This is a genomic window from Stenotrophomonas sp. STEN033, assembly GCF_056856655.1.
On the sequence record NZ_JBXFWM010000016.1, the window covers coordinates 1 to 81,245 of the forward strand.

The following is an 81,245-nucleotide window of genomic DNA, read 5'->3' on the forward strand; positions in this document are numbered from 1 at the left end:
GCAGTTGTCGTTGTGCGTTGGGTTTGGGGTTGTCTTTTTCTTTGGATTTGGCTTTGGCTTGGGCTTTGGCTTTGGCAAATCCCTTCTCCCGCATGCGGGAGAAGGTGCCCCAAAGGGGCGGATGAGGGCAGCTTCTTGCTTTGGCTTCGGAGAGTTCCTGCAGCCGTCAAATCAAATGACTTTGGCTTGCCCTCACCCCAACCCCTCTCCCGCATGCGGGAGAGGGGCTCAGGCCTCAGGGGCTTTGTTACTCCCCGCGCTGGCGCGGCGTGCTCAGGTGGTTTGCCTGCAGCAAGGCATTGAGCAACAAGCGCTCGGTGCCATGCCAATACTTGCGGTGCGCCGGATCATCTGCAAACAACACCACATTGCCGTTGCCAGTCGGCACGACCTGCAGATAACTCGAACCCGAAACACGTGCGCGATTGGCATCGGACAGATAGCCATTCACCACCGGCTCGCGGTCGATGTTCACCACATTGAGGAAGGCATTCTTCACCGGCTCGAATACCAGCCCGCCTTCCTTGTTGACCCAGATGCGACGCTGCTGCACACCAAAGCCCAGCGGATGGGTCGGATCGATATCGGCGCTCAGGATGTTGCCGCTGACCCGACCCAGCGCGAACACATCACGCACCGTACCGAAATCCAGACGCTCGGCGTCATCCTTCTTGTCGCCCTCGCGCAGCTTGGCTTCGGCAAGACCCTTGTCGATCGCCCAGCGCGCGCCGCTGCCATAAACCACCAGCGAACCACCGGCTGCAATCCAACGCTTCAAGGCAGCCACACCGGCATCGCTGACGTTGGTATAGGTGCCACCGGACAGCACGATCGAGGTATAGCGCGCCAGATCAACACTGGCCAGCTGCGCAGGATCAAGCTTGCTGGATGGCAGCCCCAGCGAGGTATCCAGCGAGAACCAGGTTGAGCCAATCTCGGTTGCGGACACACCCTCGCCCATCACCAGCGCGATGCTCGGCGTGCGCAATACACGCACATTGTCGCTGCCAAGATCGATGCCACTGGCTGCGCGGCCACTGGCCAAGGCGTAGACCGTGACGCCGGCTTCCTGTGCACGTGCCAAGACCTTGGCCTGCAGTGCCTCCGCATCCAGGGTTTGACCTGCAACCGGAATCACCACGGCGCCATGACCGAACGCCACATCACCGTTCGCAGTAGCCGCAGTGAACGGCTGGTGCGCGGTGCGCACACGCACGTTGTCGCGCAGCAGACCGCCCAGCAGGCGGAAGCTGCCAAAGTCACGTGCATCGGCCACATAGGCGAAGCCAGCACGGCCGCCGCTGATGCCACCCTGTGCCACCGGCACTGCATCCACCGCCGCTCCGCTCGGCAAGGCACCACGGCTGCCGGCATAACGCAGGCCATAGGCAGGTGCCACCGCATACGACGTACCGCTATAGAACACGTCTCCCTTCACCGCCGGGGTGAACTCGAAGATCGAATGCGCGAGGCGGAACTGTGGCTGCCGCGCCGGCACCACATAGGCCGAACCGGCCTGGAAGCGCTTGCCATCCACTTCCACATCGCGCGCCAGCGCATGTACCTCGATGCGATGCTGCAGCAGCACCGCCAGAAGCTTGCGGGTCAAAGTGACATCGGCCGCATCACCAAACACCCAGTCATGCACCGGATAGGCCGAAGCCTGCTTCAAGGCGCTGCGGAAGAAGTCCTTCTGCAGTGCAAACAGACGATCACGGTCTTCCACCACACCACGCACGCTGGCCAGGCCCGTCGCCACCTGGTTGCGGACGGTGAAGTTGAAATGCAGCGGGCCATTCACCGATTCCTGTACCAGACCACGCGAACTGGCCTGTTCCACGGTCACACCCACCGCACCGTGGAAATCCGGATAGGTGGAGCCATAGATCGGCGAGAAGTTGTCGAAGTTCTCGCCGGTGTAGTACAGCGAACCCAGATCATCCAAAGCCTTGGCATGGAAGCGTGCCAGCCACTTGTTCGCCTCATACGAAGACTTGGGCAGCAGTGGGCTTTCCATGCTCTTCGGCGACGGCTCGAAGTAATAGGTGCTGTCCTTGCCCATCTCGTGGAAGTCGATCTGGATGTTCGGATACCAGCGATGGAACTGTGCGACCTTCGGCCAGCTGTCGGTCTGTGCCAGGGCAAGCCAATCGCGGTTGAGATCGGTGAAGTAGTGATTGACGCGACCGCTGGGGAACGGCTCGACATGTTCCTTGTCGGCCGGATCAGCAGATGGCGGACGCGAACCCCAGGCGTTATGCCAGTTGGCGGCACGGTCGCGTCCATCCGGGTTCTGTGCCGGATCAATCACAACTACCGCATGGTCGAGCCAGCGCGCGGTTTCCTCATCCTGGTTGGCAGCCAGATAGTAGGCAGTGAGCATCGCGGCTTCGCCGCTGGAGGTCTCGTTGCCGTGCACGCTGTAACCCAGCCACGCAACCGCCGGAGCATCCGCACCGGGTAGCGGCTGTGCAGGATCGATCAACGCCTGCCGCTGCGCGGCGATCTCGGCGCTGCGCGCGTGGTTGCGTGCCGAGGTAATCGTTACCAGCAGCAGCGGACGCTGCTCGTAACTCTGGCCGATGACCTCAACCTTGACCTTGTCCGAGACCCGCGCGAGTTCGTTGAAGTAGGCCACCAGCTGGTCATGCCGGGTGTAGTGGCTGCCGATCTCGTAACCGAGGAACTGTTGCGGCGATGGCACCTTTGCATCGAACTGCTGCGCGGTGGGGAAGTAGTAGCTGTTCTGGGCATGGGCCGGCGACAGACTGACCAGTGTTACCAGCAACAGCACTGGCAGCAGACGTGAAAAGCGGAACGACATGAATGTAGCACTCCCCGATTGCATGAACGTTGTTGCGGGACTTCGAATTGAAAAGCGAAACATGTAGTGCCGAGCCATGCTCGGCAGGGGCTTTCCCGGTAATGCTCCAAAAGCTGCCCTCACCCCAACCCCTCTCCCGCATGCGGGAGAGGGGCTTTGAGCAAGAGCGGGGCCTGTAGTGCCGAGCCATGCTCGGCAGAGGCTTTCCCGGTAATGCTCCCAAAGCCGCCCTCATCCCAACCCCCGCTCCGCGCCCCGGCCCTTGCGCTGGCGCAAGGGCGTTCGACGGACAGCGAACCGGTGGTTCGCAATCTGCCCCTCTCACCCCGCAAGCGGGAGAGGGGCTAGAACGCTGCGGGCTTTCAATCAGAAGCGGTAATCAAAACCCAGCGTGTAATAGCGCCCACGCAGGTCGTACTGGCTGAAGTCATACGGTGCGCGCACACCCGGGAAGGTTGCGTCGTACGGCGGCTGGCGGTCACCGATGTTCTGCACCTTTGCGTACACGGTCAGCTTGTCGATGCCGGTGTAGCCCAGGTACAGATCGAACTGGCTGTAGCTGGCGACCTCCTTTTGCACAGCCTTCGCCGCGGCACTGCCTTCCTGGTCATAGCTGCTGGTGTAATACCAGGTCAGCGCGGTACGCCAATCACCCAGCGCCCAGTCCAGCGTCGTGGTGGCCTTGGTATCCGGCAACGATGGGCCGAGGTTGGAACCGGCGTAGTCGACCAGCGGACCACCAACCACCTGCGGTCGCTTGTAATCGATGACATAGGTCAACGCCGAGGACAGGCCGAAGTCACCTGCGCTTGCTGTCTGCCAACGCTGGCGCAGCTCGATGTCGATGCCGGAGGTCTCCAGCTGGCTCAGGTTCTGGTAACGGTTATAGACCGCCAGCAGCTTGCCACGCGAATCGCGCAGCACATTGGCCGGATCGTTATCCGCCACCAGCGTGGTGGTGTTGCCGGTGCCGATCAGGTTGTCCAGCTTGATGCGGTAGTAATCGACGCTGAGGTTGGTGTTCTGCCACGGCGACAGCACGAAGCCGGCGTTGAAGCTGCGCGTGCGCTCCGGATCGAGGTTGGTGTTGCCGACGGTGAAGAAGGTCGGGTTCTGGCGCGAACCGGCGACATCCGGATCATGTGGATCCACCACCGAGCCATACGCGATGCTGGTCGATGCCGAGTTCTCCGACAGCGACGGCGCACGGAAACCACGCGAGGCAGCGGCACGCACCAGCAACCAGTCCAGCGGCTGCCAGCGCAGGCCGAGCTTGGGCGAGAACGCATTGCCGAAGTCACTGTAATGATCGGCACGCGCGGCCGCCTGCAGTTCCAGTGTGCTGTGCAGCGGTACGCTGACTTCCGCGTAGGCGGCGCTGACTTGGCGCTGGCCGTGCACTTCGGCGATTGCCGGGCGCACCTGCAGGCCGGCATCGATCTGCCAGGGGTTGTCGGAGTCGAGCTTTTCCTGCCGCCATTCGGCACCGGCGGCAAAACCGATCTGGCCGGCCCAGGTTTCACCCAGGGTGCCGGACACCTTGGCATCGACACCCTTGAGCACCGACTCGGCCGGGCGCAGCGTGCTCAGGCCGATCGCGGCAAGCACCGCCGGATCGGTTGCCGAAGGATTGAGCAGGTTGTAGCTGCCACTGGCCAATGCGTCGTACAGCGTCCAACGATTGGCAAAACCACCGGAGACGGTCTCGCGCTGCTTGCTGGCGGCCTGGAACGCACCCAGTTCCCAATCCCACTTCTCGGTCTGACCACGCAGGCCGAGCACGCCGCGATAGGAACGCGAGCGGTTGGTCTTGATGGTGCCACCCAGGTCGAAGAAGGTGTATTCGATCGGCACATCCACCCCGTACGGGTTGTACGGATTGGCTGCCGGCAGCGTCGAACGTACCGGCTCGGCCAGACCGGTGTCGGCGTTGAGCGCGAAGCGGCCGCTTTCCAGAGTGAAGAACGGGCTGGAGCCAAACCACGACACACCCTTGATGTCGCTGTAGATCACATCAGCGAAGGCTTCCACCGAATCATTGATGCGCAGCGTGCCGTTGATGTAGGCCTGCCAGCGCTTGGTTGAGGGGATCAGCGTGGTGTACGGCGCCTGGTTGAAGGCGCAGGTATCACCGGCCAGGCCATCGATCGGTGCACTGGCGGTGAGCACCGTGCCTTCCGGGCAGTTGCCGGCGGCATCAAGCATCGGCACCGACTTGCCGCCGATCAGATAGCGCGCACCCTTGGCCGACCAGCCATTCCAGCGTCCGCCGGCTTTGTCGGTATAGATGCCCGAGCGGGTCAGGTCGCGCTGGTCCTGGTCGAGGCGATCGCGGTTATAACCTTCCAGCGAGAACAGGATGTTGTAGCCATCACTGTCCAGGTCACCGAGCCCACCGATGAACTTGAGGTTCTGCTGATCCAGCCCGCCCGCGTCGGAGGTACCGCCGCTGACGCCGACCTCGGCGCCTTCAAAATTCTGCCGGGTGATGATGTTGACCACGCCAGCCACCGCATCGGAGCCATACACCGCGGAAGCGCCGTCCTTCAGTACTTCGATACGCTCAACAGCAACCAGCGGCAGCGCGTTCAAATCGACGAAGGTGTCCGACAGGCCGCCGGCCGGGAAGCCGTAGTTGGCCAGGCGGCGTCCGTTGAGCAGCACCAGTGTGTTTTTCTGCGACAGGCCGCGCAGGCCGATGCCGGCCGAGCCGGAGGCCCAGCCGCTATTGCTGGTTTCGTTGCTGGCGTTGCCGGTATTGGCGGAGATCGAGCGCAGCAGGTCAGCGACGCTGGCCTTGCCGGTCTGTTCCAGTTGCTGGCGTTCGATTACCTGCACCGGATTGGCGCTTTCAGTATCGGTGCGCTTGATGTTGGAACCGGTGACACGGACCGCATCGAGGGTCTTGCTGCCGTCGGCAGCGGTTTCAGCCAGGGCGAGGGAGGGTGCAGCGATGGCAGCGGCCACCGCGAAGGCGAGCAAGGAACGAGTAGGCATGGAATCCGGGAGAGGTGAATGACAACCGCGCCAGTACCTCATGAACGGCAAATGTCCGGCCAATCACTTTGCTGCATTCGCACATAACGATTCGTTACATCGCTTCATCAGGATGGATATGAAAGACGGACTGGCATCGCGCTTTGGTACGCGTGGCGTCGGCAGCACCCTACAATTGCACCCATGGATATTTTCAAGGTTTTCACCCTGGAGGCCGCCCACCGGCTGCCCAACGTCCCGGTCGGCCACAAATGCTCGCGCCTGCACGGCCATTCGTTCCGCGTGGAATTGCGGGTCAGCGGCGAACCCGGCCCCGAGACCGGCTGGATCATGGACTTCAGCGAGCTGAAGGCCGCCTTCCAGCCGCTGTACGATCAGCTCGACCACAACTACCTCAACGACATCCCCGGCCTGGAAAACCCCACCAGCGAGCGCCTGGCGATGTGGATATGGGAAAAGCTGAAGCCGGCCCTGCCGCTGCTCAGCGAAGTAGTCGTGCACGAAACCTGCACCTCCGGCTGCAGCTACAAGGGCGACAAGGCCGCCTGACTGCGGCCCTGTAGTGCCGAGCCATGCTCGGCAGAGGCTTTACCAGGAACGTCCCAGCCGAGCATGGCTCGGCTCTACATGGACTTCCCGACCATGCAGCAGCCCTTGTAGGAGCGGCGTAAGCCGCGAAGCTGGCCGTGCATGAAGCCTCAAAGGCACCCCCTCCCCAGCCCTCCCCTTGCCTGCGGCAAAGGGAGGGAGCAGAGCGTAGTGCCGAGCCATGCTCGACAGAGGCCTTCCCTGGAATGCTCCAGCCGAGCATGGCTCGGCTCTACAGACGGCGTGAATGCTTAACCGTTCAGAATTTAATGTTGCACCGCGCCAAAAGCGCGTTATGCTGCAACGCAACAAGACCCGCCGGATTGCACCGATGTCCGCTCAGCCCAACGATTTCAGCAGCTATACCCAGCAGTTCGCCGCTGCGGCCAACCGCGCCAACCGGCTGGCGCTGGAGAATGCTGAAAGCGTGTTTGGCGTGCAGCTGCGTACCTTCGAACGCAATACCACTGCCGCCGCCGGTTTCTTCGGCGAACTGGCCCAGGCCGGTGCGCAGGCGGATCTGCAGGCCCTGCTGCCCAAGGGCATGCAGTTGGCGCGCGACAACATGGAACGACTGGCAAGTGCCAACCAGGAAGTGCTCGGGCTCAGCCTGAAGACCGGTGAGGCCTTGGGCGCATTGGTCCGCCAGCCTTTCGCTGCCAAGTCCGAGCGCAAGACGCGCTGATACCCAGACAACAGAATTTGCGCGGTCCCTCCCCCGCGCAATCCCAGACCCGGTAGCTCCCTCCCGCTACCGGGTCTTTTTTTGCCTGCGATCCAGCATTCCATTGCCGATGGCTGCGCTCAGCAGCAACGGCTGGCAAAATCGGGAGTCACGCAGCGGCTAGACTCCCAAGATGTTCAACACCGACACGCTCACCGGCAGCAAGCCGGAACAGTACGCCCAGCTGCTGGCCCAGGCCCGCGCCCTTGTCCATGGCGAAGCTGACCGCATTGCCAATGCCGCCAATCTGTCGGCCCTGGTTTACCACGCGCTGCCACAGCTCAACTGGGTGGGCTTCTACTTCTACGACGGCAAGGAACTGGTGGTTGGCCCGTTCCAGGGCCTGCCGGCCTGCGTGCGCATTCCGCTGTCCAAGGGCGTGTGTGGCGCCGCTGCCAGTAGCCGCCAGACCCAGCGCATCGAAGACGTGGATGCCTTCCCCGGCCATATCGCCTGCGACTCGGCCTCACGCTCGGAGCTGGTCGTACCCCTGGTCCACAACGACACGCTGATCGGCGTATTCGACATCGACAGCCCGGTGCTCGCGCGTTTCGATGCGGATGACCAGTTGGGGCTGGAAGCCATCGCCCAGGTGTTTGTCGAGGCGCTGCAATGAGCGCACCCAAGCTGCGCAACATCGGCCCCAAGAGTGCAGCCTGGCTGCGTCAGGTTGGTTTGCGCAGCGAGCAGGATTTGAGTGCGATTGGCCCGGTTGCAGCGTTCATGAAAGTGCGCCGCGCTGGCTTCAAACCCAGCCTCAACCTGCTGTATTCACTGGAGGGCGCCTTGGTCGGCTGCCATTGGCAGGAAATACCCGAGGCGCGCCGCCAGCAACTGGTGGCGGAGTATGAAGTCGCCGCTGGCGCACTGCCCACCACGCGTGCGGGACAGCAGGCCGGGCCGGTGCATGAAACGCATATGCAGGCCGAAGCCGACGAAGAAGAGACCACCGAGATCCGCTTCGAGGATTGAAGCGGAGTATCAGCTTTTGTGGGAACGGCGGACGGCTTTTGTAGGAGCGGCGTAAGCCGCGAAGCTGGCTATCTGTCAGATCGCACAGCAATGGGCGCAGGTGGTTCGAGTTACATGGCTCCGGATGCAGCTGTGGCTTCGCGGCTTACGCCGCTCCTACGACACTCCCACAAATCCAGTGGCTAGCGGTGCGAGGACTACCAGCGCCAGCATCAGCAAGGTCTCCACTACTTCGACGCTGGCACCCAGGCCATCGCCGGAGATGCCACCCAGCTTGCGCTTCCACCACAGCGCTACCAGCGGCACCAGCAGCAATGCCGTCAACAGCGGCCACGCAAACACCAGGCTGATCGCCGCCAGCAACAACGCCCACAGCCACATCGCCGACGGCCGCAGCTGCCACGAGAAACGCTCACCCAGACCATCGCCATGCAGCGAGGGTATGCGCTGGCTCCACCACAGGGTGCCCCAGCGTGCCCACGCCGGCACCAGCACGATTCCGAACCACAACGGGCCCACCGCAAGTTCGGTCAGCAGCACGAACTTCAGCAGCAGCTGCATGATCAGCGTCACCACGCCGAACACGCCCATATGCGGGTCCTTGAGTACTTCCAGGAAGCGCTGCGGATTGCGATGCGCCGCACCGAAAGCATCGGCGACATCGCCGAGGCCATCCAGATGCAAGGCGCCAGTCACCCATACCCACATCAACAAGGTCAGCGCACCTGCCAGCCATGGCCGATCCGACAGGCCATACAGCGGCAGTGCCAGCAGCACGCCGATGATGGCGCCAACCAAGGGGTAGTACACCGCTGACCTGCTCAGATCTTCCTGGCGGAAGTCGCGCACCTGTGGCGTCGGCAACCGGGTCAGGAACTGGATGGCAAGGATCAGGCGGCGTCCAATCATGGTTGTCGCAACTCCAGCAGTTCACCCCACAACTGGCCGTCTTCGCCGCGCTCCACGCGCAGGCGTACACGGGTGCCGTAATCGATGCGCATCGCCCACAGCGAGGACAGGCTCATCCCACAAACCCGCGACACCACCAGCCGCAATACACCGGCATGGCTGACCACCAGCACCGGTTGGCCATCACCATCATCTTCGTCCACCAGACGATGCAGCTGCGCTTCCACACGCGCCTGGAACTGCTGCCAGGATTCGCCATTGGGCGGCACCACATCGTGCGGCTCGCTGTAGAAGCCAGCAAGCTGTTCGGCAGGAACTTCATCGAAATGCAGTCCGTCCCAATCGCCGAAGTCGAGCTCGGCCCAGTCCGGGTGGATCTCGCAGAACTGGTTGCTGCCGGCCACCAATGCATGCGCGGTATCCAGCGCGCGCCGACGCGGCGAAGTGATCACCCGGCTCCAGCCAATGCCGGCATGGCAGCGGTGCAAGGCGTCCATCGCGCCATCGATCAAGGGCGGATCGGTGCGTCCGTCCAGATGGCCGGCACGTCCAGTGGAGGCGTGCCGCATGAGATCGAGAATCATCGGCCACCACCGCGATCGGCAACGGCCGCTTCGGCGAACGTGGCCATGCTGTTGTGCAGGGCACAGGCCATGCGCACCAGCGGCAAGGCCAGCGCGGCACCGGAGCCTTCGCCCAGGCGCAGGTCCAATGACAGCAGCGGCTGCGCCTGCAGGGTTTCCAGCAGGCGGATATGGCCGCGCTCAGCCGACTGGTGCGAGAACAGCAGCCACGGCCGCAGGCTCGGGTTGATGCGCACTGCCGCCAATGCCGCCGCAGAGACGATGAAGCCATCCACCAACACCGGAATACGGCGCTGCGCGGCGGCGATCATCGCCGCGCCCAGCGCCGCGATCTCCAAACCACCGACCCGCTGCAATGCCGCGCAGCCGGGGGATTCGGCGGTGTTAATTGCCTCACCATGCAGGCTCAGCGCACGTGCGATCAGGTTCTTCTTCTGCACCATGCGCACCGCGTCCAGCCCGGTGCCGGCACCGACCAATTCATCGAGTGACATCTCGCCAAGCGCGGCAGCCACGGCGCTGGCAGCGGTGGTGTTGCCGATGCCCATCTCGCCGAGCACCAGCAGATCCGCGCCGTCAGCACAGGCGGCTTCCACCGCGCGGCGACCCGCATCGAACGCAGCCTGCAGATCCTCGACCGACATCGCCGGGCCGGTGCTGAAATCCGCCGTGCCATGCAGCGTCTTGGCGCTTACCACTCCCGCAATCGCTGCAGTGGAGCGGCTGCCCACATCCCAGACATGCAGCGGCAAGCCAAGCTCGCGGGCGAGCACCGCAATGGCGGCGCCACCAGCGGCGAAGTTGTGCAGCATCTGTACCGTCACTTCGGCCGGGTAAGCCGATACGCCTTGCGCGGTGACGCCATGGTCGCCAGCAAACACGATCACCGGCACACGTTGCGCCGCAGGTTGATCCACGCCTTGCAGCGCGGCCAGTTCCACCGCCAGCGCCTCCAGGCGGCCCAGGGCGCCTTCCGGCTTGGTCAACTGGCGCTGACGGACCAGGGCGCGCTGCCGGTATTCCTGCGAAGGCTGGCCGCAGGCCTGCCCGTACCATGTTTCTGTCACGACACTTCCGATACTGCGTTTGCAGCGCGCATTCTAGCCATTCAGCAACAGTGCTGCGCAGGGCGGCGCCGCCAGCCAGCAGTCCGCCGCAACAAGCGCACAAGCGTAGCCAGGGTAAGCACAGCGCACCCGGGGAACGAGATTGCGACATCGGTGCAGGCCTGCAGCGTCATGAGCTCCCCGGGCGCGCTGACGCTTACCCGGGCTAGGTTGAGCCGCGGTTGCAGAGATCACGCCGTGGCGGCCGTTGCCGCCCGTTCCGGCAGCGCTGGCGGCAATGGCTTAGAATGCGCGCACTTTCAGGTGACCGCCCGGCATTGCCGTTCGGTTGAAACGGGAAGCCGGTGCCGCGCATTGCTGGATCTCCAGCATGTCGCCATTCCGGCGCTGCCCCCGCAACGGTAAGCAGGACAAGACCAGGCATACCGCCACTGTGCTCGACACGGGAAGGCGCCTGGACGGAAGCGGCACATGCCGCCTCGCCTGCGAGTCCGGAGACCGGCCCGAAAGCCGACTGGTTGCGATGCGGAGGGCATGGCGGCGGCTGTAGCGCCGTGTGCGCCGCCTCCGTCTTCTCCCTCTTCTGGCAGCCTTCCCCATCCGCCTGCGCGGGAGCGTGCAGGCCCAGGAGCTTCCATGAAACTGTCTTACCACTCTCTTTCGCTCGCCCTTGCCCTCGCACTGCCGGGCGTTGCCGCCGCGCAGAACGCACCGACCGAGCTGGACGACGTCACCGTCACCGCGACCCGTACCCCGGTCTCCATCGAGAACAGCGTGGTGCCGGTGCAGGTCATCGACCGTGCGCAGATCGACCACAGCCAGGCCAATTCGCTGCAGGACCTGCTGCGCGGCCGCGCTGGCCTGGACTTCGCCAACCAGGGCGGCAACGGCAAGATCACCTCGCTGTTCCTGCGCGGCAGCAACTCCAACCAGGTGCTGGTGCTGGTCGACGGCGTGCGCGTGGCTTCGGCCACCAGCGGCATGGCCGCACTGCAGGACCTGCCGGTCGACCAGATCGAGCGCGTTGAGATCGTGCGTGGCCCGCGTTCGAGCCTGTACGGCTCCGAGGCCATCGGCGGCGTGATCCAGATCTTCACCCGCAACGCTGGCAAGGGCCTGCAGCAGAACCTGGCGATCACCGCCGGCAGCAACAACCTGCGCCAGGTCAGTGCCGGCTTCAGCAACCGCGGTGAGCGCGGCTGGATCTCGGCCCAGGGCGGCTACCAGGAAACCGACGGCATCAACGCCTGCCGCGGCACCGCCGCTGGCTGGGGCGCTGGCTGCTTCGCCGATGAGCCGGACCGCGATGGCTACCGCAACACCTCCATCAACGTGCGCGGTGGCTACGCCCTGACCGACACGCTGAGCCTGGAAGGCCATGTGCTCAACGCCGACAGCTTCAACGAATACGACGGCAGCATCTTCGGCGGCAACGAAGCCGACAACCGCCAGCAGGTCTTCGGCGCCAAGCTCGCCTGGGCTGCATCGGAGCGCTTCAACCTGACCGCGCAGGTTGGCCGCAACCGCGACGAAGCCGACAACTACTTCGCTGATGCCAGCACCGGCACCCGCAGCTTCGCCAGCGCCTTCGATACCCGCCGCGACACCGCCAGCGTGCAGGGCGACTTCACCATCGCCGAAGGCCAGCAGATCACCGCCGGTGCCGATTGGCAGAACGACAAGGTCACCAGCTCCACCGCGTTCGACATCGACCAGCGCGACAACCTTGGCGTGTTTGCCGAGTACCAGGGCCAGTTCGGCGCGCACTCGCTGCAGGCCAGCGTGCGCAATGACGACAACGAGCAGTTCGGCAACCACACCACCGGCAGCCTGGGTTACGGCTTTGCCTTCGGTAATGGCTTCCGCCTGACCGCCAGCGCCGGCACCGGCTTCAAGGCACCGACCTTCAACGACCTGTACTACCCGGGCTTCAGCAACCCGAACCTGAAGCCGGAAGAATCCAAGAGCCTGAACCTCGGCATCGCGCAGTACGCCGACAACTGGAACTGGACCTTCAACGCCTATGAAACCCGCGTCGACCAGCTGATCGGCTATGACAGCAACTTCGACCTGGTCAACGTTGCCGAAGCCCGCATCCGCGGCGCCGAGCTGACCGGCTACCTGTCGCTGGCCGGTTTCGACATCAACGCCCAGGCCAGCTTCACCGACCCGCGCGACCACACCTCCGGCGCTGCTACCTATGACAACCTGCTGGCCCGCCGCGCGCGCACCAGCGGCCGTCTGGACGTGGACAAGAGCTTCGGCCCGCTGCGTCTGGGCGTGACCGCCGCCGGCAGTAGCCACCGCTTCGACAACGCTGCCAACAGCGTGCGTCTGGCTGGCTACGGCACCATGGATGTGCGCGTTGAGTACGCCATCAACGATGCCTGGAGCCTGCAGGCCAAGGCCGCCAACGTGTTCGACCGCGAGTACGAAACCGTTGCCTGGTACAACCAGCCGGGCCGCGAGTACCAGCTGACCCTGCGTTACAACAGCAAGGCAAACTAAGCCACAACGCCATGGAAGGCGTAAACGGAAACAAGAGGGTCGACAGCTGCATGTCGACCCTCGTTTTGACTTGGCACTCAATCGGGCTTCGGGCGCTCGGAGACATACTCCAAAAAACGGAAGCAGCGAGACTCAGAAACCGGCGACCGTGACTGCAGCAGCAGTACCTCTACGCACCGATGTCTGCTTGGTATGAGCGTGTGCGGACTACTGTGTAGTGGAGTTCCCAGGGTTTAGTGGACAACTGACCGAGGGTGGCGATGCGCCGCCTCGAACTCGTCAGGACTGCCCCGCCCAGATGGCTGTGGCGGCGTCTAGGGGTTGTAAACCCCATCGATGTAGTCGGATATGCCCGAGGTCGCCAAGTCACGATTCGCGTAGATGCGTTTTTTATCCGTTCCTTTTTCAAACTGCCGAAGAAGGACTCAGCGACCGCGTTGTCTCAGCAGTTGGCACGTCTGCTCATGCTTGGCTCAAGGTAGTTGTCTGTGCAGAAACGCCGCCATGAATCACTTCCGTACTGCGAGCCTTGATCTGAGTGGACCAGGGTTTTGCGAGGACGTCAGCTGCGCACGACTTTCATCACGGCATCCAGAACAAGTTCTCAGTGAACCGTTGGTCTGACAGCCCAACCAACAAACCTGCCTGAGAAAATACCAAAACAACCGCAAGGTACAGCCAACTCTGCCACGCGCGGATGTAAGTGATATCCGTCAACCCTTACTCGTTTGGGCGCGATACGCTGAACTGACGCTGGAGCAAATTAGGGATCAAGACATATGGCTTTGAAGCGGGGATGTGCCATATGAGATAGCCATACAGCGCGCGTAATCCGTTCACACGTATCAAGCGAAGCAACCGCGCATCTTCTTGAGCTCGATCGGAAATCGGATGTTCACGCTATGCGTAGTAACCGGCTCGAGCAACCCCAAGCAGACGACACATCATCTGGATACTGAACTCGTCCCGATGCGCATCGATGAATTTGTAGGCTTGCCGGGCCTTGCTGGTGATCCGACGTCCCCCCGAGCGTTGATTCAACGGTCAAAGCCGCCCCTGGCAAAGCTTGACGCGACAACGACAACGCCGACCCAGCCACTGCCGATCAGCTGTCCATTAGAATTCCGAACTCCAACTCTTGTCATCATCGCTTTGCGGCTTGCGACAAAAAAATTCTACCAGCAACACCCCTTCAATTGCCATTTGGCCCATAGCAACTACCGGCAGCAACAAAATGCACGAACACGGAACGTTCCGAACCACTGAAAAGACACCCACGCTTGATGCATGCCTAACACATGCAAAGGAGCAGATTCAGATAATCTATAAAGTACGCGTACCGTTACTTAACAAGGACGTAACTTTCGAAAGTGAGTGGGAAGCTATCTACGCTGGAGTAATCGATGACCCCGATACAGCCACCCGACTGGACGACGACTTCGAGTTCTTAAAAACCAAGGGCTATCTGCCTGAAGTTTACGTATTGATACGAGCAGCGATCGCGCTCTGGTTCGAAGCCATCCGAGCATATGAACTACCTGACCACGAGCGAGCTTGGGCTGCTCTGACCAGATGCAATTACTATCTGGGTATGTCTAGCGGGCATGAAACGAAGAAAGAGCGATCGGCTAGAGGTGGACGACACGCAGCCGCCAAGACCGCACGCCTGAAAGAACGGATCATCGAAGAACTAAATAAAATGGAAGACAATTCGCATCAGACGAAGCAGGACGTTTGGCACGTCCTGCTCCCAATAATGACTGAACCCGCACCCGAAGAACAAATAGACGATAGGGAATGGGTTAGACGACTAGGCCTATCCTCCGAAGAATCATATCAAGAATCCTTCGATCGACCAGCGCAACTTGGAAAAAGCAAAGCAGGAAAAACTACGAACCCTACGCAGCTGCTGAGACGCTGGACCAACCAGGACGCAACTATAAAATCCGAATTCATCAGGATTGTGGCGAGACCGTTAAACACGCGAAGAATGCGCACCTGAAACTGCACCTAAAAGCCGTCGCATGGGCCCGCCTTACGCTTTCGCCCCACTTTGTTCGCTCGCCGCTCAGGCAGTTGACCTTTCCCAAATATACGACCGACCCCCTTTTCGTTAAGCCTTACATAATAGTCGACCTTTGCCAAATACATAGCAGCCCGCAACAGAGAGGCTCGCCTCTCGATATTATCGTGCGGGATCATTCCTACCCCCACTCCATATATCCGCTCGTAGTAGGTTTTCTTCGCATTGCAGTTCCAGTATCCCCCATCACCACCGGTTACAAAATCACGCCACAGATCGCCAAGCACATTTCCAACGACAACATCCTTACAAACCTTATGCCCGTCAAAAAAAGCCATGAAATGAATATGGTAGGACTTACTCTGCCCGTATTCCAGCTTCCAAATATAACCAACCAGCGCAGGAAATTCCGACTTCGCGGAACGTAGAAAGCTAGTCAGATCTTCCTTTACGCGACTGGGATTTAGAGGACCTACGCTATCCCGATGAGCACGACTGTAAGAAAGATCCAACCTGACCACACACAACCTCGCATAAAGCCCGTAGAGCCCATCGATATATTCCGTGAGTGAAAGAGCGTTCTTTCTGGCGCCGCGCTCATGGTTAGAAAGTGCCTTCGTAAAATCAGAACCCTTTACCAACTTACGTATTCTCAAGAACCATTCATTTATACCGATGGAATTCCAACTTCTTTCGGTAATTACCATGGTTTGAAAGCCCGTCCTCTCCTCTACCCAAATCTCGAAATAGGGGCTCAGCTTGTGCCCTGCATAAAAATCTCGAATTCCTTGACAATCAATGTTCGTGCAAGACCGTATCGCCCTGACAGCGGAATTAACACTTTTATGACAGGTTTCCGGGCGCGTCACATCCGTATTCGCGCTCCACCTTGCGTTGGCAATCGCACGCATTGCGCGATCGATTTTTGAAATATCTCGGGGATATTCAAACGACGGTCCTATATATATCGCGCCGTCATTTACATCTAGCGCCCTATCACGCCACCGGGCAACAAAGTCGTCATCAGAGTCAAACATCACTAAATCAAGGCCCCCTTAGCTGATCCACCACATAACCCAACCCAAACATCATTCAATCACCATAATTTCCCAAACCACACAAAGCACTAAAACTCTCTTTTTGCCAGAAGAAGCAAGCCGCATTGCAGCCGTACAATAGTCAGAAATAAACACAACCATCCAAAGTCAAACAGAAAAGAGATCAGATCAAAGATCAAATCAATATATCAAATCAAATCAAGATATATATTCCGGATCTCACCCAGCCAAGAATGACAACAACACTCATTAAAAATGACCCATACCACCTTTTAACCAACACTTAGCCTTTCTTTAGCGCCGTGAGGTTAGTGCTTACAACTAACGAGAAATGCTATTGCGTTCGTCCACGCGAGCCTTAATCCAGGCATCAACTTCTTCTTCCAGCCATGCCACCGTCCCTTTCCCAGTCCTGACCGGCTGAGGGAAATCAGGATCAAAGCGCTTCCCTCCAGACTTGATGGCCGTATAGATGGTGGACCTGCGAAAACCGGTCCGATACCCCAGTTCTTGTCGTCGAATGAGCCGGGGTGCGACTACCGATTCCATTTTTTTGGTCCTGCGAGAAGAGAGCCCATACGCTACGACGGAGCTCAGCTGCAGGTCACGTACTTCAAGTGCATGAAGTACGATAAGGCCCGGCAGCAGGTACAAGTTAGTTCCGCGCGCCCCTCAAGTTGGTTCCCTGAGATAGGTTTGGATGGCCAGTTCGCTTGATCTGCTGCAGTGAGCGCAGCCACGCCGGCGGCGCCAAAAAAAAAACGCCCGCGTTGGCGGGCGTTCTACAAAGGGAACCCAAGGTGCTGCTGAAGGTGCATGATCGATGCCGCCGACAGATCTGTCTCCTTCTGCTCTTGCATGACAGGCACCTGAAGAAGGATTGGCTGGCTACCCACATCTATCCGGCATCTTTCATACCTTATGCATGTTTGCGTGGAAATTCACAGCAAGCATGATGTTACGCAGTCAAAGTGCCTCTATTGTGCCATCATCTTCCGGATAGATCTCCAGCCACTTCCCATCTTTGAGCAGGTAGTCCACTTCGTACTCAGCCGTCGGGCAACACATGGCATCGCCTTCCCCCTGCCCTAGCTTCTTCATTTTCACCATTCCATCGCCGTAGGATATGCCCTGCACCTCCTCTCCGTAGCCCGACACCGGCGTGGAATAGATGAACTTCAACTTTCCGCTCTCACTAAGGAATGCAGCCAGATGAGTGGAATAGGCATTGCTTCCGCCTCCTCCCTCCAGTACGAAGAGCACAGCGCGGTCCTCGACACCATCACCGTTCAGATCACCCTTCACGATCTTACGCGCACCAATATTCTCTTCATCGTGCCCGTTCATCGCTGCCTGCGGAGCAAGTGCCTCATTGATTACAACCTCATTCTCTGCCTCTGACGCCACGGGAGCTTGTACGGGAGCGGTCGCAGAGACAGGTGTACAACTCACCACCTGAACCTGTTCCGCTGTCAGCCCTGCGGGTACCTTGCACCCCGCCAGGTTGATATCACCTTCGCGCGAAAGCGTCTCTGCTTTGGTGCAAGCCGACAGTGCTACGGCTGAGAATACTGCAGCGGCAAGCAATCCTTTGATCTTCATTGATAGTCCTTCGGAACCCCTAAGGGCATTGGTTGATTTAGCGTTGAATGCGCCGGGGCATCTACACGCATCGTTGAATTGACTCTGAAAGTTCATTAGCTCAGCGGGTTATTGTCGGGACTAGGGACCACCCTGCGCTTGACCCGCAGCTAGGCTCACCGGCACTGACCAGCAGCTACTTGTACTTGCTCGGCAAAGCCCATTGGTGGATAGCCACGCTTGTCTATGGCGACCAATCCCTTTTCGCCGTAATGCTCTTGTAGCTTGTCTATAGCGCAGGAACACTGGGCTTTCGGGGCACCACTGCTCATGCAGCTATCAATGAACTCGCCCCGGACTTTGTCTAGATCGCTCTTGCAGCCACCGAGTGACACCAGAAGCATTGCTAGCAGAGAGATTCTGATCAGCATGCTTACCGCCTCCTTACGAGCGCCAGTACGGCGATGATCACGAGGACCCAGATCACGCCACTGATCAGCTTGCCGATCGACGGGAACATCACTGCTGGCCACACCAGGGCTTGGCCCAGGTTGTAGAAGAAACCCTTGTACGCATAACGCCCCCAGATATCGAAGCAGATCGCTGCGATGAGTACGGTCACGCCGTACACGCCTATCAAGTACCTCATGTGTTTCCTCGTTGGTTGGAGTTAGTGCGTTTGTTTCAGATGCTCACTGACGGCCTCGAACAGCAGGCGCAGGTCGTCAGGGTTGGGAATGCTCAAGCTGATGAACGGTTCGCCATGGATCCGTACATGGGCGCCGTGGGCAGTGATCTGGGTTAGGCAGCCCAGCAGACGGGTATCCACTGATTCGAACTTGGCCTTGCCTCGGATCTGGGCCTCGGTGATCAGCACGCCTTCCCTGGCACCGCCGAATACCGTGTCGTCGATGAGCACGACAACGTCTTGGGTCCGCAGTCCTTCCCCATAGCTGTCCAGAGCCCCTAGGAGCTTCTTCCTGGGGATCTGGGGAGCCACGAACACGCGCTCGAAGGGCTCGTTACTAAACTCGAGCCCTTCTAGTGCCTCTCGAAGTGAGCTAAGCGGCGGAGGCTCTGGGGCCCTGGCTCGCTCTGTTCGGGGGCCTGGATCAGCAGGCCTCGCCGACGCTTGGGTACGGTCGAAGCGCTCGCGTTGGTCCGGGTCCTTTAGGACGGCGTAGGCCTTGTTGACGGCCTGCATCTTGGCCGTTGCCCATGCCAAGGACGCCTCGTCCCCCGCAGCGTAGCGGTCAGGGTGGTACTGGCTTCGTCGGCCCTTGTATGCCAGTTCTATTTCCCAGAGCGGTGCCTCGGGGCGTACCCCGAGGACTTCATAGTGGTTTTCTTCGAACATCCGTTTCTCCGTTGATGGGAGCTAGGTCGAGACACACCCGCCCATAACGACCCCATCCCTTTACAGGGAACCACAGCAACCGCCCAAATGGGTCGTAAATACCGTGGCTGTAAGGGCATCATAGGCGGACGATTCCGTCCGTGACAAGAGTCTCCGGAACCGCAAGCACCAACCACGATCTGGTCCGTCTGGGCCAGGCGGTACGCGCGCGCCGTCAAGAACTTGCAATGTCCCAAGAGGCCTTGGCGGACGTTGCTGGAGTAGATAGATCTCACATGGGAAAGATTGAGCGCGGTGAGCGGAACGTCACTTTCCTCAACATTTTGAAGATCGCGAAGGCCCTCGAGTGCAAGGCTTCCGAGTTGCTGATCGAAGCTAATCTTTAGGTGTAGTTCTTATGGTCGCTTTAGGCTGGCGAATCAATCAGCCCACTTCTATCGCTCGGATGACTCTTCGAGCTGCTGCGCTTTAACCAAGTGCTCCCCCGCTTTCATACGAAGCCTGCTAGCTACCTCTCTCACCTTGGCTCGCTGACGCCAGCCTTCCGAGCACGCTGTTCTTTCGATTTCCCGAGCCTGCCGGTCTAAATCAGCTGCTTTGGCACGAGCCATTGCTGCTCTGGTCACTGACCAGGACATATCTGTTTCCTTCATGCTGTTCTCCTAGGTATACGGGCCTTAGATCTGCCCGAGCTGAGCCATCGAGGTGCCTTGGCTCGCCGACACCACAAGGTGGTCGACGACCCTCACCTCCACCATCGCCAATACTTCCTTCAACCGCTTGGTGATCGCTCGATCCGCTGCTGACGGCTCGCAATGCCCGCTAGGATGGTTGTGAGCCAATATGACCGCTGCTGCGTTCAGGGCCAAGGCACGTTGAACGACAATCCGGGGATGGATCTCAGCACCATCTATAGAGCCTGAGAACAGCCGTTCTACGGCGATCAGGCGGTTACGGGCATCGAGGAACGCCACCTCGAAGTGCTCGCGGATCTCATGCCCTAGACGCAGACGGAAGAATCTGCCGGCAGCATCGGGATCTCCCAATAGAAGACCACTGACCATTGCTCTGCTCTCAAGGATTTCCAATGCCTGAGAGAGGACGGAGCTGTCACGTTCGTTCAAGCCGCCAGGCAGCTCTTTCAGGCGCTGCTTCTGCAGCGAGGCGTTCATGCGGCTTCCCCTAACAGTTCTTTCCAAGCCTTCTGCTTTAGCAATGCCCCTTGGCCGAACCAGGCTGCATCCAAACGGTTCTCCGCACTCTGCGCCCGCCGATGATGGTCCACGAATTCGGTGATGCTGTTTAAGAGGCCGAAGGCGGTGCCCCTGCTGGTCTTCAAGCTAGCGCCCCTCCCCTGCCCGTCATACAGCGCCCGGACCTTGGCAACAGCCTGCTCATTCACGACTGCCTTCCCATTCTGAGCAGCCGGATACGTGAGCAAATTCCGCAGAACCCCATCGACCGAATCAGGGTTCACAGGTGTCTCGCAGAGGGCCCGCATCCGCTCCACGAAGCCATGCCAGCCCTCAACGGCGATACCCAACTGGCTTTTGACCCTGTCAGCATCGAAGGCACTGCGGTGCGGGACCTTGATGGCTCCGGTTCGATCCCCAACAGCGATCTGCAGGGTGTTGTTACACACCACGCGAACTGAGGTGAACTGAGCGGTGGTAGCCAGCGTTCCGTCACAGGCCGTAGCCAGAAGAAGGTAGCCGTTGACCTGATCTTGGCCCTTCAGAGCCACGCCCTGTCCAGTACGGGCCAATGCCCAGAACTTCCGCCCGCCGCGAAGCACGCCTGCCGTTTCCAGCTCGAAGCCGCTGTACCGCGTCAGGTCGCGGTAGAACTCAAGAATCTCCCGGGGCTGGACTACTTGATAGCGCTTGGACACCACGGCCAGCGGTCGCTTGGTGTCAGAGCGATAAAGCACCTTCTGCCCGGGGAATGCCCGAACCGGATACTGATCTTCAGCATCGGCGGCGAATCGCACTTCGGCCTCCTCCAAGGACCAATTCATGCCGGCACGCTCGCGCCACACCTCAGTGGATTGCCCTGGAGCCAGCTGGCTTCCGATGCCATGCCATGGGACTTGGCCTGCATAGGCCATGGTTTCAACGTGATGCATCTCGGTCTCCTTTCATAGACGGCATAACGCACAAAGCCCGGACAGTGCCGGGCCTTGCGGGTCTATCTAGATTGTTGATTTAGTCGTAGGAATCGGGGCCGAACTGGTCGGGGCGGGTGAACGAACATCGAGCTACGGCGGACAGAATCGCGGCTGCGACGATGAAGACGCAATAAATGAATTCAGACTTATCTTTCATACTTGGCACTCAATGCAATTGCGCTAGTTTTTTTGGCCAGCGCGAAGCAAGAGGATCCTGCTTCATTGAAGTACTAAGGGTCTGAGAATTTTTTAAATGGACCTCGCCACCCCAGCAGTTTCTGACCAAGTTCCGCATCGAAGCGGCTACCCACATGCTGTTCACCGACACCAGCATCGCCAGTGTTGGCCAGACCTGCGGATTCTCCGATCAGAGTGTATTTGCGCGACAGTTCAATCACGCCGCGGGCATGACGCCGCGCGACTATCGGGCGCTGGCGGCAACGCCGAAGTAGTCATCCTGCCAATGCGCGAAGCGATGTGTGCGAACAGCATGACTTCGCCCACGCGCCGCCGGATACTCAATCGTCGCAGGCAACCACCAGCGGCATACCGCGCGTTGGATGCTCGATCACCTGCACCGGCTGGCCATAGACCTTGCCGATGGTGTCGCGGGTCAGCACTTCGCGCGGTGAACCATCGGCGGCAATGCGCCCGTCGCATAGCATCACGATGCGGTCGGCATAGGCCGATGCCAGGTTGAGGTCATGCAATACCACCACCACGCAACGGCCTTGCGCTGCGAGCTCGCGGGCGCTGCGCAGAGTGCGCTCCTGATGGCGAAGATCGAGTGCGGCGGTTGGCTCATCCAGCAGCAGCACCGGCGTCTGCTGCGCCAAGGCACGGGCAAGCGAGGTCCGTGCGGCTTCGCCACCGGACAGCGTCTGTACATCGCGACCGGCCAAGGCGGCGACATCGACTTCTGCCAATGCAGCCTCGACGATCTCCGCATCCTGTCGTGGTTGTGGCGGATGCGGCAAACGCCCCATCGCCACCACCTCGCGCACGCTGAAGGCAAAGTGCACGGCATGATCCTGCGCCATCACCGCCCGTTGCAGGGCGAGCTCGCGTACCGGCCAGTCGGCCAGTGCACGACCTTGCAGCAACGCCTGCCCGGCATCCGGCTCGGCATCACCGGCAAGCAGGGCCAATAACGTGGACTTGCCTGCGCCATTGGGGCCAACCAGGGCGGTCAGCGTGCCGGCCTGCAACGCTAGATCAACACCCGCCAACACCTGGCGACCGCCACGCAGCACGCTGACCCCGCGCAGCTCCAACAAGGGCGTACTCATACCCGCCCCCCGCGCTTGCGCAATACCAGCCACAGGAAGAACGGCGCGCCCAAGGCAGCGGAGAACAGGCCGAGCGGGATTTCCGACGGCGGATCAAGCGTGCGCGCGGCGGTATCGGCCACCACGATCAACAGCGCGCCGACCACACCCGACAAAGGCAGCAGCCAGCGATGCCCAGGGCCAACCAGCATCCGCACCAGATGCGGCACCACCAGGCCGACGAAGCTGACGCTGCCGGCAAACGCCACCGCTGCCCCGACCAACAGCGCACTGAACGCCACTAGCAACAAGCGCGTGCGCGCGACATCCAGGCCGATGTGACGTGCCTGGCGCTCACCGAGCGCAAGCATGTCCAAGGGCGTGGCCAGCCGCAGCAACGCCAGCAGGCCAATCACGAATACCGGCGTGACCGCGGCCACGTCGCTCCAACTGGCCTGCGCCAACGAGCCCATCTGCCAGAACACCAGCGACTGCAGCTCGCTCTCGCTGGCGATGTAGGTCAGGAAGCCGACCGCCGCCGAGCAGCCAGCACCAATCGCGATACCGACCAGCAACAAGGTCGCGGTGCCCTCACCGCGCCCCGGCCGCGCCAACAGATAGATCAAGGTCGTCGCACCGGCACCGCCAATGAAGGCCGCCAATGGAATCAACCACACAGCGAATGCACCCGCACCGAGCACGATGGCCGCCACCGCACCCAGCGCCGCGCCCTGGCTGACGCCGACGATGCCGGGATCCGCCAGCGGGTTGCCAAACAGGCCCTGCAGCGCGACGCCAGCCATCGCCAGCGATGCACCAACCAACGCGCCCAACAGCGCGCGTGGAATGCGCAACTGCCAGACCACGCCCATGTCACGGGCACTGATCGACTGCGGATCCGCCAAGCCGAACTGCGCCGCCATCGCCCGCAGCACATCGGCTGCGGGCAGCTTCAACGGACCGGTGCCGAACGACAACAGCACCGCGCCCAGCAGCACCGCCAGCAACAGACATAGCAGCAGCCCGCCGTTCGGCCGCCGGACCTGCGCCGACATCATCCGCGCGACAACTCCGCCAGCGCCTGCGCCAAGGCCAGCGCACCGGCGCCGGAACCCACGCTGGTGGATTTGAGTTCGACATCAGGCATCACCCAGACACGGTTGGCCGAACCAGCGGGCGTGTGCTTCAGGGTCGGATAGGCCTTCCACAGGCCGGCTTCACCGCCGAACAGGCGCAGATCGTTGTCGGTTACCAGGATCACTTCTGGCGCTGCCGCAACAACGCCTTCATTGCTGAGCTGGGAGTAGTTGGCCACACCCGCTTCTTCACCGATGTTGATGCCACCAGCGATGGTGATCAGTTGGTTGGCGGCGCTGTCGGCACCGGCCACGGTCGGCAGGCCACCGGCGCCGCTGGCAGACAACGCGATCACCCGCGGGCGCTTCGTATTGTCCTTGGCGATGGCTGCGGCCTGATCGAGCTGTGCCTGCACCTGTGCCGCGAGTTCCTCACCCTGCTTGGCCAGACCCAAAGCAGAAGCCACCTTGCGCACCTTGTCCGCCGGCGGCTGCAGATCGTCGATCACCACCGCGGCATGGCCGGTGGCGCGTAGGCGCTCGGCCAGCACCGCGTGGCGGCGCAGGCTGTTGCCGAGGAACAGGGTTCCGTCCAGGCTGAGCACGCCTTCCACGCCGGTGGTGCGGTTGAACAGGAAATGCTTGGGGGCCGCCTTGCCTGCGGTTGTGGCCGAACGCTCCGGTGCGGCATAGACCTTGCCGGCCAGGCCCAGTGCTTCGATCACCGCGATCACATCATCGCCACCAGCGACGATGCGACTGATGTCACTCACTTCAACGTCCACGCCATCGTCCGAGCGCAGCTTGGCCGGCAACTGCGGTGCTGCTGCAGCGACTTGCGGCACATCCTGCCCGGCCACACGCTTCCAGCCGGCCGGCAACACGCTCGCATCAGCAGCATCGGTAGCAGGCGCTGCGATTACGGGGGCTTCGGCTGCAGCCTGCGGCGGTGCGGGGCTGCGATCACAGCCGGTAATCAGCATGACCAGCAGCAGGCCCAGGCCAGTCGGAACAAGGGTGGTGGCTTTCATCAACATTTCCTCGGTTACCAGATTGGCCGACGCATCGGAACTGCGTGCCAGCCAGATTTTGATGGCAGTGCGGGAGATGCCGTTGCCGGCATCTCCCGCGCGTTTATCGCCTTGCCGCGCACAGGGCGCGGCGGATCACTCAGCGCTGCACAGGCAGCAGGCGGGTGATGCGATCGCCCTTGGCGTCATCGGCGCCCTTGGACTTGTTGATCGCAAACATCACTGCATCCGGGCCCTTGCTGACGTGGTTCGGGTAGGTGCCGCCGTCGAGGTTGGCAACGATCTTGCCGCCTTCATCGACCACCGTGACGGTGCCGGCAGCGCGGTTGCTGACATAGGCCAGGCGCGTGCTCGGGCTGTAGGACACATTCAAGGAACCGGCGCCGACGTAGACATCGTGCTCGACCTTGGCCGTGGCCGGGTCGACGATCAGCAAGTTGTCGCTGCCCTGCGAGACCACCAGCAGGCGCTTGGCGACCGGGTTCCACGCAACGCCGATCGCATCGCGCGCGCCGGCCAGCGGGAACACCTTCTCCACCTTGTCGCTGGCGCCGTCGATGATCGCCGCTTCCGCAGCGGCCAGGCTGACGGTGTAGACCTTGCCGGTAGCCGTATCGATGTCCAGGCTGCCCGGGGTGAAGGTCTCACCGCGCTTGCCGGAAGCAATGGTGATGTTGTCCAGCTGCTGCAGCGTGCGGGTGTCGAACACGCTGATGTAGTCGCCACCGGTGGCCGAGACATAGGCGCGGTTGCGCTGGGCATCGACCACCACGTCGCGCGCGTGCGATACCGCGCCAACCGGGTACTGCTTGACCAGCGACAGGTCGGACTGGCGGTAGACCGCCACCGTATCCTGGCGGGTATTGGTCACCCACACATTGCCATTGGCATCGTCCACGCCCACGCCGTACACGGCGAACAGGTTGCCGTCATTGCCTGGTGCTGCCTGCGGCGATACACGGGCGATGATCTGCAGGGTTTCCGGGTCCACCTTGAGCAGTTCGGACTGCTTCACCGGCGGGCGGCCGACCGCGCTGGTCACGAACGCCGCCTTGCTGGCCGGGCTGTAAGCCACCTGGTACAAGCCCTGCACCAAACGGTTGCTGGCGGCCTGGATACGCTCCTGGCCGGAAAGCGGCACTTCGCGCGAGACCTTCAGTGAGAACACCGCTGCGGCATCCGGCGCAGCCGCTCGCACCACGATGGGTTGCGGGCCGGCGACGGCATCGGCCGGAATCGCCAGCGTGCCACTGAACTTGCCTTCGCCATTGGCGACATAAGGCTGTGCGTTGAGCACAGCCTCACCGCGCAGCAAGGTCACCTTCTGGCCCGGGGTGAAGCCATTGCCCTCGATACCGGTTTCGCTGCCCGGCAACACCACCGGGGCGGTGGCACGCACGCTGCCATTGAACGCGGTGTCCGGCTGCGCGAACACCTGCGCGCCCGCAGCGCCGGTAGCCAACAGCAGGGCGAGGCCGAGCAGGTGCGGGCGCGCTGCACGTGCGGTGGTGGAAGCAGGATAGGAAAGAACGTTTGCCATCAGGCATTACCTCTTGGGTGCTGCGCGACGTCGCGCGCATCGTGGGTTTCTGCCTGGGCGGTGACACTGCCTGGGTAGTGGAATGCCGGGCCTGTCGGCCCGGATTGCGAACTCAGATAAGGAGCAGGCAGATCAGGAGCGCGGCTCCGTGCTGCGGTCGCGCACGCCGGTGATTTCATGCAGCGCGCGCATCAGCGAGGCGCGGAACATCGGGCCATGGCCGAGGCCATCGAACTGGTGGTACTCAACCTCCAGCCCCGGCACCTGGCGAAGGCGCGCAGACAACTGCTCGGCAGCGTCGGATGGCGCACCGGAGACGCGCTTCAGATGTGCCAGTACACGCGGATTGCTCATGTCGCGGTTGCTGGTATCGCGATCACGCTCACCGCCACCGAGCATCATCAGCACCCGCGCCGGATGACCAGCGTTGTTGCCGATGAACTGGCGCTCGGGAGCACCCAGCATCGCGCCCTGCTGCCACCACAACGATGGGCTGGCCGGCACATAGGTCTGGAATGCACCGCTACGCGTATACAGCGTATGCAGCACGAACAGCCCGCCCAGCGAATGCCCCCACAGTGCCTGTTTGCTGGCATCGGTAGCCACGTGCTGCGCCAGCTGCGGACGGATGCGCCGCTCTATCACTTCCAGGAACGCATTGGCGCCACCGCCAACCGCCGCGCCACCGTCTTCGGGCTGGTCGGCAATCGGCGTGTAGTCGCGGGTACGCGCAGGCGAATCGATACGCTGCTGGTTGTCGTAGCCGACGAACACCAGCACGGTTGGCTGCTTCTGCGCCAGTTCCTCCAGCAGGGGCGCGTCGAGTTCCATCAACGCGCCGTTGCCATCCAGCATCCACAGCGCCGGGAAACCCGCTGCCGGCGCGGTGCCGACAGGGATGCCCAGATTGACCCGCCACGTGCGCTGGCCATCATCGCTGCGCACCACGAAGCGTTCGAAGCGATAGTGCGCCGAGCCGGTGTCAGCAACGGTCTGGCCGATCAGCTGCGCGGGATTGCGTTGCTGCGCCGCTGCGATCGGTGCTAGCGCGCCAAGCAACAACAGCGAGGCCACGGCTAGCAATGAGTGAAAGCGGGTGCGCATGTGCGTTGTCATCGCTGTGCCTGGATCAGAAACCAACGGTCAGGTTCACCCAGTAGCTGCGACCGGGCTCATTGTAGGTCGCAGCACCAGCACCGGTGGCGCTGGTGCTGGTGGTGCCTTCGCGGAACAGACGCTTGTCGAACAGGTTGTTGATGCCGCCTCCCACGCGCACTTTCGGCGTGATCCGGTACTGGCCGCCCAGGCTCCACAGGTCATAGGCAGCGCGCGTATCCGGCGGCAGCACGGCACCGGTGGTGCTGGACTGCGTCGCCGACTCCTGCTTGCCGTAGAAGGTGCCGGTCAGCATGAACGACAACTGCGCGTTGACCTGCCAATCCAGGAAAGTATTGACGGTGTACTCGGGGATGATGGACAGCGGCTGGTCGGTGGTCTTGTCGACGTTCTCTATCATCCAGGTGACATTGGTATTCCACGACAGCACATCACCACCGCCGATCAACGGCACCTTCAGGTTGCCTTCGACACCACGGATGATGGCTTCCGGCGCATTGGTCCACTGGAATACCTGGCCCTTGGTGTCATTGGTGATGCCGATGCGGTCCTGGCCGGCAACGATCTTGTCCTTGTAGTCGTTGTGGAAATAGGTGACCGAGGCATGCCAGCCGTTGTCGGGCGCCCACTCGATGCCGATCTCCTTGTTGATGCTGGTTTCCGGATCGAGGTTGGCGTTACCCATCACGTAGCAGCCCGAGCCCAGGTTCGGGTTCAGCACCGGGCAGCCATTGCCGCGCGTGTAGTAGAGGTAATCCGGGTTGGCCTGGTACAGGTTCGGCGCCTTGAACGCGCGCGCGATGCCGCCCTTGATCGCCCAGTCTTCAGCCAGCTTGAACTGCACGTTGAGGCTGGGGCTGAGGTTGTTGCCGAACTGCGAATGGTGATCGAAGCGCAGGCCCGGGGTCAGCGTCCAACGCTCGCCGATGTACAGGTTGTCCTCGACGAATACCGCCGCGAACTGCTGGTCGCTCTTGCCGGTGCGCACGCCGTCATAACCCGGGATGCCGCCACCGCTGCTGGAACTCTGGGTCACCGAGTACGGATCATCCAGCTTCATGTCGCGGTACTCGAAGCCCAGCGTCGCCACCTGCTCGATACCGCCCCAGTTCAGCGGCACGTTGATCTCGCCGTCCACGCGGGTGGAGGTCAGTTCGGACGTGGAGAAGCTCGCGCCTTCGGTGATCGAGCCTTCCGGGCCACCGGCCAGTCCTTCGTTCAAGCGCGTGTTGTCGGTGTCGTCGTAGGCGGCGGTGATGCGCGAAGTGCCCCAGTCGTAGCTGCCGCGATGGGTCAGGCCGAACGAACGGCGCAGCATCACATTGGTCTCGGCACCGTAAAGCGCGTTCAAACGCTCGAAACCGTCGCTGCTGACGCCGCGCTCGCCGGAGTAGATATTGCCCTGGCGGCTGACCGCAGCATCCAGTTCCAGCACATGGTTGTCGTTGATGTCATAGCGCAGCAAGCCGCTGATGTCGCGGTTGCGCACGCCTTCGCGGCCGGCCGGCGGGGTCACGCCGGTGGCAAACTCTTCATTGAGCGACAAGGCATCCGGCTCGGTCTTGTTGACGTTGCCGAACAGGCGGAACGACAGCTGCTCGCTCAACGGGCCAGACAACTGGAAGCCAACACGCTCGCTGTCGCCTTCGTCACTGTGCTCGGCCTGGCTGCCGTACAAGGTCAGCGAGCCGGTCAGGTCACCGGTCGGCTTCTTGGTGATGATATTGACCACGCCACCGGACGCACCCGAGCCGTAACGTGCAGCGGCCGGGCCACGCAGCACTTCGATGCGCTCGACCGCTTCGGCCGGCACCCAGTTGCTGTCGCCGCGGCTGTTGCGTTCGCCGCTGCGGCCCATGCGCACCGAATCGCGCGAGCTGACCGGGCGGCCATCGATCAGGATCAAGGTGTTTTCCGGGCCCATGCCACGGATGTCGATCTGGCGGAAATTGCCGTAGGAGCCCGACGCGGTATTGCCGGTCAGGTTGATGCCGGGCATGCGCCGGATCACCTCGGACAGATCGTTGGCCGGTGGCAGACGTTCCAGATCGACCGCAGTGATCACCGAGCTGCCCAAGGCCTGCTTGGCGATCTGTTCGGCGGTGACGTGCACGGTGTCGATATCGGTGGCGGTCGCCGCACCTTCGGCCAATGCCGGGCCGGCGAGCAAGGCGCTCAACGCCAGCGCAGCAGAAAGGGGATTACGGGACAGCAAGACACGCGCGGACAACCGCGACGACGAACGACGGGACATGGGCAAGCCTCTCGACAGTAGGGGAGCCAACCTCTGGCGAACGGCTTGAGGAACGGCGGATATCGAATGCAGCTGCCGGAAGCAAACGCCAGGCAGGCTGCGGGGTCGCCGTATTCTACACTAGATGAGAATGATTATTGATAACCAAGCGTGATCAGATTGCGGGAGCAGCGTAAGCCGCGAAGCAACTGCATCGTCCGATTGCAGAAATCAGCGCAATTTCATTGCAGCCAGCTTCGCGGCTTACACCGCTCCCACAAAATATCCTCAAGAATGGCTACGCGACGATGCTCACCAACTCACGCATATCGTCGATCACCGCCACGGCGTCGGCTGCATCCAGATCCAGATCACGTGAATAGCCATAGCGCACCAGCACGATCGGCATGCCGGCGTTGTTGGCCGCGCCCAGATCGGTGCCCGAATCGCCCACCATCAGGCAGTTGACCACCGGCTGCTGCAGCAGATCAGCCACGTGCAGCAGCGGCTCGGCAGCAGGCTTGCGCTGCGGCAGCGAATCGCCACCGATGATGTGCGCGAAGAAGCCGGCAATGCCCAGATGCTGCAGCAACGGCGCGACCATTGCCGCCGGCTTGTTGGTGCAGATGGCCATCGGCAAGCCGCGTGCCTGCAATGCGGTCAAGGCCTCACCCACACCGTCGTAGAGGCGCGGACTGCGCAGCAGGCAGGCCTTGTAGTGCCGCATGAAAACCGACATAACCTCTTCCAGCGTCAATGCGCTGCCAGCGTTCGCCAAAGCGGTGGACACCAGATTGCGCACGCCCTCGCCTATCCAGCTGCGCACCGTCGCCTCGGAGACACGCGGCAGCGCCAGCTCTTCCAATGTGAGGTTCACTGCCTCGGCGATATCACCTGCGCTGTCCACCAGCGTGCCATCCAAATCGAACACCAAGGCCGTAGTCGCCACGCATCCACACTCCATCTCAACGAACAGCGATTGTAGCGGTGTCGCGCTGCGTGATGGATGTACTCAATCCAACGAGATGCCGCGGAACAAATCACCCTGGATCACCAATTCTTCGCGGTCGCGAAAGCCCGCCAGCCCAACACCAACCAGGCGATAGCGCGTATCCGCCGGCAACTGCACGCGCTGGCACAAGGCCAGGGCGATATCGCGCAGGTCTTCAACCGAGCTTGGTGGCGTATCGGGTGTATAGCTACGGGTGAGAATGCGGAACTGCGCGGTCTTCAACTTCAGCACAACCGTATGACCGATGCGTTCGGTGCGCCCGGTTGCACGCCAGGTGCGTTCGGCCAACTGGGTGATGGCTTCATCGAACTCGCCCATATGCAGGTCTTCGGCGAAGGTATCTTCGGAAGAAATCGACTGCACTGGTTGATCGGGCTCCACCGGCCGCTCGTCGATGCCACGCGCGCGCCGATACAAGCCCGCGCCAAAACTGCCGAACAAGGCTTGCAGTTGTTCAAGCGGCAGCGCACGCAGATCACCGACGGTGACGATGCCCAGCGCCGACAGTTTGCCTTCCATCACCTTGCCCACGCCCGGCACCCGTTTTACCGGCAACGGCGTCAGGAACTGCTCCACCCTGGAAGGCGGCACCACGAACTGGCCATCGGGCTTGCGCCAGTCCGAGGCAACCTTGGCCAGGAACTTGTTCGGCGCGATGCCGGCCGAGGCGGTCAGACCCGTGGCCTCACGGATCTGCGCGCGGATGGTGCGGGCGATCTCGGTGGCGATACCGCCACAGCTCGGCGATTCGGTGACATCCAGGAAAGCCTCATCCAGTGACAGCGGCTCCACCAGCGGGGTGTGCTGCAGGAAGATCTCGCGGATCTGCCGCGACACCGCCTTGTAACGGGCAAAGTCCGGCGGCACGAATACAGCGTCCGGGCACAGCCGCTCGGCCCGCAGCGCCGGCATGGCCGAGCGCACCCCGAACTTGCGGGCCTCGTAGGAGGCCGCGCACACCACCGAACGCGCCCCGCGCCAGGCCACAACCACCGGCCGTCCGCGCAAATCGGGGTCATCACGCTGCTCCACGGACGCATAGAAGGCGTCCATGTCGACATGGATGATCTTGCGTTGTGGGCTCAAGGCAACAGTCTCAAAAGGTCGCCAACATGATAGCTGTTGTCGCTAAATGCACACTTGTCCTCACAAATGTACTTATTCGTACCTCCCGTAACAGCCCGCGAACGGCGCTTATCTGCAGCTAACATACGCAACCGTCCAGTTAAAACATTTGATTGAACGCAGCTGCTGCAGCATGCTCCGGGGCTCGCAATGGCTTTGGATTACCCCGGATGACCCGTCTGCATGCTTTCTCGCGCGACCAGCTGCTGGCCAGCGCGCGTGGCGAACTTTTCGGCCCGAACAAAGGCCGTCTTCCCAATGACCCGATGCTGATGTTCGACCGCATCACCGAGATCCGTGAGGACGGTGGCGCACACGGCAAGGGCATGATCCGGGCCGAGCTGGATATCCGTCCTGACCTGTGGTTTTTCGGCTGCCACTTCATCGGCGACCCGGTGATGCCGGGCTGCCTGGGCCTGGACGCCATGTGGCAGCTGACCGGCTTCTACCTGACCTGGCTGGGCGCCGAAGGCCGCGGCCGTGCGCTGGGCTGCGGCGAGGTCAAGTTCACCGGCCAGGTGCTGCCCAGCGCCAAGCTGGTGCAGTACGAAATCGATGTCTCGCGGGTGATCAACCGCAAGCTGGTGATGGCACAGACCGACGCCCGCATGCTGGTTGATGGCCGCGAAATCTATACCGCCAAGGACCTGCGCGTAGGTCTGTTCACCTCAACCGAGAGCTTCTGATGCGTCGTGTCGTCATTACCGGCATGGGCATCACGTCCTGCCTTGGCAACGATCTGGATACCGTCTCCAGCGCCCTGCGTGACAGCCGCCCCGGCATCGTCGCCCTGCCCGACCACGCCGAAGCCGGCCTGCGCAGCCAGATCGGCGGCAAGGTCGAGATCGACCTGGACGCGCAGGTGGACCGCAAGCTCAAGCGCTTCATGAGCGATGCCGCGGCCTACAGCTATGTCGCCATGCGCGACGCCATCGCCGATGCCGGCCTGGACGAGGCTGCGGTCAGCAACGTGCGTACCGGCCTGATCGCCGGCTCCGGCGGCGGCTCCAGCGAATGGCAGGTGGAAGCCGCCGATCTGCTGCGCAACCGTGGCGTACGCAAAGTCGGCCCGTACATGGTGCCGCGCACGATGTGCTCGACCGTGTCGGCCAACCTGGCCACCGCCTTCAGCATCAAGGGCCTGAGCTATTCGCTGTCGGCTGCCTGCGCCACCTCGGCCCATTGCATCGGCGCTGCCGCCGACCTGATCCGCCACGGCGCCCAGGACGTGATGTTTGCCGGCGGCGGCGAAGACCTGCACTGGTCGATGAGCGTGATGTTCGACGCCATGGGCGCACTGTCCACCAGCTTCAACGAAACGCCGGCCACCGCGTCGCGTCCGTACGACGCCAACCGCGACGGCTTCGTCATCGCAGGCGGCGCCGGCATGCTGGTGCTGGAAGACTACGACCACGCCGTGGCTCGTGGTGCGCGCATCTACGCCGAACTGGTTGGTTACGGCGTGACGTCCGATGGTGCCGACATGGTCGCCCCGTCGGGCGAAGGCGCCGTGCGTTGCATGAAGATGGCGATGGAAGGCCTGGACCGTCCGATCGACTATCTGAACACCCACGGCACCTCGACCCCGCTGGGCGACGTGACCGAGCTGGGCGCAGTGCGCCAGGTGTTCGGTGATGCGGTACCGCCGTTGTCTTCGACCAAGGCATTGTCGGGTCACTCCCTGGGTGCTGCCAGCGTGCACGAGGCGATCTACTGCCTGCTGATGATGCGCGACGGTTTCATGGCCGGCTCGGCCAACATCGAGACCCTGGACGAGCGTGTGGAAGGCTTCCCGATCCTGCGCAAGACCCAGGATGCGAAGTTGGACACGGTGATGTCGAACAGCTTCGGTTTTGGCGGCACCAATGCGACGTTGATCTTCGGCCGGGTTTGATGGCGGATTGATCTGAAAGAAACAGCCGCGAAAGCGGCTGTTTTTTTGTGCTTCTGCTTTGGCTTCTGCTTCTGCCTTGGCTCTGGCCTTGGCTTTGGCCTTGGCTTTGGCTTTGCTGTTGCTTTGGCTTTGCTGTTGCTTTGGCTTTGCTGTTGCTCTGGCTCTTGCTGTCCCCTCTCCCGTTTACGGGAGAGGGGCTGGGGTGAGGGGAAGCTTTTGCTTTTGCTTTTGCTTTTGCTTCAGCAATAGCCGTTGCTCTGCTTCTCCGAAAAACAACAACAATGGCAACAGCAACAGCAACAAGCAGAAGCTGCCCTCACCCCTACCCCTCTCCCGCAGGCGGGAGAGGGGAAAGCAAAGCAGAGCAAAGCACTTCCTCAGTCGTAATTACTCAACGCCAGCGACAGCAACGCCTTGGCCTGCTCGCGCAGGGACTGCGGCTCCACGATCTCCGCGTCCGAGCCGTAATGCAGCACGTCCATCAACAGCTCGCGCGACACGCTGTACGGCACCTTCAATTCATAACGCCCGTCAGCAAGGAACCGTCCCTGCTGCTTGGAATGCCAGTGCTCATCAGCCACCCAGCGCGCCGCCTTGGCACTGAACACGATCGTCGCCCAGCCCTTCGGCGCACCCGAGAAGATGCCGTAGCTGGCCGCCAACTGCTCGTTCAACTCTTCATCGGCCACATCACGGGCCGGCTGATCCAACAACCGCGCCTGGTGGATGCGATCCACCGCAAAACTGCGTACCGCCTCGCGACTGTGATCCCAGGCGTCCAGGTACCAGTTGTCGCGGTAATGGGTAATGCGCTGCGGCGACACCGTGCGCCGGGTCGCCTCATCAGTGGAACGCGCGCGATACTCAAAGGACAACTGCTTGCGCTCCAGCACCCCCGAAGCCACCGTGCGGAAACTGGCCTCGTCCAGCTTGCGGCCACGGTGCGGTATCACCCGTACCCGCTCCACCGGCCAATGTGAGGCACCGGCCTGCGCCGCCAACAAACCCTCGATGCGCTGCTGCAGCGGCGCCAGCATCGACGACAACACCCCACCACCGGTCCGCGACAACAGGTGCTGGGATGCCAGCAAGGCATGCAGCTCCTCCGAGCTCAGCCACAGACCCGGCAGCTCGAAACGGTCGCTCTCCCCACTCAGGTAACGGAACCCAGCCTCGCCATCACCCTCCACCGGCGCCATCAGCGCGTCACGCAGGAAGGCCAGGTCGCGGTAGACCGTGGCACGGGAACAGCCCAACTCCTCCTGCAGCCGCATCACCGTGACCGGATAGCGGGCGGACTTGAGCAGACGATGCAGCGCGTTGATGCGTTCATAGCGGTCCATGCCCGGATTATGTCCGACTCCGGGCCGCAATGGAGCAGGCCCGCCCCCCACATAACAGCGAATGAAGGCCACGCCCCCCGTCAGCCTGGGGGTCAGGGACCATCCGGTATCATCCAGATGCCAATCATTCCCGTCTCTCCCTTGGAGATCCCCCTGATGTCCCTGCGTGTTTCCCTGATGCTGCCGCTGTTGTTGGCCGCCCCGCTGGCCTGGGCCGATGACGCGTCCGACCTGGCCGCCATGACCTCCCCCTGGAGCGGCAGTGGCGGTGAACTGGGCTTTGCCTCGGCCCACGGCAACAGCACCACCGAGAGCTTCAACGGCCGCCTGAAGCTGCGCTATACCGACAACGACTGGATCCACAACATGGACCTGTTCGGCCTGCGCTCCAGCGCCCAGTACACCGAAACCGCCGACGATGGCAGCACCCGCCGCAAGCGCCAGACCACCGCCAACCGTTACACCGGCAGCGCCGGTAGCGCCCTGCAGCTGGGCGAACACCGCCAGCTCACCGCCACGGTGCGTTATGAAAGTGATGACTTCGCCACTTACGACCGCCAGGCCAGCTTCGGTCTGGGTTACGGCACGCGCCTGATCGATGGCGAGCGCCTGATTCTGGATACACAGATCGGCCCGGGTGTGCGCCGCTCGCACAATGCCGATACCGACGAGGACCGCACCGGCCTGATCGGTCGCGGCCTGTTCGACCTGAAGTTCGCCATCACCGAGAACACCGACCTGGTCAACTCGTTGCTGGTGGAATCCGGCTCGTACAACACCTTCGCGCAGAATGACTTCGGCGTCTCGGTGAGCATGAACAAGCACTTCGCACTGAAGGCTGGCTGGCAGGCCCGCCACAACAGCGACGTGGCCGAAGACAAGCGCAAGACCGACACCTTGACCACCATGAACGTGGTCTACAGCTTCAAGTAAGCAGGTGCCGGGGCATGCCCGGCATTCGCCTCACTGTAGTGCCGAGCCATGCTCGGCAAGGGGCGTTACCGGGCTGGTCTGATGCCGAGCAAAGCTCGGCAGTGCGCTTCGGCTTGGTTCGTGGAGCCTCTGCCGAGCATGGCTCGGCACTACGTTGGAGCTTCGTCGATAGAGCCCCTGCCGAGCATGGCTCGGCACTACCGGTAGCGCTCCCTCAGCGCAACAGCTCGCCCGCACCGCCTTCCAGCAGCTGACGCGCCACTTCGCGGCCCAGCGCTTCCGGATCGTTCGCCGGACCTTGCGCCTGCGCGCGCACCGCACGACCGTCGGTCACGCCGCCGACCAACCCCTGCAACCATAGATCCTCACCGCGCCACTGCGCCAAACCGGCCACCGGCACGTGGCAGCTGCCGTCCAGCGCGCGATTCATGGCCCGCTCGGCTTCCACGCAACTGCGGGTGGATGCGTCATCCAGCGCCTCGAGCAGCGTAATCGTGGTGGTGTCGTCCTGTCGGCATTCAATCGCCACCGCCGCCTGGGCAGGAGCTGGCAACCATTGCGGCGCGGTCAGGCGGTCGCGGATGCGTGCTCCCAATTCCAAACGCTCCAGGCCAGCGCAGGCCAGGATGATGGCGTCGTACTCGCCTGCGTCCAGCTTGGCCAGGCGGGTGTTGACGTTGCCACGCAGGTCACGCGAGATGAGGTCCGGGCGCAATGCGCGCAGCTGTGCCTGGCGGCGCAGCGAAGATGTGCCCACGCACGCCCCCTGTGGCAAGGCGTCCAGCGATGGATAGGTATTGGACACGAAGGCGTCGGCCGAGTCGGCGCGGGTCAGGATCGCCGGCAGCGCGAAGGGGGCTTCCAGCGCCATCGGTACGTCCTTGAGCGAGTGCACCGCGCAATCCGCCTCGCCGCGCAGCATCGCCACTTCCAGCTCTTTCAGGAACAGGCCCTTGCCGCCGATGGCTGCCAGCGAACGATCCAGGATTTCATCGCCGCGCGTGCTCATCGGCACAAGTTCCACCTGCAGCCCCGGGTGGGCCTCACGCAGACGGTCGGCAACATGTTCGCTCTGCCACAGGGCAAGCGGGCTCTTTCGGGTGGCGATACGCAGGATGCTCATCGCTGCATTATCACCGCTGCGGGCGCCAGGGTCATCGCCATGGCCCCAACCCGGCCGACGGGGAGTGCCTCAACGGCACTCCCCTCCTCCGCGCAGCGTCGCGCAACCGGCCGTCAAGCCTGCGCGAAGCGCGCCTGCAGCCAGTCACCCAGTGCCTGGATTTCTTCGCCGCAGACCTGGTGGGCCATCGCATAGCGGTGCCATTCCACGCCAAAGCCCAGCGAGGTGAGGACCTGTGCGCTGTGCTCGGCAACCTGCAGCGGAATCACCGGATCGGCGCTGCCATGGGCCATGAATATCGGCTGGGCGATTGCGCCGTCCACCAGCTGTGCCGGCGCGGCGTCCACTTCCGGCAGATAGGTCGACAAGGCGACCAGGCCGGCTACCGGCTCACTGCGCTTGAGGCCCGCGGACAGGATGATCGCCCCGCCCTGGGAGAAGCCAGCCAGGATGATGCGCTTGGCCGGGATGCCACGTGCCTGTTCGCGCGCAATCAGCGCTTCGAGTTGCTGTACCGATTCGGCCACGCCCTTGGCGTCGGCGCGGCTGCGGAAATCCATGCTGACGATGTCATACCAGGCCCGCATCGGCATGCCGTTGTTGATGCTGACCGGGCGCTTGGGCGCATGCGGGAACACAAAGCGGATCGCCGGCCAGTGCGGACGCACCAGCTCGGGCACGATAGGCGCGAAATCATGGCCATCGGCACCCAGCCCGTGCAGCCAGATAACCGACCATTCCGGCGACGCGCCGGTTTCCTGCTCCACTGTTTCCAGCATGTGTACGGCTCCCAAAGACAGGCGGGGATTATGCCTGCCCGGCACACTCATCGGTGGAGCCGGCAATTTGTAGGAGCGGCGTCAGCCGCGAAGCTGATGCTGCTGCCGGTTGAAGCCAAACCGGCGACTTGCACAGAGGTTGCAGGCCAAATGGCGACCGATTGCTATCGACTTCGCGGCGGACGCCGCTCCTGCAAAAGAGTAATCCCGATCGTTTGTGGGAGCGGCGTCTGCCGCGAAGCGGGTGGTGCGTCCGATTGAAGCCAAGCTGGCTACCTGCACAGAGATCGCCAGCCAAACGGCGGTTGATTGCTATCGGCTTCGCGGCTTGCGCCGCTCCCACAACAACAGCAACAGCCGCAGCCATCAATCCTGCAGCGGCTCCTTCAACGCGGCCGCACGCAGTTCCGCCGCACGCAGCAGCACCGGCGGCGGTGCGTTCTCTTCCGGAATGCACAGCAGGCCATGCCGGCGCAGCCAGTCACCGGCCTTGCGCGAGGAGGTCCATGCCACCACCGGCACCGCCAGCGCCATGCCGATCACCACCGGCGCCATCCACGCGGCCAGCGGCGGCGACACCAGGTAGGCAGCCACGCCCATCACCACGCCGAATACGCTCAAACCGCCATAACTGCGCAACAAAGCGCTCAGCGAAATACTGCCGTCATCGCGCTGCTGCGCGTCCCAGCCCGAATCCTTGCCGGCCAGCACCTCGGCAACACCGCGCGACTGCACGTACATCACCACCGGCGCCATCAGCGCCGCCAGGACGGTTTCCAGCAGCATCGAAATGAACGCGCGGAACGCGCCGCCGCATCCGATGCGCTCCTTGCGCGAGGTCAGCATTGCCACATAGCCCATCAACTTGGGCGACAACAGCGCGACCATGGTCACCACGAACACCCAGAACACGCCGTCCTGGTCCAAGCCGCGCCAATAATGCGCCGGCGACATCCGTAGCTGCAGGTGCAGCTCCTCGGCCAGATCGATGCCACCGTGGATGAGCGGGATGGCGATGCCGATCAGCATCAGCATCGCCCACATCGGCGCGGTGAAGTAATGGCCGATGCCAATCAGCATATGCACGCGATTGACCCAGTGCAGGCCCGGCGTGGCCACCACCTTGGAGTGCTGCAGGTTGCCCTGGCACCAGCGGCGGTCACGGATCAGCAGGTCGGTCAGGGTTGGCGGGCCTTCTTCGTAGCTGCCATGCAGGTACGGCACCATGTGCGAGGCCCAGCCACCACGGCGGATCAGCGCGGCCTCGACGAAATCATGGCTCAGCACATGCCCACCAAACGGCTTGCGCCCCGGCAGCTCCGGCAACCCGGCCTGTTCGGCAAACGCCTGGGTGCGGATCACCGCGTTATGCCCCCAGTAATTGCTTTCCGCGCCATGCCACCAGGCCACGCCATAGGCCATCACCGGCCCATATACGCGGCCACCGAACTGCTGCATGCGGGCGAAGGCGGTACGCCCACCGACCACCGCCGGCAACGACTGGATCAGGCCGACGGTCGGATGGTTTTCCATCGCCGATACCAACCGCACGATCACATCGCCGGTCATCAGGCTGTCGGCATCAAGGATCAACATGTGCGGATAGGCCCCGCCGAAGCGGCGCACCCAGTCGGCGATGTTGCCGGCCTTGCGCCCTACATTGCTGGCGCGGCGACGGTAGTACAGCCGCTCGGCGCCGCCGGTGGCTTCCACCAGCCTTGCGAACACCTGTTCTTCGGCGCGGCCGATGGCATCGCGGGTGGTGTCGCTGAGCACGTAGAAGTCGAAGTGCTGCAGTTGCCCGGTAGCGGCCACCGATTCGTAGATCGCCTGCAGGCCCGCCATCATCCGGCGCGGGTCCTCGTTGTAGGTCGGCATCAGCAGGGCGGTACGGCTGCGCAGCTGCGGCAGCGGTGTATCCGGATAGATGCCAAGCTTGCGACGGCCGCGCAGCAATGCCTGCAGGCCCGCCAGGCTGCTGACGAAGGACATCGCGATCCAGGCGAACAACAGCACGAACAGGACCAGCAGGCAGCCCTCCAGCACGTTGATGCCGCCGTTGGACAGCACCCGCGCCATCAACCAGGTGGCGAACAGCGTGGTCAGCGCGGTGCTGCCGAATACGTACAGGCGGCGCAGGCCGATATTGGCCGGGGCGGTCTTCTGCCGTGGCACCTGCAGCGAGCCCTCACGCAGCGATTGCTCGGGCATCGGCAACGGATGTTCGGCCGGCAGCACGGCAATGCCGGCATCCAGCCCATTGCCCGGGGTGAGGTTGCCGCTCATCGATCACCCCACTGCGCCATCTGCGGCCCGTCTTGGCGACACACCCTGCGGTAACGCTGTTTGCTTGCGTGTTGCACCTGAAATCCTTGAAGGAAAAGCCGAGCAGCCGGGAAAACTAGAAGAACCAACTTAAACCTGCGGCAAACGAACCCTGCCGGTCGCGATGCGGGAGCCCCCTCGAACCACCTCGCTGCTGGCGGCAACAACCCGCCATGGCCGCTCCAGGGCCAACCGCCGCAGTCCTTTGACCGCATGGGCGTTGGGGGAATTATCCACCATCGATCCGACAGGTACACCTCTGCCAGTCAGCTTGACTGTGACGCCCAGCGCATCTGATCGCAGCGGCAGCGCATCATCCCCGACGCCCCGCGCCCGCAGCCGGCAAGCCCGCCTTCATCCACCAGGCAGCCCAGCCAACAGCCGCGGCGGTGGAAAACGGCGCGGGCCCGGCAAAGACGGTCACCGGGCGTCCTGATCGTTCAATCCGGGCAGGACACGCTGCGCCGACGCCTGCGCGCCCCGGTCCAGTCCGCTGGCATACCGCTGGCCGGATGAAAGCGGCCAGGCCGACCGGGATCGCGTCGCAGGCAAACACGTCAACGCACAACACAGGCTAAATCCTCCGGCCTGCACAACGCGATCACAACATCGCGCTCACCTGCCACAAACCCGGGGATGCGCAGTCTGGGGCCGTCTGCAGCGAGGCAGACGTTTCCGGAGACCGTTCGTGGACCGCAACCGTGTTGAAGGCACCAAGCACGAGATCAAGGGTGCCATCAAGGAAGCTGCCGGGAGGCTGACAGGCAACAAGGCCCAGCAGATGGCCGGCAACATGGAGAAAAATGCAGGCAAGGCACAGAAAGCAATCGGCAAGGCCGCAGACGAGGTAAAGCATCGGCATTCATGACCAACGCATCACACCGCAAGCAATGCTTCCGTAACGCACATGACCGGAGCCCGTAATACCTGGCAACACTGTGCAGTTCCAATGGCGCGACCGTGTGGAAGCCGGCCGCGCCATTACATCAGCATCGAATCAGCGCGGGCGCTCGGACAACAGGCCGATACGACGGAACCACATCTCCAGCGGCACGGTCACCAGCGGCGGCACGGCCGCCAGCAAGGCCAGCAGCACCGCCCACAGCGGCCAGCGCAGCTTCACCCAGGCAAACAGGGTGACGACGACGTAGAACAGGAAGGCCAGGCCGTGCAGGCGACCGAACAGCCACACGCCCAGCTCGGTGGTGCCGGTGCCGTACTTCAGCAGCATGCCGATCAACAACCCGGCCCAGGTGACACCTTCAATCAATGCAGCAGCGGCAAACAACTTGCCGGCGGCAGTCATGGGTTTGGCAGACATCGACTCCATCAGCTGTACAAAAGAGCCCGGATTGTAGACGAGAATGCGTCGCATCCCGACCACTCAGAGCCAGCCACGCCGTTTGAACCACAACAGGGGCAGCACGATGCTCGCGGCCACCGCAGCCAGCGCGATGGCGTAACCGTAATGCCAATGCAGTTCCGGCATCGCTGCGAAATTCATGCCCCACACCCCGACCAGCACGGTTGGGGGAATGCCGACCACCGAGGCCACCGCCATCACCTTCATCACCTCGTTCTGGTCCATGTTGATCAGGCCGAGCACGCTGTCCAGCAGGAACTCGTTGCGGTCGCCCAATTGCTGTTCGAACTCGCTCAGCGAGGTCAGGTCCTTGACCACCAGTTTGATGCGCTTCGGGGCATCGGCACCAAACCAGTCCGGCGTGGCCTCATCCAGATAGCTCATCATCCGCAGCATGCCGTGCAAGGTGTTATGCAGCGCGCCGATGCGCCGCCCCATCATGCCCACCTCATGCAGCATCTGCTCCAGCCGGCGTGAAGCGCGCTTGCCCTTGGGATGGCTGAAGGCCTGCCGCGAGAACTCGCTCATCGTGCTTTCCAGCGACTCCAGCAGATCGGCCAGGCGATCGACGATGTGTTCGATCATGCGCAGGAAAAGATCGGCCGAGCCCTGGCAGGGGTGCTTGTCCAGCGCTGCTTCCACGCCTTCCAGCGCATCGATGCGGTGCTCACGCTGCACCACCAGCGCATTGGGCGCCACCACGAAGCCCAGCGGCCCGACGACGTGCTCGACTTCATACTGGAAGCGCGGCAGATTCAGCACCAGCGCCTCGCCCTCCACGCGCACCCGGCTGCTGAACTCGATCTCGCTGATGCCGGCACGGTCAGGGATACGGAAACTCACTTGCCGCGAGGCCTGTTCCAGCTCTTCCGGCGTGGGTTGGCACAGGTCCACCCATAACGACGGGGTCGCCTTGCCGCCAGCGGCGGTGGCGAGGGTGCGGCATTGGAGCATGGCGTGTTTCCGACGCGGGACCAGCGGTCATCCTCGTCTCCACCGTCCGCCGAGTAAAGCCGCAAACGGCTCAATCCAGCTGCTGCAGCGCGTACCAGGCCGCATAGGGTGTGTTGCGGACCAGATGGCGGTTGAAGTCCGGCGCCCCGTCCTGCCACCACACCGGTCCTCGCTCGCCCAAGGCGCATTTGGCCGCGTCAACCGCGCCACCCGCCTTGGCCAGACGCGGACGATCGCCGGCACGGCGTGCAGCGCCGACCTCCCGCCGCGCCGCCATCAACTGGTTTACCAGGGCCGCACGCACCGGCTCCTCCAAGCCCGGGTTGCTGGCCCGCCACAGCCGCCCACGCACCACCAGATAGCGCCCGTCGGGCGTACGCAACGGTGTTTCGGCCATCTCCCATCCCCTGCCGGCATGCGAGGCCCCAGTATCCCACCTGCCCACGGTTGCAAAGCGCGGCCGCCTTCACGCAAGCTCGCCATTCCTTCAACCACCGGTCCCGCCATGCAAGACAACATCATCCAGATCAACCCTGCCGACGGCTGGGTTGCCGTATTCGAAGAAGCCGGTGATGAAAGCGCACAAAGCCTGGTCTGCTTCGCGGTAGTGGAAGAAGCCGGCAAGCGCGCAGTGCGCCCGATGCTGGCCAACGGCAAGCAGATCGGCTTCGCCGACAACCTGCCCAACTTCGTCCGCGTCGAAGAAGCCGACGCCTTTGAAGAAGAGGATGAGGACGAAGAGGACGAGGAAGAAGAAGACGAAGAAGAAGAGGAGGAGGAAGAGGCCTGAGCCTGCTTCCCGCTCCAGGAGCGGCCGGCATTGCGCCGGCCCGCTCATTTCAGTCCGCGCCCTGCCCCGGCTCCGCCGCAGCCGGCACGCACTGCTTGCTGGCCGGCTGCACGGGTAGGCGCAGCAGGGAACCATCGGCCGCCACCTCATTCACCTTCAACGTGCATACGCCGCCGGAGAAGTCCACGTCCAGGGCCACTTCGTAGTCCTTGCCGGCCTGCGGAGTGAATGCCGAAGTGATAAGGCGATCACATCGCCAACCGGCCGGTGAGCCCATGCCCGCCTCCACCACTACCGACTGTCCCGGCACCAGCGGGTACTCCTTGAAGTAGGCCTTGGACATGATCATGCCGCGTTGCTTCAGGCCACGGCTGGTATCCGTTTCCGGTATGCCCAGGCTCTCGTTCTTCACCTTGCCCAGCATCGAGCCGAACGCATTTCCCAGCGAACCGGAAGCGCGGATTTTCTGCGCATACTCTGCCGTGCAGCTGGTATTGGTATAGAGCACCATGCCAACACCGTTCTGGCCGAACAGCCGCAGCCGCGACGATGCCGGCGCGTCCGTCGCCAGCTGCTGCGCACCGGCGGTATTCGTTGCCAGCAACAGGAACACGGTGAAGATTCCACATGTGAAGCGCATTGCATTCTCTCCTTGAACAACAGCGTCCGTGACGCAGATTGAAGCACATGTGCACGCCCACGTGTCATGTGCACGTCACCTCTGCACGCCATTTTGCATGGTTGATTCCGCAACCATCATTCGCCAATGAATCGCAACTTCCTGCTGGGCATTCTGCTGGCCGCCGGCATCGCCGGGCCGGCCATGGCAAGCGCACCGCTGCCGCTGCAACACCATGGCGGTGTCTGGCAATCGGGCCATGTGCAGGGCATCGCCGTGGACCAGCAAGCGGGCTATATCTATTACTCCTTCACCAACCTGCTCGCCAAGTTCGACCTGCAGGGCAATCTGGTCGGTACCTTGACCGGATGGAACGGGCATCTGGGCGATCTGGATTTCAATCCGGCCGACGGCAAGGTCTACGGATCGCTGGAGTACAAGAAGGACCAGGCCTTCTATATCGCGATGATCGACGTGGACCGCATTGACCGGGTTGGCATCGAGGCCACCGACAGCGACATCCTGCGCACCATCTACCTGCCGGAAGTGGTGAAGGACTACACCGCCGATATCAACGGGGATGGCCGCTTCGACGGTGACGACGGGAAATACCGTGGCAATGAAACCGCCTCCCCGGATCACCGCTATGGTTGCTCCGGCATCGATGGCGTCGCCTTTGGCCCGCGTTTCGGTCACGTCGATGGCCCACAGCTGCTGACCGTTGCCTATGGCATCTACGGCAATACCGCGCGCACCGACAACGACCACCAGGTGCTGCTGCAATACGACGTCAGCGACTGGCAGGAAAAGGCACAGCCCTTGCTGGAGTCCGCACCGCACCACAGCGGGCCCACGCAGGTGCAAGGCAAATACTTCGTGCGCACGGGGAACACCAGTTACGGCGTACAGAACCTGACCTACGACGCAGCCCAACAACGCTGGTACCTGGGCGTATACCAGGGCAGGAAGCCGACGTTCCCGAACTACCTGCTGTTCGCGGTGGACGCTGCTGCCAGGCCAACGCCAGGAGACTTGATCGGCGTGCCCGGCAACACTTCCGGCCGCTGGGAACAGGGGCAGCTACTGCCACTCGCCGACGCAGGCCTGAAGGATCCCGTCACCGGCATCCGCGGCTGGATGCAGAAGGCCGACGTTGGCCTGCAAGCCGTTGGCGACGATCTTTTCTATCTCGCCAGCAACTTCAAGCAGGACGGCAAACAAGGCGCGCAGCTGCACCTGATGCGGTGGACCGGCGATCCGGAACGGCCGTTTGTCGCAGCCGAACCGCGGAAGTAGCAACAACAATCCGCATTCCAGCAGGACACAGCGCAGGCCGCAGACCATCAGCGGCCAACCTTGCGCGTGATGCGGATCAGGACGCCGGACCCGGAAGGCCAGCGGGCAGGTGCGCGACGGCACTGCGTGCAACCGTGCGTAGCCGCGCGAGACCGAACAATCATCGACCGCGCTCTGCCTGCACGGCCACTGCAGGCAGAGCAAAGCAAAGCAAAAGCAGTTTCAGTAGCGACAGTATCCATGACTCAAACGTAAAGGTTCTGTAATTGTCCGGACGTAAGGTGGCGCCGCTTGCACGGCGGAACCTCAGCTGTGTGCGGTACTCCCACACTCTCCGGAACAGATCCATGCTCGAACTAAAGAAGTCGGCGCTGGTCAGCGCCATCCTGGCAGCGCTTTGCGTTTCGCCCGACCTGCCTGCCCAACAGCGCTACGACAACAGCGTCCAGACCATCGCCAGCGGCAGCCTGCGCGGCCGCGTGCTCAACACCGCCACCGGCGAGTACGTACGCAATGCCGAGGTGCGGATCGAAGGCAGTCGCAATATCAGCTATTCGCAGGAAGGCGGCCATTTCCAGCTCTCCGGCATCCCTGCCGGCGACATCACCGTGCTGGTCAAATACACCGGCCTGCAGGAAGCACGGCTCAGCGCGGCGGTCGTGGCGGGCAAGACCACCACGCTCGACGTTGCCTTGAAAGCGCCCTCCTACACCGCCGATGGTGGCGATGCGACCGACCTGGATGCGATCAAGGTCACCGCCTCACGTGACGGCCAGGCCAGCGCGATCATGGAACGGCGTGCGGCGATGAACGCAAAGAACGTGGTCGCGGCCGACAACTACGGCGCACTGACCATGGGCGACGTCGGTGAGTTCATGAAGTCGATGCCCGGCCTGTCGCTGGACTACACCGAGGTGGATGCCACCGCCGTTCGCATCGGCGGCCTGGACCCGAAGTACTCGACCTTCACCACCGATGGCGCACGCATGGCCACGGCAACATCCAACAACAACTCCGGCCGCCAGAATTCGTTCGAGCAGATGTCGATCACCGGCATCGAATCGATCGAACTCAACAACACGCTGACCGCGGCGATGGACGCCGACTCACCCGGCGGCAATATCAACCTGCGCAGCAAGTATGCGTTCCAGCGCACCAAGCGTGACATCGTGTTCCAACTGGGCGCGGTCGGCACCTCCGACTCGAACTGGTCGGGCAAGTACTTCCCGGACGACCGCAAGCACGACACCATCTATCCGTCCGGCCAGTTCGGCTTCGGCGATGTATTCATGGACGGGCGCTTCGGCGTCGAGTTCAACGCCAGCTACAACGCCAACTACGTGCAGCAGGACCGTATCCAGACCGACTATGCCTACAAGCCCGACGGCAGCGCCATGCCGTACCGGGTGATGTGGCGCCCGGGCCCGAAGATGACCAGCCGCACCGCGGCCAACCTCAGCCTGGACTACCAGATCACCGACGAACTGGTCGCCTCGCTGCGCAGTACCTACTCGATGTATGACGTGGAGTACTTCAACCAGTACACCTACCTGATTTTCGGCACCACCTCCAAGTCGGAAGCGGCACCGGGCTCCACCCCAGACCACATCGTGGTCAATCCCAACGGCACCAACACCCGCCTGCACACCCAGTATTCGCATCGCTATGCGGGCACGCCGGCGTACCTGATCGCACCCAAGCTGGAGTACAAGGGCGAAGACTGGGAAGCCGTGCTGCGTGGCAGCTATTCCGGCGCGGAGTTCAACTTCCGCGACAACAGCAAGGGTTTCTTCCAGCGCACCGACAGTTGGCTGACCGGGATAGGCTTCACCCTGGACCGCCCCTCGGAAAGTTCGCATGAGTGGAACCTGGCGCAGACCGGTGGCCGTCCGTGGAACGACCCCAGCAACTTCAACCGCGATGCCCCTATCGGTTACAACGTGCGCACCGCCGAATCCGACGCGCTCAACGACCAATACGGCGTCAATCTCGACCTCAAGCGCCACCTCAGTTTCAACGACACGCCGGTAACCCTGATGGGCGGCCTTGGCACGCGTCGCAACGACTGGCGCACCAATGAGGGCTCCTACCAGCAGTACCGCTATGTCGGCCCCAATGGCAGCCAGACCGACCCCGGCGCCAGCGTGCCGTGGACGGAAAATTACGACTTCCAGATCATCGGTACCGGTGCCGGCAACATGAACCAGCAGGGCTGGCGTGCCGACAGCAACTACGCGATGTACGACATCTACCAGCAGCACCCGGAATACTTCGTGCCCGATGTGGTGGGCAACCTCAAGCGCAAACTGGACAACAACAAACGCATCCAGGAAGAAGTGGACGCAGCCTATATCGAGGCCGAGACCCGCCTCGGCGATGCCCGCTTCGACCTTGGCCTGCGCTACGAGAAGACCCGTACCGCTGCCCGCGTCGCCGACGTTCGACCGGTCAGCGAGGTCAAGGCCGCCGGCCTGGACGTCAATACCGTCGAAGGGCTGATGTACCAGTACAACAATGGCCGCTACACCACGCGCAAGGGCGAGTACGACGACTTCTTCCTCAGCGGTGGCGTCAAATACGACTTCACCGACAAGCTGGTTGGCCAGCTGTCCTTCAGCCAATCCATCCTGCGCCCGGACTACGGCAACCTCGGCGGCGTGGTGTCGGTAAACGACGACACCATGATCGTCACCGTGCCCAATGCCCAGCTCAAACCCGAGCACTCCACCAAGTACTACGCCAGCCTGCAGTACTACCTGGAACCGTCGGGCCTGCTGGGGCTGTCGTACTACAAGCTGGACATGCAGGACATGCAGGTCACCGGCATCACCGTCAATCCGGAGGATGTCGGCTTCAACCCGAACGAGTACGACGGCTACACCTTCCGCAGCGCGCAGAATGCACCGGGCACCAGTACCAACGAAGGCGTCGTGCTGGAGTACAACCAGCAGATGACCTTCCTGCCCGGCGCCTGGAAAGGCCTGAGCGTGTACGGCTCGCTGACCCAGGTGAATCCGGACGGCCCGCGCCAGAACATCCCCAAGCAGGCCGCGAACTGGGGCATCCGCTACAACTATGGTCGCTTCGATTTCCAGATCAACGGCAACTACCAGTCCGAGCATCGCGTCAGCGCCCTGAGCAACACGCCGACCACCGCCAACAACGGCATCCTCTACCGCGATGCGCGCGAGCTGTGGAACATCAGCGCCAGCTACAAGCTCACCGACAACATCGACGTGATGCTGGCAGGCCGCAACATCTTCAACGAGCCGGAAGTGATCTATTCCAACATCCCCAGCCGCGTGCAGATGTACACGGTGTACGGCTCGATGTGGAACTTCGGCATCCGCGGCCGCTTCTGAGGCAAACGGCGCCGCATCGAAAGCCACAGAACAACGGCGAGCGGCGCTGGCTTTCTTCCCCCCTCCCGCCTGCGCGGGAGGGGCTTGCGCCGAGGACCGGCTCGTCCGGCAACCCCTCCGGCCCCATCACCGACACCTGCAACCCAAAGAGCCTCCGATGACCATGAAACTGGACCGCCGCCGTCTGATCATTGGCGCCAGCCTCGGCCTGGGCGCGCTGCTACTGCCCATCGGTCGCGCGTTCACGGCTGAAGTGCAGGCCGCCAAGGGCTTCACCCACAACGTCGCCAGCGGCGAACCCGGTGCGGACTCCATGCTGCTATGGACCCGCTATGTCCCGGCAGCCGCTACCGACGAAACCACCCTGCGCGCGGAGATCGCCACCGACACAGCGTTCCGCAACGTGGTTGCCGGGGCCAGCGTGCGTACCGGCAGCTACCGCGACTGGACGGCCAAGCTCACCCTTGCCGGCCTGCAACCGGGATCGACGTACTACTACCGCTTCATCGCGGCGGACGGCAGCGTCTCTCCCACCGGCCGCACCCGCACGCTACCCGTCGGCCAGGTGGACCGATTCAAGCTGGGCCTGTTCTCCTGTGCCAACCTGCCGACCGGCTGGTTCAATGCCTACGCCCATGCCGCACAGCGTGAGGACATGGATCTATGGCTGCATGTAGGTGACTATCTCTACGAATACGGCATCGCCGCCTACAAGGCGCAGGACCGCATCGCCGAGCGCGAAGTGATGCCGGCGCACGAACACGAAATGATCTCGCTGCTCGACTATCGCCTGCGCCTGGCCTGCTACCGTGCCGACGCCGACCTGCAGGCCCTGCACCAGAACGCGCCGATGGTGGCCCTGTGGGACGACCATGAAAGCGCCAACGACAGCTGGGAAGGTGGCGCGCAGAACCACCAGAGCGCAACCGAAGGCGACTGGAGTGTACGCAAGGCCGCCGCGATGCAGGCCTACCGCGAATGGATGCCGGTCTCCGATGAGCCGTGGAAGGCTTACCCGATCGGCAATCTGGCCACCTTGTACCGCACCGAGTCGCGCCTGATCGGCCGCACCCGTCCCGCCGACATCGCCGCTGCCTACCGGGCGGATAGCGACGCCGCCCTGGAGGCATTCCGCGACGGTCCGTGGCAGGACCCTGCGGCGACCATGCTCGGCCTGGAACAGGAAAACTGGCTGTACCAATCGCTGAAGACCAACGCCGCCGGCAATGCGTGGCAGCTGGTCGGCATGGGCACCATCCTGGGCCGGACCGTGATGCCCGCCGAGACGTTAGGCATGCTGCGCAGCGATGCCAGCGAACGCAGCGTGCAGGCTTTCAGCAACAACGTGCGCGGCGCGCGGCTGGGCCTGCCGATGTGGATGGACCGTTGGGATGGCTATCCTGCCGCGCGGGCGCGTTTGCTGCGCGCTGCACAGCAAGCCGACGCCAATCTGGTCATGCTGTCAGGCGACAGCCACAACGCCTGGGCCTATGAACTGCAGCAGGATGGCGAGCCTGCCGGCGTCGAGTTCGCGGTACAGGCGGTCACCTCCGGTGGTATTGAAGGCAGCATGGCCGCCGCACCGGGCGCCGTGGCAAAGGCCTTCATCGCCAGCAACCCGGAACTGCGCTGGTGTGACACCTCGCAACGGGGCTACGCGATGATCGATATCACGCCAGCGCGTATCAGCAGCGAATGGGTGTTCATGCAGGACATCAAGATGCGCGGCACCGCGACAGCGGGCAGTCACCGCATGAGCGCCGCGAAGGACCGCAAGACCTTCAGCTGAAGCGCTTGCTGCACAAGGCTGCGCGGCGAGACCGGCATTGCCGCCGGTTTCGTCGCCTGCCCTGCGCACAAACCCGCTAGTGCTTGTGTGACGCACGGCCGGCACCTGACTTTTTCCCGCCACCGTCCTGCTTGTTCACCGTCGCCCAGGCGATGCGCTCGGCATCCTCCTTTGAACGTCCTTCCTTGCGCTCGCTCTGCGCGATGTGCGCGGCCTGTCGCTTCTGCTTGTCTGTATAGGCGCTTTTGTCACCTTGGGTCATCACAGCGTCTCCGACATGGAAGAGCATCAAACGCTAGGCGTCCCGACGTAAGCGCTGTGTGCAGAACGCCATCGCGATGTCGACACGACCATCTCTTCAGCTGGCAGTGAACAGCTTGAATAGCCGCCGTTCGCAATCCGCTAACAACAACGCTGCGGTGCGCTAACCCCGGCGTCGTCACCATCTGCCTGGGCCAGCGTACGAATGGCCTGTTTCCCCACCAAAGGAGCATCGTGATGAAACACCTGCACCTGCGGAGTGTGTTGTTGATTGCCGCCGCCATCCCCACCTGTGCACCGGTTGCAACCGCCGCCTACCTGGGCCAGGAACCTCCTCCCGAAGCCGGGCGCGTCGAGCGCACCAGCGATCAACCCGGCAGCGATGCCTGGATAAGCCGCGAAGTGAAAGCCAGGCTGATGGGTGCCCGCGATGTGCCGGGCAGCGAAATCCACGTGGAAACACGCGGTGGCATGGTATCGCTGAGTGGCCAGGTTGGCAGCCAGGCCGAAGCGGATCGCATGGTGACCGCCGCACGCGCAGTCGACGGCGTGATCAGCGTCGACGACAGCGGCCTGATCATCGGTGAACCCAGCAACTAGCGCGTTCCATGCAAACCAATACCCGCAGCGCTGCACGCAGCGTTGCGGGTGCCGGGTAGCACGGACCACCTGACAAGCTGCCGTCCTTGCGGACCCGCAGCCTTATTCTGTGCGGGTTGCCTCCAGGGCTGCTCGCACACTGCCACGGGCGTTCACGATGAAGGCGCGCGAGGCCGTGCACCGCAGCAGCCAACGCAGCAGTGGATCAATGCTTCCTGCCGTGATTCCGCCGTTCGGCCGTATGTTGGTCCGACATGCGTTGATCGTGCATGTCTTTCTGATGGCTGGGCTCGCCACGCGCGGCCTGGCGCGCCGGGCTGCTGCTGCGTGCCTGCTCGGCGTTCGACTGCCGGGAGCGCGGCGGACCGCCTTCATGACTGTGCTGTGGATTGTGTTTGCTGATCATCGCAACCTCCAAACTGCGGCTTGGCATACCGCCGGCGAACAATGCGCCGCCCGGCGTTACGTTGATGTGGCGTTCCCGTGCGGGGCCACCACAAAGCTGAGCAGGAGCCGCGACGCTCTGCGGACACACAGGGCATTCATCCAGCCCACGCAGACAGCGACTGCCAGCAGCAGGCACCCAGATACATACCCATTCCAAAAACCGAGTGGCTCGCTACCGTCTGCACGCGCGCATGCCACGGCCGTGGAGTCCGCGAGGCGAAGAACCCAGCCCCCAATGCCGGTTGCAGGACGCACCACGGCACCACCATGCTCAGCAAACCAAATGCCAGCGCCACCGCCAAACTGGGATGCAGCAACCACTCTGGACCCGTCACCGCCACCAGCCCGGCGACATAGCCAATGCCCAGCAGGTAGTGCGCAACCCAGCCGGTCAAGCGTTCGTACCTTACCGGCGCAGCGCGTGTGATCGCCGTGTGGCGCCATTGCCCATGCAACATGTGGCCGAGCCAGCGCCCGACCAGAGCGTAGTCCAGCGTTGCCACGCCGATCCTGCGCAGCAGCGCACTCCAGGCGTCCATCAGGGCCGTCGCCAGCACTCCTGCCACCAGTACATCAATCATCAGCTCCCAGCTGCCCATGACCCGCTCCGCCTGTTCTGTTAGGGTCAGGATGCAAGTTGAAGTCCACTTGAGGTCAAGCATGTTGGAACTGGATATCAGCGAGGTCAGCCAGCGCTCCGGCCTGCCGGCTTCGACCCTGCGCTACTACGAGCAGCGTGGGCTGATCCGGCCCCTGGGTCGCAAAGGCCTGCGTCGCGTCTACGCGCCAACCGTGATGCAGACATTGGCGCTGGTTACGCTGGGCCGAACGGCGGGTTTCGCGCTGGAAGAAATAGCGGCGATGTTCGACGCGGACGGCAACTTCAGCATGGATCGCCCGTCCCTGCTGAACAAGGCCAGCGCGCTGGACCGTCACATCCTGCGCCTGCAGCTGCTGCGCGATGGGCTGCGCCATACCGCCCGCTGCACGCAACCGGATCACCTGCAGTGCCCCAATTTCCGCAAGCTGATGCAAGCCGCGTTGCCGTCCACACCTGGCAGGCAGGCCAAGCGCCCGGCACCTGCGGTACGTGCCAAGCGTTGAGCCGCATCGATCAGCGACAGCGGATCGGCGTACTGGCCATCATCTGGAAATCGGCGCACCACTCAGGCTAATGCTGAAGAATTCACTTCGCTTTTCCGGCGGGACATCCTCAAGGTCGACGTCGCCCAGGTCCTTGAATGCATCCATCGTTGCGCGTGGGTAGTAGCCGCCCCAGAAATAGCGCGTGGCCACGCCCCGCTGCTGGATCGATGCCGCATCCATGCCCGCGACAAACCGGGTGCTTTCCGGGCGCAGGTTGCCTGCCAGGGCAACGCGGACTTCGGCCAACGCCCAATGGCAGACCTCCCGTCCGTAGTACGCCTCATCGATGATCCGATCCAGATGGATCGTCCCAAGGTATTCCCCTTCCGCCACCTTGACCAGGTCGAAGGGTTCGTTACTGGAGATGCGCGGCATGGCACCTGCAAACGCGTCGCCCCTGCCGCAGCGGCCCGGGTTTTGAACATCATACTGCGCGGTGCCCTGCACGGTTTCAAACGGACCCGGGACATTGGCCAGCCGCACCCTGAGCGCGTAGGCCTGCACCGCAGCGGGATTGAGCTTGCGCAGCGCGGCCGCGGCTTTGCCGATCTCCGGGCTATCCGGTGGTACTTCGCCATGGCGCGGTGCGGCGCAGGCAGCGACCAACAGTGCAATGGCACAGAGGCTGACGTGTGCGGTCTTCCGTAAAGCAAGGCATGTAGTTGAGTGCGCGGGCATCGTCCTTGCTCCCTTTTTCGGTAACACCACCGCTGCTGTCGACGCATTAGATCGCCGGCGCCGATGACAACGCAAGCGAACGGCATGAACCGTCCCGATCCAACAAGGCCAAGGGAATCTCAAAGCGCGCGGGATAAGCCCTCCCTTTGCCGTAGGCAAGGGGAGGGTTGGGAGGGGTGCTTTGGCTTTGGCTTTGGCTTTGGCTCTGACGCTTCGCTTTGGCTTTGCAAGGGAAGAAACCCCAGATGCATCCATTCCCCCGTCCATCCGCCAGCCCTTAATGTAGGAGCGAAGCCCTGCTTTACCCAAGCTCTATCGGTGAAGCCCCTGCCGAGCATGGCTCGGCACTACCCTGCTGAAGCGCGCGAATGAGCCCTCCCTTTGCCGCAGGCAAGGGGAGGGTTGGGAGGGGTGCTTTGGCTTTGGCTTTGGCTTTGGCTTTGGCGCCGACGCTTCGCTTTGGCTTTGCAAGGGAAGAAACCCCAGACGCAGCCAATCCCCCTCCATCCGCCAGCCCTGAATGTGGAGCGAAGCCCTGCGCTACGCGGGCTCCATCGGTGAAGCCACTGCCGAGCATGGCTCGACACTACCGTACTGCGCTTCGGCGCAGTGCCAGGTTGTAGGTGGTCGCATAGAGCGCGGTGACCGACATCGGCACCACGATCGTGCGCAGAATCTCCGGCGTGCCAGCCAACCAATGAATGCTGCTGAGCAGACTCAACGAGGCGACCACCGCAACCAAAGGCGGAACCCAATAACCCGCACTCCCCGGCAACCGCGCGGACAGCGCCTCGATCATGCGCTTCAAAAACAAAGTGATCAGCGCCGACAAGATGCCCTGCACCACCCCGGCAATCACCGGCCGCGGCATCGGGTGCGTGCTGTTTGCGAATGCGGCCCAGCTGCCCATGGCGATGAAGGCCACGGCCATATGCACGATGCTGTTGCGGGCTGCTGCAGCAGTGGTGGTCGGCACGAACTATTCCTTCTGGCGTAACCCCGGGTTGGCGTCGCAGCATGACGGATGCAGCAGCCCACCATCAACTCCAGCGAACCCCAAGACGGCTGCCGCGAAGAACAGAGCACCTCGCCATGCCAGGCTTTCGCTGCAACCGGCAATGATCACAGGCCGATCGAGAAGGGAGATGCTGTCATCCTCAAAAGAGTATCCACATCTGCCCTGAAGCTTCAGCTCAGCCGCCCACACCAAGAAACACCCGCATCCGCCCCAGCTCAGCCTCCAGTTCTTCGGCAAAGACAGCATCAACTGGCGCCCTGCCGTCCACGTAATGCAGCTGTGCGTTCAGTGCCCCCGACGCCACCGAGAGATTGCCCCAGCCAATCACCCGGTCCTGCCACAACAGCGGCAACGCGTAATACCCCAGCTTGCGCTTTGCCGGTGGCGTGTAGGCTTCAAAGCGGTACGCCCACCCCCAGAACAATTCAAAACGACGGCGGTCCCATACGACCGGGTCGAACGGGGTCAACAGCCGCACCTGTGCGTCGGGCTTCCAACGGCGGCTATCGGCCCGCTCATCGGCCGGCCAGACCCAGTCCACCCCCTCCACCCGCGCCCGCTGCAGCCGCAGGCGTGCGCGTGCCAATGCGGGCTTGCGCGCCTCCTTCCACTGCGGGACACCATTGCCCAGATGGGCCACCAACTGGCCCAGGCTGGCATCCGGCAGCGGTGCATACTTGCCCACAATCAGGTCGATCAGCGCATCCATGCGCGCATCAATCTCGGTGGCAGCAACCGGCAGCGGAATATCGCGTACCGCATAGACACGCGTGCCGCCGTCACGCCGCGCCACCCGCAGCAAGCCACGGTAGTGCATACCGTCCAGCAACTGTGTGCTGGCGTTGGACGAGCCACCAAACCAGTTGGTGGTCTTGCCATGGGCGAAATGCGCATCCACTTCGCGCGGGTGCACCGCGCCACGTTCAGCGATGAAGGCCTGCACCGCCTGCGCCTGCTTCCAGCGCGCCGGCGTCCACTCCATCCGCGCCTGCCGCGGATGCATCAACGCCTGCCGCTCGCGCGGCAGGAAGCCATAGTTGACGAAGAAATCCTCCTCCACCGGCAGCCGCGGATAGCGCCGTTCCAGGTCCCCGGCGTGGTAGTTCATAACACGATGCCGCAACGTCAGGTCCTGCGCTCGCGCCGGCGCGCGGATCGGGTCGGCCTGGACGAAGCCCAGCTTCGCGATAGCCCGCATCAGCGTGGTCGGCTTGAACAGCGAGCGGGCGACGGCGTAGCGGCGGAGTTGGTCGAGGGTGAGCGTCATGCGGGGATCATGCCAGCAACCAGGGCGTTGGGCTCACACCGCGACGGGCATCGCACCGATGCAAGCCGATATCCGCATCCCGTCGCGACTCTTTCCTGATCCAAACCCAGGTCAAATCCGAGCATTGCGCCAGCAGAACAGCTGCGTTCCTCCACCACGATACCGACAGTATCTTCAAGAAAGTTGGCCTAAAACTTCCTTGCAGCACAAGCTGCTCCACCAGGAGAAACGATGAAAAGGAATTCACGAATCCTCGCTACCGCGGTCCTCGCATTCCTGGCGCCCTCGGTCTCACTATCAGCGATCGCCGGCGGCGTGGTTGAATGCAACCGCTGCCCCTCGACGGCGAACGCCGCCATCTCAAAGGGCAATGGCCTCACCGTGGTTGTAGATTTTGAGAGTGCCCAGTTGACCGCTTACGAAGTTGAGTACGACCGAGAACTGAAGCGCTGGCGTACGATGCGTACAGCCATCCCCGAGCCGATATCGGCGGCGTTCTACCGCGTATTGGATGCCGCCTCCCTGACAGCTTCGTCGGCACAGCCAAATGCAGCGGCCATCCCTGGCCATGAACCAACCCAAGGCGAAGCCGCTGATAGCGCCAGATCCAACAAGAACCAGGGAGGGCTTGTCGTCACCGTGCATCCCGACAACCCGCAGTACTCCAATCCAGTCGGCTTCACCTTTCCTAGCGCATACAAGGACTTCAGCGCCAGCGACATCGTTCTTTCAGCCACATCAAGAGCCAGATTCGGACAGTACCTGGCTGAAGGCCTCGCGGGGGCTGGCACAAGTAGCGCCGCGTGGAACTCCGTGGCGTTCTCCATACAGGAGCTCGCGCTTTCCTGGGCGGACAAACATGGCGCCGGTGCAATAATCGTCATCGTCCAATGGCGGGATGGATCACGGACGGTCTACAAAGTGACAACCGACAACGTCACCGAGGCGAAGTACGTCGAGGGCGAAAGCCGGGATAGCGAAGGCAACAGGTTTCCTGATGCCAGCATCGTCGCGCCTGGCACCGCGCCGGACTACGTTGGCGACTATTACTTCGGCGAAGGAAGCCGAGGTAACCGGAATCTGCAGCGCTGGATGGACTCAGCGCGTCGCTACGGCATCCCCATCACCGGTAACGCCGGCGATAGAAATCGCATGCTGTGCAGCTGGGATGGCAGGACAATCCATTGCCGGGTGCGATAGCTCATCCATGAACAAGACGCCCAAGGCCGGGAGATCAATGCCGCCCCGGCCTGGAAGGCAAGGCAGGCTTCTGCCACACCGAAGAGGAACGGCTCACAGGCGTGCTTGCCTGCACGCCCCCGCCGTTCATCCGCTTACACCGGCGGGATCAGTTCCGGCGGGTAACCGAGCGGCAATAGTGTTCGGCCAAGGCAAAGTTCAGCGGCCGCTGCTCGGTCAGACCCCACTCTGCTGCAAGCGCCTTGCCATCCACACGCACCACCTGCGACTGCACGCCGCGCTTTTCCAACAAGGCAGGCAGTTTCTTGCCGAACTCGCTGGCGTCGGTATCACCACTGGTGACGATGCAGAGCGGCATTCCGCCCGCCAGCGGCGCCTCGGAGATCATCTCCTCCAGGTCCTCGACGCTATCCTCATCGTTGTCCAGTTCATCGATGCCGGCGCCTTCCCCGGCGAGCCGGTACTGCAGATTGTCCGCATCCATCATCATCACCATCAGCGATGGAACGGGGGCAGACTCGGCTGGACACTTCGGCGGCATCAGTCGACCGACGAGAGGCGTTACCGTGCCGTCGGCCGCAACCTGACGCAGCGCAATACCGCAGTGACCCCCTTCGAAGTCACGGATCATGTCGCCCTCGTAGTCCATGCCGGGCTCGGGAACGAAACTGATCTCGATGCCGCGCCCGCGGTTGCAGGTCCACCCCGAGCCGTTGGCGATATTCGCCTGCAGACGCACCGGCTGGCCCGGCACCAAGGGATGCTCGGAGTAGTACGGGCTGGCCCACAGCTTGTCGCGTGTGGCCAGGTTGCGGGTGTCATCGGTCTCCGGCATGCCGATGGAGATGTTCTCCGGCTTCTTGCGGACCATCGCCTTGAAGTAGTGCCCGATCGAGCCCGACGCCTCGATCTCCTCGTCGTACTGCTTCTCGCAGAGCGCATTGGTATACATCGTCAAGCCAACGCCGTTCTGGCCGAACAGGCGGATGCGCGCCGGGCGCTCAACGGCCACGGCGGGTTCCTGCGGCACCGCGTCTTCTACGGCGTGGGCCTCTACACAGGCAAATGCCAGCAACGCCAGCGGCAACAAACGAATCTGCATTTACGCGACTTCCATTTCGACAAGGATGATGGGTGGAGCGGACAGGCGGCGCTGTGCCACGGCACGCGCGGCAGGAGCAAGATGTGTTTCCCCGGGCGGAATTCTATAGACGGCAATCCGCAGCGTATACACGTTGCAGACAGCGATTCGACCGCATCGCGGCGTCAAAATTTTGGCCCTGCACTATGCGCGAGAACCGCGCTGGCCATACAAAGGTTGAGGGCCAAGGCAGCATCTCTGCTGGCCTTGGCCACTCAGTACTCAAGATGCTGACGTTTCTTCAGCTACCCAGATCAATGCGGGCGACGCTTTCCTCGGCACCCTTGGGGTCACCTTCGCCATCCTTGATGCTGACGTAGAGCACGTTGTTCTTCGCATCCAGCGCCAGACTGTTCGGATGCGTGGGCACCGGCCAGCTGGCCACCTGCTGGTAGTTGTCGCTGTCGTAGGCGGTGACGCTGCCAGCTTCGCGATTGGTCACGTACAGGCGCTTGCGCGGTGCATCCAACAGGATGCCGAGCGGGCCCGCATCGGTGGGGATGCTGGCCAGTTCTGCGCCACTGCTGCGGTCCAGTACCAGCACCCGCTTGCCCGGATGGCGCGAGACGAAGCCTTCGATGCTGCTGCCCTGGTACTTGCGGATCATCTCCAAGCCCTGGTCGGTGACGAACAAGCGCTTGCCGGCAGGATCAAGCGCGATGTTCATCGGCTGCTCGGCACTGACCTGGAAGCGCTGTTCGACCTTGCCAGTGTCGGTGCCAACGGTGACCACCTCACCGAGCAGATTGCTGGTGTAGACGCGCTTGCCGGCCGCATCCAGTGCCAGACCCGGCGCCTTGGCCTTGCCCAGCCCTTCAATGGTGTCGATCAGTTGCAAGGACTGCGTATCGACCACGAACAGTACACTGCCTTCCTGCGAGTGGCCGGTGACATACAGGCGATGGTTGAGCGCATCCACCACCAGCTCGCGCAGGTCGTGGCTGTAATAGGACTTGCCATCCTTGCCTGTGACCTTCTCCATCAGTTGTACCGTGCCGATGGCCTTGTTCTGCGCGGTATCGACCACCGTCACCGAGGTATCGACGGTGTTGCCGACGTAGAGGCGATTGTTTGCGTCATCCAGCACCACACCGAAGCCCTTGCGCTCCAGCGGAATGCGCTGCTGCACGGCAAGCGTAGTGGGATCCAGGCGCAGCACCTGGGCCGGGCCGGCGTCATCGCCAAAGCCACCGGAAGAAGCGACGAAAACAGCGTTCTGCGAGGGACTGTAAGCCAGCTCATACAGGCCCTTGGCGACGGCCTGGCGCTGCACAGAGGCGGCAGCGCTGCTGCTGCCTGCAACCGGCGACGTCGCCGAAGCAGCCGGTGCAACTACCGCAAGAGAGACCGCCAGCGCGAGCGCAGCGGAACGGAACAGGGGGGATTTCGACATTGCGAGCTTCCTTGATAGGGCACGAAGGGTGTCCTGGCTCGCTGCGCCGTTGTCGAACGGGAATGGCTGGCTGGTGCCGGCATGTTAGAGCAAAACCGGGGTCAGAGTCAGGTTATTGATACGCGAATCACCACCTTGCGCCCCACCTCCGAGGTGCCGGCATCCAGCTTTCGTTAGCAGCGCCGCCGCACACATCTAAATGCCGCAGATATCCCATGGCCAAACTTTCCGCCGACGGTCAAACACAATCTGCCGGCTCTCCAACCCTGTCGCTCCGCGCACTACGCAGAAATTGCCGCTATACCATCGGCGCACCGCCTCACCGTCGGACGCAACGATGAAGGCAGCAACATCAACCAGATATCGTGTTCCCGGCAACAGATCTGGCAAGGGATCTCCCGTGCTTCCAAGACCATCAAGACACTCGTGCGACGTAATCGCGGGAGCGGGCCCCTTGCTTGGCGGAAAGCTCTGCTGCCAGAGAAGGTGCGAGCCAACCGCGCCTTGACGATAGATGCTTACGTTGGTCACTACAGATGCGCGGCCCTCCAACTCCTCCACGTCATTGGCGCGCAAGCACAGGCTACCGCCATCAAGGGAAATGACGGCGTTCTGATATAGCCCTTTTGGCTGACTGCAGATAGCACTTGCCGGCGCCATCAGAAGTGCAAGCAATAGCAGTCTATGCATGCTCGATCCCTTCCTTGGTTGAGAGACGTCGAACGGATCTTCCATTACCCGTTCAGCGTCGCACAAGTGCGGGGCGCGAAGTTCCATCCAGAACCGGCACCCTTTGGGAGGATGCACTTCCGTAGCCATTCGCGTGTTCAGAACCGGAGTCAGAGTCAGGTTCTTACACAACCCGCCCTACTCCCCGGATCGAAGGTATGCGCCAGCAGCACTAGGGTGATCCGCAGCCCAACATGAGCACCGCATATGGCACGGCACCCCAGGATTGATCTGGCAGAGGTAACCCAACACGTCATACAGCGCGGCAATGATCGGCAACCGTGCTTCTTCCGCGAGATTGACCGCGTGCGCTACCTGCAGGACCTACGCGAGCTGATCATCGCCCACGAAAGCAGCCTGCATGCCTACGTACTGATGACCAACCACGTACACCTGTTGATAACCCCAACCCGGGCAGTTGCGATAAGCCGGGTAATGCAGTCACTCGGCCGCCGCTACGTCCGCTATATCAATGACGCTTACGGACGTACCGGCACACTATGGGAGGGCCGCTACAGATCCCACCTGATCGCCAATGACGCACATCTCCTGCGCTGTTACCGCTATATCGAGCTGAACCCTGTACGCGCTGGGATGGTTGCGAGTCCTGACGATTACACATGGTCCAGCTACCGCCACAATGCCCTTGGTGCGCCAGACCCGGTCATACAGATGCACGCCTGCTATCGACAGCTGGGCGTCACCGACGCACAACGCCAAGCGGCGTATCGCAACCTGGTCAGGCAAGCCAGCGACGATGCCAGCGACTTCCGCGAACACCTGCGCCGTCAACAACCGATGGGCAATGATCGCTTCCGCGCCGCTATAGAAGCCCAGATTGGCCGCAGTCTGACGCCCGGAAAAAGCGGAAGGCCCAAGAAGCAAACGGCGACGAGTCCAGCGCCCGATGCAGCCAGCTAGTCAGCCAGCTAGTGCACCGTATCCAGCGCCGCGTTAACTCGACTCTGACCCCGGTTTTGCTCCACGCGGTTGCGGCCGGTGTGTTTGCCGCGATATAGGGCCGCATCGGCTTGTTGCATGGCCTGGCTCAGGCTGGCCGCACTGGCGAAGCCATCTGAGACACCAATGGTTACCGTGCAACGCAGGCCTTCATAGCGCGCGTCGTGCAGCATCACTTTCTGCTCGATGCTGCTGCGCACACGCTCGGCCACACGCAGGGCCGAGGCGTCATCGGCACCGACGCAGATCGCCGCAAACTCCTCGCCCCCCAGCCGGCAGACGAGGTCGTCCTTGCGGACCGAGGCACGCAAGGCGTCCGCAACGCCACAGAGCACGGCATCACCCACTTGATGGCCGTAGGTATCGTTGATGTTCTTGAAGTGGTCCACATCAACCAACAGCAAACGTGCCGAAGTGCCTGGGTGCCGGAAATAGACATCCAGCGCCGTGCTCAAACCACGCCGGTTGAGCAACTGGGTAAGCGGATCACGAGCGGCCATGCCACGCAGCCTGTCTGTCAGGCGGCGCAGCACCAGCCAGACGATCGATGGCGGCAGGATGGTCGCCAACGAGCACATATAGACATAGAAGATCATCGAGAACTGGCCGTCCATGCTCAGCGCCTCGAAGCCGCCAGACAGCAGCTTACTGAGCTTGATGACGTTCAGCACGCATATGCCGCTGATCAAACCGGCAAACAGCAGCACCTCACCGCGCAGGTCCTTGGCGAAGCTGCGCACGCCGTACAGCAGCACCGCCACCATGCTGACAAACCACACCGCACAGGTGCCGGCCAGCAACGCATAGCGCGCCACCGGGCCCATGGCCCAGTTCACCAGAATTTGCAGAAGGCTATAGCCCACCCCCAGGTACAACAGCGGCCTGGCCAACGGCGTGGCGAGGCCAAAGAAGCGCGCCCCGCCCACGCAGTACGCCAGCAAGGAGCACAGCGTAAGCGTGTGGTTGACCATGCTGGTCCAGCTCCAGCCCGGCGGCCCTTCCAGCAACTGCAGCACATAGGCCCCGCCCAGCATCAGATTGGCCGCCGCAAAGACGTCCATACCCATCTTCTCGTCCTGAAGGCGACGACTGATGAGTTGGAACATCAAGCTGAAGCTCAGCAGGTAAACGCAGAGCATGCCAACTAGGAGGGTGGCGATCATTGGGTGTTCAACAAAAAGGGCAGGCGAAGGCGCGCCGCCGCACCTCATGCGGAACGACGGATGCCAAACAAGAACGCGCAACGCTGCCGCTGATCCCCCGGCCCCGCGTTGTCCCCGCCGTATCGTACCGAATTCGGTTGGGGTTACGGGGTTTGCGAGGGCTGGATGGGGTATGTAAACGGTTACGGGCGCTCTTACGCTCGCCCGAGACGCCCGCGCGGTTGCTTCTCGCAAAGCAATCAGGGAGCAAGAATCTGGCTCGTTCAGCTTTTAATGACCGATGCGCATGAACATCACTGTGAAGCTCAGCTGATAGCTGCAGAACATGCCAATCAGGACAGCAGCGATCAAAGAGTACTCAATAGAGACCCTAGCCTCCTGTGCAACCGCCCCTCGGAGACCGAGGAATTTACCCTTGGGCAAGTTTTCCAGTTCGCCCCTCTTGGCATTGCCCATAGCTGGCGTAGTTGGGCGACAATTTCTCGAGCAAACGAGACTCTTACGCCCTGGATATCAGCCTCTCCAGTTGCAATCCCCGTATAAAGCGCAGTAGCGGGCGCCGATCTGCAAATTTGAAAGCATAAGTACCGACCACTGTATATCAGCACAAAGACCCTCCAATGCTCGGAAGGGGTTGCATCGCCATGTCCGGTCAACAACAATCACCATCAATATGAGCCGAGAGTTCCGAGCTTTCTGCTTAGGTTGATGCGTCGGGATACTGCCGGGGGGGCATATTCCGAACTGCGCCTGTAGCCCCCCAATAGCGCAGGACGCCAGATTGAACGCACAGGTAAATGCACTTTCATCAATGATTCGGGACAAGCTCCCGAGCTACGACACTCTCGAAGCGGCCGTTGCCGCAGCTCGTGAATCCATCGAAAGTCTGATGGGACCGCTTACGGGTCAAATGGAAGTCAACTTCCAAGATGCTGTTAGTGCGGTCCAAGCCTCGTTTCAGAAAGTTGAGATCCTTCGACAAAACTCACTTATCAAGCCCCGACCGGCTTGGTACAAGGGCCCCACCCTGCATGACAAGCATTGGCCCGCGCTATTGGGCTATCTTCGCGAGGTGAAGAAGTGGAAGGATGCCTCCGATTCGCTCGATGAATCATCTTCCGAGATCGTTTCACTTCTTGCGAATCCGGCTGAAGAACGCTTCAGCTGCCGCGGACTAGTGGTTGGCTATGTTCAGTCAGGCAAGACTGCGAACATGACTGCGGTAATTGCCAAAGCGGTGGACGCCGGATACAACCTGATAATTCTGCTCGGCGGCGTCACAAACAAACTTAGAGCGCAAACTCAACGTCGAATTGAGACCGACGTTGTCGATAGGCACAGGACACTTTGGCAGCAGTACACCACCACTGAAGACGCAGGTGACTTTGTCAAGCCAGCGAATGGCCAGTTTGTAATGCCCCATAAGGGCGGCGCACAGCTAGCCGTGATCAAGAAAGAATCAACACGACTCGAGAAACTACTGGAGACGGTGACAAAAACCCAACCACCGATCCTGCGCAAGCTCAAAGCCCTGATCATTGATGATGAGTGCGACCAGGCATCAGTCAACTCTGGCGCCGACGACGAAGAGATGACTCGGATCAATGAGGCCATTCGGCGTCTTATTGCTGCACTTCCATGCGTCTCCTACGTCGGCTACACCGCAACCCCATTTGCAAATGTCTTCATCAACCCGTTTCCGGTTCGAGCTGACAAGCTCGACGACTTGTACCCGGAGGACTTCATAACCGCATTGCCTCGCCCCAAGGGATATTTCGGCACGCTGGAAGTGTTCGGCGAGTTCGACGCTTCGGCAGATAGTGACGAAATTGACTTCGGCCGCGACATGTTCCGCTCAATCCCTGAGGAGGAGATTGCTCGACTTGTTCCCAAAGGAAAGAACGGACACAAGACCTTCACTCCTGCAGTGACTCCTCAGCTTCAAAAAGCGATCCTGTGGTTTCTGATGACGTGCGCCATCCGGCGTTTGCGCGGACAAGCAAAGAATCACATGACAATGCTGGTACATACATCAGCATATGTTGCCCAGCACGACGGAATGGCAGAAGCGATCCGTATTTGGCTGAGCACGAATCGGAGTGACATTGAGTCATTGGCAGGTTCTGTCGGCACCTTGATGAGTGAAGTGTTCGCTGAAGAGATTGTACGGAGCCCACTCAGCTCACATCAGCAAATTGACTACCTCAGCACCAGCATAAAGCGGGTGCTTCCGGAGGTAATGCAAGCGCTCGAACTAGCTGTTGAAAACGGCGAAAGCCTGGAGCGACTTGATTTCACCGGCGAACCGAAAACCTACATTGTTGTTGGCGGATCCGTTCTTGCTCGCGGTTTGACGCTTGAGGGCCTTTGCGTCTCATTTTTCCTGCGTACATCGCTCCAGTACGACACGCTTCTTCAGATGGGCCGATGGTTCGGCTTCAGGAAGGGTTATGAGGATTTGCCCCGTCTATGGACTACCAAAGACCTGATATCCAACTTCCGCGCTCTGGCTCAAGTCGAGGAGGAAATCCGCAAGGAAATCTCAACCTACCGCACCGCGGAGGTTACGCCTCTGGACTTCGCGATAAAGGTTAGATCCATCCCCGGATTGGCAATCACATCAGCGGCAAAAATGAGGCATGCAATCAGGACCAGTATCAGCTTTGACGGAAGACACGAGCAAACTGTCCGCTTCAATCATTTGGATTCAGCCGTAGTCGAAAAGAACTGGCAAGCTGCCTCAGAACTTGTCAACCAGCTGATTGATGACGGCTATCGGAGAATAAAGGACCGCGTTTTTGGCGAGGTTCCGGCATCAGTCATCCGCAAGTTCCTCGTCAACTACAACATGTGCGACCGCCAGTTGAACCTGAATAAGCAGCTTCTACTGAGCTACTTGGATGGTTGTGCGAGCCGAATGCCCACATGGAATGTTGCAGTCATGAGTTTGGAAAGAGAAGCCCCGTCTGCGCAGCTCGGAAAACTCAATGTCGCTCCTTTCATCCGCTCTCAGCTCAAGGAGCCCTCGGACTACGCAGACATCAAGGCATTGATGTCGAAGCACGACGTGCTTATCGACGTCGAAGATGCCGAAGCCTCCCCAGCTGCAGGATGGGATGAGCTAAAGCGCAGTCGACCAGGTGTACCGCTTCTACTAATCTACCCAATCGACAAGAAGTCGACTCCTGCCAAGGCAAGCGGGCATCGTGTCCCCTTGGACGCAGCTGGCGACCTGATCGGACTAGGCTTCATTTTCCCCGGTGAAAGCGACAGATCAGGTCGCTACTTCAGTGTGGAGTTGAATGTTCCAACACCTGATCAATTGGAAGATGAGTCCGAGACTGCGGTGATTGAAGCTGATGTCTGAGATTGCTCACGAAAACTGGCTCGGTCTTCGCAGCAGGGCGCGTCCAGCACCCGGGGTAGAGGTTGCCACCGTCTCATCAGGGGTAAATACCGGATTTGGTGATGTGCGCTTTGCACTAACCGACGCCGGCGCCCCACGCTTGCTTGTCCCCATATCCTCAGGAATGGGCGGCTTGGAAGTGAAGGCACTGGGTGGTCCAAGCGTAGCGGTTACCGTGGCACGCCTTCTATCGGGTGACTCCACATCGTTCTTTATCGACGTGAGCCTGCTCGAGGACCGCTTGGAGCCGCTTTTCGGCGATCTCTGTATGGAGATGATCTCCCGGATATCGGGTGGCAATCCACCAATCAAGGCGGTGACAGGAAGCATCGAAGACTTCCGAACTCTACTCGCTGAAAGTCCTCATGCACCTATGGATGCAAAAGTAGTGCTCGGTCTGATGGGCGAGTTGGTCATACTCCGCGAAGGCGCAAGACACAGTTCCAATGCAATTGAATCGTGGACAGGCCCAGTCGGTCAGCGGCATGATTTTCGAGGCAAAGCGGGAGCTATTGAGGTCAAGACCACCGGGTACAAGCAATGCACCAACATCCATGTACACGGCCTGGAGCAACTACTCCCGCCAACTGACGCTCCGCTTTGGCTAGCCTACGTTGTACTTGAACGAACTCAGAATGGGCCTCTCTTTGTAGAGGGCCTTTGCAAGCAACTGATCGAAATGGGGGTGCCAAGTGCAGCGCTTGAGAGCCGTCTTAGCGCGCTAGGCTGCGACGACCCAAGTGCACCCGAATGGAACGCTCTGCGCGTCTCACTGGAAGGCATGGACTTCTACTCCATCTGCGAAGACTTTCCCCGGCTCACAGTTTCGTCCATGCCCAACGGAAGGGTTCCGCTCGGCATCAACGACATTCAGTACTCCGTCGATCTATCCGCTGCCGCAAGCTACCTCGTTCCCAATGCTCAGCACGATGACGTTATCAAGGCAGTCTTTGCATGAAACTCGATTTATATAGCGAACCGTTCTCCAAGAACGGAAACCTTGCGGGGGAAGGCTTCAGACGGCTATTGGGCCGTCCCAATCTCAACCTGCTTCAGACACTACTACGCGAGAGCCTGCAGAACGTAATCGATGCGACATTGCCTGGAAAGTCACCAGAAGCCCGGCTCCGGATTCGCAAACTTGATGAAACTGAGCGTGCGACGCTTGGATCGAACGTGTTCTCGCAGGTTCCCGCTGGACCAGCCTCCTCTGAACTTCTGCGGGCTTCACTGGAGAAGGAAGAGCTGTGGGTGCTTGAGATCGCTGATTTTGGCACGGTAGGACTTTCCGGGCCCATTGAGGCTGATATACCTCCTTCGGGTGATGAAAGAGCAAATTTCGTCAACTTCCTCAAGAACGTTGGTGCCGCGAGAGACAGCAATCAGGGCGGAGGGACCTACGGCTACGGAAAGAGCTCTCTCTACGCCATGAGTGCTTGTTCCTTGATCCTCGTGGACAGCCAAACTTTCGACCAGGGCCAACCGATCCGGCGTCTGATGGCCTGTCACTTGGGCGAAGCCTTCGATAGCGCCCCAGGAACATCCACTGCACGTCGCTTTACGGGGCGGCATTGGTGGGGGGTAACCGACAGTGACAGCGTAGCCCCGGCTATTGGCAGCAGCGCGAACGTAATCAGCCAGGCATTGGGGATCTACCAACGCTCCGAGGCCGACACAGGTACGTCGATTGTTATTTTCGATCCGGAGCTTGATCTCTCCCGGATCGATCAGCTGGGCCCAGACCTGGTGACATGTGTCTTACTCAACTTCTGGCCACGAATGGCGCAGACGACTGCCGCGTCACGCCGACTGAACATCAGCATCGAGATTGATGGGCAAACAGTGGAGGTCCCGAAACCGGAGGCATTCCCCCCGCTCGATCTTTTCTGCAGGGCTCTTGCAGATATTCATTCCGACGCTGATTCATTGAAGAAAATCAGATCACGACGCCCCGCCAAAGACTTGGGACACCTCGCCTTTGCGCCCGGCGTAACTGCCCAACGTCATCCTCTCTGCTCCCTTGAAGGCGAAGATGTTCTGGCACGATCTTCACATATTGCGATCATGAGACCTGTCGAGCTCGTAGTCAGGTATGTCCCTGGAATTGCGTACCCCGACTCTTCGTACGAATGGGCCGGCGTTTTCGTCTGTTCGAGCGAGCCGGAGGTTGAGGAGGCGTTTGCCCAGGCCGAACCACCTACGCACGACGACTGGGTTCCTGACAACCTGCCCAAGGGCAGACAGCAGACCATGGTCCGCGTAGGAATGAAGGAACTTCGCAGCCAAGCAGAGAAATTCGTTCCAACCAGATCACTCAGCCGAGCAGCAGACTCCGATGTCCCCAGCTTGGCTGCCACCGCCGGGCAGATGGGCCGCTTTCTTTCACCGGTCAGCGCTCGGGGCGTTGGAAAGCCTGATCAGGTTCGGCGCCCAGTAAAAACGGCAAAAAATGGGGTTCGACTTACTGCACCCGAGATGATTGGTCTGGCTTTGACGGACGATGGGAAAGCGATTGCCAAGTTCCGCATCGAACTCATAAACGATGGCAGCAAAGGACCTATTTCACTTCGTATTGAGCCACGGCTGGTCGCTGACGGAAGCGGGATCGATGCGCATGATCTGCCTGTCCATCTACTGCCAACACTACATAGCATCAGGATGGAAGCTCAGGGGCTGGAAACAAGGAACAGTGTACTAAACGCAGGCTTTTCACAAGGTGAAGTCATTGTTTCCATTCATATCGTCGCCGGTGCTGCAGTAACACTTGGAGCTGAAGTACTCAGCAAGGATGCCGCGTGAGCAGAGTCGCCTACCCCTTCCTGAGAATTCCGGAGGACGCCGTGGAGTTCAGCGGATGGTTCATCGGAGATCCGGGGGCTCCGCTTCTCCCGGCTTCCGATGTGCTGGCAGACTGGGACTATGCGCGCGACCTCACGGTCCGTGCGAGCCTCAAGATCGACTGGCCCGCAGCCTCGCTTGTACTTGGCTTTGGAGATGAATCATGGTCAGCGATGGCTCAATTGGTCATAGGTACCGGACAGGGCCACCTGCCAAGACAGATTCGCTACGCAACCCAGCAGCATCTATCGAACCATTCGCCTACTGCGAACCTGGAGTTCGTCATTCCAGCCAGCTCGCTTTCGGCACAGCTCGTCGCGCGCATTGAAATACTCCTTGTTGCTCCATCCGCATCGGCCTCCCCACTATCGCCTCGCATGAAGGGCGCAAGACTATGGACACAAGAGCTCGATGTTCTGATCGAAGATGGCGGCTCTTCGAGGTTTCCTGTGTCATCCATCAGCTTCAAGGCTGCGTTCGCAGACAAGCCGCATGAATTTGCGCCTTGGTATGTTCAATGGCGTCCCGAGGATATTGCGGGTGACTTCTCTTCCAAAGTGGTTCTTTACGTAAATTCGGACGAAAAGGAGTTCCTCGAGAAGTTCCTGCAAGGCGAGCGGACGACCATACAATCAGTTCTTGGTGGTGTTGCTTCCCATATCTGTTCAACCATACTCCTTCGCAAGGAAGAGGACCTCGACCTCGACGTTTACGAAGATGGATCGGTCGGGGCGGTCGTTCGCCACTGGTTGCAGCAGGCATTCCCGAACGAGGGCGGCACTTCTGGCATCGTGAAGCTGCTTGAGAACGATCCAGGAGCTTTCCACGCGTCCCTGATTGCCTCAGCAGATGTTGGAGAGCAAAACGCATGACAGTCATTCTTCTACCTCGGCTTTCCCGCCTGGGCGTCAATCGAATGTTGTCTGAACTCGACCGCGACTACTCTCCAGATGAAGCAATGTCCTTCCTGAATGAACATGCTTCGCTATCAAGCTATGGAGCGAGCGGCGGCATCCGCGACCAGCACGCCTCGATCAGAATTGCTGACGCCGTTCGCGGCGTAGCCATCGAATGTGGATTCCCTACCTCATCCGGACAAACCGGGCGAGCCAAATTTGATCGCGATGCAGCTATCGCTCTCATGTCATTCAGTGAACTTGCCACGGGCGAAGGGTTGCGCGACGACGTTTGGGCATACCTGACCACGGTCCTTTTGCCCGACGTGGTGCGTTGGCGATTCGAGAGTTCATCACAGGAACGTTTTTGCGGCGGAGTGCGGAATGCATTACAGCGACTGTACATTCGCGCAGCAGCCCTCGACCTTGGACCGAATACTGGTGTGGATCGTTGGCGACTGCTGAGAGCCCTTACGGAAGATGCGCACGTCGCCGTGTTCGAGCGCCCTTCAATTGGCGGGAATTCGTCGCTGGCTCGCGCTGTCGCACGACAATGGATAGCTTCGACGGCCACCTATGGGAAGGGGGCCATGGAGGAGGTCATGCGACGAGCAATCAAGCTGCTTCGCCTCAGGTACCAGGTTGTGGATCTGGGCCTGCTTGCTGAAGATGAACTCGCAATGGTTGTAGCAGAGCTCTTCCTGGACGCTGCGCCGCCAGCAACCCGATCCACCTGATTCTTATTGAAATGCGAACTACGGCGTGCCATCCTGGCGCCGCCAAGGCGCGCAGTTGCGCCTCTATTTATAAATGTGAATCAAGGCATGCATATCCCTGTTGTTGATATCTTCGCCGGCCCCGGGGGGCTGGGCGAAGGGTTCTCCGCCTACAGCCCTCCCCGGTCGTCCAAACAGCATCCGTTCAAGATCGCCATTTCTGCGGAGATGGAGGTCAATGCCGCCAGAACGCTGCGGTTACGCGCCTTCTACCGACAGTTCGCTCCCGGAAAGGCTCCCAGCAGCTACTACCAGTACATCGCTGGACGAGCACCGACTCCGTGGACAAGTGACACGGAAGAAGAGTGGAAAACCGCTTGCCATGAGGCCCGCCAACTGAAGCTTGGCGAACCCGAAGATGACAAGGTGCTGCACGCACGCATCAAGGAAGTCGCATCACAGGAAGACCCTTGGTTATTGATCGGCGGTCCACCTTGCCAAGCCTACTCGCTGGTTGGGCGCGCACGCAATCGAGGGGTCACCGGGTACAAGGCAGAAGATGATCCCAGGCATTTTCTGTACCTGCACTATCTCAAGATCCTCAAGAAGTACTCGCCAGCCGCATTCGTGATGGAGAACGTCAAAGGCATTCTGTCATCAAAGGTTGGCGGTGAACTGATGTTCCCACGGATCCTGGACGACTTGCGTTCCGCGGGAGGCAGAAACGGCTTTCGATACAATATTGTTCCGCTGGTGCAGGACAATAACGACCTCTTTGATGATGAAGATGGACGCCGATACATACTGAAGGCCGAAGAACTCGGCGTGCCTCAGGCTCGGCACCGCGTGGTTCTTTTCGGAGTGCGCGAAGATATCGATATCTCGTCAATCCGGCAGATCAAGCGTGCATCGGATGAGTACCACGTCGCGGACGTTCTGCGCGGAATGCCGCAACTGAGAAGTGGCATCACCAATATCGAATGCGACAACTGGCCAGCTGCAGCAAAGGAAATTCTCTTGCATGCCGCCAAGCTATCTGAGGATCGAGCCGTCTCCGCAGAACTGCGACTGCAGGCCAAGTTGGTACCCGAAATGGACGCGGGTGCAGGCGGTCGTTCGAGGCCATGGACTACAAGCGTCAACGATGTGCCAGAGCACCTCAAACCATGGCTCCTTGACCCCAAGCTTGCCGATATCCTCAACCATGAAGTGCGCCCGCACATGTGGATGGATCTCGTGCGCTACGGTTATGCCTCCGCGTTCACAGAGATCCACGGCAGATCCCCTCGTGGTGCTTCCGAGTTCCCTGAGACAATGCATCCGAACCACGAAAACTGGACCAGCGGCAAGTTCGTGGATCGTTTCAAGGTCCAGGCATGGGGCGCAGCGAGCTCAACCGTAACCAGCCATCTTCAGAAAGATGGTCACTACTTCATTCATCCGGACCCGAGCCAGCTACGCAGCCTTTCGGTACGCGAAGCTGCCAGACTACAAACTTTCCCGGACAACTACTTCTTTGAAGGTTCGCGGGGCGCACAGTTCCGACAGGTAGGAAATGCTGTGCCACCATGGATGGCTCGTCAGATTGCCGACGTGGTCTACTCCGTCTTGGGAAGCTGAGACCCAGGAAACTCCTGGTATCTCATGCTGGAAAAAATGAAACCCTTCAAGCCATCGAGCGTGGCTTGAGGGGACGTCGGGGAAGCACGCAGCGCACATTCCCATACAACGGCAACCCGCCAGCCTGTGCTCATCAGCTTCTCCTGCGTGGTTACATCTCTCGCCCTGTTTGCATTGAGCTTGGCCAACCAGAATTCTGGCCGAGTCGCTGGTGTTGTCGCAAAGCGGCACCCCGGATGCCGGTGCCAAAAGCATCCATGCACAAAGACCACGCAATGATGCTTCTTCAGCACAATATCCGGTTTCCCGGAAAGCCCTCTGTCGTGAAGACGATATCGGAACCCCTGCCGATGGAGAAAACGCCTGACTTGTAACTCGGGCTTGGTATTCGTTGCTTTGATGCCTCCCATCATCCGAGAGCGAACCGCAGCAGATACGATGTCTGTCATACAACGAGACCTTCCACCAAGCCCGTGAGAGAGCTTAGCCTACCCGGCATGCCAGCACCCACAGAGCGAAAGCTCCATCTCGAGAGTTGGTTGAACAGGCCAGCGAAGAACACGCCCACCATGTTTCAGCAGCCACATGCAGCATCAACGTCCAATGGGCGAACGGTCGATTTCGAGCATTGATCGAAGCAAAGTTCAGTCCCAAGCTATCACGCGGAAAAGTAGGTCAATCTAAGAAGCAAACGCAAAAGAATTGGCAGCTCAACTCAGAGACCCAACTCTGCACCATATTTTCCTGTCCCCATGCTCCAGCACACTGTTCTCCACCTGTTTTCCAGATCTTTCATCCCGAAGTATCACTGATTGCCATCTTGATCTGACGCATCTCAGGGTCACGCTTACCGTCGTGACTCTTGGTTGACGGTGGTGCGCTGAAGATCGTTGCGTCGACAATGGTGCAGGGGCGCAGGCCAGTGCCCTACGCGTAAGCCACGCGTTCATTTGCTTGAATATTTCCGCTGTAAGTTGGCACCTCTCCAGCAAATAGTGGAAGCTGAGGATGCTCCTCTCATTGGAAATATCTTCTAGCTCGCCCAGCTACTTGACGCATTAGCCGCGCATCACACTGCCCTCCTTCGATCGCTGGAGGGTTCTTTGCACACCTCTGCTGCAGCAAGTGAAAACGCAAACGGCTTCAACGCGATACGGTAGCCGGCATGTGTCGCGTGTCATTGGGTGCGCGACCCGATCAACGCCAGCAGCGCTTGCCACCGCACAACTTGCTCCTTCACGGACAGGAATATCTCGTGCCGCGCGCGTTTGCACCGACGTTTTTACTCAGCGTCGCCAAGGGTTAGTTGCATGGGAGGCTCGGGCTCTCAACGCGCCACTCCTCTTTGCTTACACTCGCATTTGAGATTTAACACGGTGACTGCTCTAATTGGCTAAATGACACATAGGGGGATACATGGAGAAGTGGGAATTTCTACCCAATCCGGGCATGGAAGACGAAGGTCTTGGTCACGCAGGAATTGAGACGTTCAAGGGGTCTCCATATGCGGGTATCGCACGCGAATGCTCTCAGAACAGCCTAGATGCAGCAGCACGGATCCCCGATGGATCCGCTGAACCAGTACATCTCGTCTTCAAACTCTTATCTGTTCCAGCATCTGACATTCCCGGCCTGCCAGAGTTGAAGAATACGTTTGAAATTTGCCTTTCTCAGTGGAAAGAGCAGAAGAAGGAAAGAGAATTTTTTCAGCGAGCCATCGAGACCGCCAATCAACCAACAATTCCTGTCCTATCCATCGAGGACTACGGAACGACCGGTTTGATCGGCCCTCCAGTCAAAGGCAAAGCATTTCACGCGCTTGTCAAGTCCTCTGGGGTAAGTCAAAAGCCAGATGTCGATGCAAGAGGATCGTTTGGTATCGGAAAGAACGCCGCATTCGCCATATCCCGGCTTCGCACAGTTTTTTACTCAACCATCTACACCGAGGAACAGAAAGCTAAATGCTTGGCCCAAGGCAAGAGCATTCTCGTTTCTCACGATCAAGTGAACGGCCCCGCTCGCTCTACGGGCTACTGGGGGTCAAGTGATTACATGCCGATTGAGGACGCGACCATTCTTCCAGAGTGGCTTCGTCGGACAGAAGTCGGTACAACTGTCGCCAGCGTCGGTTTCGCAGATGAGAGCAATTGGCATTGGCTGATGGTCGAATCACTAATCCGAAACTTTTTCTCTGCCATCAACAGCGGGTCAATTCGATTCACAGTCCATTGGTCAGAAGAGGAAGCCATCAAGATTGATGCAGACTCACTTGAAGACCTATTTGCCCGGCAAGAGGTTTGTGAAGCTGCTGAAAGTACAGGTACAACAGAAAATCTTAGCTTCAGCGCCGCAATGCTTGCAGCACTGAAATCGACGGAGTCGGAACTAGTCCAAGAGTCTTTCGATAACGTCGGAACTTTTAAGTTAACGATCCTCCAGAAGGAGGGCCTTCCCCGACGTGTCGGCATCCTACGCAACGGCATGTACCTTGCCGACAATCTTCATCATTTCAATCACCCCCTGGCTCGTTTCCCCATGTCCAGGGACTTTGTAGCCATTTTGGAACCAAATGATCGAAATACGAGTGGTCTCGTACGAGATATGGAAAACCCAAAACATGACGAAATATCGGCTGAGCGGATTGACGATCCACTACAGCGCGAAAAGCTCAAGTCGGCAATGAAAAAAGTCGGATCTTGGATTAGAGGCATGATCCGGTCGACAACTACAAAACCTGCAGAAGCGGACATCTTACTCAACGAGATGAACCGCTTCTTCTCAAAGCCGAGTTCCGGAAATTCCATCCCGGACCCTGCCAATAAGAACGATGATCCAGAGCGAGCGAAGATCACTGCGGACCTACTTCCACCAAGACCATTGATTGGCAGCGGGAACCAGGGAGAATCCGGATCCTCCGGAGGAATGAAGAGGAATAGAACAATCGGCGGAAGAACTTCTGGCGGACGACCGGGAGCGGGACAGGGCACGGTTGGCGGGCGGGGCGGAAAGAGCATTTCTTATATCGGGCTGCGAAATTCAGTCTCAGAAATAGACACCGATAGAAATATAGCATTTACTCCGGAGGCATCAGCGACAGCCACTATAGAGATCTCCGCGATTGGCGTTTCCAGTGATGAACCACTAAAGATTCGCTCCATCAACGGTGAGTCGTGCTCGAAGAGCCCAACTATAGAACTGAAACAAGGTCAGCGAATCAATCTTAAGGTTCAGTTCGAGACGCCTTATCTCGGACCAATAAGCATCACCCTAGCCCCCGCCAAGGAGGGCGAAAATGCGAATTAAGCCATCCACAAGCTTCCCGCACCCCATTTTGTCTCAAGATACAGGCGATTACGGTGATAAGTCATTTCAACTTACTCTGACTGTCCAAGAAGAGCCGGAATCAGGCCATGCCATCCTGAGCGGAATGATGGAACTTGACGATCCGGCAGTCCAAGAACTTCTGAAAGCCGAACATGCAGTTTCAGGCCTGATGATCACTTGTTTGGACACATACTTAGATAACTTTCAGCCCTTCCCGCTTGGCGACGTCCATATAAACCTGCCTAATGGAACAGTACGGGGGCCAGTTTTAATCCGAGGCGCCATTGTCTCGATAAAGGATGACCTGCCACTAGAATCGAAATACATTGATTTCGAGTTTCCACCAAAAGCAAGAATCGTCAACTCGGGCGACCTGATTGCGCTCACCAAAGAGCTAAGATTTGAAGCAGGCCTGGAAAAGCTAGCACCATTGGAATCCATATTCCATCTCAAAATACATGAAGACATTCCCGAAGGTATTTTCAAAATAGATATTGAAGGCGAATCCATAGACATCTTGGTCGCACCGAAGTTACATGTATTTTTGAGCCTTCTGCGTGAGCAAAAAATGAAAGATACACTTCTTTCAGCACTATTCCTCCCTGCAGTTATGGCCGTTCTCGATGGAATGCGAGAAAAAGATGTTCATACTGATAAGCGCTGGCACAGTGTCATGAGCGCACGTTGCAGGGCAGAGGGAATTGATTTTGAGACCCATGATATTGTTGACGCTAGCCAGAAACTACTTGACTCCCCGCTTAGTTCATTGCAAAGCCTATTTGAGAAGGTGACCGCATGAGCAAACTTCTTTATGTCGGGCAACAGGTAGCCGATGACCTGAAGGACAATGTCGCCAACAATATTTTTCGCTACAGAGAAGGCGACTTCTTGGATATGGAAGCTGCCGGAGATTGGCGGATTCCGCTTTCATTTGATGTCGACTTGAAAGTATTGGAAGAACTGAGCACCGACGGAAAACCTAATGACGAAATCCAGAATTCCATCACGGTCGGGGATGCGCTGAAGATATTGACGCCTACGCTTGCCAGGGAAAATCGCATTTGGATTCGACTTAGCCACATCGAGTGCTTGGAATACTCCAGAAAGCGCTGGCTTCATATCGACAAGGATGACGACACTCTGATAAGAGACGCGTCAAAACACTTCTTCGCTCCAACTCTTGCCGGCTGCCGCGACGATCACTCAATCTCGCGTCTATGGTGGAACCACCACATCGCCAAGCAAATCATGCCAGATAATCCAGCACGCGCTTTGACGAAAATCCTGGCATTGGCTGACATCCGACAAGCGCTTGTCGAACGCTCTGGCATTGGATCTCGCCCAGTGCTTGGCAAGGGAATCATCCGACTTCTAGAAAAGGAAAGCAGGCTCGTTGAAGGGAAGCTGTTCCGCGAATTCATGAAGAAGGTGAACCTAATAGGTGCCGGAATTGCTTTCGAAGTATGGGGCGAAGACAAGATCGACCAGTTTATGGCTCAATGCCTCGACCTAGCAGAAAGCGGAACAAAGAGCTAAGCAAAAGGGGCGGTCAATTGACCGCCCCTTTTGCTTACTTAATATTGGAATCAAACCCCAACAGGATTAGCCTTCTCCGGGTCAATCCCATACTGCTTGATAGCCCGGGCAACATCCTTCGCCGTCATCTTCCCATCCTTCGCAAGCGCCGCAATGGCCGCGTGCGCGATGTAATACCGGTCAACCTCAAAGAAGCGACGCAGGTTGGTACGCGTGTCCGAACGGCCGAAGCCGTCGGTGCCCAGTACCGAGTAGGTAGCCGGCACGAGAGCACGGATCTGGTCGGTGTAGGCGCGCACGTAGTCGGTGGCGGCAATGACCGGGCCCTGGCGGCCTTCCAGCAGCTCGGTGACATACGGCTTGCGCGGTTCGGCTTCCGGGTGCAGGCGGTTCCAGCGCTCGGCGTCGAAACCATCACGACGCAGTTCGTTGAAGCTCGGGCAGCTCCAGATGTCGGCGGTGACGCCGAAATCCTTGTCCAGCAGTTCGGCCGCTGCAATGGCTTCGCGCAGGATGGTGCCGCTGCCCAGCAGCTGCACGCGCAGCTCGCCCTTCTTCGGCTTGCCGGCGTCGGTGAGCAGGTACATGCCCTTGATGATGCCCTCGGCTGCGCCTGCCGGCATGGCCGGATGGGCGTAGTTCTCGTTCATCAGGGTGATGTAGTAGTACTCGTCGATCTGGTCTTCCATCATGGCCTTGGTGCCGTGCTGGAGGATGACGGTTACTTCGAAACCGAAGGTCGGGTCGTAGCTGCGCACGTTCGGGATGCCGCCAGCGACGATGTGGCTGAAGCCATCTTCGTGCTGCAGGCCTTCGCCGTTCAGCGTGGTACGGCCGGCGGTGCCGCCGAGCAGGAAGCCACGGGTACGCATGTCCGCTGCCTGCCAGGCAATGTCGCCAATGCGCTGGAAGCCGAACATCGAGTAGTAGATGTAGAACGGCAGCATCGGTACGTTGCTGACCGAGTAGCTGGTACCGGCCGCCATCCACGAGGACATGGCACCCGGCTCGCTGATGCCCTGCTGCAGCACCTGGCCGCTCTGGTCTTCGCGGTAGTACATGAGCTGGTCGGCGTCGACCGGCTTGTACTTCTGGCCGTACGGGGCATAGATGCCGATCTGGCGGAACAGGCCTTCCATGCCGAAGGTGCGCGCTTCGTCGGCGACGATCGGCACCAGGCGCGGGCCCAGCTCCTTGTCACGCAGGCTGATGTTCAGCGTCTGCACGAAGGCCATGGTGGTGGAATAGGTGCGCTCGCCGGACTCCTTGAGCAGGCGCTCGTAGGTTTCCAGCTTCGGTGCGACGAAGGACTTGTCGGCCTTCTGGCGACGCTGCGGCAGGTAGCCACCCAGCGAAGCGCGACGCTCCTGCAGGTACTTCACTTCCGGCGAATCCGGGCCCGGGTGGTAGAACGGCACCTGGCCGTCCTTGAGCTGCTCGTCGGTAACCGGGATGTTGAAGCGGTCGCGGAAATGGCGGACCGATTCGTCGTCCAGCTTCTTGGTCTGGTGGGTGGGGTTGAGCGCTTCGCCAGCGCTGCCCATGCCGTAGCCCTTGACCGTCTTGGCCAGGATCACGGTCGGCATGCCCTTGGTGTTCACGGCCTGGTGGTAGGCGGCGTACACCTTGTGTGGGTCGTGGCCGCCACGGTTCAGGCGCCAGATGTCGTCGTCGGACAGGCCGGCGACCATGGCTGCGGTTTCCGGGTACTTGCCGAAGAAATGCTCGCGCGTATACGCGCCGCCGAAGGCCTTGCAGTTCTGGTATTCGCCGTCGACGGTTTCCATCATCAGCTTCTTCAGGACGCCATTGGTGTCCTTGGCCAGCAGGGCATCCCAGTAACCGCCCCACAGCAGCTTGATCACGTTCCAGCCGCCGCCACGGAACACGCCTTCCAGTTCCTGGATGATCTTGCCGTTGCCGCGCACCGGGCCATCAAGGCGCTGCAGGTTGCAGTTGACGACGAAGATCAGGTTGTCCAGGCCTTCGCGGCCGGCCAGAGCGATGGCGCCCAGGGTTTCCGGCTCGTCCGACTCGCCGTCGCCGATGAAGCACCACACCTTGCGGTCGCTCTTCTCGATCAGGCCGCGGTTTTCCAGGTAACGCAGGAACTGCGCCTGGTAGATGGCCGCCAGCGGGCCCAGGCCCATCGACACAGTCGGGGTCTGCCAGTAATCCGGCATCAGCCACGGGTGCGGGTAGGACGACAGACCGCCGCCGTCCACTTCCATGCGGAACTTGTCCAGCTGCTGCTCGCTGATGCGGCCTTCCAGGTAGGAACGCGCATAGATACCCGGGGCGCTGTGGCCCTGGATGAACAGCAGGTCGCCCGGGTGGTTGTCGCTGGGTGCGCGCCAGAAGTGGTTGAAGCCCACGTCATAGAGCGTTGCGCCCGATGCGAACGAGGCAATGTGGCCGCCCAGGTCACCCGGCTTGCGGTTGGCGCGCACGACGGTGGCCATCGCGTTCCAACGGATGATGGAGCGGATGCGCCATTCCAGTTCCGCATTGCCGGGGCTCTTGGCTTCCAGCTGCGGCTCGATGGTGTTGACGTATTCGGTGGTGGGGGAGAACGGCAGGAACGCGCCCGAGCGACGGGTCAGTTCAACCATGCCTTCCAGCAACTGATGTGCGCGCTCGGGGCCCTCGACATCGATAACGGCCTTCAACGACTCGATCCACTCCTGGGTTTCCAGGGGATTCGTGTCGTTATCAAGCATCTCGTTCAACCAGTTCATTAGCGCTCCCAGTTACTGCACGCACGCGCGCGCTTGTCATTATTTTGAGCCGTAAAGTGTAGCGCACCCGGTACCTTGCCAAGCTGGCTACGCATGCGTATGGAGTGCCAAGAGCCAGTGTCTGCAAGACATTTCGCGACAGTTCTCATGCACAGCCGCGGACAGCCATGGACAGGCTGCGCATCGCCATGCAGACGCTTAATGGCACTAAACACCGGGCGAACTTGCCATCGGCAGAGGTCAGGGCGGTGACAAGCCAGCCATGCTGCAATGCAGCAATGGACAATGAATGCAAGCCCTGCTGGTCTGCACCGTCCCACGGGAAGCGATGCCGTTTGCATCGGAATAGTTTTCGATATATCGTTTTGCGCAAATTCGATATATCGAAAACTCCCATGACCAGCCCGGAACCCCGCCGCTCCCCCACCCCGCGCCCCTTGGGCCGTGGCGATCTGCGCCTGTTGCTGCTGGCCCTGATCGGCGAGCAGCCGCGCCACGGCTACGAGCTGATCCAGCAGATCAGCGAGATGTTCGTACGCGTCTACACGCCCAGCGCGGGCTCGGTGTATCCGCTGCTGGCCGACTTCGAGAAACAGCGCTGGGTAAGCGCCGAGGAAGACGGCGGGCGCAAGCGTTACCACATCACCAGCCTGGGCCAGGCCCAGCTCAAGCTGCGCGCCGAGGATGTGGAAACCGCGCGCATGCGTGCACGCCACAACTCGCGCGTCATCGCCAGGGAGAGCCTGCCGGCGCCGCTGCGCGATGCCATGCACCAGTTCACCCATTCGTTGATGCTGCGCAAGGGCGATTGGCAGGACGCCGATGTCGCGCGCATTGCCGGCTTGATTGCAGAGGCGACTGCGCTGGTACAGCAGCAGTCGCAGCAAAACTGATTCGCACCACCGTTGTTCATTACGACCCAGCCAGAGCGATCCAGCCACGGTCTCCCGGCCTTGCCGACACTGACCCCAGGTACCCCCATGTCACAGCATGAAACCCAATTGATCCGCATGACCCCGCGTTTCCGCCAGCTGCAGGTAGTGCGGACGGAACGCCTGACCCCGAACATGCAGCGCGTTGTTGTAGGCGGCGATGCACTGGAAGGTTTTGACAGCCGCTCACCGGATGACCACGTGAAGCTGTTCTTCGCCAATGCCGAAGGCGAATTTGTATTGCCAGAACTCACCGAGCAGGGCCCGCGCTACCCGGAAGGCAAGCAGCCTTCACCGGCACGCGATTACACGCCGCGTTTTTACGATGCCGATGCTGGTGAGCTGGTGCTGGATTTCGTGCTGCATGGTGATGGCCCGGCGACGCTTTGGGCTGCCAATGCCAAGGTTGGCGACGAGCTGGTCGTTGCCGGCCCGCGTGGTTCGCATGTGGTGGCCGATGACTTCGACTGCTATGTGCTGATTGGTGATGAGACGGCGTTGCCGGCGATTGCGCGGCGCCTGGAAGAGTTGCCGGAGGGTGCGGTGGCCGAGGTGTTCATCGAGATTCCGGAAGAGGGTGATCGGCAGCCGCTGGAAAGTTCAGCGCAGGTGACTGTGTCTTGGTTCGAGCGAAATGGCTTTGATGCGGCCAGCAGTACCTTGCTGGAAGATGCGCTGGTGGATTTCGAGCAGCCTGATGGTGATACGCACTATTGGATTGCCACCGAGTCCAAGCGTGCGCGGATGATGCGAAAGTTTGTGGAAGGGCATTTGCAGGTGCCGAAGGAATGGATACGCGCGACCGGGTATTGGAAGGCGGATCCGAACGAGCTGTAGTGGCGCGCCCAGCGAGGGCGGCGGGTTAACCGGAAGGCTGCCCCCCCCCCTGGCGCGGGGCTCCCCCGC

71 protein-coding genes, 2 pseudogenes and 1 riboswitch are annotated in these 81,245 nt (G+C 61.0%); of the genes and pseudogenes, 31 read left to right on the forward strand and 42 right to left on the reverse strand.

What is annotated here, in order from left to right; all coding sequences use genetic code 11:
* Nucleotides 1-247: 247 nt before the first annotated feature.
* Together AC1VXC_RS07620 and AC1VXC_RS07625 are read right to left on the reverse strand one after the other, a co-directional pair.
* Nucleotides 248-2,824, reverse strand: a complete 2,577-nt coding sequence (locus AC1VXC_RS07620) for a M14 family zinc carboxypeptidase (RefSeq protein WP_481539032.1) — start codon at nt 2,822-2,824, stop codon at nt 248-250.
* A 366-nt stretch (nt 2,825-3,190) separates the two neighbouring features.
* Nucleotides 3,191-5,821, reverse strand: coding sequence for a TonB-dependent receptor (locus AC1VXC_RS07625; RefSeq protein ID WP_303748785.1), 2,631 nt, complete (start codon nt 5,819-5,821; stop codon nt 3,191-3,193).
* 183 nt (nt 5,822-6,004) lie between these two features.
* Here AC1VXC_RS07625 and queD point away from each other — a divergent pair, with 183 nt between their 5' ends.
* From queD to AC1VXC_RS07645, 4 genes are all read left to right on the forward strand, one after another.
* Nucleotides 6,005-6,370: a 6-carboxytetrahydropterin synthase QueD gene (gene queD, locus AC1VXC_RS07630; protein ID WP_057627955.1), complete on the forward strand. Its 366-nt coding sequence runs from the start codon at nt 6,005-6,007 to the stop codon at nt 6,368-6,370.
* Between the two features lie 370 nt (nt 6,371-6,740).
* Nucleotides 6,741-7,094 carry a phasin family protein gene (locus AC1VXC_RS07635; RefSeq protein WP_481539031.1) on the forward strand — a complete coding sequence of 118 codons (354 nt, stop codon included), beginning with the start codon at nt 6,741-6,743 and terminating at the stop codon, nt 7,092-7,094.
* 172 nt (nt 7,095-7,266) lie between these two features.
* A complete protein-coding gene (locus AC1VXC_RS07640) occupies nt 7,267-7,749 on the forward strand; it encodes a GAF domain-containing protein (protein ID WP_481539030.1) in 483 nt (160 codons plus the stop codon).
* Nucleotides 7,746-8,105, forward strand: a complete 360-nt coding sequence (locus AC1VXC_RS07645) for a TfoX/Sxy family protein (RefSeq protein WP_481539029.1) — start codon at nt 7,746-7,748, stop codon at nt 8,103-8,105. Before AC1VXC_RS07640 ends, AC1VXC_RS07645 begins: the two co-directional genes overlap by 4 nt.
* A 156-nt stretch (nt 8,106-8,261) precedes the next feature.
* Here the strand turns inward: AC1VXC_RS07645 and cobS are convergent, their stop codons facing one another.
* From cobS to cobT, 3 genes are read right to left on the reverse strand one after another with little or no spacing between them, the layout of a single operon-like run.
* The gene (cobS, locus tag AC1VXC_RS07650) at nt 8,262-9,014 is read right to left on the reverse strand and encodes an adenosylcobinamide-GDP ribazoletransferase (RefSeq protein WP_481539028.1); all 753 of its coding nucleotides are present in this window, start codon (nt 9,012-9,014) and stop codon (nt 8,262-8,264) included.
* Nucleotides 9,011-9,598, reverse strand: coding sequence for a histidine phosphatase family protein (locus AC1VXC_RS07655; RefSeq protein ID WP_481539027.1), 588 nt, complete (start codon nt 9,596-9,598; stop codon nt 9,011-9,013). Before AC1VXC_RS07655 ends, cobS begins: the two co-directional genes overlap by 4 nt.
* Nucleotides 9,595-10,665 (reverse strand): nicotinate-nucleotide--dimethylbenzimidazole phosphoribosyltransferase, encoded by a 1,071-nt coding sequence (cobT, locus tag AC1VXC_RS07660; protein ID WP_481539026.1) that lies wholly within the window; start codon nt 10,663-10,665, stop codon nt 9,595-9,597. Before cobT ends, AC1VXC_RS07655 begins: the two co-directional genes overlap by 4 nt.
* A gap of 284 nt (nt 10,666-10,949) precedes the next feature.
* A riboswitch (cobalamin riboswitch) is annotated at nt 10,950-11,186 on the forward strand.
* A 115-nt stretch (nt 11,187-11,301) separates the two neighbouring features.
* On the opposite strand from cobT, the gene btuB reads away from it, so the two are divergent.
* Nucleotides 11,302-13,173, forward strand: coding sequence for a TonB-dependent vitamin B12 receptor (gene btuB, locus AC1VXC_RS07665; RefSeq protein WP_481539025.1), 1,872 nt, complete (start codon nt 11,302-11,304; stop codon nt 13,171-13,173).
* Between the two features lie 442 nt (nt 13,174-13,615).
* On the opposite strand, the gene AC1VXC_RS07670 is transcribed toward btuB, so the two are convergent.
* The gene (locus AC1VXC_RS07670) at nt 13,616-13,720 is read right to left on the reverse strand and encodes a hypothetical protein (protein WP_481539033.1); all 105 of its coding nucleotides are present in this window, start codon (nt 13,718-13,720) and stop codon (nt 13,616-13,618) included.
* Between the two features lie 687 nt (nt 13,721-14,407).
* Between AC1VXC_RS07670 and AC1VXC_RS07675 the strand changes: the two genes are divergently transcribed.
* Entirely contained in the window at nt 14,408-15,175 is a 768-nt protein-coding gene (locus AC1VXC_RS07675; protein WP_481539024.1) for a hypothetical protein, read from the forward strand.
* Nucleotides 15,176-15,183: 8 nt separating this feature from the next.
* Here AC1VXC_RS07675 and AC1VXC_RS07680 read toward each other — a convergent pair whose 3' ends face one another.
* From AC1VXC_RS07680 to AC1VXC_RS07705, 6 genes are all read right to left on the reverse strand, one after another.
* Nucleotides 15,184-16,233, reverse strand: a complete 1,050-nt coding sequence (locus tag AC1VXC_RS07680; protein ID WP_481539023.1) for a YagK/YfjJ domain-containing protein — start codon at nt 16,231-16,233, stop codon at nt 15,184-15,186.
* 342 nt (nt 16,234-16,575) lie between these two features.
* Entirely contained in the window at nt 16,576-16,803 is a 228-nt protein-coding gene (locus tag AC1VXC_RS07685) for a helix-turn-helix transcriptional regulator (RefSeq protein ID WP_481539022.1), read from the reverse strand.
* 417 nt (nt 16,804-17,220) lie between these two features.
* The gene (locus tag AC1VXC_RS07690; protein WP_481539021.1) at nt 17,221-17,856 is read right to left on the reverse strand and encodes a hypothetical protein; all 636 of its coding nucleotides are present in this window, start codon (nt 17,854-17,856) and stop codon (nt 17,221-17,223) included.
* Between the two features lie 155 nt (nt 17,857-18,011).
* Nucleotides 18,012-18,266 carry a hypothetical protein gene (locus AC1VXC_RS07695; RefSeq protein WP_282268916.1) on the reverse strand — a complete coding sequence of 85 codons (255 nt, stop codon included), beginning with the start codon at nt 18,264-18,266 and terminating at the stop codon, nt 18,012-18,014.
* 2 nt (nt 18,267-18,268) lie between these two features.
* Nucleotides 18,269-18,484 carry a hypothetical protein gene (locus AC1VXC_RS07700; protein ID WP_481512297.1) on the reverse strand — a complete coding sequence of 72 codons (216 nt, stop codon included), beginning with the start codon at nt 18,482-18,484 and terminating at the stop codon, nt 18,269-18,271.
* 21 nt (nt 18,485-18,505) lie between these two features.
* A complete protein-coding gene (locus tag AC1VXC_RS07705; RefSeq protein WP_481539020.1) occupies nt 18,506-19,192 on the reverse strand; it encodes a J domain-containing protein in 687 nt (228 codons plus the stop codon).
* A gap of 140 nt (nt 19,193-19,332) precedes the next feature.
* On the opposite strand from AC1VXC_RS07705, the gene AC1VXC_RS07710 reads away from it, so the two are divergent.
* The gene (locus AC1VXC_RS07710) at nt 19,333-19,578 is read left to right on the forward strand and encodes a helix-turn-helix domain-containing protein (protein WP_481539019.1); all 246 of its coding nucleotides are present in this window, start codon (nt 19,333-19,335) and stop codon (nt 19,576-19,578) included.
* Between the two features lie 291 nt (nt 19,579-19,869).
* Here AC1VXC_RS07710 and AC1VXC_RS07715 read toward each other — a convergent pair whose 3' ends face one another.
* Both AC1VXC_RS07715 and AC1VXC_RS07720 read right to left on the reverse strand, forming a co-directional pair.
* A complete protein-coding gene (locus AC1VXC_RS07715; RefSeq protein ID WP_481539018.1) occupies nt 19,870-20,364 on the reverse strand; it encodes a JAB domain-containing protein in 495 nt (164 codons plus the stop codon).
* Nucleotides 20,361-21,317, reverse strand: a complete 957-nt coding sequence (locus AC1VXC_RS07720) for a DUF932 domain-containing protein (protein WP_481539017.1) — start codon at nt 21,315-21,317, stop codon at nt 20,361-20,363. Before AC1VXC_RS07720 ends, AC1VXC_RS07715 begins: the two co-directional genes overlap by 4 nt.
* 308 nt (nt 21,318-21,625) lie before the next feature.
* Between AC1VXC_RS07720 and AC1VXC_RS07725 the strand changes: the two are divergent.
* Nucleotides 21,626-21,811, forward strand: a pseudogene (locus AC1VXC_RS07725) (helix-turn-helix domain-containing protein); the annotation flags it as partial.
* A gap of 66 nt (nt 21,812-21,877) precedes the next feature.
* Here AC1VXC_RS07725 and AC1VXC_RS07730 read toward each other — a convergent pair.
* The 8 genes from AC1VXC_RS07730 to dinB form a co-directional block, all read right to left on the reverse strand.
* Nucleotides 21,878-22,648, reverse strand: coding sequence for a heme ABC transporter ATP-binding protein (locus AC1VXC_RS07730; protein ID WP_481539016.1), 771 nt, complete (start codon nt 22,646-22,648; stop codon nt 21,878-21,880).
* The gene (locus tag AC1VXC_RS07735; protein WP_481539015.1) at nt 22,645-23,685 is read right to left on the reverse strand and encodes a FecCD family ABC transporter permease; all 1,041 of its coding nucleotides are present in this window, start codon (nt 23,683-23,685) and stop codon (nt 22,645-22,647) included. The genes AC1VXC_RS07730 and AC1VXC_RS07735 overlap by 4 nt, the downstream gene beginning before the upstream one ends.
* Entirely contained in the window at nt 23,682-24,734 is a 1,053-nt protein-coding gene (locus tag AC1VXC_RS07740) for a heme/hemin ABC transporter substrate-binding protein (protein WP_481539014.1), read from the reverse strand. The genes AC1VXC_RS07735 and AC1VXC_RS07740 overlap by 4 nt, the downstream gene beginning before the upstream one ends.
* A 139-nt stretch (nt 24,735-24,873) precedes the next feature.
* Entirely contained in the window at nt 24,874-26,274 is a 1,401-nt protein-coding gene (locus AC1VXC_RS07745) for a YncE family protein (protein ID WP_481539013.1), read from the reverse strand.
* A gap of 132 nt (nt 26,275-26,406) precedes the next feature.
* Complete coding sequence (locus tag AC1VXC_RS07750) at nt 26,407-27,378, reverse strand: alpha/beta hydrolase (protein WP_481539012.1); 972 nt, start codon at nt 27,376-27,378, stop codon at nt 26,407-26,409.
* Between the two features lie 25 nt (nt 27,379-27,403).
* A complete protein-coding gene (locus AC1VXC_RS07755; RefSeq protein ID WP_481539011.1) occupies nt 27,404-29,644 on the reverse strand; it encodes a TonB-dependent siderophore receptor in 2,241 nt (746 codons plus the stop codon).
* A 277-nt stretch (nt 29,645-29,921) separates the two neighbouring features.
* Nucleotides 29,922-30,572: a phosphoglycolate phosphatase gene (gene gph, locus AC1VXC_RS07760; protein ID WP_481539010.1), complete on the reverse strand. Its 651-nt coding sequence runs from the start codon at nt 30,570-30,572 to the stop codon at nt 29,922-29,924.
* A 63-nt stretch (nt 30,573-30,635) separates the two neighbouring features.
* Complete coding sequence (dinB, locus tag AC1VXC_RS07765) at nt 30,636-31,721, reverse strand: DNA polymerase IV (RefSeq protein WP_313172588.1); 1,086 nt, start codon at nt 31,719-31,721, stop codon at nt 30,636-30,638.
* 209 nt (nt 31,722-31,930) lie between these two features.
* On the opposite strand from dinB, the gene fabA reads away from it, so the two are divergent.
* Together fabA and fabB are read left to right on the forward strand one after the other, a co-directional pair.
* On the forward strand, nt 31,931-32,446 hold the full coding sequence (gene fabA / locus AC1VXC_RS07770) for a 3-hydroxyacyl-[acyl-carrier-protein] dehydratase FabA (RefSeq protein ID WP_296251034.1): 516 nt from the start codon (nt 31,931-31,933) through the stop codon (nt 32,444-32,446).
* Nucleotides 32,446-33,654 carry a beta-ketoacyl-ACP synthase I gene (gene fabB, locus AC1VXC_RS07775; RefSeq protein ID WP_313494141.1) on the forward strand — a complete coding sequence of 403 codons (1,209 nt, stop codon included), beginning with the start codon at nt 32,446-32,448 and terminating at the stop codon, nt 33,652-33,654. The genes fabA and fabB overlap by 1 nt, the downstream gene beginning before the upstream one ends.
* A 377-nt stretch (nt 33,655-34,031) precedes the next feature.
* Here fabB and AC1VXC_RS07780 read toward each other — a convergent pair whose 3' ends face one another.
* Nucleotides 34,032-34,997 carry a helix-turn-helix transcriptional regulator gene (locus AC1VXC_RS07780; RefSeq protein ID WP_313172594.1) on the reverse strand — a complete coding sequence of 322 codons (966 nt, stop codon included), beginning with the start codon at nt 34,995-34,997 and terminating at the stop codon, nt 34,032-34,034.
* A 156-nt stretch (nt 34,998-35,153) separates the two neighbouring features.
* Here AC1VXC_RS07780 and AC1VXC_RS07785 point away from each other — a divergent pair, with 156 nt between their 5' ends.
* Nucleotides 35,154-35,930, forward strand: coding sequence for a DUF481 domain-containing protein (locus AC1VXC_RS07785; protein WP_313172596.1), 777 nt, complete (start codon nt 35,154-35,156; stop codon nt 35,928-35,930).
* Between the two features lie 214 nt (nt 35,931-36,144).
* On the opposite strand, the gene hemC is transcribed toward AC1VXC_RS07785, so the two are convergent.
* The 3 genes from hemC to mdoH form a co-directional block, all read right to left on the reverse strand.
* Nucleotides 36,145-37,053 carry a hydroxymethylbilane synthase gene (hemC, locus tag AC1VXC_RS07790; RefSeq protein ID WP_313494143.1) on the reverse strand — a complete coding sequence of 303 codons (909 nt, stop codon included), beginning with the start codon at nt 37,051-37,053 and terminating at the stop codon, nt 36,145-36,147.
* A gap of 113 nt (nt 37,054-37,166) precedes the next feature.
* Nucleotides 37,167-37,832 carry an alpha/beta hydrolase gene (locus AC1VXC_RS07795; protein ID WP_481538759.1) on the reverse strand — a complete coding sequence of 222 codons (666 nt, stop codon included), beginning with the start codon at nt 37,830-37,832 and terminating at the stop codon, nt 37,167-37,169.
* A 366-nt stretch (nt 37,833-38,198) separates the two neighbouring features.
* Nucleotides 38,199-40,118: a glucans biosynthesis glucosyltransferase MdoH gene (mdoH, locus tag AC1VXC_RS07800; protein WP_313172602.1), complete on the reverse strand. Its 1,920-nt coding sequence runs from the start codon at nt 40,116-40,118 to the stop codon at nt 38,199-38,201.
* 727 nt (nt 40,119-40,845) lie between these two features.
* Here mdoH and AC1VXC_RS07805 point away from each other — a divergent pair.
* Nucleotides 40,846-41,025: a CsbD family protein gene (locus AC1VXC_RS07805; RefSeq protein ID WP_313172604.1), complete on the forward strand. Its 180-nt coding sequence runs from the start codon at nt 40,846-40,848 to the stop codon at nt 41,023-41,025.
* A 129-nt stretch (nt 41,026-41,154) separates the two neighbouring features.
* Here AC1VXC_RS07805 and AC1VXC_RS07810 read toward each other — a convergent pair whose 3' ends face one another.
* The 3 genes from AC1VXC_RS07810 to AC1VXC_RS07820 form a co-directional block, all read right to left on the reverse strand.
* Entirely contained in the window at nt 41,155-41,463 is a 309-nt protein-coding gene (locus tag AC1VXC_RS07810) for a DUF3817 domain-containing protein (RefSeq protein ID WP_313494164.1), read from the reverse strand.
* 78 nt (nt 41,464-41,541) lie between these two features.
* A complete protein-coding gene (locus AC1VXC_RS07815) occupies nt 41,542-42,474 on the reverse strand; it encodes a CorA family divalent cation transporter (protein WP_481538758.1) in 933 nt (310 codons plus the stop codon).
* Between the two features lie 70 nt (nt 42,475-42,544).
* The gene (locus AC1VXC_RS07820; RefSeq protein WP_313172608.1) at nt 42,545-42,871 is read right to left on the reverse strand and encodes a hypothetical protein; all 327 of its coding nucleotides are present in this window, start codon (nt 42,869-42,871) and stop codon (nt 42,545-42,547) included.
* Nucleotides 42,872-42,979: 108 nt separating this feature from the next.
* Between AC1VXC_RS07820 and AC1VXC_RS07825 the strand changes: the two genes are divergently transcribed.
* Complete coding sequence (locus AC1VXC_RS07825; protein WP_481538757.1) at nt 42,980-43,264, forward strand: hypothetical protein; 285 nt, start codon at nt 42,980-42,982, stop codon at nt 43,262-43,264.
* 49 nt (nt 43,265-43,313) lie between these two features.
* On the opposite strand, the gene AC1VXC_RS07830 is transcribed toward AC1VXC_RS07825, so the two are convergent.
* Nucleotides 43,314-43,904, reverse strand: a complete 591-nt coding sequence (locus tag AC1VXC_RS07830; protein ID WP_481538756.1) for a hypothetical protein — start codon at nt 43,902-43,904, stop codon at nt 43,314-43,316.
* Between the two features lie 126 nt (nt 43,905-44,030).
* On the opposite strand from AC1VXC_RS07830, the gene AC1VXC_RS07835 reads away from it, so the two are divergent.
* The 3 genes from AC1VXC_RS07835 (at nt 44,031) to AC1VXC_RS07845 (ending at nt 50,330) form a co-directional block, all read left to right on the forward strand.
* Nucleotides 44,031-45,179, forward strand: a complete 1,149-nt coding sequence (locus tag AC1VXC_RS07835) for a hypothetical protein (protein ID WP_481538755.1) — start codon at nt 44,031-44,033, stop codon at nt 45,177-45,179.
* A 347-nt stretch (nt 45,180-45,526) separates the two neighbouring features.
* On the forward strand, nt 45,527-48,541 hold the full coding sequence (locus AC1VXC_RS07840) for a TonB-dependent receptor (RefSeq protein ID WP_313172616.1): 3,015 nt from the start codon (nt 45,527-45,529) through the stop codon (nt 48,539-48,541).
* Nucleotides 48,542-48,698: 157 nt separating this feature from the next.
* The gene (locus tag AC1VXC_RS07845) at nt 48,699-50,330 is read left to right on the forward strand and encodes an alkaline phosphatase D family protein (protein WP_481538754.1); all 1,632 of its coding nucleotides are present in this window, start codon (nt 48,699-48,701) and stop codon (nt 50,328-50,330) included.
* A gap of 82 nt (nt 50,331-50,412) precedes the next feature.
* Here the strand turns inward: AC1VXC_RS07845 and AC1VXC_RS07850 are convergent.
* Nucleotides 50,413-50,592 (reverse strand): annotated as a pseudogene (locus tag AC1VXC_RS07850) (HupB); the annotation flags it as partial.
* 236 nt (nt 50,593-50,828) lie between these two features.
* Between AC1VXC_RS07850 and AC1VXC_RS07855 the strand changes: the two are divergent.
* Nucleotides 50,829-51,191 carry a BON domain-containing protein gene (locus AC1VXC_RS07855; RefSeq protein WP_481538753.1) on the forward strand — a complete coding sequence of 121 codons (363 nt, stop codon included), beginning with the start codon at nt 50,829-50,831 and terminating at the stop codon, nt 51,189-51,191.
* A 205-nt stretch (nt 51,192-51,396) separates the two neighbouring features.
* On the opposite strand, the gene AC1VXC_RS07860 is transcribed toward AC1VXC_RS07855, so the two are convergent.
* Together AC1VXC_RS07860 and AC1VXC_RS07865 are read right to left on the reverse strand one after the other, a co-directional pair.
* Nucleotides 51,397-51,597, reverse strand: a complete 201-nt coding sequence (locus AC1VXC_RS07860) for a hypothetical protein (protein ID WP_313172620.1) — start codon at nt 51,595-51,597, stop codon at nt 51,397-51,399.
* A 136-nt stretch (nt 51,598-51,733) separates the two neighbouring features.
* Nucleotides 51,734-52,237 (reverse strand): DUF2938 domain-containing protein, encoded by a 504-nt coding sequence (locus AC1VXC_RS07865; RefSeq protein ID WP_481538752.1) that lies wholly within the window; start codon nt 52,235-52,237, stop codon nt 51,734-51,736.
* Between the two features lie 61 nt (nt 52,238-52,298).
* Between AC1VXC_RS07865 and AC1VXC_RS07870 the strand changes: the two genes are divergently transcribed.
* On the forward strand, nt 52,299-52,742 hold the full coding sequence (locus tag AC1VXC_RS07870; protein WP_481538751.1) for a helix-turn-helix domain-containing protein: 444 nt from the start codon (nt 52,299-52,301) through the stop codon (nt 52,740-52,742).
* 39 nt (nt 52,743-52,781) lie between these two features.
* Here AC1VXC_RS07870 and AC1VXC_RS07875 read toward each other — a convergent pair whose 3' ends face one another.
* The 3 genes from AC1VXC_RS07875 to AC1VXC_RS07885 all read right to left on the reverse strand — a co-directional run bounded on the left by AC1VXC_RS07875 (nt 52,782) and on the right by AC1VXC_RS07885 (nt 55,747).
* The gene (locus AC1VXC_RS07875) at nt 52,782-53,462 is read right to left on the reverse strand and encodes a hypothetical protein (protein ID WP_481538750.1); all 681 of its coding nucleotides are present in this window, start codon (nt 53,460-53,462) and stop codon (nt 52,782-52,784) included.
* A 586-nt stretch (nt 53,463-54,048) separates the two neighbouring features.
* A complete protein-coding gene (locus tag AC1VXC_RS07880) occupies nt 54,049-54,438 on the reverse strand; it encodes a hypothetical protein (protein WP_313172628.1) in 390 nt (129 codons plus the stop codon).
* Nucleotides 54,439-54,655: 217 nt separating this feature from the next.
* Nucleotides 54,656-55,747, reverse strand: coding sequence for a DNA glycosylase AlkZ-like family protein (locus AC1VXC_RS07885; RefSeq protein WP_481538749.1), 1,092 nt, complete (start codon nt 55,745-55,747; stop codon nt 54,656-54,658).
* Between the two features lie 231 nt (nt 55,748-55,978).
* On the opposite strand from AC1VXC_RS07885, the gene AC1VXC_RS07890 reads away from it, so the two are divergent.
* On the forward strand, nt 55,979-56,947 hold the full coding sequence (locus AC1VXC_RS07890) for a hypothetical protein (protein WP_481538748.1): 969 nt from the start codon (nt 55,979-55,981) through the stop codon (nt 56,945-56,947).
* Between the two features lie 148 nt (nt 56,948-57,095).
* Here the strand turns inward: AC1VXC_RS07890 and AC1VXC_RS07895 are convergent, their stop codons facing one another.
* The 3 genes from AC1VXC_RS07895 to AC1VXC_RS07905 all read right to left on the reverse strand — a co-directional run bounded on the left by AC1VXC_RS07895 (nt 57,096) and on the right by AC1VXC_RS07905 (nt 60,171).
* Complete coding sequence (locus AC1VXC_RS07895) at nt 57,096-58,049, reverse strand: hypothetical protein (RefSeq protein ID WP_481538747.1); 954 nt, start codon at nt 58,047-58,049, stop codon at nt 57,096-57,098.
* A 280-nt stretch (nt 58,050-58,329) separates the two neighbouring features.
* Complete coding sequence (locus AC1VXC_RS07900; protein WP_481538746.1) at nt 58,330-59,481, reverse strand: YncE family protein; 1,152 nt, start codon at nt 59,479-59,481, stop codon at nt 58,330-58,332.
* 195 nt (nt 59,482-59,676) lie between these two features.
* Complete coding sequence (locus tag AC1VXC_RS07905; protein ID WP_482995023.1) at nt 59,677-60,171, reverse strand: hypothetical protein; 495 nt, start codon at nt 60,169-60,171, stop codon at nt 59,677-59,679.
* Between the two features lie 246 nt (nt 60,172-60,417).
* Here AC1VXC_RS07905 and AC1VXC_RS07910 point away from each other — a divergent pair, with 246 nt between their 5' ends.
* Nucleotides 60,418-61,131 (forward strand): transposase, encoded by a 714-nt coding sequence (locus tag AC1VXC_RS07910; protein WP_481538744.1) that lies wholly within the window; start codon nt 60,418-60,420, stop codon nt 61,129-61,131.
* 8 nt (nt 61,132-61,139) lie between these two features.
* Here AC1VXC_RS07910 and AC1VXC_RS07915 read toward each other — a convergent pair whose 3' ends face one another.
* Nucleotides 61,140-62,333 (reverse strand): GGDEF domain-containing protein, encoded by a 1,194-nt coding sequence (locus AC1VXC_RS07915; RefSeq protein WP_481538743.1) that lies wholly within the window; start codon nt 62,331-62,333, stop codon nt 61,140-61,142.
* Between the two features lie 781 nt (nt 62,334-63,114).
* Here AC1VXC_RS07915 and AC1VXC_RS07920 point away from each other — a divergent pair.
* From AC1VXC_RS07920 to AC1VXC_RS07945, 6 genes are all read left to right on the forward strand, one after another.
* The gene (locus AC1VXC_RS07920) at nt 63,115-65,700 is read left to right on the forward strand and encodes a Z1 domain-containing protein (protein WP_481538742.1); all 2,586 of its coding nucleotides are present in this window, start codon (nt 63,115-63,117) and stop codon (nt 65,698-65,700) included.
* Nucleotides 65,693-66,697, forward strand: a complete 1,005-nt coding sequence (locus tag AC1VXC_RS07925; RefSeq protein WP_481538741.1) for a PD-(D/E)XK motif protein — start codon at nt 65,693-65,695, stop codon at nt 66,695-66,697. The genes AC1VXC_RS07920 and AC1VXC_RS07925 overlap by 8 nt, the downstream gene beginning before the upstream one ends.
* Nucleotides 66,694-68,538: a hypothetical protein gene (locus AC1VXC_RS07930; RefSeq protein WP_481538740.1), complete on the forward strand. Its 1,845-nt coding sequence runs from the start codon at nt 66,694-66,696 to the stop codon at nt 68,536-68,538. Before AC1VXC_RS07925 ends, AC1VXC_RS07930 begins: the two co-directional genes overlap by 4 nt.
* Nucleotides 68,535-69,449: a hypothetical protein gene (locus AC1VXC_RS07935; protein WP_481538739.1), complete on the forward strand. Its 915-nt coding sequence runs from the start codon at nt 68,535-68,537 to the stop codon at nt 69,447-69,449. Before AC1VXC_RS07930 ends, AC1VXC_RS07935 begins: the two co-directional genes overlap by 4 nt.
* Nucleotides 69,446-70,210 (forward strand): DUF6339 family protein, encoded by a 765-nt coding sequence (locus tag AC1VXC_RS07940; RefSeq protein ID WP_481538738.1) that lies wholly within the window; start codon nt 69,446-69,448, stop codon nt 70,208-70,210. Before AC1VXC_RS07935 ends, AC1VXC_RS07940 begins: the two co-directional genes overlap by 4 nt.
* Nucleotides 70,211-70,297: 87 nt before the next feature.
* Entirely contained in the window at nt 70,298-71,809 is a 1,512-nt protein-coding gene (locus AC1VXC_RS07945; protein WP_481538737.1) for a DNA cytosine methyltransferase, read from the forward strand.
* Here the strand turns inward: AC1VXC_RS07945 and AC1VXC_RS07950 are convergent.
* A complete protein-coding gene (locus tag AC1VXC_RS07950) occupies nt 71,788-72,258 on the reverse strand; it encodes a very short patch repair endonuclease (RefSeq protein ID WP_481538736.1) in 471 nt (156 codons plus the stop codon). The two genes, AC1VXC_RS07945 and AC1VXC_RS07950, sit on opposite strands and share 22 nt — an antisense overlap.
* Nucleotides 72,259-73,225: 967 nt before the next feature.
* Between AC1VXC_RS07950 and AC1VXC_RS07955 the strand changes: the two genes are divergently transcribed.
* Genes AC1VXC_RS07955 through AC1VXC_RS07965 form a run of 3 tightly spaced genes read left to right on the forward strand, consistent with a single transcriptional unit; the run spans nt 73,226 to nt 76,669 of the window.
* A complete protein-coding gene (locus tag AC1VXC_RS07955) occupies nt 73,226-75,112 on the forward strand; it encodes a hypothetical protein (protein ID WP_481538735.1) in 1,887 nt (628 codons plus the stop codon).
* Nucleotides 75,102-75,932 carry a hypothetical protein gene (locus AC1VXC_RS07960; protein WP_481538734.1) on the forward strand — a complete coding sequence of 277 codons (831 nt, stop codon included), beginning with the start codon at nt 75,102-75,104 and terminating at the stop codon, nt 75,930-75,932. The genes AC1VXC_RS07955 and AC1VXC_RS07960 overlap by 11 nt, the downstream gene beginning before the upstream one ends.
* The gene (locus AC1VXC_RS07965; RefSeq protein ID WP_481538733.1) at nt 75,929-76,669 is read left to right on the forward strand and encodes a DUF6339 family protein; all 741 of its coding nucleotides are present in this window, start codon (nt 75,929-75,931) and stop codon (nt 76,667-76,669) included. Before AC1VXC_RS07960 ends, AC1VXC_RS07965 begins: the two co-directional genes overlap by 4 nt.
* A gap of 50 nt (nt 76,670-76,719) precedes the next feature.
* Here AC1VXC_RS07965 and aceE read toward each other — a convergent pair whose 3' ends face one another.
* Nucleotides 76,720-79,407 (reverse strand): pyruvate dehydrogenase (acetyl-transferring), homodimeric type, encoded by a 2,688-nt coding sequence (aceE, locus tag AC1VXC_RS07970; protein WP_481538732.1) that lies wholly within the window; start codon nt 79,405-79,407, stop codon nt 76,720-76,722.
* A 395-nt stretch (nt 79,408-79,802) separates the two neighbouring features.
* Between aceE and AC1VXC_RS07975 the strand changes: the two genes are divergently transcribed.
* Complete coding sequence (locus tag AC1VXC_RS07975) at nt 79,803-80,300, forward strand: PadR family transcriptional regulator (protein ID WP_481538731.1); 498 nt, start codon at nt 79,803-79,805, stop codon at nt 80,298-80,300.
* 87 nt (nt 80,301-80,387) lie between these two features.
* Entirely contained in the window at nt 80,388-81,176 is a 789-nt protein-coding gene (locus AC1VXC_RS07980) for a siderophore-interacting protein (RefSeq protein WP_481538730.1), read from the forward strand.
* Nucleotides 81,177-81,245 lie beyond the last annotated feature (69 nt).

Bases quoted from the DNA above. Each gene is read 5' to 3' on its own strand.
- AC1VXC_RS07620 (WP_481539032.1), bottom strand. From the start codon at position 2,824: ATGTCGTTCCGCTTTTCACGTCTGCTGCCAGTGCTGTTGCTGGTAACA.
- AC1VXC_RS07625 (WP_303748785.1), bottom strand. From the start codon at position 5,821: ATGCCTACTCGTTCCTTGCTCGCCTTCGCGGTGGCCGCTGCCATCGCT.
- queD (WP_057627955.1), top strand. From the start codon at position 6,005: ATGGATATTTTCAAGGTTTTCACCCTGGAGGCCGCCCACCGGCTGCCC.
- AC1VXC_RS07635 (WP_481539031.1), top strand. From the start codon at position 6,741: ATGTCCGCTCAGCCCAACGATTTCAGCAGCTATACCCAGCAGTTCGCC.
- AC1VXC_RS07640 (WP_481539030.1), top strand. From the start codon at position 7,267: ATGTTCAACACCGACACGCTCACCGGCAGCAAGCCGGAACAGTACGCC.
- AC1VXC_RS07645 (WP_481539029.1), top strand. From the start codon at position 7,746: ATGAGCGCACCCAAGCTGCGCAACATCGGCCCCAAGAGTGCAGCCTGG.
- cobS (WP_481539028.1), bottom strand. From the start codon at position 9,014: ATGATTGGACGCCGCCTGATCCTTGCCATCCAGTTCCTGACCCGGTTG.
- AC1VXC_RS07655 (WP_481539027.1), bottom strand. From the start codon at position 9,598: ATGATTCTCGATCTCATGCGGCACGCCTCCACTGGACGTGCCGGCCAT.
- btuB (WP_481539025.1), top strand. From the start codon at position 11,302: ATGAAACTGTCTTACCACTCTCTTTCGCTCGCCCTTGCCCTCGCACTG.
- AC1VXC_RS07675 (WP_481539024.1), top strand. From the start codon at position 14,408: ATGCACGAACACGGAACGTTCCGAACCACTGAAAAGACACCCACGCTT.
- AC1VXC_RS07680 (WP_481539023.1), bottom strand. From the start codon at position 16,233: ATGTTTGACTCTGATGACGACTTTGTTGCCCGGTGGCGTGATAGGGCG.
- AC1VXC_RS07685 (WP_481539022.1), bottom strand. From the start codon at position 16,803: ATGGAATCGGTAGTCGCACCCCGGCTCATTCGACGACAAGAACTGGGG.
- AC1VXC_RS07690 (WP_481539021.1), bottom strand. From the start codon at position 17,856: ATGAAGATCAAAGGATTGCTTGCCGCTGCAGTATTCTCAGCCGTAGCA.
- AC1VXC_RS07695 (WP_282268916.1), bottom strand. From the start codon at position 18,266: ATGCTGATCAGAATCTCTCTGCTAGCAATGCTTCTGGTGTCACTCGGT.
- AC1VXC_RS07700 (WP_481512297.1), bottom strand. From the start codon at position 18,484: ATGAGGTACTTGATAGGCGTGTACGGCGTGACCGTACTCATCGCAGCG.
- AC1VXC_RS07705 (WP_481539020.1), bottom strand. From the start codon at position 19,192: ATGTTCGAAGAAAACCACTATGAAGTCCTCGGGGTACGCCCCGAGGCA.
- AC1VXC_RS07715 (WP_481539018.1), bottom strand. From the start codon at position 20,364: ATGAACGCCTCGCTGCAGAAGCAGCGCCTGAAAGAGCTGCCTGGCGGC.
- AC1VXC_RS07720 (WP_481539017.1), bottom strand. From the start codon at position 21,317: ATGCATCACGTTGAAACCATGGCCTATGCAGGCCAAGTCCCATGGCAT.
- AC1VXC_RS07730 (WP_481539016.1), bottom strand. From the start codon at position 22,648: ATGAGTACGCCCTTGTTGGAGCTGCGCGGGGTCAGCGTGCTGCGTGGC.
- AC1VXC_RS07735 (WP_481539015.1), bottom strand. From the start codon at position 23,685: ATGATGTCGGCGCAGGTCCGGCGGCCGAACGGCGGGCTGCTGCTATGT.
- AC1VXC_RS07740 (WP_481539014.1), bottom strand. From the start codon at position 24,734: ATGAAAGCCACCACCCTTGTTCCGACTGGCCTGGGCCTGCTGCTGGTC.
- AC1VXC_RS07745 (WP_481539013.1), bottom strand. From the start codon at position 26,274: ATGGCAAACGTTCTTTCCTATCCTGCTTCCACCACCGCACGTGCAGCG.
- AC1VXC_RS07750 (WP_481539012.1), bottom strand. From the start codon at position 27,378: ATGCGCACCCGCTTTCACTCATTGCTAGCCGTGGCCTCGCTGTTGTTG.
- AC1VXC_RS07755 (WP_481539011.1), bottom strand. From the start codon at position 29,644: ATGTCCCGTCGTTCGTCGTCGCGGTTGTCCGCGCGTGTCTTGCTGTCC.
- fabA (WP_296251034.1), top strand. From the start codon at position 31,931: ATGACCCGTCTGCATGCTTTCTCGCGCGACCAGCTGCTGGCCAGCGCG.
- fabB (WP_313494141.1), top strand. From the start codon at position 32,446: ATGCGTCGTGTCGTCATTACCGGCATGGGCATCACGTCCTGCCTTGGC.
- AC1VXC_RS07780 (WP_313172594.1), bottom strand. From the start codon at position 34,997: ATGGACCGCTATGAACGCATCAACGCGCTGCATCGTCTGCTCAAGTCC.
- AC1VXC_RS07785 (WP_313172596.1), top strand. From the start codon at position 35,154: ATGTCCCTGCGTGTTTCCCTGATGCTGCCGCTGTTGTTGGCCGCCCCG.
- hemC (WP_313494143.1), bottom strand. From the start codon at position 37,053: ATGAGCATCCTGCGTATCGCCACCCGAAAGAGCCCGCTTGCCCTGTGG.
- AC1VXC_RS07795 (WP_481538759.1), bottom strand. From the start codon at position 37,832: ATGCTGGAAACAGTGGAGCAGGAAACCGGCGCGTCGCCGGAATGGTCG.
- mdoH (WP_313172602.1), bottom strand. From the start codon at position 40,118: ATGAGCGGCAACCTCACCCCGGGCAATGGGCTGGATGCCGGCATTGCC.
- AC1VXC_RS07810 (WP_313494164.1), bottom strand. From the start codon at position 41,463: ATGACTGCCGCCGGCAAGTTGTTTGCCGCTGCTGCATTGATTGAAGGT.
- AC1VXC_RS07815 (WP_481538758.1), bottom strand. From the start codon at position 42,474: ATGCTCCAATGCCGCACCCTCGCCACCGCCGCTGGCGGCAAGGCGACC.
- AC1VXC_RS07820 (WP_313172608.1), bottom strand. From the start codon at position 42,871: ATGGCCGAAACACCGTTGCGTACGCCCGACGGGCGCTATCTGGTGGTG.
- AC1VXC_RS07825 (WP_481538757.1), top strand. From the start codon at position 42,980: ATGCAAGACAACATCATCCAGATCAACCCTGCCGACGGCTGGGTTGCC.
- AC1VXC_RS07830 (WP_481538756.1), bottom strand. From the start codon at position 43,904: ATGCGCTTCACATGTGGAATCTTCACCGTGTTCCTGTTGCTGGCAACG.
- AC1VXC_RS07835 (WP_481538755.1), top strand. From the start codon at position 44,031: ATGAATCGCAACTTCCTGCTGGGCATTCTGCTGGCCGCCGGCATCGCC.
- AC1VXC_RS07840 (WP_313172616.1), top strand. From the start codon at position 45,527: ATGCTCGAACTAAAGAAGTCGGCGCTGGTCAGCGCCATCCTGGCAGCG.
- AC1VXC_RS07845 (WP_481538754.1), top strand. From the start codon at position 48,699: ATGACCATGAAACTGGACCGCCGCCGTCTGATCATTGGCGCCAGCCTC.
- AC1VXC_RS07855 (WP_481538753.1), top strand. From the start codon at position 50,829: ATGAAACACCTGCACCTGCGGAGTGTGTTGTTGATTGCCGCCGCCATC.
- AC1VXC_RS07860 (WP_313172620.1), bottom strand. From the start codon at position 51,597: ATGATCAGCAAACACAATCCACAGCACAGTCATGAAGGCGGTCCGCCG.
- AC1VXC_RS07865 (WP_481538752.1), bottom strand. From the start codon at position 52,237: ATGGGCAGCTGGGAGCTGATGATTGATGTACTGGTGGCAGGAGTGCTG.
- AC1VXC_RS07870 (WP_481538751.1), top strand. From the start codon at position 52,299: ATGTTGGAACTGGATATCAGCGAGGTCAGCCAGCGCTCCGGCCTGCCG.
- AC1VXC_RS07875 (WP_481538750.1), bottom strand. From the start codon at position 53,462: ATGCCCGCGCACTCAACTACATGCCTTGCTTTACGGAAGACCGCACAC.
- AC1VXC_RS07885 (WP_481538749.1), bottom strand. From the start codon at position 55,747: ATGACGCTCACCCTCGACCAACTCCGCCGCTACGCCGTCGCCCGCTCG.
- AC1VXC_RS07890 (WP_481538748.1), top strand. From the start codon at position 55,979: ATGAAAAGGAATTCACGAATCCTCGCTACCGCGGTCCTCGCATTCCTG.
- AC1VXC_RS07895 (WP_481538747.1), bottom strand. From the start codon at position 58,049: ATGCAGATTCGTTTGTTGCCGCTGGCGTTGCTGGCATTTGCCTGTGTA.
- AC1VXC_RS07900 (WP_481538746.1), bottom strand. From the start codon at position 59,481: ATGTCGAAATCCCCCCTGTTCCGTTCCGCTGCGCTCGCGCTGGCGGTC.
- AC1VXC_RS07905 (WP_482995023.1), bottom strand. From the start codon at position 60,171: ATGCATAGACTGCTATTGCTTGCACTTCTGATGGCGCCGGCAAGTGCT.
- AC1VXC_RS07910 (WP_481538744.1), top strand. From the start codon at position 60,418: ATGGCACGGCACCCCAGGATTGATCTGGCAGAGGTAACCCAACACGTC.
- AC1VXC_RS07915 (WP_481538743.1), bottom strand. From the start codon at position 62,333: ATGATCGCCACCCTCCTAGTTGGCATGCTCTGCGTTTACCTGCTGAGC.
- AC1VXC_RS07925 (WP_481538741.1), top strand. From the start codon at position 65,693: ATGTCTGAGATTGCTCACGAAAACTGGCTCGGTCTTCGCAGCAGGGCG.
- AC1VXC_RS07930 (WP_481538740.1), top strand. From the start codon at position 66,694: ATGAAACTCGATTTATATAGCGAACCGTTCTCCAAGAACGGAAACCTT.
- AC1VXC_RS07940 (WP_481538738.1), top strand. From the start codon at position 69,446: ATGACAGTCATTCTTCTACCTCGGCTTTCCCGCCTGGGCGTCAATCGA.
- AC1VXC_RS07945 (WP_481538737.1), top strand. From the start codon at position 70,298: ATGCATATCCCTGTTGTTGATATCTTCGCCGGCCCCGGGGGGCTGGGC.
- AC1VXC_RS07950 (WP_481538736.1), bottom strand. From the start codon at position 72,258: ATGACAGACATCGTATCTGCTGCGGTTCGCTCTCGGATGATGGGAGGC.
- AC1VXC_RS07955 (WP_481538735.1), top strand. From the start codon at position 73,226: ATGGAGAAGTGGGAATTTCTACCCAATCCGGGCATGGAAGACGAAGGT.
- AC1VXC_RS07960 (WP_481538734.1), top strand. From the start codon at position 75,102: ATGCGAATTAAGCCATCCACAAGCTTCCCGCACCCCATTTTGTCTCAA.
- AC1VXC_RS07965 (WP_481538733.1), top strand. From the start codon at position 75,929: ATGAGCAAACTTCTTTATGTCGGGCAACAGGTAGCCGATGACCTGAAG.
- aceE (WP_481538732.1), bottom strand. From the start codon at position 79,407: ATGAACTGGTTGAACGAGATGCTTGATAACGACACGAATCCCCTGGAA.
- AC1VXC_RS07975 (WP_481538731.1), top strand. From the start codon at position 79,803: ATGACCAGCCCGGAACCCCGCCGCTCCCCCACCCCGCGCCCCTTGGGC.
- AC1VXC_RS07980 (WP_481538730.1), top strand. From the start codon at position 80,388: ATGTCACAGCATGAAACCCAATTGATCCGCATGACCCCGCGTTTCCGC.